This window comes from Agarivorans sp. OAG1, assembly GCF_037076485.1.
GTDB lineage: Bacteria > Pseudomonadota > Gammaproteobacteria > Enterobacterales > Celerinatantimonadaceae > Agarivorans > Agarivorans albus.
The window spans coordinates 1,346,156-1,461,498 of sequence record NZ_AP028990.1 but is presented as its reverse complement, the minus strand read 5'-3'; the positions used below and the strand labels follow the sequence as shown (position 1 = coordinate 1,461,498).

Below are 115,343 nucleotides of genomic sequence, written 5' to 3'. Positions count from 1 at the left end.
ACTAACAGGCATTCCATTATGCTGCTAGCAGAAATCGCGAGGCATTATATTCATCCCAAATCTAAGAAGCTACCTGATGATGCAACCAACCTGCGCTAGATCAGCAAAAAAAGCTAAAATCACCAACTCATAACGTTAATATGCTTCGAAATGCGGTAATTATTTAGTTTATATGGGAATTTTGATGCTTTCTTGATAGTGATTATCATGCTAGCCACTAGTAACAAAACCATTAGTTAAAGAGATGATTTATTGCGCCCAAACAATTATTCCACCAAAAAGCACATTAACAGACTTATATTCACAGTTTTGAGCTGCTAGAGTTCTATTAATTCTAGTAATACAGTTTAAAAGGTGGCTTTGTGTCTACACTATCTTCACTACATCCCCAGGGTTTATGGCAACACTTCGAAACAATGTGTTCTATCCCCCACCCCTCTAAGCACGAACAAGCAATGATTGACTGGGTAATGGGTTTAGCTGCCGAACACCAACTTGAACATTTTCAAGATGAAGTAGGCAACGTAATTATTAAAAAACCTGCCACCGCAGGCATGGAAGATCGCCAAGGCGTAATACTACAAGCTCACCTAGACATGGTGCCGCAAGCCAATAATGATACCCAACACGACTTTACCAAAGATCCTATTCGCCCTTATATCGATGGCGAATGGGTTACCGCTGAAGGCACAACGCTGGGCGCAGATAACGGCATAGGTGGCTCATCTATATTGGCCATTTTAACCAGTAACGACATCCCTCACGGCCCTATTGAAGCCTTATTTACCATTGATGAAGAAGCAGGCATGACTGGCGCCTTTGGTCTGCAAGCTGGTGTGCTTGAAGGTAAACTGCTAATCAACACCGACTCAGAACAAGAAGGTGAAGTTTACATGGGCTGTGCCGGTGGCGGCGATACCAACGTGAGCTTCCCTCTTGAGTACCAAGCAACTCAAAGCAATCAATTAGCCATTGAATTAAGCGTTAAAGGCCTAAAAGGCGGTCACTCGGGTTGCGACATTGATACTGGCCGCGCCAATGCAAACAAATTATTAGTGCGTTTACTGGCAGCCATGCAACAGCAAGGCATTGAGCCAATCATTTGCGAAATACAAGGCGGAAGCCTACGCAACGCAATTCCTCGCGAAGCCAGCTGTAAATTGGTATTTAACGCAGCAAAACACGCTGAGCTTGAGCAAGTTATCGAAGCACAAACCCTCGAGATAGTTGACGAGTTTGGCCTAGTTGAAACAACTTTAAGCATTACCAGCCAGCAGGTTGCTACTCCAGAGACAAGCTTGAACACTAGCTTATCTCAACAAATTATCGCCAGCTTAAATGCCTGCACCAACGGCGTGGTAAGCATGAGTCAAACGGTTACCGGTGTAGTAGAAACCTCACTTAACCTTGGCGTAATTAGCCAAACAGAATCAACCATTGATGCAAAAATATTAGTGCGTTCGCTCATCGATTCAAGCCGTTTACAAGTTGAAGCAAGCTTGGCGTCATTGTTCAGCTTAACCAACGCTGAGATTAGCCACACTGGCGCCTACCCAGGCTGGAAACCAGAAGCTAACTCGGTAATGAAAAACGTCGTTCAGCAAAGCTACCAAGAGCTATTTGGCAAGTGCCCAAATGTGATGGTTATTCATGCGGGCTTAGAGTGTGGTTTATTTAAAAGTGCTTACCCAGAATGGGACATGGCTTCTTTTGGCCCTACCATTAAGTTCCCACATAGCCCTGATGAGAAAGTAGAAATTGCCGCTGTAGAAAAATACTGGCAACTACTACTCAGTGTGCTGAAAAACATCCCAACTAAATAGTAAATTCTGTTTAAGAAGGCAAACTGGTTTCTCTGCCAGTTTGCCTTATATATCAAAGCTCTCCTCCAGCGAGTTATAGTTCCAAAACTCTGTTTATTAAATTATTAATATTGCCCTCAACAAGACGGCGAGCTGTGCTAATATCGCAGCCTTTAATTTTTAGTGTAAACATTGATTTAGAAGGAACTAACAATGGCTGAAACCAATGCCAGTGCAGAAAAAGCCCTAGATAGCCTAAACAAGCTAAAAAAAGGTGGATTTCAATTTAACTTTAAGTTTGTTTTCATTTTGCTAGCCCTCGCGGGATTAGGCTACACCTTAAGTAACTCATTTTTCTATGCAGAACCGGGTTACATATACCACGTTAGAACTGTTACCGGTAATGAAGCGGTAGTCACTGAAGTTGGTTATAAGTTTTATCCTTTTGGCCGTTACAACTCATGGAAGAGAGCAATGACCGTGCAGTCTTTATCGGGTGCTGCTACAAACTCTATCCGCGCGGAAAAAGACTCTGACAACTCCTCAGCTAGCCTTCCGCCAATGAGCATTATGTTCTTAGACCAAGTAGACGCTCATGCCGAAGCCACCGTGCGTTTTTCGATTCCTGCCGACCATGAATCTTTCTTAAAACTGGCCCATGAATTTAGATCGCCGGAAAACTTATTACGTACCGCACTGATACCAGCCTTTAAAGAAACCTTGCAAGCAAATGCTTCATTAATGGCAGCCGAAGAATACTATGCAGGCGGAAGAACTGAATTCAACTCAGAGTTTGAAAACCAAATGAGTAGCGGTATTTTCTTAGTTAAACGTGAAGAAATCACCATACACTCAAAACAGTCTACAGGCACTGCCAACGCCGCTCTGGGCACCGACCAAGAAGAATATGGTGACGATAGCAAAACAGTATTTGTGGTGAACAAAGTACTAGATACAAACGGCTTACCGATGCGTAAGTCCCAGCGCTTCACAGATTTTGGCGTAACGGTAGTATCAGCATTAGTGACCGATATGCGCCCGAATGCCAAGTTTATTGAGCGTATGCAGCTCAAACAAAAAGCCTCAGCAGACCGAGCCATTGCTCGCGAGCAGCGAGTTCAAGAGGAAGAGCAACGACTACTCGCCATTGCTCGTGGTGAACGTGAAGTCGCAGAGCGTCAAGCTCAAGCAAAGGTTGAGCAGATTCAAAAAACCACCGAAGCGCAAACCGACAAACAGCTTGCTATCACCAATGCAGAGAAGTTAAAGGCTCAGGCAGAGATCTCTAAAGAAACGGCTGAAATCGACCTAGAAAAAGCCCGTATCGAAGCTGAAACCAAACGAACCTTGGCAGAAGCAGAAGCCTATCAAAAGCGGGTAATTCTTGAAGCGGATAACGCCTTAGCTCAGAAACTAGAAGCGGAAGTAAAGATTCAAGCGCTTTGGGCAGAAGCCTTTGCAAAACGTAACGTACCTACAAACGTTTTTGGCGCAGGTAGTCAATCAGGAACACCCTCAGGCAGCGACGCTGAAACGCGAGCGTTTATGCAAATGTTAACTTTAGATGCAGCTAAACGACTTAGTTATGACCGAGACCTTACTAAATAACCTAAGCTCGGGATAATAAACTGGTTTCTAGTGGCTATTTTTACTTATTTCGGTGTTGAAGCTGCTTGCAATAGGCTATCTATTGACGCGCAGCTTCGCCTTGAACTAAGCAAGACTATCTAGTCAGAAACATGACACTAGATTAAGTACTTGGTTGCAAAGCTATCGTCACTTCCTTATCCCGAGTTCAGGTTAAGTAGTTAACGATTCAAACGGCAAAACCAGTTGTGGTGACTGGTTTTGCTGCTCATAAGCCAAACCAATATGCAAACCAATTAGCCGCACCGCCTTTCCCTTCCCTCTAGCAAGCGCCTCTTCAAACAACTCCAATAATGCCGACTCATCAATATGCTGACACTGTTGTTCTTTGGTAGTTTGTTGAAAATCTGCAAATTTTACTTTCACCCCAAGCTTATTCATCTTGGCTTGCTTTAAGTGCTTTTCACTGCGCCGCTTAAGCTCAGGCAGCAAGGCTAACAAGCGCTCTACCAAAATAGCTTGGTTACCTTCGTCTTTAGCAAAGGTGCGCTCTACTGCCACCGATTTTCGCTTACGGTCGTTACTTACAGCGCGCTCGTCTACCCCCTGACAACGCAGCCACAACATCTCGCCAAACTTACCAAATAGCTGCTTTAACTTGTCTTTATCTGCACGGCGTACATCACCGCCGGTATACAAACCTTGATGATGCAGTTTCTCAATGCTCACCTTGCCAACACCTGAGATTTTTTCGAGCGCTAGGGTCTCGATAAACTCACTGACTTGCTGCGGTTTAATAACATATACACCATTGGGTTTATTTAAATCCGAGGCGATTTTGGCTAAAAACTTCACAGGCGCTACACCGGCAGATGCTGTTAGACCTGTTTTAGCAAAGATATCTTGGCGGATTTGTTCAGCGATAAGTGTGGCCGAGCCTCTGCAGGCCTCACTATTACTTACATCTAGGTACGCTTCATCCAAAGACAGCGGCTCTATAGCATCGGCGTATTCATGAAAAATGCCTTGTACTTGTTTACTCACTTCTTGGTAAACCTGCATGCGTGGAGGCACCAATACCAAATGTGGGCAAAGCTGCAAGGCTTTATGGGTTGGCATAGCTGAGCGAACACCGTATTCACGCGCAAGGTAGTTACAAGTAGTCAACACCCCGCGACCGCTGCGCATGCCACCTACAGCCAAAGGAACATCGGCTAGCTCTGGTTGGTCTCGCATTTCAACAGCCGCATAAAAACAGTCCATATCTACATGGATTATTTTACGTTGTATTGGCTGTAAATCTGCCACAGCTATCGCCTCAAAACTGTATATAAACACAGTATGCGATATTTTACTAAAAATTCAAAGTAACAGAGCCACTTTGCTTTAAAGCAAAGTGGCTCTGTTTGGTAAACAATTGAGTTGTGTTATTGAGTCTTTTTAAGGAATAAATTAGACAAGGTAAACTGATCGGGAATACCCGTTTGCGGAATGCCGATGTCTTTTTGATACTTAACAAATACTTCCACATCCAATGGGGTAAATACTGAGCCATCAACCGCAGTATTGTAATACCCTAAAAACTTTAAACGCTGCTTAGCTCGCTGCAAAATCTCTACATAATAATAAGAGTTTGCATCGGCCACAGAGACCTGCACTAACGGGCTCTCTTTTTCTAAGCGAATTGGAAACACCGTTTTAATTAAGCTATTTACTGCATCTAAGTACTTAATATCGGGGTTAGCTTTACAATGACGCTGCAGTAATGCCAACAACAACTCGGTAGTTTGCCAAGGCACAACATCATAGTTTGAGGGCTGAAATTGATTGTAAGAAGTCACGTAACCTTCTAACCAACCACCATAAAGTAAGTAATCAGAATTTTTCTGTTGAGCGCTTTGAGTAAAGTCACTACAGCTTTTTCTTGCGGCGCCTTTTGCAGCAAATTTACCAGAATCGTCAGCAGCCAATGCACTGCTGCTAAAAAACACCGCAATCGACCAAACAACTATCAGTATATGTTTCATGACACCCCAAAAAGATTAAAGCCTAAGTTTTCACTTAGGCTTTTAAAAACAATACTATTTATAATAAGCACTGAGTTTTTTTCGTCCAGCCCAAAATGCCATAACTAGACCAAACATAAATAACGTTGGAGACTCTGGCACACTGTTGTTATCTGGCACAAATACCGTAACGGGTAGCTGCGACACTTGGAAGCTGCCCGTTTCGACAAAAGACAAACCGGTAACAAATGCCAGCGGACTGGTAGGATCCAAGCCAAGGTCCAAGTTAATGCCGCTTAAGGTGAAGGTACTTACAGGATCAAAGTTGATACCAAACTCAAACGTTTCTCCTGCTGCTAATGCAATTTGCTGCAATACTCCTTCAAACAAAAACTCAATCACGTAACCATCTGGGTCATTCACCGAAGCTAATGAAGGTGCGGTAACTGAAGCAAACATACCATCAGTAGAGTAGACATAACCAGCCGCTACATCAGGGTCGATCCAAATCGTTTCACCACTTTGTACCTCGGGTAGGTCAAATACAAAGGCACCATTTTCATCAGTAGGGTTACTCGGATCCGGCAAAATCGGCACAAATTCAGATTCGCCTAATTCACCAAAGCTACTTAAGAAGATAGTAGTATCTAACACACTATCGCCGGCATCAGCCAAAATGAAAGTAAAGGTGTTTACCCCTGGCTGTACTGGCGCATCAAAACGCAACTGCGGATTGCCGTTTGGTGCTAGTACACCATCAAGCTCAGTACCACGAATGTCACTCATATCTGGATGGTCAATATTGATAGGTAACAAAGGGTCACCTGCGCTAGAACCGGTGGGTAAGGCTCCTGCGATATTCTCACCATTCAAAAATAAGCCAAAGCCATCGGTGACAGTACCACCAACATACTCCGGCCACTCTTCAGAGCCAAATACCCCGAAAAAAGTCAATGTGGTAGGGTCGACGGAATTTACCGTGAAGCTAATATCTAACTGCACCGGATCAAAATGGCCTTGAATACCCGTTAAAGGGGTTAACATTGCGTTTTGCTCAGCAGTTGCTGCAGTGTCAAAACTACCGGTAAACCCACTGTCAGTATTTGGCCCATCCTCATACGATTTAACTAAACCAGAGCTAAGAACCACTCCGCCTTCCGAGGGAATACCATATACGCCAGACTCATTGGTGAAAGTACCAGCTTGCCCAAGACCAGATTGAGACAAAGTCGCCGAATTGATAACAATACTTGAATCAGGAACTAACAAAGATTCAGCTAGCTCCATTGCATCAAAACTTTCGGTAATAACGATAGCAGAGGCCATAGGCGCATAGAGCGTTCCAATCGCTAACGAAACCAGCGAGGCCTGCAAAACTTTTTTGTTCATGACAGCTTCCCTTCCTTAAATAACGAGTGAACTTAAAAGTCTATTTAGTGAGCAAAAAGCACGCCAGCTGAAAACATAAAGATAAGGCAATGATAAATATATAAATAGTTTTTAATAACAGCTAAGTTTTTGGGTTGATTGTAAATAAAACTGACAAATTCATTTATAATATAATTACACTTTAACTCGTGACCCGGTGGTTAAGGTGAGGTGGCGAAAACGTAGCCCGTTTTTTGCTGAACACCCTAGCTACAAAGCCTTTGCTTGAGTACTATTGCTAGATTAAATAGGCAAAAGGAAGCTCAAGCAGTGAATGATGCTCGTGTTAGTCAATTAAGTGTTTATCCGATTAAATCAACCGCAGGTATTCATCTAAATCATGCCTTTGTTGAAGAGCATGGCTTAGCCTTTGACCGGCGCTTTGTGGTTTGCCAACCGGATGGCAAACAAATTACCGCACGAACTCACCCAAAGCTGGCTCAAGTTCATGCTGCGCTTACCCAAACCGGTTTGCAGCTAAGAGCCGAGAACATGCCAAACCTAGCGATTCAATATGCGGAGTTCTCTAGTCACTACCAAGAGATAATGATTTGGAAAGATACAGTGCAAGCCCAGCATTGCAGTGAATCTTACGACCAATGGTTTAGTCGCTATTTGGGGGAAAAATGCCACTTAGTATTTTTTGGTGAACATTCATCTCGTTTGGTAAAACAGCGTGAAAGCCAAGTCGCCTTTGCCGATGGTTACCCACTGTTACTGATCTCAGAAGCATCACTCGAAGACTTGAACCTGCGCTCTACCACCAAGCACAGCATGGAACAATTTCGCCCTAACTTAGTGGTTAAAAATACTGAAGCCTTTGCCGAAGACGGCTGGAAGCGCTTTAAGATTGGTGAAGTAGAATTTGAAGTGCAAAACCCTTGCTCACGTTGTGTATTTACCACTCTTGACCAGCGCACAGGTGAGTTTGATGCCAACAAAGAACCACTTAGTACTCTAGCTAAGTATCGCCAAGGTGAAGACGGCAATCTTTATTTTGGGCAGAATGTCGTCGCGCTTAACAGCGGAAATATTAGCTTATACGACCCAGTAGAAGTGCTTGAAACTCGCACACCAGAGCGTTACCCGGAAAACGTAAATAAACGAAGCCAAACTTCCCCAGACAAACAGCAGTGGCAACAAGGAGAGGCACTTGAATTACGTTGTTTAGCTGTAAAACAAGAAACTCACGATGTAAAAACCTTTATCTTTGAGGCCCCCGAGCAAACCTTGAGCGAATATTTGCCTGGCCAATATATAGGCTTCGAGTTTGAAGTTGACGGAAAGCCACTGCGCCGCAACTACACGCTTTCTAGCTCCCCGACTCGCTCACAACGCATAGCCATTACCGTTAAACGGGTGCTTGATGGCCAAGTGTCTAACTGGCTTCATGATACCCTCAAGCCAGGCATGAGCTTAAAAGCCCATGCCCCCGATGGCGATTTTCATGTTAAGCAAAGCAGCAATGCCAAATTACTTTTACTCTCCGCCGGTAGCGGTATTACTCCTATGTTGTCGATGCTACGCTATTTAAGTGATTTGAATATCGACCTCGACATCGTGTTTTTGCATAGTGCTCATAGTGAAAATGACCTCATTGCCGAGCAAGAGCTAGCGCTACTTAGCCAAAGCTTTAGTCACTGTAGTATCCGCTACACACTCACCCAACAAGCCCCTGAAAACTGGCAAGGCTATCAAGGTCGCCTAAACCGTGGCATGTTGATGGATGTAGCTGATTTAGAACAACGTGCTGTTTATGTATGTGGCCCGCAAACCTTTATGCAAAGCGCTAAAGAACAACTGTTAGCCTTAGGTTTACATGAAGACGATTATTACGAAGAGAGCTTTGGTCATCACCCTACCACGAGTTCAGAGACTAAAGCGCTGAATATTTTATTCGACAGTTGGGATACCTACCTTCAAGGCAACAATCAGCAAAACTTATTAGAGCAAGCAGAACAAGCAGGCCTAAACTTACCTTACTCTTGTCGTGGCGGTTTTTGTGGTAGCTGCAAGGTTAAGCTGCAAAGTGGTGAAGTTGAAGTATTAGAAGACAGCGGATTAACCGACGACGAAAAACAACAAGGCTATATCTTGAGTTGTAGCTGTATTCCCAAAGGGGATGTCTGCATTACTCAGGATTAGCAAAAATCTAATCATTATTAAACTAACAGGAAGATAATATGAAGTTTCTTCACACCATGGTTCGAGTTAAAGATCTCGACGAGTCCATGCGATTTTACTGCGACTTACTTGGCATGAGCGAAGTGCGTCGTTACGAAAGCGAACAAGGGCGATTTTCTCTCATCTATTTGGCTGCCGATGAAGACATTGAGCGAGTAAAAGCCGAAAACGCACCTTGCTTAGAGTTAACTTACAACTGGCCAGATGAAGATGGCCAACAGGAAAACTACACCGGCGGTCGTAACTTTGGTCACATTGCGGTGTCGGTAGAAGACATTTACGGCTTGTGCCAGAAACTGCAAAATGCCGGTGTAACCATTAACCGCCCACCAAGAGACGGCCACATGGCATTTATCGTTTCTCCAGATGGGATCTCTGTAGAACTCTTACAACAAGGTGAATCTCTGCCTCCACAAGAGCCTTGGGCATCTATGCCAAGCACTGGTTCTTGGTAAGAATTAAGCCCTTAAATAACAACTTGTAAACTTGGCGATACGGAATAAAAAACTGTATCGCCCATTAGATTTGACCAGAGAGTCAAATAATTATAGGAAAGCGAGAGTAAAATTTGATAAACTGCTTACAATTGTAAACACATTGTGAAGCCGCATTAATGGATGAAAGCGACAAGATTATCGCCGAACTGCGCGAGCAAAATCGGCATCTACAATCCCAACTCGATGACACTAAAAACCTTCTTAATATTGCCCTAAACGACAGCGGACTTGTGCTTTGGGAGCAGGATATTCCTAGTGGTAGGCTTAGTCTTTACAATTGTGAATACGGAAAAATTTGTGGCATTTCAGCTTCTGAGCAAGAAGCACTCTACGATAATTGGAAATCTAACCTTCACCCCGAAGACAAAGAACTAGCTATTGATGCTTTTGAATCGATGATTCGTGGGCATAGCAATGAATACAATATTGAATACCGTATGGTGCATCAAGATGGCAGTACTCGCTGGATTAAAGACCGTGGCACCATTCAAGAGTATGATCACGACAATAACCCACTTCGAGTGATTGGCACGCATATCGATGTCACTCAACTGCGTGTAGACCAACACCGCTTATCTAAGTTGGCTCACCATGACACCTTAACGGGTTTACTAAACCGCCATGCATTTGAAACGGAGTTCAACCGATTTTGCCAAACCATAGATGCCAACGGCGGCACCTTAATGTTTGTCGATTTAGATCAATTCAAACCAATTAACGACCAGTATGGCCATACTGCGGGCGATCACATACTAAAAGCTTGTGCTAAACGTATCCAAGATAGCTGTCCTGAAAAGGCAAAGGCAGGGCGCATTGGCGGTGATGAGTTTGCCATATTGCTGCCCTTTAGTGATACCGAGCAGCTAGAGCAACAGGCTAAAACATTACTCGATAGTTTCAACCAAACTCATAGTTTTAATCATATTGAAGTTTCGGTGAGCCTAAGCATTGGTATGTGCAGTTTTCACCGTCACAACGAAGAATTTAACCAAATTCTTCATCGCGCAGACCAAGCCATGTACCAAGTTAAACATAATGGCAAAAACAACTACGCACTGTGGAAGGCCCCTACCCCAAAGTAGCTATTTATAACAATCGTACTAAGTAACTGTTCATTCTATCTGGTCAAAATACTCGATAACTGCGTTATTGCTGATCACTTACTTAGAGTGACTGGTATTATTAAAACTACTCAACCAACGCTGAATTTGCAGCTTTCGCAGTGAAAACAAGCCAGCAACCACTACTAAGTAAAGCACCGGTTCTAACCACCCAGACTTTAATGACCACCAAAAGTGAACCAGAACAAGCAAGGTCACAGGATAAACTAAGCCATGCAATTGCAACCAACGACGCCCTAGTTTTTGTTGCAAGGCTTTTAGCGAAGTAATGCTCATTGCTAGCAATACCACAAAGGCAACCATGCCCAACCAAATGTAAGGTCGTTGGATATTCTCCTGCCAAAATAGCTGCCAATCTAAACCTAAATCAATCACCAAGTAAGCCGCTAAATGCAACAGTGCATAAACGAACACATAAAGGCCAATTAAGCGCCGATAAGCTAATAAGCTAGGTAATTTAAACTTGCGTGACACAGGCGCTAAACACAGCGTAATGAGCAAAATGTTTAATGCACTGTTCGCTAGGTAATGAATAATAGCCTGAACGGGGTCTCCTCCCCACCAGCCATTAACGACCGCTAAAACACAATAAAACAACGGGCATAATAACAGCAGATGCAACAGGCCTTTTAGTTGCCAACGATAGCTGGCAAGCGTTTTGTTTATAACTTTACTCACCTAAGCACCATTAGAAGTAGCGGGTTAAATCCATGTTTTTGTATAAGTGAGCAACCTGCTCACCATAACCATTGAACATTTTGGTATCGATACGCTTGCGTCCCAATAAACCCGCGTCGTCAATTCTACGTTCAGAAGCTTGGCTCCATCGAGGGTGGTCAACCTTGGGATTAACATTGGCATAAAAGCCATATTCATGAGGTGAAAGGATATTCCAAGTGGTGGGCGGCTCTACATCGGTAAAGCGAATTCGTACTATCGACTTAATGCTCTTAAACCCGTACTTCCAAGGCAGAACTAAGCGCAATGGCGCACCGTTTTGCGCAGGTAAGGTTTTGCCATACATGCCTACTGCCATAAAGCTTAAAGGGTTCATCGCTTCATCTAAACGCAAGCCTTCTACATAGGGATAATTAATGCCGCCACCTACAAACCGGCTTTTCTGCCCTGGCATTTGTTCTGGATCGTACAGCGTTTCAAAAGCAACATAACGCGCCGATGTCAAAGGTTTTACCTGTTTGAGCAAATCACTCAAAGAAAAGCCAACCCAAGGAATAACCATCGACCAAGCTTCTACACAACGTAAACGGTAAATACGTTGCTCTAGAGCCATTTTAGCCATTACGTCATCTAAATCTAAGGTCAGTGGTTTTTCCACCAAACCATCGATGGTGAAAGACCAAGGGTTAGGATTAAACTGGCGGCTGTTCTTAACGGGGTCATCTTTAGCGGTGCCAAACTCATAAAAATTATTATGGCTAATGGCTTTTGCCTCTGGCGTTAAGGCATCGTTATGCAATGGGGGAATATCGGTTTTATTGAGAGCACGCCGCACTATTGCTGCTGGCTCTTCGTCGTCACCACCAAACCAAGACGCAGCCTGCCCCGTAGCTGGAAGCAAACTGGCAGCTCCTGCAACGCCAAAACCTTTGATAATATTGCGGCGCTGCTTAAACAGCGCTTCAGGGGTAACAGCCGACTCGGGCTCTTCCCAATCACGTTTAAATTTCAACCACATAGCATCTCCTTTTTATAACAGACCACACTAGTGCCAAATAAATTTCGTGAAACTCGCCGCTGTTAAACTAATTCAGCTACAGGATTCTATCAGCGCTATGAATGCGTTTTAAGTGCTGGTAATCACCTAATACCGGCGAGCCGGTTAAGTACCGACGCAACATATCCATAGCAACGGCGGTAGACATAATACGTACTACCGAGCGGCTTCGATTACTGAGTAATAGCTGCTGGCTAATACACTTATCACCTTCTGCTAAGGTAAAACAAACGGTACCTACCGGCTTTTCCTCACTACCGCCACTTGGCCCTGCGATGCCAGTGACCGACAAAGCAATATCTGCCTCACTATGTTTAAGTGCGCCTAGAGCCATTGCTTGACTGGTTTCAATTGATACTGCGCCGTATTGCTCAATAGTTGCTGTTGGCACCCCAATGCTTTGCTGCTTTGCCTGATTACTGTAAGTAACAAAGCCGCGATCCAAGTAGGCAGAGCTTCCCGCAACCGCAATCAGTTCTGCAGCTAACATCCCGCCAGTGCAAGATTCAGCTAAGGCCAGCTTTTTGCCCTGCGCTATCATCAACTGTTGCAGGTGCAAGGCCCAATTGCCTTGATCTTCGGTAAATACATGGTCGGCTAACTCGTTGCGAACAACTTGGCTTAGTTGCTCATATTGAGGAGCCTCTCGCGGATAAAACAGCTTAACTTCAATACTTGGACGTGCCGAGCGATACCCCAGATGAACACCTTCTGGTAGCGCTAAATCTTTAAAGCGATCACTAAGTGATGACTCAGACAAACCAAAGGTATAAAAGCGCTTAACCTTGGCTTGCGCATTGGGTGCAGCGGCGATTAGCTGTGGAAACCACTGCTCTTTGAGCATTCGCTTAAACTCACTAGGCACGCCCGGGGTAAAGATAAGTTTTGCCCCAGCATGTTCCACTATAAAGCCGCATGCAGTGCCTATAGGGTTATCCACTAACACTGCGCCCTTGGGTAACATGGCTTGCTTGATATTACTCTCAGGCATTTTAGTGTTTTGTGCCACATACCAAGCTTCAAGCTGCTTTAGCCAATCTTGGTTAAGCTCTAGCTCACAAGCGGTTAATCGCGCTGCGGCTTCAGCACTCAAGTCATCGCTGGTAGGGCCCAAGCCACCATTAACTAATACCCAATCACTGCGCTCAGCCGCTTGCTGCAGCGCATCAACAATATCATCCATATTATCTGCCACCGTTTGGCGACGACTAAAGCTTAAACCCAGCTCATTTAACTCTTGGCCACACCAAGCAGCATTGGTATCGGCGATATCACCTTGTAACACTTCGTCACCGGTACTCAGCATTTCAATTTTCATAGCATTGGGGCCCTTATTGTCCTGCATAAAACTGTTTAATTGCAGCTATCAGAGTATCTATATCTTGTTTGTTCACATTTAAATGGGTAACAAATCGCATTGGCGTGCCAGCGCTCATCAAAATCCCTTGTTCAGCTAATGCAGCGGCCAAAGCGCTAGACTGCTGCTTTAGACAGGTGGCATATACAATATTAGTTTGCACAAGGCATGGCTCACAACTTAGCTCCTCAATAGTTGCAAGCTGCTCGGCTAGATAAAGAGCGTTGCTATGGTCATCGGCTAAACGCTGTACATTATTTTCCAATACATATTGGCCAGCAGCTGCAATAATACCTGCTTGACGCATCCCGCCACCCAACATTTTTCTTATTCGAGTAGCACGTGCAATAAGCTCTTTGCTGCCCAGCAATAAAGAGCCAATGGGTGCACCAAGTCCTTTGGATAAACAAATTGTAAAACTGTCGAAAGGGTCAACAAGTTTTCGTTCATCTTCGCCACTTTTAACTATTGCATTAAAAATTCGTGCGCCATCCAAATGCAAAGCCAAGTTATTTTTCTCAACAAAAGGGCGTAGCGTAGCTAAATAATCCATTGGCAATACTTTTCCACCAATGGTGTTTTCCAGCGATAACAAACGACTTTTGGCAAAGTGGAAATCATCGGACTTAATAGCGGCTTTTACTTTATCTAAATTAAGGCTGCCATCGATTTCGTTTTCAATAGGCTGAGGCTGAACACTGCCAAGTACGGCCGCGCCGCCACCTTCATATTTATAGTTGTGAGCATTTTGCCCACAAATATACTCATCTCCGCGTTGGCAATGGGCCATTATGGCCAGTAAATTGGCCTGAGTACCAGAACTACAAAATAACGCAGCCTGCTTGCCCATGCGCTCAGCAGCGTAGCTTTGCAGACGATTTACTGTTGGGTCATCCCCATAAACATCGTCACCTACCGGTGCAGTACTCATTAACTGGCGCATCGCTTGGCTAGGCTGGGTTACAGTATCACTTCTAAAATCGCTCATTATTCTGCCTCTTCGATATTGTCCTGTAACCATGCCATAGGGTCAGGATAGGTAAATTGAAAATTTAGGCTGGCTTTAAGTTTGTTATTGGCAATAACCTTGTTACTTGCTGTTCCATCAACAAAGTTGGGAGCCGGTAAGCCTAACTGCTCTGCTGCTAGTTGGTAGAAAGCTTGCTTAGTGGGATGAAGATCTGCGCTGGCATTAAAGGATTCTCCCCAACAATCGCGCTTAATGATTTGGCTGATGATCTCAATACAATCACTGCGATGGATAATATTAATCGGGCTACTAGGGCCACTCACCGTTTTACCCGAGAGAAAACGTCCTGGTTTACGTTGCCCTCCAACTAAACCTGAAAAACGCAATATCGAAGCATCAAAATCAGCATCATTGATCAACTCATCTTCAATCTGCTTTAAAGCCTTACCGGAAGTAGCCTCTGGTAGCCGTGGGCTAGATTCGTCCACCACGCCCTGCATCGGGCCATATACAGAAGTAGACGAAACAAACAGCACCTTCTTCAGCCCTTGGCGTTTGGCGGCTGCAAGCAAATTACTTATTTGCGCAATATGAAATTCAGCAGTATTGGTTTTACGCCCAGGTGGAATATTGATGATCAGCAAATCGCTATTCAGTAAAGCGTCAATGTTGTTTGAATCAAGCTGCGGGTTTAGTTCTAGGCGGTAAGCTTCTATGCCTGCGGCACTAAGCTCTGCCAGCTCTTCATTGTGTCGCTTAGAGCCAAGCACATGATAGCCTTGCTCTAGCAATGACTTTGCCAACGGCATCCCTAACCAACCACAACCTACAATACTAATTCGCTTAATCACTGGGCTTCCTTCTGTGCATTAGGTTTGCATAGTATACCTATCTAGCTATGTGGCTGTTCACTATTAAAAATAAAAATATGGCGGTAAGCCAATTGGCTATAAAGACGGGAGAGTTCAGCATTAGTTGTTTGCATCTTCGAATAGAGGGTGCATTCAATAACGGCTTTTATGGAAGGGTTGAAAAATCAGCGTCGCCAAAACGCAGACAAAAAAAACGACCTAATAAATTAGGTCGTAACAGCAAGTTTTTAGAATTGTTGATACCTAGAAAAGGCTAAGTAATTCAAACAACCCTATACAGCGGGAAAGTTTCAATTAAGTCATCTCAAACTCAATCTTCAAATGCGGCTAACAGTTGCACTCGATGTGAAAACGATACCAGAAAACCTTTTCAAGACAAGTCATAAAAAAGGCTGCAAGCAGCCTTAATTATTATTTTTTGAATTGGATCACGATTTATCGCTAGCGGAGTCGCGAACGATCAATTCTGGATGAAATTTTAGATCCATAACATTTGGTCCCATTTCGTCATCTTTCGACTCCAAAATATCAATCGCTAACTGAGCAGCACGTTTGCCCATGTCTTCAATTGGGTAACGAACCGTGGTTAGTTTAGGGTGAACAAAACGCGCGTAGTGGTTATCGTCGTAACCCACTACAGAGATTTGCCCTGGAATATCATAACCCTTGTCACGCAGTGCTGATAAGGCACCTGCCACCATAGAGTCGTTGTAACCCACTATGGCGCTAAACTCTACGCCGCGCTCTAGCAACTTATCAACGGCTTGACTGCCACCTACTTCGTCGGGATAAGCACGCGCAATTAATTGCTCGTTAAGCGGACCAGAGCTCTCTTCCATTGCTTGACGATAGCCAGATAAACGCTCGACACCATCAGCAAATGACAAATCATCCGTGGTGATAAACGCAATATCTTTATGGCCTTTTTCTAACAAAAATGAAGTTGCTTTATAACAGCCTTCATGGTTGTCTAAATACACACAACGGTTTTCAAAACCAGGCACTAAACGGTTAATGAAAATAAATGGCGTATCACAATCCGCTACTTCGCGTAGCTCTTCATCACTTAATGCCATTGAGTGAACAATTACTGCATCACATTGGCGTTGCAATAAAATATCGATGGCATGGCGTTCTTTTTCTGCACTATGGTGACCAGACATCACAATAGTGTATTTATCAGACTCATCAACAACTTCTTCAATGCCTTTCATCATTTGCACGAAGAATGGACCACCACCTAAATCACCAACAATCAAGCCAATGCAATCTGAGCGTTTGCTCACTAAAGCCTGGGCAAAGCTGTTAGGGCGATAATGCAGTTCTTCCATCGCTCTGAGTACGGCCTCTCGTTTCTCCGGGGCAACCTGGGCAGTATTGTTAATAACACGGGATACTGTCGAAATAGATACATTCGCCAACTGAGAAACGTCTTTAATTGTGGCCAAATTACTTACCCTCTTTTCGTCTGCTAAGCAGAATTAAACCTGAAACTCGAACAAGGCAAAACTATATCAAGCCAAAGCAAAACTTGATAGTGAAACCGTGCTACAGAGTGTAAACTATGATCTTTAGTCAGTTATGCTATTTTCACCCTTTTATGCAAATTTTGTTTGTTGCATCAATTAATTAAGCAAATCAATTATGTCACTCTTAAGTAAAATACGCTGCGCGCTAACCTTAGGCCAAGGGGTGCTGCTTTCCCCACCTGAACCAAAAGGAAATGAAGATCCTTTTGAGCTATTTGGCGATTGGTTTAAACAAGCAGAGAAGTCGGGCATTGTATTGCCTGAATCTATGACCATTTCTTCGGTAGGTCCCGATGGCCGCCCTTCAGCCAGAGTAGTGTTACTCAAAGATTTTAACGAGCAGGGCTTTGTTTTTTATACTAATTATGGCAGCAGAAAAGGCCAAGAGTTAGAAAACCACCCACTTGCTTGCCTCACTTTTCATTGGAATATCTTACAGCGCCAAGTACGAATAGAAGGCCGCGTGGAACGCGTTAGCCCTAAAGAGTCAGAAGAATACTTTCATAGTCGTGGTCGAGGTAGTCAAATTGGCGCCTGGGCGAGTCATCAAAGCCAAGTTATCGCAAACCGCGAAGTGCTAGAGCAACAAGTAGCACAATACAAACAGCAATTTTCCGATAAGGAGGTGCCCTTACCTGAGTTTTGGGGTGGTTATCGAGTGATCCCAGATACTATTGAGTTCTGGCAAGGAAAAGCCGACCGTCTACACGATCGCTTTCGCTATACCAGTGATGCCAAAGGCTGGAAGATAGACCGCCTTAGCCCTTAGATTTGCCGTATTGGTAACCCAGTTCATTTGGCGTAAGAAACGGCGTAAGTTGTTGCTTACGCCGATACTGGTATACCACCTGATAAGCCAGCACACTTTGTACGTAGTGGCGGGTTTCTTTAAATGGAATAGACTCAACCCATACGTCGGCTGGCACATCGCCACGCTCCTTCAACCAGCGATTTACCCGGTGTGGCCCAGCGTTGTATGCTGCTGCAGCAAGTATTCGATTACCTTGATAGCGATTAAGTAAACCATCAAAGTAAGCACTGCCTAAGCGTATATTATCTTCAGGTTCGAACAATTGGCTTCGCGAGCGATAACGGAAACCTATTTTTCGTGCGGTTTCTTTGGCTGTGGCTGGCATGAGTTGCATTAATCCGCGCGCGCCTACCGAGCTTTGTGCCAATGGGTACATGGCGCTCTCTTGACGAGCTACTGCATAAAGCAGGCTTGCTTCTACCTGTCGTTTATTAGCAAAGTACTCAAACTCTTTAGCAAAGCTTAGAGGGAAACGCATTTCCAACTGATCCCACTGCTTTGCAACAATAGAGGCTTGAACCGCTAGATCTTGCCAATCATTGTTAAGGGCTAATACACCTAAATCAAGCTGCCGCAATAAACTTGAGCGGCGCAACAAAGTATCCCACTCGGTTCGGGCAGAGTAATACTCACCTAAAGCAAGTAGTTCTGTGACTTTAAGCACCACGGGATGTTGGTTGAGCTGCTTCAGAGTATCGTCGCTAGTGATATGACGCTGCTCTCCCAGTTGATAAGGTTGCTGTAAAAACTGTGCAGATAAAAAGCCATGATAGCTTCGTTCTTTAGCCAGCAGCTCTAAGGTAGGTTGCGCGCGTTCTTTCTGCCCTAAAGCCACTAATGAACGAGCTTGCCAGTAGGTCCAGCGCTCTTGTTTTTGCTTTGCTTCAGGAAGACGGGCAATCCACAAGCCTATTTGGTCCCATTGCTGCTCTGCTATGGCTAGGCGAATTCGACGTTCAATTGTCGCCGTATCAGGATTAAGGCGTAACTGCCGATCTGACCATTTCAATAGTTCTGGGCTTTTGTCACTAATCACTTTGCGGATCAAATAGCGTTCAACATTAAAGTATAAGGCATCTGATTTGGCCAGTACTTTCGACCAACGCTCAATATGTTCAACGGCTGACTCTAAGTCTGAACGAGCTAAACGCTTAATTGCTAATAAAGCGACTTCTTGATGGCGGCTAGATTGGTTTAATTTTAACTTACCGGAACTTAGCACCGCCATAGGCTTAACATAGGCGTCGGCTAATAACTTGGCATCAGCTTTTTTAGAATCTGATAAGGACTTAGCAACATATTTCATTAAACCAGGCTTACTGGCTTGAAAACTCAACAGCATTCTTTGCCAACGTAGTTGATCGCTAATATTTCCCGCTTTCTGCCAACTGTCGAATAAGGGGTCGCAGGCTTTAGGGCGAGAACGCCCATGTACCCATAGTTTCTCGGCGCCTTGCCAAGCTTGACTAGCATCGCCCACTTTAAGTTGAGCGAAATAATGGTGGCACTGCAAATCAATACTATTGGGTAGCTTTGGATAAAACTCCAGGTAACTTTGCCACTGTTTACGCCTCGCTAACTCCAACAAAAAGCGGCGCTGCAGAGCATTGCTCAAGTAAGATTGAGGATTGTCTAAAATAAACTGTTCTACTTGCTGACGTGAAGCTTTACGCAGTTGGCCACGCAACTGGTAGTATTGCAAATGATCCACCAAGGGGTAAGCGCCAAGCTTTTCGATAGACTTTTCTGCCTGCGCCCATTTATCGGCACGTTGCAGTTTTCTTATATCTTTATAAGACTGCTGTTGGGGGCTTAACTCTGCAGCATGAGCCATGCCCAAGCTGCCACACACCAAACAAACCAGTACTCGCCAAAACCGCTTGAGCATTACTAGTGGCGCCCTATTAAAAGAAACTACTGATATTTAGATTAACGCAGCATTGATTAATCGGCGAGTATAATCTTGCTTTGCATCAGAAAAAATTTGCTCGGTTTCGCCCTGCTCAACCAACTGCCCGTGTTGCATCACCATCACACGATGACACAAGGCGCGAATAACCGCTAAATCGTGGCTAATGAACAGGTAGCTAAGGTTATATTTTACTTGAAGTTTTTTAAGTAACTCCAATAACTGCTTTTGTACGGTACTGTCTAAAGCTGAAGTAGGCTCATCTAAAATGAGCACTTCAGGCTTCAATACCAATGCTCGCGCTAATGAGATCCGCTGACGCTGCCCGCCTGAGAATTCGTGTGGATAACGATGCATAGTTTCGGGCTCTAGGCCAACATCTTGCAAAGCTTCAGAAACGCGTTGCTTAAGCTGCTGCTCGTTAAGCGAAAAGTGCAAACTTAAACCTTCGCCAATAATCTGTAGCACCGACATGCGGGGGCTTAAACTGGAAAAGGGATCTTGAAATACAATTTGCATAAAACGGCGCAGCGGTCGCATCTGTTTTACCCCATAGTCATGGATAAACTCACGCTTAAACGCAATTTCACCTTCGCTATCAATTAGCCTTAGTACCGCTTGGGCCAAGGTACTCTTACCTGAGCCACTTTCACCTACAATCCCCAGTGTTTCACCACGTTTTAGATGAAAATCGATGCTGTTAACTGCTTTTATATGATCAACCGTTCGCTGCAAAAAGCCACGCTTAATCGGAAACCATACTTTTAGCTTACTGGCTTCAAGTAACAGCTCTTGTTTAGCTTCTGGAAGCTGCTCACGCACGGGCTCAGAATCTAACAATACCTTTGTATAAGCATGTTGCGGAGCGGCAAATAGTTGCTGGCAAGCGTTTAACTCTACCAACTCACCGGCCTTCATTACCGCGACTCGGTCGGCACAGTTACGCACAACATTTAAATCGTGAGTAATAAGCAAAATTGCCATGCCTAGCTTTTGTTGTAACTCTTTCAAAAGCTCCAAAATCTGCAATTGAATTGTGACATCCAAGGCTGTGGTGGGCTCGTCGGCAATGAGTAGCTTTGGCTCAGTGGCTAAGGCCATAGCAATCATCACCCGTTGCCTTTGCCCACCAGAAAGCTCATGAGGAAAGCTATTCAAGCGTTTTTCTGGCTCTACAATGCCCACCAAGTTTAACAACTCTAACACCCGCTCGCGCGCTTGATGTTTATGCATGCCTCGGTGTACACACAATACTTCGCTTATTTGTTTTTCAACACTATGAAGAGGATTAAGCGAGGTAAGAGGCTCTTGAAATATCATCGCGATTTGGTCGCCACGCAAGGCCTGCAACAGTTTCTTTGGTTGATTTAGCACCGACTTCTGCTGCAGTAAAATTTCGCCCTTAACCTCGGCTTTATCGCCCAGCAAAGACAATACCGACAGCGCAGTCACCGATTTCCCGGAACCACTCTCCCCCACCAAGGCCAAGATCTCACCAGCATAGACATCAAAACTAACTTGCTTTACTACCGGCTCTGGCAAACCAAAACAAACAGATAGCTGTTTTACTTCTAATAACTTGTTCATTGTCAGCTACCTACACTCGTTTTCTAGGGTCGAAAGCATCACGGGCTGCTTCACCAATAAATACCAACAACACTAAGATAATCGACATGGAGAAGAATGCAGTTATCCCTAACCAAGGCGCTTGCAGATTATTCTTTCCTTGCGCCACCATTTCACCTAACGAAGGCGAGCCTGGCGGCAGACCAAAGCCTAGATAATCCAAACCGGTTAGCGCAGTAAGCCCGCCAATAAAGATAAATGGCATAAAGGTTAACGTAGCAATCATCGCATTGGGCAGTATGTGCCGCGCCATTATCGCTTTGTCGCCGACACCTAAGGCACGAGCCGCTTTTACATACTCTAAATTACGGCCTCGCAAAAACTCGGCACGTACTACATCAACCAAACTCATCCAACTAAATAGCAGTAGAATACCGAGTAGCCACCAAAAGTTTGGCTGTACCAAACTGGATAAAATAATCAGCAAAAACATTTGCGGCATGCCCGACCAAATCTCAATGAAGCGCTGACCAAACAGATCCACACGTCCGCCAAAGTAGCCTTGCATAGCACCTACCGCTACACCAATCACCGAGCTACTAATTGCCAGAACTAAAGCAAACAATACCGATAAACGAAAACCATATAATAAGCGCGAGAAAACATCTCGACCTTGGTCATCGGTACCTAACCAGTTAACACCAGTAGGCGGAGAAGGCGAAGGCACACTAAGGTTGTAATTTATGGTGCCGTAAGAAAAACGCACCGGTGGCCACAACATCCACCCACCTTGCTCTGCAATCAGCTCTTGAATGTAAGGGTCCGAATAATCAGCCGCTAAATCGAAGTCTCCCCCAAAATCTAGCTCGGTGTATTCACTCACTACCGGCATCATCCATTGCTGCTGATAGCGAATTAACACGGGTTTGTCATTAGCAATAAATTCAGCAAATAAGCTAGTGAAAAACAGCAAAATAAATAGCCAAAAACTCCAGTAACCACGACGGTTAGCTTTAAACTGCAACCAACGACGCTGGTTAAGCGGGCTGGCTTTGGCGCGCTTCCATTGAGCGACAACTCCCATGCTACTGCCTCCCCTCAAAGTTAATCCGAGGGTCTATCATGGTATAAGTAATATCACTTATCAGCTTAAGCACTAAACCAATTAAAGTAGACATATACAAAGTACCAAACACCACAGGGTAATCACGATTAACCACCGCTTCAAAGCCCAGCAAACCCAAGCCATCTAGTGAGAAAATAACTTCGATCATGAATGAGCCAGTTAAGAAAATACTAATTAAGGTTGCAGGTAAACTCGAGATAACCAGTAACATCGCATTACGAAAAACATGGCCGTAAAGTACCCGATTTTCGGTTAAGCCCTTAGCCCTAGCGGTAAGCACATATTGCTTATTAATCTCGTCCAAGAAAGAGTTTTTAGTCAGCATCGTTAAGGTAGCAAAACTACTAATTACCATGGCTGTTACAGGTAGCGTGAGGTGCCAAAAGTAATCACCCACTTTGCCTAGCAAGCTTAGTTCGTCCCAGTTACTAGACGTTAACCCACGCAACGGGAACCAATCCCAATAACTGCCACCAGCAAAAAGCACAATCAGCATAATCGCGAATAAGAAATTGGGAATGGCAAAACCAATGGTAACCGCTGTTGAACTCCAAATATCAAAGCGGCTGCCGTGTTGCACCGCTTTACGGATGCCTAATGGAATGGAGATCCCGTAGACTAATAGAGTGGTCCATAAGCCCAAGGAAATAGACACCGGCATCTTTTCTAGAATTAAATCAACGACAGAGCTGTCACGATAAAAACTGTCACCAAAATCGAAACGAAGGTAGTTGCCTAGCATCTCAAAGTAGCGCTCGTGTAAGGGTTTATCAAAACCATACAGTTGCTCTAGCTCTTCAACCAGCTCTGGTGGTAAGCCTTGTGCTCCGCGATACTGGCTAGAGTTCCCGCCATTATTAGATTGAATAATCTCGGTATCTACACCGGAATCAACGCGGCGGGTAGCAGAGGTATCAATGCCCTGTATCTTAGCAATGGCTTGTTCAACCGGCCCACCCGGCGCAGATTGAATAATAATGAAATTAAGAGTCATGATCCCCAGCAAAGTGGGGATCATCAATAATAAACGTCGAAGAATGTAGCTAGTCATTGGGTAACTATTCAACCCACCAGCTATCTAAACCCAGCGCATATTTAGGGTTACGCTCAGGTCGTTTAAGTTTATCCCAATAGGCCACTCGCCAAGCATTTAAGTGCCATTGCGGCACTACGTAATACGACCACAACAATACTCGGTCTAAAGCACGGGTTGCATCAATCAGTGCCTGACGATCCTCGGCAGCAATTACTGCTTCAATCAACGAGTCGATAACCGGGCTATTTACACCAATGATATTACGAGACCCAGTATGCTCAGCCGCTTTACTTCCCCAAAAGTCACGCTGTTCATTACCCGGAGATGACGACTGACCAAAACTGCCAACCACCATATCAAAATCAAAGTTCTGCACCCGATTCACATATTGAGATACATCAACTACGCGCACTTCGGTGCTAATGCCAATTTTTTGTAGGTTGCGCGTGTAAGGTAATACGATGCGCTCAAAACTCTTTTGGTATAGCAAAAACTCAATGTGCATTTGCTTGCCATTGGCATCGAGCAACTTGCCTTTGTTTAAACTCCAACCCGCCTCTTTTAGCAGCGCTAAAGCTTCACGCATTTGCGGCCTAATATTACCGTCGCCACGGGTTTTCTCTAAAGTAAATTCTTTAGTGAATACCTCTTGCGGTAGCTGCTTTTTAAAAGGCTCTAACAACGCCAACTCACCACCTTCTGGTAAGCCCGTAGATGCTAACTCTGAAGCAGCAAAATAGCTATTTGTGCGTTTGTATGCCCCGTAAAAAAGTTGCTCGTTAGTCCATTCAAAATCAAACAATAAACCAATCGCTTTGCGCACTTCAGTTTGCTTAAACAAATCACGACGGGTGTTAAATACAAAGCCCTGCATGCCTTGAGGGTTTTCGTTGCTCAAGGTATCGGTATGTACTTTGCCGCTATCAAACATAGGGCCGGTGTATGCGGTAGCCCAGTCTTTAGCACTGGTTTCGATGCGGTAATCAATTCGGCCCGATTTAAACGCTTCTAGCGCCACTGACGAATCTCGGTAGTACTCATATTTAATCTCAGCAAAATTATGACGCCCGCGATTAATCGGTAAATCCTTAGCCCAATAATCTTTAACCAACTGATAACTCACCGAACGGCCAGTATCAAACTCACCCAATTTATATGGGCCAGAGCCCAGCGGGATGGTTAAATCTGCTTTAGAAAAGTCATGATTTTGCCAAAAGTGCTTAGGCAATATCGGCAGTTGCCCCAAGATAAGTGGCAACTCGCGATTGGTGCCATCGGCAAAGGTAAAACGCACACTCGATGCAGACTCGGCTTTTACTTCTTTAATGCTGCCGTAATAAGCGCGGTAAAATGGCGCGCCTTTTTCTATCAATAAATTAAAGGTGAATACAACATCTTCTGCAGTAACAGGTTTGCCATCATGAAAACGCGCTTCTGGGCGAAGGTTAAAGCGAACCCAAGAGCGATCTTCTGGTAAATCAATACTCTCGGCCAGCAAACCGTATTGAGCGAATGCTTCATCATCATTGCTGGTTAACAAAGTGTCGTATATTTGGCCAACACCTGCAGCAGAATTGCCTTTAACGATGAAGGGGTTAAACGTATCGAAGGTGCCTTGTGCTTCATGGGTCACACTACCCTGCTTGGGCGCATCAACATTCACATAAGGAAGGTGGCTAAAATCTGCGGCTAAGGCAGGTTCACCGTGCATCACTAGGGCGTGGGAGCGAACAAAATCTTCGGCATGAGCTACGTTTAAAACCAAAAGTGCAAAAGCCGATAACAGCCATTTCATGATACGCGGTTCCTTATTGAGTGAGTCGAATCATCGACTTAACTAATATCTAGCTCTAGTTATAACCGACTCGAAAGCAAAAGATAAAGGGCTATTAGCCAAATTTGCTCTGAAAACGCTGAATATATCTCTCCAAGGCTTCTGCAGTAATCGCTTTGCTGGATAAATAACCTTGATAGAAGGTACACCCTTGCTGTTTAAGAAAGGCTAATTGCTGGCGCGTTTCAACGCCTTCAGCGGTAACAGTAAAGCCTAAATGGTTGGCCATCGCCAATACTGCATCAACAATGGCCATGTCTCGGCTATCACGTGGAATATCACGAATAAACGAGCGGTCGATTTTTAGTTCATCCACTGGCAAGCGCTTCAAATAACTTAAAGACGAGTACCCTGCGCCAAAGTCATCAATGGAAAAACGCAGCCCCATTTCCTTTAGCTGCTCCATTTTTCGAATGGTGTCCTCTGCATGGCCTAGCACCACCGATTCAGTAATTTCTAAATTAAGCATCGCGCCATCAATGCTGTAGCGCGTCATCAGCTCTTCTACTCGGTCGACAAATTCAGGATGATGAAACTGCTTAGCACTAACATTCACTGATAATTCTGGCAACAGTAAACCCTTTTGCTGCCAATGAGCCATGTGTTTACAGCTTTGCTCTAGTACCCACATACCAATATCAATGATCAAGTCTGACTCTTCGGCAATGGGAATAAACTCGGTGGGTGAAACCAAGCCTTTGCCTTCAGGTTGCCAGCGCACTAAGGCCTCTGCGCCGACTAACTCACCGGTAGATACCATATGCTGCGGTTGGTAATAAAGCAGCAACTCGTCGTTGGCCAAGGCTCCACGTAATGCGTTATGTAGCTTTAAACGTTTATCGGCTTGTTTTTGCATACCATCATCAAAAAAGATAACGGTACGCCGACCCGCTGACTTTGCTTGATACATCGCTGTATCAGCCTGTTTCAATAGGTCTTCAGCGGTTTGCCCCTTACCAGGAAACAAGGTAATGCCTACGCTGGCACCAATATGCAGCGACTGGCCATCAAAGGGATAAGGAGAGGAAATAGTTTGAATTAAGCGTTTACCCACAATATTGGCTTGTTGCTCGGCGTGAGGAGGGCTTTCTCCTAAATCTGCCAGCAGCAAAACAAATTCATCACCACCTAAGCGAGCCAGCACGTCTCCTTCACGAATAAGCTCTTGCAAACGCTTAGCTACCTGCTGCAATACCCAATCGCCTGCAGCATGTCCTAATGAGTCGTTAATGTTTTTAAAATGATCTAAGTCGATAAACAGCAAAGCGCCAATGGCATGCTGCTTTTTAGCACGTGAAAAACAAAGGCTAAGCTCTTCACGCAGCTTTCGACGATTGGGCAAACCAGTAAGCTCATCAAAATAAGCCAAATGTTGAATTTGCTGCTCTGTGGCTTTGTTTGCCGATATGTCTTGAAGACACACTACGTAATGGGTTAACGAATCTAAATCATTGTGAACAGCAGTGATGGTTTCTTGCTGGGTGTAACGTTGGCCATTTTTGCGCTGCCGTTCTACCTCACCTTTACGCCTAACCGTGCCATCTACTTCTTCAATAAATACCGGGCTTGGATTGCCTAGTACTTCTGTGAGTTCCTGTCCCAATACTTCATGTTGTTGATAACCGGTAATTTGGCTAAACGCCTTATTAACTTTAACGATGCGATAATTTACATCGGTAATAATAAGCCCTTCATTACTCTCAAAGGCGATCGCCGACAGGCTCAAGGCTTCTCGTTGTTGTTGAACCTCAAATTCGCTACTTAAACGTTCAAAGAATGGGGCTAACAGTTGTTCGAGCAAAGCATGATCAAACTTTGCCTGACTAAAGCTAAACGCAATATAGCCAATTACCCGCTGTTGCTGAACTATTTGTTGTGCCCAGAAACCTTGTAACGGTTGCTGGATCTCAGGTTGGGTGCTCGCATAATCAGGATGGGCTTGTTGCAGATTATCAATATTTACAACCCGCCTAGCGCGTATTTCAGCCAGCAGGTTAGCTGAGGCAGGGCTTAGCTTTCCACCAATAAACTGGCCTTCTCGCCAATAGCGAATACAAGGAAGGCTGGGGGTTCGAGAATCGAAGTGAGCAATATAGCCTTCGCAAGCACCAACTTGCTGCGCTAATCTGCTAATGAGCTCGTCAAAAAAGCCTTCGCTAGGCTTAGCGGCTAAGGCAAGCGCGAGCTCGGTAAGTGCAATGGAGGTTTCAGAAGACGACGCGGGGGAATTCACAACGCTGATTGTAGGTTGAATATTGTCCATAGTGGTCAACAATGAGGCAAGGCATCCTTTGGCTTATGACTAATTAAAAACTAATTGCTAACACCAAGCGCTTGTTATTCACTCCAATGTGCCCAAGTTCGCCATAACATTCAAGCGATTTTCGGTAATTTATAGTACTTTTCGCTAAGTAATCACATTCACAAGCTCAGCCAATTTAACCCTTAAGAAATAGTGATCTAGATCTGGTTTTTTATTTATGAAAGTCGTATTCTGGAGTTGAAATAATTACTAGATAGTCTTTGGGAGGCTTATGATTATTGATATTACCAGCAAGACAATTTCTATTACCCCAACCATTCGCGAGCACATTGCCGCGCGCTTTAAGAAACTGGAAAAAAACCAAATTCCGCTCATATCACCAAAAGTGATTATCACCACCGACAATAAAAAGGTAAAAGTAGAAGCGAAGATCAATCTGCCAAACGGACAACTGTTTGCCAGCGATGAACATCAAGACCTGAGCGTTGCCATTAACAATTTAGGGCAAAAACTTGAACGCCAGTTACACCGCTTCCAAGATAAGCCTAATGCGCACCGCGCTAGCCGCTCTGGAAAAGATTTCTTACGTTCGCCGAGTGAAGTAGACGACGGCGAGCCTAGCTCCGAGGATGAACAAGCCGCATAAAGGCTAATTAAAGAGTAATACCAAGCAACTAATCGCTTGGTATTACTTGACTTTCCCCTGATTGCTTTTTAGTCTGACGTCATGAAAATATTCAACACCCGATTTTTGTTTGGTTTCTTTTTTACTCCACCCTTTTAGGGAGGCGGACGGAATTGGTGTAAAAACGAAAACACACAGAATCCATAAAGCCTCCTTCTTAGGAGGCTTTTTTGTTAACAGGGAATACAACAGATGGCAGACTTAGAGCAGATCCGAACAAAAATAACAGCGCTCGACCAATCATTATTAACACTGCTGACTGAGCGTCGCCAACTCAGTGTTGAAGTAGCAAAAAGTAAAATAGAAAACCCCAAAGCGATTCGCGACCAAGAACGTGAACAGTTGCTGCTGGTTAAGCTAATAAATAAAGGCAGAGAGTTAGGCTTAGACGCCCACTATGTAACTCAGCTTTATCACACCATCATCGAAGACTCGGTGTTATCGCAACAAGCATTTCTGCAAGGTATCACTAACCCAGATATTCATGCGCAAGCGGTAAGAGTGGCATTTTTAGGTAACAAAGGCTCTTACAGCAACATTGCAACTCATCAATACTTCTCGCGTTATAAAAAGCAAATTGTTGAGTTTGGCTGCAGTGCCTTCCAAGACATTGTTGATACCGTGGAATCTGGCCAAGCTGACTACGGCATGTTGCCTATTGAAAATACCAGCTCTGGCAGTATTAATGAAGTATACGACGTATTACAGCACACCAGCTTGTCGATTGTTGGTGAATTATCAATACCTATTGATCACTGTATTTTGGCTCATCCAAAAGCCAAACTAGAGCAAATTACTACCTTGTATGCTCACCCTCAACCTTATGCTCAGTGCAGCCTTTATTTGCGCACACTAGCTAATACCCGGGTAGATTTTGTAGATAGCTCTTCCAAAGCAATGGAAGTGGTTGCCGGAGGCGACGATTTAACCGTTGGTGCCATTGGCAGCAAAGTGGGGGGGGAAATGTATGGTTTGCAAGCCTTAAAAACCGATATTGCCAATCAACAACAAAACTACACTCGCTTCATTGTTGTTTCTCGCAAACCGGTGGAAGTTGCTGAGCAAGTGCCAGCGAGAACGACTTTTATTATGTCAACGGCACAGCAAGCAGGTTCGTTGGTAGAAGCGCTGTTGGTATTGCGCGAGCACGATATAAACATGAGCAAACTGGAATCTCGCCCTGTACAAGGCAATCCTTGGGAAGAAATGTTTTATGTGGATGTTTCCGCCAATGTTAAGTCTAGCCAGATGCAATCAGCACTGGCAGAGCTAACGCGCCTTACCCGCTACATTAAGGTACTTGGCTGCTACCCAAGTGAAAATGTTGACCCAACACTTATTCCACTAGAAGCCTTAGCCAACAAAGACAAAAATAAAGGTGGCGAACCAAGCTTAATTAGCACCGTACAAGAAGATGGTGCGCTCTCTAGCCGTTCACACAAGGCTAGTGCTACGGTAGTACGTGTTGGCGATGTTAAAATTGGTGATGGTGGCTTTGTTACCTTTGCTGGCCCCAGTGCAGTAGAGTCTGAACAACAAATCATAAACTGTGCAGGAGCGGCCAAAGAAAGTGGTGCAGCAGTACTTGCCGCAGGTTGCTTTAAACCACGCAGTTCGCCTTATAGCTTCCAAGGTTTAGGCGAAGAAGGCCTAAGTTATTTAAACGCCGCGGGTAAAAAGTACAAGCTTCCTACGATGACCGAAGTAAGCTCGGTTGATCAGGTTGTTACTTTAGCGGCTAAAGCAGACATACTGCATGTTCGCTCGCGCCACATGAAAAACTTTAACCTGTTAAAAGAACTGGGTAAGTCTACTCGCCCTATTCTTTTAGAGCGCAACAACATGGCCTCTATTGATGAGTGGTTGCATGCCGCAGACTACATTTTGGCGCAGGGCAACCAACAGGTAATTTTATGTGAAGCAGGCGTTAGAACGCTTGAAGGCAAGAATAAAATCACCTTGGACTTAGGCGCGATTAGTTTGTTGCGCCAACGAACCCACCTCCCGATTGTGGTAAACCCAGGTGAAGCAGTAGACGAACTAAGCGCAGTGGCGCCTATGGCCAAAGCCGCCAAATTATTAGGTGCCGATGGTATTGTACTTTGTGCTCACCCATCGCCAAGTGATGCCAGTGTAGATGCTGATAAATCATTAGATTTTAAACAACTACAGCACTTGATGAGTGAACTTTACTAATAGCTAGTCAGTAACGACTTGCCCAACAAAAAAGCCCAGCAAATCGCTGGGCTTTTTTTACATTAAGCTAGTGTTTAGAAACGTCCTGGTCCGCGACCGCCGCCAAATCCGCCCATACCACCTGGAGGCATCATGCCTTTCATTTGGCTCATCATTTTACGCATGCCGCCTTTACCCGACATTTTCTTCATCATTTTTTGCATCTGAGTGAATTGCTTCAGCAACTTGTTCACATCTTGGATCTGGGTGCCAGAACCAGCAGCAATACGACGCTTACGTGAGCCTTTAATAATATCGGGGCGTTGGCGTTCGCCCGGCGTCATAGAGTTGATGATCGCTTCCATTTGGTTAGTAAGCTTATCATTCATTTGATCTTTAACACTGTCGGGAACTTGCCCCATGCCAGGCAACTTGTCCATCATGCCCATCATGCCGCCCATGCTTTTCATCTGCACTAATTGCTCACGGAAGTCTTCTAAATCGAAGCCTTTACCTTTTTGAACTTTCTTAGCCAGCTTCTGCGCTTGGTCTTTATCAACTTTGCGCTCTACCTCTTCGATAAGAGAAAGCACATCGCCCATACCTAAAATACGTGAAGCTATGCGGTCTGGGTGGAAAGGTTCTAGAGCATCGGTTTTCTCACCCACACCCATAAACTTAATTGGCTTACCAGTAATGTGGCGAATAGATAAAGCTGCACCGCCACGCGCGTCACCATCGGTTTTAGTTAAAATCACGCCGGTAAGTGGCAGAGCTTCGTTAAAGGCCTGAGCGGTATTTGCCGCATCTTGACCAGTCATCGCATCTACGACAAACAAGGTTTCTACTGGCTCAACCGCCTGATGAAGCGCTTTAATTTCGTCCATCATGTCTTCATCAACATGTAAACGACCCGCGGTATCTACAAGTAGTACGTCCGCAAATTGAGTTCTGGCTTCGGCGATAGCACCGTTAACGATATCAACCGGATTTTGCTTTTCGTTACTTGGGAAGAAAATAGCGTCAACTTCTGTAGCTAGAGTCTCTAGCTGTTTAATCGCAGCGGGACGATAGATATCGGCACTCACTACCATTACTTTTTTCTTTTCGCGCTCTTTTAGGTACTTAGCTAACTTAGCAACAGAGGTGGTTTTACCCGCACCTTGCAAACCAGCCATCATGACTACTGCCGGAGGCTGGGCTGCCAAATTAAGACTTTCGTTAGATTCGCCCATGGCTGATTCCAGCTCTTGCTGAACAATCTTAACGAATACTTGACCAGGGCTAAGGCTCTTATTTACTTCTTGGCCTAGAGCACGTTCTTTTACTTTTTTAACAAACTCGCGAACTACGGGTAAGGCAACATCCGCTTCCAACAAGGCCATACGCACTTCGCGCAAGGTATCTTTAATGTTGTCATCGGTTAGTCGGCCGCGGCCGCTGATATTTTTTAACGTTTTCGAGAGTCGATCAGATAAGTTTTCAAACATGCTTTTTCCTGTTGATCATATAGCGAGCACTGTTTAGCCGCCACATTATACCGAAGCGCCGATATTCTAAAAGCTAATTCTAGCCCTGACTGTTTAGGGCGAGTATACTGAACCCAAACAATCATATAGTTAGCTTCAAATCATGAATGTATTGGTACTTCCTACCACCGTTTTTTATCTGTTAGCCGCTTACGTATGTATAAGTGGTTTACTGAATAAACAAAGCGGAGCCAACAAATGGCTATGGCTCAGCGCTGGCTGCGCAATGCTACTGCATGGCATTTGGGAAGTAGAACATTTATTTTTGGCGCAAGGCCAAGATTTAAGCATCTTTAATGTAGCGGGTTTAGTCAGCTTGCTGATTGCTCTCACCGTTACCGCCTTAGTTAAACCGTTCAAACTATGGTTTATTTTACCGGTGGTGTACCTATTTTCCATTGTGAGCATGTTATTAGCGGTAATGATCCCTAGTGACTACATCATTCATCTGGAGTTAAAACCGCAAGTACTGATCCACATCAGCGTTGCCTTAGCCGCCTTTACCGTATTAATGATTGCAAGCTTGTATGCCTTGCAGATGGCTTACTTAGACTGGACCTTAAAACGCCACAAGCCTGGGGCAATTCACCCAGCAATGCCTTCTTTAATGAGCATTGAGAAACAGTTATTCACCTTGATTCGGGTTGGGCTCATACTGCTTAGCGTGTCGTTATTAAGCGGCTTTGTATTTTTAACCGACTTTTTTGCCAATGGCCGTGGTCATAAAGCAATATTCAGCTTAATTGCTTGGTTTATCTACTCAAGCCTTCTTTGGGGACACCACTACCGAGGCTGGCGTGGGAAAATGGTCGTGATCATGACGGTAATTGGTTCAATCTTGCTTAGTTTGGCCTATTTTGGCTCACGCTTTGTTAAGGAAATCATCCTCAACTAAAATGAGACCTTGACAGCCCTTTGGGGCTGCATATAAATTAGCCCTGTTATATTAATCAAGGACTCTCCTGTTTGGACGACATATCTACGAGTAGCTTACTGCTACTTCTCGTGTTCCTCATAATTTGCTCTGCTTTCTTTTCTAGCTCCGAAACTGGCATGATGTCGCTTAACCGCTACCGCCTGCGGCATTTAGTTAATACTAAACATAAAGCAGCTAGCCGAGTAGACAAACTGCTAGATCGCCCCGACCGATTAATTGGATTGATCCTAATTGGCAATAATCTCGTTAATATTTTTGCCTCGGCCATCGCCACCATTATTGGTTTGCGACTGTTCGGCGATGTAGGGGTAGCTATCGCTACACTTGCCCTTACTTTTGTCATTTTGATTTTTGCTGAAGTAACGCCCAAAACCATGGCTGCGCTTTATCCGGAAAAGATTGCCTTCCCCGCTTCAATATTGCTACGCCCATTAATGAAATTATTGTTCCCATTTATTTGGGCTACCAATGGCGTCACTAATGGTCTGTTGCGTTTATTAGGGGTAAACCCCACAAACAAAGATGATGAAGCGCTAAATCCTGAAGAACTGCGTACCGTAGTTGACCAAGCGGGCACACTTATCCCTAAGCGTCACCAAGACATGCTGCTAAGCATTTTAGACCTAGAGAAAGTGACGGTTGACGATATTATGATCCCGCGCAACGAAATTGCCGCCATCGATATCAACGATGATTGGGACAGTATTCTTCGCCAACTCACTCAAAGTACTCACACCAAAATTTTGTTATTTCGCGACACCATTGATGATTCGGTAGGCTTTGTCCACTCACGTGACTCGTTGCGACTATTATCTCGAGAGCAGTTTGATAAAACCTCGATGCTACGTGCCGCCAAAGAGATTTACTTCATCCCCGAAGGCACACCGTTAAATGTGCAGCTATTGAAGTTTCAGCGCCGTAAAGAGCGTATTGGACTTATCGTGGATGAATACGGCGACATTCAAGGCTTAGTGACGTTAGAGGATATTCTTGAGGAAATTGTTGGTGACTTTACCACTAGCATTGCCCCCGACCCTAGTGATGAAATCCATCCACAAATTGATGGCAGCTATTTGATCGACGGCGCTGTAAATATTCGAGACTTGAATAAAGAAATGAGCTGGAGTTTACCCATCGATGGCCCTAAAACGCTAAATGGCCTGATTGTGGAACACTTAGAAGACATTCCCGAAGCTAACTTATGTTTACGTTTAGCCGGTTACCCCATCGAAATAGTCGAGATAGAAAACAACACTGTAAGCTTGGCCCGAGTCATTCCAGCGTTTTACAGCAAGCCTAAGAAGTAAACGCCCCCATTAAAAATACAAAAAAGCCAGCTAAGTGCTGGCTTCTTTAGTAGCGAAATACGGCTTAAAGCTTACCAAGAATCTCGTCAGATAATCCCAGTTCATCATTTTTGTTTACGCTAATACCACGTTCAATGATGCTAGTAGCAATGCTCTTAGCTTCGTCTAAAGAGTGCATAGCATAAGTACCACATTGGTATTCATTGAGCTCGGGAATGTCATTTTGATTAGCTACAGCGAGTACATCATGCATAGAGGCTAACCAAGCGTCGGCAACTTGTTGCTCGTTAGGGCTACCAATTAAGCTCATGTAAAAGCCAGTGCGGCAACCCATTGGCGAAATATCGATGATTTCAACGTCAACAGAATTTAAATGCTCACGCATAAAGCCGGCATAAAGGTGCTCTAAGGTATGAATACCTTTCTCAGACAAAATCTCCTCGTTAGGCACGCAGTAACGTAAATCAAATACTGTAATAGTGTCTTTGCTAGGCGTAGACATGGTTTTGGCTACGCGAACCGCTGGGGCATGCATGCGGGTGTGGTCTACGGTAAAACTATCTAATAAAGGCATGATTTTCTCTCTTCATATCTCAGCCTAGCTGAGACTCATTATTTGGGTGTATTTAAGCAAAGAATAGTCGCCATAGCCAGCTACTATCTAGATCGTCTTTACACTTATTATACTGGGCAGCATAACGTTTCGATCGCTGGTCTACTGTACCCGCTACCTTCACCAGCCATTGTTTCTGGTGATAAGTACCACGTTTATAACCGCCCCAGCCTTCGTGATAGTTTAAGTACTGATTGCGCGCATCCCACTTCGATACCCCGTTTATTTTATGGGTTTTGTTGGTAAACCAGCCCATAAAGTCGATGGCATCGTCGAAGTTAGTTCGTGACGACCAAGAGTTGCCAGTTTCACGCACGTAGTCATCCCAGGTCATGGTTTTAGCTTGGCTATAGCCATAAGCGCTACTAGCACGGCCTACAGGAATAAACCCAAACCAATATTGCATTGGTGGACGAGCATTATGCTTGAAGCTGGATTCTTGATACATCATCGCCATAGGAACATGCACTGGCGTGCCCCATTTCTTGTTCATCTTCTTAGCTGATTTATACCAATCGCGTTTTTCTTCAAAAATGCTACATAGGTTCTCAGGATCTTTTGGCGGCGCACTGCTGCATCCCGCCAATACACCTAAACCCAAAACTACCATGGCTACTTTAGCCCACTGAACAAGCGATACATCCCTACTTATTGGCATTCTCAAAATACTTCGTTAAAAAGTGATCAAAATCGAGGTCATCACTAGCTTCTATTGCTTGTTGCTCAGCAAAGCTTTGTTCAGCCATCGCGCTAAAGTCTTGATCTTGCCAGTTATTAGGCTTATGACCAAGCATCTCTTCGCGATATTGTGCAGCCCATTGCAAGCCCAAGCTGCTGTTGTCTACCGATTGAGTTTTTAACAAACGTAGAAAACGTGAAGAGTATGTATTGTCATTAGCAACATCGGCTATCGCTTGCTCTAGCGATACACTAAAGTCAGGCTCAGCGCGCTGAGTATCAAGCAGTTGTGCGGCCTGTTGCATCTTAGCTAGCAAACTTTCGATATGTGCTGGCAAGCTTTGTTCTTCACCGGCAATGGTGAGTGACAATTCAGGGTTACGCCCTTCAATAGCCACCGCATTAAAGTTGTCACGACACGCTTGTAACTCCTCTTTGCACATTTCAGGTGAGTCCATCAAAACGCAGGCCAGCAACAAACTATCTATCACTCGCACCTGCGCCTCGGTTACACCTACAGCATCAAAAGGATTAACATCTAGGGCTCTAATTTCGATGTATTCAATACCATCTTCAGCTAGAGCTTGAGAAGGAGTTTGACCAGACTTAGCAACACGCTTGGCGCGAATAGGCGCATACAACTCATTTTCTATCTGCAGTATGTTGGCGTTTAGCTGACGATATTCACCATCAACTTTAACCCCAATCTTGGCAAACTCTTCAGAATGAGAACTTACCGCTTTGCGAACGCTTTGTACGTACTCACTAACGCTGTTGTAGTTAATATCTAGCTCATGTTGGGCCGAACTGGTGTAACCCAAGTCACTCAAGCGCAATGAAGTGGCGTAAGGTAAATAGAGTGTACCTTTAGCCATTTTTTCAAAAGCCAGTTGGCTCTCGCCAGCGTTCATGAATGAACCACATAGCGCCGGTGAGGCTCCATAAAGATAAGCCACCATCCAACCATAGCGATAAAAGTTACGAATTAAAGCCATGTAACGTTGCGAGATGTACTCAGAAAGCGGCTGTTGGTCGCCATCAACTTTTTGTAGTTGCTGCCAAAAGCTTTGCGGCAATGAGAAGTTATAGTGCACACCAGAGATCACCTGCATGGCGCTGCCATAACGATGACGTAGCCCCTGGCGATAAGCATGTTTCATCTTACCAATGTTTGATTGGCCGTAATCCGCTAACACAATGTCTTGCTCGTCACCAATGTAACAAGGCATGCTCAAAGGCCACAAGCGTTGTCCATCAAGCTGCTTTAGTGTTTCATGGTGAATATCGGTGAGTCGTGACAGCACCTGTTCTACGCTATCAGAAACCGGAGTGATAAACTCCAACAAGGTTTCTGCGTAATCGGTGGTAATTAGAGGATGAGTAAGCGCTGAGCCTAATGCTTTAGGATGGCCATTAGGTGCTAACTTTCCCTGTTCGCAAATGCGTAAAGCTTCACGTTCAATACCGCGTTTAATGCCAAGCACTCCGGTATCTGCCATTGCTGCGCTCAATTGCGTCAGCTGAGTAGTAAACTGTTGAGTCAAGTTGAACTCACTATCTTGTTAAAACGCGTAATGTGGCAAAGCATAGCGAGATCGTCCATGTTTTGCCACCACTGTGCGTTGCTACGTTACAATGCAAGTTCTTGAACTGGCATACCTATTTTCTTTAGCTCTGATAGTAGCTGCTGTTTATCACCCACTACCACCACTATCATTTCTTCTGGTGAGAAGTACTTCGCCGCCAATTGCTGTAATTCAGCTTGGCTAATATTGGCGGTAATTTGATTCTGAGTGGCTACAAATTCTGGCCCCAAATCAAAGGCCAACATTTGCATCAAAAATGAAGCTTTCTGCGATGGTGTTGCGTAGGCCAGGGCCTCTTGCTGAGAAACTGCGCTGCGCATGTATGAGAGTTCTTCATCGCTTGGGCCAGTTTTTGAGTAAGCTTCTAGCTCCGCCAACAACTCTTGAATGGCCGATGCGGTGGCATCTTGTCGCACATCGGTTGAGATAACAAAGCTACCGCTATCTTTAAAACCGCCAAATCCACTACTTACGCCATAGGTATAACCTTTGTCTTCACGTAAGTTCATGTTAATTCGACTATTAAAGTTGCCGCCAAAATTAAAGTTCATCAAGTTAGCTTTAAAATACTCACCGGTAGCATCGTAAGGCATCGCTAAACGGCCAATCCGAATCACCGACTGCACCGCACCCGGCTTATCGAGCAGGTAAATGGTGTTGTTGTCTGCAGAAGGTTTCGCCGTTAAATGAGCAGCCTTACTCGCCTCGCCTTGCCATTTTTGTTGTAAAGGCTGCAATGCCTTTTCAATCTCTGCTTGCTTGAGGTTGCTCACTGCAACCAGCTGGCTGCCGTTTGGTTGGTAATGCTGTTGCCAAAACTGCTTCACATCTTCTAGAGTAAGCGCAGCGACGCTATCACGACTTCCCCAGCTAGAGGTTGCTAGACGGCTGCCTTCACCGAAGAACAAACTTTGACTGGCAATACTGGCTAGCCAATTTGGCTGATTAAATTTCTGCTCAATACTTTGCAGGTGGCGGGCTTTTTCACGCTCGAACTCTGCGCTATTAAACGCGGGGGTTAATAGGCGCTGCTGCAAAATATCCAGAACCTGAGGCAAATTCTCAGTTAACGAAGACAGACTAATATTTTGGCTGTATAACCCACCACTAAAGCTAACTGACGCGCCCAACTCTGTAAGTTGATCTGATATCTCAGCGGCGGTGGTTTGCTGGGTGCTTTGCATTAACATTTGCGCAGTGAGCTTAGCCAAACCTTCTTTGCCTTTGGGCTCTGAAATACTGCCGCCGGGTAATCTGAACTGCAGGGTAACTGTAGGCGTTGGCTGCTCTGAGGTGCCTAATACCTGCAAGCCATTAGTTAACTCTGCATGCCATAATTCCGGTAACTTAACAGCCACAGCAGGGCCAGAAGGCGGCTCTACACTGCGGTCAAAATTATCTTTCACTTCGCGCAGTGCTAGCTCACTGTCATCAATGTGCTGCTGCTCAGGCAGAGTGCGCGGAGCGGGTGTAAAGTTATCTTCGCTAGCAATTAACTGAGTTTGCCCTCTTGGTACCACACTCATCACCACCCTAGGTTTACCTATGATGTAATGCTGATAAGCCTCTTGAACCTGTTGATCGTTTACATTTTGAAACTGTTGCAGTACTTCACTGATATATAAAGGCTGTTCAAAGAAGGTTTCGCCAAAGGCAAGCTGAGTGACCACATCAGAGACACTTTCTAAGCTATAAATAGTTGAAGCTTTAAGCGATGAGCGAACGCGTTGTAAATCTTCTGCGCTTACTCCGCGCTCTGCAAAGTCGTTAATGGCTTGGTCAACATCTTGCTCCAGCTGGGCCAAAGTTAAGCCAGCTTGCGGATTAGCACGCACGTAAATCGACAATGTACAGGCCATTTCACGACAATAATGCGAGCTGCCCGCAGACAAGGCTTTACCTGATTCAACCAATGATTGATGCAGCAGTGAGCTTTTTCCCCCACCTAAAATCTCGGAAAACATATCTAAGGCGACTTCGTCTTCAGCACCTGCATACACCGTGGGATAGCTGATATAGAGCAGAGGGATATGGATACGATCTTCTAAAGAAATATAGCGAGTTTCACTAAGCTTGGCTGGGCTCGGAGTAATTTGGGGAATTGCTGGGCCACTGGGAATGCCACCAAAATATTTGTTTATCCACTCTAGGGTTTCCAACTCATCAATATCACCACCAATGCTTAACACTGCATTATTTGGCCCGTACCAACGAAGGAAGAATGCTTTTAAGTCATTTACATCTACCCGATTTAAATCTTCAATATAACCAATAGGTTGCCATGAGTATGGGTGTTCTCGAGGATAAAGCGCTTCGTCTACCCGCTCTGACAATAAACCGTAGGGAGCATTGTCGACGCGCTGTGCACGTTCATTTTTTACGGTATCTCGCTGGATTTCGAATTTTTTCTGGCTTACCGCTTCGAGCAAAAAACCCATTCGATCGGCCTCTAACCACAGCACTTTCTCCAGCTGATTAGCTGGAACAGTTTGGTAGTAATTGGTGCGATCCTTTGAAGTAGAACCATTCATGGTTCCGCCCGCTTCGTTAATAATGCGAAAGTGCTCTTGGTCTCCAACATGCTTAGAGCCCTGGAACATCATGTGTTCAAAGAAGTGGGCAAAGCCCGATTTACCCGGCTCTTCGCGATTAGAGCCAACATGATAAGTAATATCTACATGGGCTAAAGGCGCATTATCATCTTGGTAGAGCAATACCGTTAGGCCATTAGCTAAGCGATACTTTTTGTAAGCTATCTGGATATCGCTATTATTGGCCTGTGAGGTTTCGACTAACTCCACCCCTTTGGGTAGCTCAACTGAAGAGTTAGGGTCTATCTGAGTACAAGCAGCTAACCACAGAATGCTAAGCACACTTAACCATCTAAGCACTATATTGACCTCTCTAATCATTTATTAAATATTCACAACTGCGTTGCCTAATGCCAACAGCAAAGCGTAACGAATCGCTTTGCCAATAAGCATGGCAATAGTGCTTTGCCAAACCGGAAGCTTAGCCGCGCCCGCAATAAAACAAAGCGCATCGCCAATTACTGGAGCCCAGCTCATGAGTAAACTCCAGGCTCCGTATTTGACCAACCAAGGCTTAGCCTTGGCTTGTTCGTTCAAGTTAGGTAACCAACTAAAATGCCTATTACCAAAGTAAAAAGCGCCCCAGCCCATCGCAAAGGTGACCAAGCCACCTAGGGTATTGCCTAAGGTAGCTACCACTAACAAGCTGAGCCACTGTTCAGGAATTTGGCTAGCTAAACCCAACAACACAACTTCTGAGCTACCGGGTAACAAGGTAGCCGAAACAAAGGCGCTAAAAAATAAAACAACTAACAATAGAACCGCCTAATCAACAAAATAATTCGCTGGCCACAAGTTTCTTACGTCAACCACCGCCATCCCGGCGGCTTTTGCAGCCTCTATGCCAGCATCAGCGTCTTCAAATACCAAGCATGCTTGCGGTTCTACCTGCATCAATTCTGCACACTTTAAGAAGGTGTCAGGAGCAGGTTTATGGGCGGCTACGAGATCAGCACCAACAATCGCCTGCAACTTATCAGCTATACCTAATTTACTGAGTATCATCTCGGCTTGCTGCTGGCTTGCACCTGTCCCTACCGCCATCAGCTTTTCACCTAAAAAATGCTCATACACTTTAATTAACGGTGTTGGCAGTATTTCACTATTTACTAGTTGGTGATAACACTGCTCTTTAGCATCCACCACTTTGTGAACATCTATCCCCTCTATATGGGCATCGGCAAGCAAGTTTTCAACTGTTTGTAGGGTTGGCATACCGCTCATCGCCAGCATTTGCTCAGAGGTAAAAGGAATAGAAAACTGATCGAGAGCAGACTGCCACGCGTTTTGATGATGTTGCATGGAGTCAATTAAGGTTCCATCCATGTCAAAAATGAAAGCTGCATAGTTTTGGTAATCTTGGAGGTTCATAATCTACTCTTTATGCGGTCGGACTGAACAGCAGCCGATGTAGCCTGCATCATACCAATTAGCGGCGATTTAACTAGAATATTTTATTAAGCGCGGTAATACGGTAAACCAGCAATGAAAGTTAGTTGAGTAAAAACGAGTAATCTGTGTGAAGCGTAGCGAAGTTAATGATTTGCTTATACCAATCGTACTAAGTAGCTGTTCATTCTATCTGGCTAAAATGCTCGATAACTATGTTTGGATTTTTGATTGTAGAATAACTACTTATCGAAAAATCCTGCCTTATTCTCGAGTATTTTTCCTGTGTTATTTCTGATCACTTACTTAGTGTGATTGGTACTACTTCAATTTGTAAGTAATGAAGGTAAACTAAAAGTTCTTCAATTACTTAAGTGACCCAGTAGGTACAATTATGGTGCGATTTTTCTTGTTGCCCTTGTTATTAACCATTTTATGGACACTGTTTCTATTCCACTACGGCTTAAGCTTTAAACAAGGTTTAAAAGGCTACTATTGGATTATTGGAATTAGCAGCGCATTGATCGGTTTTTTCTCATTAATGATTTGGCTAACCCATTAGCTAGACATAAAAAAAGCTTGCCGAGGCAAGCTTTTTATTTAGCGCTTGAGTATTAACCAACTAAAGACAGCAATACACCCGCAGCTACAGCACTACCCAATACGCCAGCAACGTTTGGCCCCATTGCATGCATCAACAAGAAGTTATGAGGGTTTGACTCCAAACCAACCTTGTTTACTACACGTGCTGCCATTGGCACCGCAGATACACCAGCAGCACCAATTAGTGGGTTAATTTTACCGCCACTTAAACGGCTCATTAGCTTAGCCATTAATACGCCTGAGGCAGTACCAATACCAAATGCCACTGCACCTAAACCAAGAATACCTAAGGTTTCTACGGTTAAGAACTTATCTGCAGATAACTTAGAACCTACCGCTAAACCTAAGAAAATGGTTACTACGTTGATTAGCTCGTTTTGCGCAGTTTTGCTTAAACGGTCAACTACCCCACTTTCACGCATTAGGTTACCTAAACAAAACATACCTACTAAAGGCGTTGCTGCTGGCAAGAACAAAATGGTTAAGCCAAGTACTGCGATAGGGAAAACAATCTTTTCTCGCACGCTTACCGGACGCAATTGCTCCATTTGAATTTCGCGTTCTTCTTTAGAGGTTAAGGCCTTCATAATCGGCGGCTGAATAATTGGAACCAGCGCCATGTATGAATAAGCAGCTACCGCAATCGCACCTAATAAATCGGGTGCAAGTTTAGAGGCAAGGAAGATAGCCGTCGGACCATCAGCACCACCAATAATGGCAATCGCAGAAGCATCAGCCAGCGTGAAATCAAAACCTGGGATCATGTTTAATAAAATTGCGCCAAATAGCGTTGCAAAAATACCAAACTGAGCCGCAGCGCCTAGCAATAACATCCTTGGGTTTGCGATAAGCGCACCAAAGTCAGTTAATGCACCTACTCCCATAAAGATAAGTAGTGGGAAAACACCGGTTTCAATTCCTACATGGTAAACGTAGTAAAGCAAACCACCTTCATCGTTAAATCCAGCATTTGGAATATTGGCCAGCACTGCACCAAAACCAATGGGTAACAATAATAAAGGCTCAAATTTACGCACAATTGCCAAATACAGCAGTAGTAAACCTACTGCCATCATTACTAATTGTGCAGGTTCGAAGTTAGCTAGGCCGGTTTCCAGCCATAGCTTAGTAATTCCTTCCACGTTCTCGCTCCCTTACGCGATGCTAAGTAGGACTTCACCCACTGCAACCGCATCACCTTCTCTAACTAATACCTCGTCAACAACCCCGGTTTTAGCGGAACGGATTTCGGTTTCCATTTTCATTGCTTCCATAATCAGCAATACATCGCCCTCTTGCACATTGGCACCAGGCTTAGCGAGAACTTTAAAAATGTTACCCGCTAAAGGAGCTGGTAGCGCTTCGCCTTTGCCACTGGCAGCTGGTGCTGCTGGAGTGGCCGCAGCTGGCGCTGAGCTTGCTACTGGTGTTACGCCATCAATAGAACCCTCTGGGCCAACATCTACGGTGTACAGCTGACCGTCCACTCGCACCGAGTAAGTTTCTACTGCGCCAGGTTTAGCAGGAGCCGCTACTTTAACGTCATCCGCGCTTGGTACTGGCTCAAAGGCATCTGGGTTGCCACGATTTTCTAGGAACTTAAGGCCTATTTGTGGGAACAATGCGTAGGTTAAGGCATCGTCAATTTTGTCTTCAGCTAAAGCAAAGCTTTTTTCTTTGGCTAGTTGCTCAACTTCGGTTTCAAGACGCTCCATCTCCGCTTGCAGCAAATCAGCAGGACGACATGTAATGGCTTCGGCGCCATCAAGAACACGCGCTTGTAAGTCTGCATTCAGCTCGCCTGGCGCTTTACCATATTGACCACTTAAGATACCTGCGGTCTCTTTGGTAATCGTTTTGTAACGCTCACCAGTTAAAACGTTAAGCACTGCCTGGCTGCCTACAATTTGCGAAGTAGGTGTTACCAATGGAATGTAACCTAAATCTTTACGTACTTTAGGTATCTCTAACAATACTTCATCAAGTTTATCTGCAGCGCCTTGCTCTTTAAGCTGGCCTTCCATGTTGGTTAACATGCCACCAGGTACTTGCGCGATAAGAATGCGTGAATCAACACCTTTAAGGCTGCCTTCGAACTTAGCGTACTTTTTACGCACTTCGCGGAAGTAAGCGGCAATAGATTCCAGTTTAGTTAGGTCTAAGCCAGTATCGCGCTCAGTGCCTTCTAGCATTGCTACAATGGTCTCTGTTGGGCTGTGACCATAAGTACAGCTCATTGAAGAGATGGCGGTATCAATGATGTCTACGCCGGCTTCAATGGCCTTTATGTGGGTCGGTAAGCTTAAACCGGTAGTTGCATGACAGTGCAGCGCAATTTCCACATCTGTTTCAGCTTTAAGGCGCTTAATCAAGGTTTCAGCTTCATAGGGCTTTAATAAGCCTGACATATCCTTAATTGCAATTGAGTGACAACCAATGTCTTCTAAACGCTTAGCTAAGTCTACCCAGTTATCCGTGGTGTGAATTGGGCTAGTAGTATAAGAAATAGTACCTTGAGCGTGTGCGCCGCAATCAAGAGCAGCTTTTACCGCCGTTTGGAAGTTTCGTGGATCGTTCATAGCATCAAAGATACGGAATACGTCCATACCGTTTTTAACCGCTCGCTCAACAAAGCGTTCAACTACGTCATCGGCGTAGTGACGGTAGCCTAGCAGATTCTGGCCACGCAACAGCATTTGCTGTTTAGTATTCGGCATGGCTTTTTTCAGCTCACGCAAACGCTCCCATGGATCCTCACCAAGGTAACGAATACAAGCGTCAAAGGTTGCGCCGCCCCATGTTTCTAAAGACCAATAACCAATTTGGTCGAGTTGCTCAGCAATAGGCAACATATCTTCAATACGAAGACGGGTTGCTAATAATGATTGATGCGCGTCGCGCAATACAACATCGGTTAATGCAAGTGGTTTAGACATTGCGTTAAATCCTCTTTTAGTTATTGGGCCTTCCGGTACTGTTGAACAGCTGCTGATATAGCGGCTACTACAGTGGCGTTATTGGCAGGTTGGGGAGTTGGAGACGAGGTTTGCGTTGGTTCCGCTACTTCAGCTAGCGGTGGCGCTAGCTTAGCTAAGCCATTTACCGCAACAATAAGTAGCGATAAAAAAGCGAATACGGCGATCATCCCGACCCCCATTAACGTTGCTGCTTCCACTAACAGCTCAGTCAAATCCATCATATTATTAATCCACATCCTTTGAGATTGGCGTAAGAATTACATGCTAAACAACAAAAATCAAACTTGATTTTTGAATAATTATTCAAAACCTTGGTATTGTTAACTTTATTTTGCCAATGACAAAATTCGCAATTATACGCCACATCGCTCATTACACAGCTTAAACCGCCAAACGATAACATTTAGTTAACAACTGATTTACAGCTGTACGACAGCATAATTCATTAACTAATCTAGCAGCTTAGCTACCTCAAAAGTAGTAATGTCGATCACAAGAGATGCAATTTTAAGATGAATAAGAGGTGAATAGTGATCTAGGGCGTGAAAGAGGATAAATAGAAAGAGAGAAAATGGCGCGCGTGGAAGGATTCGAACCTCCGACCGCCTGGTTCGTAGCCAGGTACTCTATCCAGCTGAGCTACACGCGCGTGGGTTATGAAACAAAGCCTAGAAGAGAATGGGCAATGCATCAAATAAAAACAGAAAATGGCGCGCGTGGAAGGATTCGAACCTCCGACCGCCTGGTTCGTAGCCAGGTACTCTATCCAGCTGAGCTACACGCGCGTTGAAATCGATGGCGGTGAGGGAGGGATTCGAACCCTCGATAGGGCTACAAACCCTATACTCCCTTAGCAGGGGAGCGCCTTCGGCCACTCGGCCACCTCACCTCGATTTCCTTCAGCAAGCTCGCCCAAGGGCAAACTAAAGAAGAATGGCGCGCGTGGAAGGATTCGAACCTCCGACCGCCTGGTTCGTAGCCAGGTACTCTATCCAGCTGAGCTACACGCGCGCAGAAAACACTTTGTAAACAAGAACGACAAGTCATTCTTTTAAAATATGGCGCGCGTGGAAGGATTCGAACCTCCGACCGCCTGGTTCGTAGCCAGGTACTCTATCCAGCTGAGCTACACGCGCACAGGTAACACTTCAATAAAAAAAGCTCACATAACTATGAGCTTTTTAAATAATGGCGCGCGTGGAAGGATTCGAACCTCCGACCGCCTGGTTCGTAGCCAGGTACTCTATCCAGCTGAGCTACACGCGCGCAGAAAACGCTTTGTAATAAAAATGACGAATCATTCTTTTAAAATATGGCGCGCGTGGAAGGATTCGAACCTCCGACCGCCTGGTTCGTAGCCAGGTACTCTATCCAGCTGAGCTACACGCGCGTTGAAATCGATGGCGGTGAGGGAGGGATTCGAACCCTCGATAGGGCTACAAACCCTATACTCCCTTAGCAGGGGAGCGCCTTCGGCCACTCGGCCACCTCACCGCGATTTCGGATGCAGATATTACTGCTTCCAAAAATATAGTCAAACCTTTTTTGTCACTTTTCTTTTGTTCGTTCAGCTTTCGAACAGTTGGCTATGTATTTGTTTAGCAACTGACTACAAAGCAAACGTTCTGGCAATTGAGAGGTGAGTTTGTGGCCGCAGCTCATCAACATCAAAAGCCTAAAAAAACAAAAGGAAGCCAGAGGCTTCCTAAAGATAAATCTTGGCAATGTAAGGCTTGCTTAGGCGCCTGCACTTTTCTCTGCTTGAATGCGCATGTAGATCTCTTCACGGTGCACAGATACTTCTTTTGGTGCGTTTACGCCGATACGTACTTGGTTACCTTTAACACCTAATACAGTTACGGTTACTTCATCCCCAATCATTAACGTTTCGCCTACACGGCGCGTCAAAATTAGCATTCATTATCTCCTTAAATTCATATTCTTGTTCTTTAGCGACTTATCTAAGCTGTTATTTTTCTGCTATTAAGCGTATAGACTAGCTTGTTTAAGCCAAAGAGTCATTATTATTGCTCTAGGTTATATGCACTATGCAAAGCACGTACAGCCAACTCTAAATACTTTTCGTCTACTACAACCGACACTTTGATTTCAGAAGTCGAGATAAGTTGCATATTAATGCCCTCGTCTCCTAAGGTTTCAAACATGGTTTTAGCAACACCAGGGTGATTCATCATACCCACCCCAACGATAGAAATTTTTGCCAAGGAATCTTTACCTTGAACTTCACGTGCGCCTAGTTTGCTAGAGGTTTCTTCTAGTAACTCTTTTGCTCGCTTGTAATCATTACGGTGAACCGTAAAGGTAAAATCTGCCGTATTATCGCCCATCGAGTTCTGAATGATCATATCAACGTCAATATTAGCATCACCAATTGGTGCCAAAATTGATGCAGCAACGGAAGGTTTATCTGGTACACCCAAAATAGTTAAACTTGCTTCATCACGATTAAATGCGATGCCTGATATTACGGGTGACTCCATTTTATTTCCCTCATAACTAATTAAGGTGCCATTACCTTCAGTAAAACTCGATAGAACACGCAACGGCACATTATATTTGCCGGCAAACTCAACAGCGCGGATCTGCAAAACTTTTGCGCCTAAACTGGCCATTTCCAGCATTTCTTCAAAAGTAATGCTCTCTAAACGGCGAGCTTTAGGCTCTACCCGTGGGTCAGTGGTGTAAACACCATCAACATCGGTGTATATCTGACACTCATCGGCTTTAAGCGCGGCGGCAATAGCCACTGCGGTAGTGTCTGAACCACCACGGCCCAAAGTAGTAATGTAGTTGTCTGGGCTCCTACCTTGGAAGCCAGCAATCACCACTACTTTATTGTCTTTCAAGTGTGCGTGAATATTGTGATCGTCAATATCAGTTATACGCGCTTTACCATGCGCATTATCGGTATGCATGCGGATCTGGTCGCCAGTCATAGAAATCGCATCACAACCTTTCTTCTGCAGTGCGATACTCAGCAAGGCAATAGTGACTTGCTCGCCGGTAGATACCAATACGTCTTTTTCACGCTCACTGGCGTTTTCATCAATCTCTTGGGCCAAGCCTAATAAACGGTTGGTTTCACCAGACATTGCTGAAAGGACAACCACGATGTCATCGCCCGCTTCTTTACAGCGAATAACGCGATCAGCTACGGCTTGGATACGCTCTAAAGTACCAACCGAAGTGCCGCCATATTTTTGAACAATTAGTGCCACTTGCTTTCCTTTTTCTCTAACACTTAATGTATAACTATTTAAAGCTTCTCAACAAGCCACTCTTTCACTTCAGCTAGGGCTTTAGGTAAACCATCTGGATTTGAACCGCCAGCTTGTGCCATATCTGGACGGCCGCCACCTTTACCACCAACACATTGCGCAGCGATATTCACCATTTCACCCGCTTTAACGCGACCAGTAAGGTCTTTAGTTACACCAGCTACCAAGCTAACTTTTCCGTCGTTTACAGTGCCCAGTAAAATTACGCCGCTTTCAAGCTTAACTTTGAGCTCATCAACGCTACTACGCAGTGCTTTACCTTCTGCGCCATCGATTAAAGCAATCAATACTTTCACACCATTAATGGTTTGTATTTGATCTGCAGCATCATTACTGGCAGCACTAGCTAACTTAGCTTTTAGCTGAGTCACTTCTTTCTCGAGCATTTTGTTGCGATCAACTAACTGAATCACTTTCTCACCAATATTAAATTGGTCGCCTTTAACCAAGTTAGCCGCTTTTTCTGTTTCTTCGGCTAGGCGGTGAATCAAGTCGATAGCAAATTGACCGGTTACTGCTTCAATACGACGAACCCCAGCAGCAATACCTGCTTCACTGGTGATTTTAAAGAAACCGATGTCACCAGTGTGGTTTACGTGAGTTCCCCCACATAGCTCAGTTGAGAAGTCCCCCATGCTAACAACACGCACGTCGTCGTCATATTTCTCACCAAATAAGGCCATCGCACCAGCTTGCTTAGCTTCATCAAGGTTCATTACCTTGGTCTCAACAGGCAGGTTGCGACGAATTTGTTGGTTTACTAAGTGTTCAACTTGACGTAGCGAGCGCATAGACACACCTTCAAAGTGTGAAAAATCGAAACGTAAGCGCGCCGCTTCTACCAAAGAACCTTTCTGAGTAACGTGCTCACCCAATGTTTGACGCAATGCAGCGTGCAATAGGTGTGTTACCGAGTGGTTTAGCGCAGTATTCCAGCGACGACGAGAATCAACTTTAGCTTGCACCTGCTGCTGAACATTTAAGTCACCACCTTGCAGGTAACCTTTATGTACAAAAGCCTTGCCCACTTTTAAGGTGTCTTGCACAACAAAGCTTCCACCTTGGTACATCAACTCGCCAGCATCGCCAGCTTGACCGCCTGACTCGGCGTAAAACGGTGTTTTATCTAACACGATAATAGCTTGGTCACCGCCGGTGAGAGACGATTGAGGCTCGCCATCTTTATACATTTCAACAATCTTAACGTCTGCTTCTAAGTGTTGGTAACCAAGGAACTCAGTCGCGCTGTCAATAATTAGATTGTCGTTGTAGTCGGTACCAAAGTTACTGGCTTGCTTCGCTCGCTCACGTTGAGCTTGCATGGCCGCTTCGAACTCGGCCTCATCTACACTTAACTCTCGCTCACGAGCGATATCAGCGGTTAAATCTGCTGGAAAGCCATAAGTGTCATAAAGCTTAAACACCAAGTCACCTGGAATAACCGAACCTTCCAATTCGCTAAGTGCTTCGTCCAAAATTAGTAAACCACGGTCAAGGGTTTTGGCAAACTGTTCTTCTTCTAGCTTAAGAACACGCTCAATAACTGGTAATTGAGTTTGCAACTCAGGGTAGGCTTCACCCATTTCAGCGATTAGTGCAGGCAATAATTTATAAAAGAATGCATCAGTAGCACCCAGCTTATTACCATGTCGAACCGCCCGACGAATGATACGGCGCAGTACGTAACCGCGACCTTCATTAGCAGGCATAACGCCATCAGCGATTAAGAAACCACATGAACGAATATGGTCGGCAATTACTCGCAATGATTTGTTTTCCAAATCATTGGTGCCAATAATTTTCGCAGCTGCTGCAATCAGGTTCTGGAAAATATCAATTTCATAGTTAGAGTGTACGCCTTGCAAAATGGCCGCGATTCGCTCTAAGCCCATACCGGTATCAACCGATGGGTTTGGCAAGGGATCCATTGTTCCATCGGCTTGACGGTTAAACTGCATGAATACTACGTTCCAAATCTCAATGAAACGGTCGCCATCTTCTTCAGGACTTCCCGGAGGACCGCCCCAGATATGTTCACCGTGGTCGTAAAAGATTTCGGTACAAGGACCACAAGGCCCAGTGTCACCCATTTGCCAAAAGTTATCTGACTCAAACTTCTTATCTGGAGACTTATCGCCGATACGAATAATGCGATCTTTAGGCACGCCAATTTTGTTTGACCACAAATCAAAGGCTTCATCATCGGTTTGGTAAACAGTGACTAAGAGCTTCTCTTTAGGTAACTTAACAACTTCGGTTAAGAACTCCCATGCATAGCCAATGGCTTCTTCTTTGAAGTAATCACCAAAGCTGAAATTACCTAGCATTTCAAAGAAAGTATGGTGACGCGCCGTATAGCCTACGTTTTCTAAATCATTGTGCTTACCGCCTGCTCGCACACAACGTTGTGAGCTAGTGGCTCTGCTGTAATTACGCTTATCAATGCCAAGAAATACGTCTTTGAACTGATTCATACCCGCATTGGTAAATAGTAAGGTAGGATCGTCGTGAGGGACTAATGAACTACTGGCAACTACTTGGTGATTTTTGCTGTTAAAGAAGCTTAAAAATGCATTTCTTACTTCAGCTGAAGTCATCTTCATGAAACTCTTTCCTGGGGGTTTGTAGCAACTCGACATAGCGGTGAAACCTAAAGTTTCCCGTCGATAAGCGCTAAAAAAGGTGAAACCGTTATTAATCGCGACAATATATCACGCAGACCTTTGCAGGCAAAGTGTTCGAGGCTTATTGCTGTTGTAGTTCGCTATACAAGATATTGATTAGTTCGAAATCGAAGCCTCGTCGAAACAAGTAGGCTGTACATTTTTGCTTTTGCATTCGGTCGCTGGGTAAACCTTGCTTAAATTTCTTGTTAAAACAAAGTTCGATGGCTTGGAACCAATCCCAGTCATCCTGTTCCAAAACTTCAATCGCTAAATCGCCGCTAATACCCTTGGTTTGCAAATACTGCTTAATATAGTTTTTGCCGTAGCCTTTGCTAACCCTAGCGCGGGTTAACGATGCAGCATAGCTTCGATCATCTAACCAAGCGTTCTGTTGCGCGTACTCTAGAGCATCACTAACTTCGTCATCTTGGTAGCCTTTTTGCCGCAGTTTTTGCAACAGCTGCTGTTGGCTATAAGAACGTCTTGATAGCAAATCGATGGTGGTATGTAAGGCACTACGATTAGTCATAACAAAAAGGAGCCCTTAGGCTCCTTTATCTCGTTTATGCTTCTTGATCTACTGGAGCTTCAGCGGCAGGCTCTTGCTCTTCGAGCTCAACCTTATTTAACAGGTTGTTACGAATCGTCATCTCAATTTCTTGAGCAACTTCTGGATGCTCTTTTAAGTAGGTAGAAGCGTTTGCTTTACCTTGACCAATTTTATTGCCTTTGTAAGAGAACCAAGCACCGGCTTTATCAACCAGCTTCTCTTTAACACCTAGGTCAACCAGCTCACCGTAGCGGTTAAAGCCTTCACCATACATAATCTGGAATTCAGCCTGCTTAAACGGTGGTGCAATTTTGTTTTTAACCACTTTAACGCGAGTTTCGTTACCAACAACTTCATCACCAGCTTTAACTGCGCCAATGCGGCGAATGTCTAAGCGAACAGAGGCGTAGAATTTAAGTGCGTTACCACCGGTAGTGGTTTCAGGATTACCAAACATTACACCAATCTTCATACGAATTTGGTTAATGAAGATACACATACAGTTAGTTTGCTTAAGGGTACCGGTTAGCTTACGTAATGCTTGAGACATCAAACGCGCTTGCAGGCCAACGTGGCTGTCGCCCATGTCACCTTCAATTTCTGCTTTTGGTGTTAAGGCTGCCACCGAGTCAATAACAATCATATCTACAGCGCCAGAGCGGGCTAACATATCGGTAATTTCTAGAGCTTGCTCACCGGTATCTGGTTGAGATACCAATAGGTTGTCTACGTCTACACCTAGCTTTTTTGCATAGATAGGATCTAAAGCATGCTCGGCGTCAACAAAAGCACATACTTTCCCCACTTTTTGGGCTTGCGCGATAGCTTCTAAAGTAAGTGTGGTTTTACCAGAACTTTCAGGACCATAGATTTCAATCACTCGGCCCATTGGCAAGCCACCCGCACCCAAAGCAATATCAATTGATAAAGAACCAGTAGAAATGGTTTCAATATCCATGGTACGGTTATCACCAAGCTTCATGATTGAGCCTTTACCAAATTGCTTCTCAATTTGGCCTAGGGCCGCAGCTAATGCCTTTTGTTTGTTCTGATCCATATCGCCCTCGTTAGGTGCTTTTAACTATCTTGTTGAACAGTAGTATACTGGGTATTCATACAGTATCAAGTTTATTCCATAAAATTCCTAAAAGAGTTTTGCCTAATTAGCTGGCAGCTTTTATCCTTGCAGCTTCGTTCAACTAAATAGCCAATAATTCGATTACCCTGATGACTGAAACAAACCTAGAAAAACATACGCCAATGATGCGCCAGTACCTTAATTTAAAGGCGCAACACCCTGATATTCTGCTGTTCTATCGTATGGGCGATTTCTATGAGTTGTTTTATGAGGATGCAAAACGCGCATCTGAACTAATGGATATTTCGCTAACCAAACGTGGGCAATCTGCTGGTACACCGATTCCCATGGCCGGTATTCCTTATCACGCGGCCGAGAACTACCTTTCACGACTAGTACAACTAGGCGAGTCAGTCGCGATTTGTGAACAGATTGGCGACCCAGCTACCAGCAAGGGCCCGGTCGAACGAAAAGTAGTTAGAATCATCACCCCTGGTACAGTAAGTGACGAAGCGCTACTAGAGGAAAAACAAGACAACCTATTAGTTAGTGTAGTGAATCAACAGGACCAAATAGGTCTTGCTTATCTGGATATTGCCAGTGGTCGCTTCGTTATCAATCAGCTTAATGGCGAGGATCAGCTGCAAGCCGAACTACAGAGACTAAACCCAGCCGAGTTGCTCTACCCCGATGATTTTGAATATTACCCAAGTTTGCAAAGCTACAAAGGCTTGCGCCGACGCGGTGAGTGGGAATTTGATTTAGCCACAGCAGAAAAAGTGCTAAACCAGCAATTTGGTACTCGTCATCTAGATGGTTTTGGCGTGAGTGAATATCCCCTCGCCCTGTCGGCTGCGGGCTGCTTGTTGCAATATGTACAAGATACCCAGCGCACCGCATTGCCACATATCAATGCAATTATTATTGAAAGCCAAAGCCAGTTTATTCAGTTAGATGCTGCTAGTCGTAAGAACTTAGAACTTACTCGAAACTTAGCCGGCACTTATGACAATACTCTCAGCGCCATTTTAGATCGCAGCGCCACTGCCATGGGTAGCCGTTTGCTCAACCGCTGGATCCATCAACCGTTGAGCAATCAGCAAGAAGTTGTCGCTCGTCAAGATTGCATTGCCGAGATATTAAGTGCTGACCTCTATCCGCAACTTCAAAGCATTCTTAAATCCATAGGCGACATTGAACGTATTTTGGCGCGTTTAGCATTGCGCTCTGCTCGTCCTCGGGATCTTGCTCGCTTACGCAATGCTTTTGACCAACTGCCCGAGCTGCAAAGTTATTTACTTAACTGCCAAGCGTTAGCCCCTTTAGCTAAAAACATCGGTGAGTTCCCAGTTACCCTCACACTGCTACAAAATGCAATTATTGATAATCCTCCAGTACTCATTCGAGATGGTGGGGTTATTGCGCCAGGCTACAATCAAGAACTGGATGAGTGGCGTAACTTAAGTGACGGGGCTACTCAATTTTTAAGTGATATAGAGCAACGTGAGCGCGAACAAACTGGCATCGCTAATCTAAAAATTGGCTATAACAAAGTGCATGGTTTTTATATTGAAGTTAGTCGAGCCCATGCAGAACAAGTTCCTGAGCACTATATTCGCCGTCAAACTTTAAAGAACATGGAGCGCTACATCATCCCCGAGCTTAAAGAGCACGAAGAAAAAGTGCTTTCTAGTCAAGGTAAAGCGCTAGCCCTTGAAAAACAGTTGTACGAACAACTACTCGACCTGTTAATGCCAGAACTAAACAAAATGCAACAAAGTGCTCAAACCATTGCTCAACTAGATGTTCTAGCTTGTTTGGCAGAAAGAGCCGAAAGCCTAAACTACTCTCGCCCAAGCTTTGTGAAAAACTCAGGTATTAGTATCCAAGGCGGCCGTCATCCGGTTGTAGAGCATGTAAATGAAACACCATTTATTGCCAACCCTGTTCAGCTAAACAAACAGCGCCAGCTATTAATAGTTACAGGCCCTAACATGGGCGGTAAATCGACCTATATGCGCCAAACAGCACTTATCTGTTTGATGGCTTACATGGGAAGTTATGTTCCGGCTGATAGCGCAGAGCTTGGACCAATAGATAAGATTTTCACTCGTATTGGTGCGTCTGATGATCTAGCAAGTGGTCGTTCTACCTTTATGGTCGAGATGACTGAAACTGCAAATATATTGCATAACGCCACTGCCAATAGCCTAGTACTGATGGATGAAATTGGCCGAGGAACAAGCACTTATGATGGTATGTCATTAGCTTGGGCTGTCGCGCAGGCATTAGCTAAACTTAAATCACAAACTCTTTTTGCTACTCACTATTTTGAGTTAACTCAGCTTCCAGAATTGTTGGAAGGGGTAGCTAATGTGCATTTAGACGCGGTTGAACATCAGGATACCATCGCATTTATGCATCAAGTACAAGATGGCGCGGCGAGTAAAAGCTATGGCTTGCAAGTAGCTGCTCTTGCTGGCATTCCAAAAGCAGTTATTAACCAAGCGAAACGAAAGCTCAAACAACTTGAGGCGATTGAGCCCGCGGGCTCAAATGCAGTAAATGGAGATTTAGCTGCTCAGTTGAACATGGACTTAGGCGAACCAGAACCTCACCCAGTTGTTGAGCAACTTAAACAGCTCGACCCCAACGAACTAACTCCTAAAGCAGCTTTAGATTTATTGTATAAACTAAAACAGCAAAGCCATTAAACTACATGTTCATTCAACAACTAAAAAAGGAAGCCTAAGCTTCCTTTTTATTATCTAATATTTCTTTATCTACACTTTAAAAAGCGAATCTATAGATAAATTTTGTAGAGAAAGTATGTCACGTAAGCGACGTAGCGCTTCAACCTGAATTTGTCTAACACGCTCGCGTGTTAAGCCTATCTCACGGCCCACATCTTCCAGAGTAGATGCTTCATAACCTAGTAAACCAAAGCGACGTGCTAATACTTCGCGTTGTTTGCTATTTAGCTCACCTAACCAACCAACGATACTATTTTTCATATCGTCGTCTTGGGTGCGGTGTTCAGGCCCGTGGTCATTCTCATCTGAAATGATATCAAGCAAGGCTTTGTCATTATCCCCACCGATAGGCGTATCAACTGAGCTGATGCGTTCGTTTAGACGTAACATCTTAGTGACATCTTCAACCGGACGATCTAGCGTTTCAGCAATTTCCTCGGCGGTTGGTTCGTGATCTAAACGATGCGCTAATTCACGTGCTGTACGTAAATATACATTTAGCTCTTTCACCACATGAATCGGTAATCGAATAGTTCGAGTTTGATTCATGATTGCTCGTTCGATGGTTTGACGAATCCACCATGTAGCATAGGTAGAGAATCGGAAGCCACGCTCGGGGTCAAATTTTTCCACTGCTCGAATCAAACCAAGGTTCCCTTCCTCGATTAAATCTAGCAGTGCTAAACCACGATTATTATAGCGGCGAGCAATTTTTACTACCAAGCGAAGATTACTTTCAATCATTCTTTTACGCGCGGCTTCGTCACCTCTAAGGGCGCGGCGGGCATATAGGACTTCTTCTTCGGCGGTAAGTAATGGAGAGAAACCAATTTCGCCAAGATAGAGCTGAGTAGCATCTAAACTCTTGGAAACATCGGCTTGCATGATGTCATCTTTATCAGATTTTTTATCAACAGTTTGATTCTTTGAATTTTCTGTTGAAACGCTTTTAAGTTTTACAGCAGTTTTTACTTGGGTCATAGCATAACCTCCCTGAACAAGACCTGATTGCTGTTATTGTTATATGCAATCTAGGCTAGAGTGCCGGTAGATACTTAGCTGGATCTACTGACTTTCCTTTGAAACGGATCTCAAAATGTAATCGCGTATCTGTTGTTCCTGTATCGCCCATATCGGCGATATGTTGCCCTACTACTACTTGCTGTTTTTCTTTGACACGTAAACGACTGTTATGAGCGTAAGCACTTAAATAATCATCATTGTGTTTTATTATTATTAGTTTTCCGTAACCCCGTAATGCACTACCTGCATACACCACTCGACCCGGTGCTGAAGCTACGATTTTTTGGCCTTGCTTACCGCGAATATCTAGGCCTTTATTACCATTCTCTTTGTTAGAGAAACCCTTGATAATCTTGCCTTTTGTTGGCCAAACCCAGCCTTTGACGGGACCGGTTTGAGCCTTCACGGTAACTTTCGGCGAGTTTTTAGCGTATGCCTTTGTTGACGTTGATTCAAGTTCTTTTGACGATTTATTAACATCTTTAACTTGCGGCTTCACAGTTTTATGCTTATTGGTTTTAGCTTTACTGGTTTTAACACTGCTAGCTTTCAGATTTATAGTTTGACCAACATATATTGTGTATGGAGGCGGAATATTATTTCTTTTTGCTAATTGTTCGGGGTCGATCCCAGCCCGCCAAGCAATCGAGTACAGTGTTTCGCCCTTTTTTACTTTATAACTGGAGCTATTTAGGACACCTCGAGTCTCTTCGTTATAAGTTCCAGCATTAGTAACTGGCGCGGGGCCACCTTCTCGACTACACCCTTGTAGCAAGCAAACGAGAAACACTAAGCCAAAATAACGCCAGTAATTCATAGTGTTAACGAAGCAATAGGTACGCTACCACAGCTAAAGCCACAACTGCCCAACCTAAAATCTCTACATATTTACGCAGTTGGGCTTCCATTTTTTCGCCGCCCCACATCATCAAGCCGGCCACCAAGTAGAAACGCATACCGCGCCCAACTAGAGATATAAGTAAAAAAGGAATAAATGCCATATTCAGAATACCGGCAGTTAAGGTGAAGACCTTGTATGGAACTGGGGTGAAGCTAGCCACAAAAATTACTAATACCCCCCATTTTTCAAACCATTCAAAGGCTACATCCATTTTATGCTGGTAGCCCACCGATTTTATTAGCGGCTCCACAAGAGGCTCGTAGAAAAACTGACCTAAGGCATAACCCAAAGCCGCCCCTAATACTGAAAAAATAGTCGCCAACATAGCAAAGCGTAATGCTTTATTAGGGCGAGAAAGCGCCATAGGCGCCAGCATGACATCGACAGGAATAGGCCAAAAGATAGATTCTATAAAACTCATCCCTGAAAGATAACGTACAGCATGGCGGTGCTCAGACCACGTCATCACTCTATCGTATAAGGCACTAAAAATTTTCACGCTAATTCACCATTAATTAAAGGAACAAAACGAACGGGTTCAAGATTACGTTGGGTAAAACCTTGGGTTTGTTTTTCTACTAAGATAAGCGACTGTTGCTGCTGTTGCTCACCTACTGGAATAATCATTTGGCCACCTACACTCAATTGCTCAACTAACGCTTGAGGAATAGCTGCTGCAGCGGCAGTTACAATAATTGCGTCGAATGGCCCTTTGCTTGCCCAACCTTGCCAACCATCGCCATGTTTTGTTGCAACATTATGTAAATCGAGCATTTTTAAACGGCGTTTAGCTTGAAACTGCAAGGTTTTAATCCGTTCAACTGAGTAAACTTGGTCGACTAAAGAAGCTAAAACCGCAGTTTGATAACCCGAACCTGTGCCAATTTCGAGCACTTTTTTCGGCTGAGTTTGCAGCAATATTTCAGTCATTTTGGCCACAATATAAGGTTGAGATAAGGTCTGCCCTTGACCAATTGGCAGAGCAGTATTATCCCAAGCCTGATGTGCAAGCGCTTCATCAATGAAATATTGTCGGGGTAGTTTAGCGATAGCGTTCAAAACGGCTTGGTTTTGTATACCGTGCTGACGTAGTTGATTCACCAATTTCACACTATTTGGGCTTTCGCCAAATTGCATTACCTTGCCTCCCAATCCTTGATCCATGTGTCTAGTTTGCCAATAAAGCTGTGGGCTGTCATATCTATTGTTAAAGGTGTTATTGATACATAGCCCTGAGCAACTGCGTGAAAGTCGGTGCCTTCTCCTGCATCTTGCTTTTCTCCAGGTGGACCAAGCCAATAAATGTCGTGGCCACGTGGATCTTGTTGTTTAACCATCACTTCTGCACGATGCCGGCTGCCAGCCCGAGTTACCTTTACGCCCTTAATCTGCTCCATTGGCAAATCAGGAACGTTCACATTAAGAATTTGATTACTCGGTAAGGCATGCTCGCGCAGTTGCTTAATCAACTTTAAAGTTACTTCTGCAGCGGTTTGATAGTGCTTCCCTTCACTGCCTACTAACGATACAGCAATTGCAGGTAAACCCAAGTTTCTTCCTTCCATTGCTGCAGCAACGGTACCAGAATATAGTACGTCATCACCAAGGTTGGCACCTGCGTTAATACCCGCCACCACGAGTTCTGGTAGCTCATCCACTAACTCGTTAATCGCTAGATGCACGCAGTCTGTGGGCGTCCCCTTAACAGAGATAGTTTGTTCATCTAAGTGCACAATGCGTAAGGGGTTTTCTAGAGTTAAAGAGTTGCTGGCACCGCTACAATTTCGGTCTGGGGCAACCGTTAACACCGGCGCTAGTTGCTTTAAACACTGTGCTAAACACTGAATGCCAGGTGCATGAATACCATCATCATTACTCACTAATATGGTCATGACCTTCACCTTGGCAATTTACAATTTCGCGCAATATGCTTGTTGCGTAGTTTCCTGCACTTAGGTAGAAGCTCAGTACTAAGTCATTACCATCAAGCTTCGCGCTAAACTGTTGTGGTTTAAGTGCCAGAGCCCTGCGTTCCATCTTCAAACCTGCTTCACTTAAGCCTGTAATAATTTGAGGGTAGAGACTCAGCACGCTTTGCTCGAAACGCAAAGCATCCTCTACGCAAGCTAACTCCCCCTTCCCCACCATAGGCGCAGAAAGCTCAATTTCACCTTGCTGGAAACGCTCAACAATATCTGCATCAACTTGTTCAGCGACAAAGTAAGCATTGCTGCTAGCAAATTTCATCACATCACCAGTTAGTAGCTCTGAAAAATGGTGCTGCGCGATTCGTTCACTCACTGCTCGATTGAACACTAAGCTACGCGCGGCTGAGAGGTAAATACTGCGTTTATCGCGGTTTTTAATGCGCTTACCGGCAAACATGGCTAAAGCACTGTCTATATTGCTGGCGCCTCGTCCAAAACGCTGCGCTCCGAAGTAATTTGGCACTCCCGCTTTTGCAACTAACTCTGTGCGGATTACCGCATCTTTCGCATCTGATACATCACGCAAACGGATCTTAAAATTGTTTCCAGACAAGGCCCCGCGTTTTAGCTTTCGGTTATGCCGCTCAACGGCAACAACTTTTACCCCCTCACCCAAGAGCTCGGGTAACTCAACATTAGGCTTTCCGGGCAACTGAATACTAAACCATTGAGTCGTTACTGCGTGACGATCCTTTAAACCCGCGTAGCTAATCACTTTAGGGCTTACTTGGCAGGCTTCGGCCAGCATTTTTACCACCCATGAAGTATTTTCACCGGTTTTTTCCACCTTCACCATCATGTGTTCGCCATCGCCACTAAACTCAAAGGGCAATACTTCATCCACACAAAAATCAGCGGCTTGTTGCTTTAAGATACCGCTGCTTTGTGGTTTACCATGGAGATAATTGAGCTGGTTAATTTGCTCTAGATAATCACTCACTTAGTTTTTCTCCAGCAATACAACGGCGTGACTAGAAATACCTTCTTTACGCCCTTCAAAACCAAGTTTTTCTGTTGTTGTGGCTTTTACATTAATTTGGCTTATATCGGCCTGCAAGTCTTCTGCAATATTTAGCCGCATGGCTTCTATGTGCGGCGCCATCTTAGGTGCTTGGGCCACAATGGTTAAATCAAGATTTGCCAGTTTAAAGCCGCGCTCAAATATCTGCGCGACCACTTGGCGTAATAAAATTCGCGAGTCGATGCCGGCATATGCCTGATCATTGTCGGGGAAATGGTGACCGATATCGCCCAAGGCTAGTGCACCTAACAAAGCGTCACATAAAGCGTGAAGAGCAACATCGCCATCAGAGTGAGCAACAAATCCTTGCTCGTAAGGAATGGCGACACCAGCAACCATTAATGGGCCTTCACCACCAAACTTGTGAACGTCAAAACCGTGGCCAATGCGAATACTCAATTATATTTCCTCTTCATTCTGTTGCTGGCTGATAAACCATTTTGCTAAGGCCAAATCTTCTGGGCAAGTCACTTTAATGTTATCGCTACGCCCTGTCACTAAACTCACCGGGCAGTTCGCCCACTCCATAGCAGACGCTTCATCGGTAATCGCTGTGCCAGTTAACAAGGCATTTTGTATATTGTCTTTAAGCTGCTTAACCTTAAACATTTGTGGGGTTAATGCATGCCAAAGCTGTTCTCTAGATACCGTTTGGGCAATTTTGCCATCGGCACCGCGTTTCATCGTATCGCGAACTTGAGTGGCTAAAATACCACCACATTGCTGTTGCTCTACGGCGCTAATTAATTTGCTAATGTCACTTTGGGTAATACAAGGTCTGGCCGCATCATGGACTAAAATCCATTCATCTTGCTTAGCCGCCTTGAGCCCAGCTAACACAGAGTCAGCCCGCTCATCACCACCAACCACCGTATTAATGCGTCCGTCTTTGGCTAAGGGTAATTGGTTAAACCAAGTGTCGTTGGGGTGCAATACAATGATTAAGTTTTTAATTGCAGGGTGGGATAAAAAGACCTTGGCGGTAGTTTCTAAAATGGTCTGCTCACCTAAACGTAAATACTGTTTAGGAAGCGAGGCTTGCATACGACTACCAATACCTGCGGCAGGTAACAGCGCAGTATATTGCTTGCATTCAGATTTCATGAAATGTTGATACTCGGAGCCACTTATTGTTCTATTTCGGAGGACGGAATTATGCGATAAAAAGTTTCACCCTGCTTAATCATGCCAAGTTCATTACGCGCATGCTCTTCTACCGCGTCTAAACCACTGCGTAGATCAGCAATTTCGGCAACTAACACCGAGTTTCTCTGCGCTAATTCTTGATTTGCTAAGTCATGCTTGGTGACCTCTTCACGCAGCGCGAAGTAGTCATTAAGCGAGTTTTTGCCAAACCACAGTTGATACTGCAACAGCAAAACAATCAATATCAGTAAAATCTTAAACGAACGCATGGTTCCTCCCTAACAGAGATAATCCCATAAAGCCGTTTGTTACTCCATAAGCAGCGTGTTATTTATCTAAATCCTAGGCAAAAAAAATCCCCGCTAGTGCGAGGATTTTTAAAGCTATCGGCTTAATTCAAAAGAATTACTGGCCTTTAACTTCTTTAAGACCGTTGTAAGGTGCTTTTGAACCTAGAGCTTCTTCGATACGTAGAAGTTGGTTGTACTTAGCAACACGGTCAGAACGGCTTAGTGAACCAGTTTTGATTTGGCCAGCAGCAGTACCAACAGCTAGGTCAGCGATAGTTGCATCTTCAGTCTCGCCTGAACGGTGAGAGATAACAGCAGTGAAGCCAGCGTCTTTAGCCATTTTAATTGCAGCCAAAGTTTCAGTTAAAGAACCGATTTGGTTGAATTTAATTAGGATAGAGTTAGCGATGCCGTTGTCGATACCACGCTTAAGGATCTTAGTGTTAGTTACGAACAAATCGTCACCAACTAATTGGATTTTGTCACCTAGAAGTTTAGTTTGGTGAGCAAAACCGTCCCAATCAGACTCGTCTAAGCCGTCTTCGATAGAAACGATTGGGTACTGTTCAGTAAGATCTTTAAGGAAGAAGTTGAACTCTTCTGAAGTGAATTTCTTACCTTCGCCTTTAAGGTCGTAGATGTTAGCTTCTTTGTCGTAGAATTCAGAAGCAGCACAATCCATAGCTAAAGTGATGTCTTTACCTAGCTCGTAACCCGCGCCAGCAACAGCTTCTTTAATTGCAGCAAGTGCAGCTTCATTTGACTCTAGGTTTGGAGCGAAACCACCTTCGTCACCAACAGCAGTTGAGTGACCACCAGCTTTAAGAACTTTAGCTAGGCTGTGGAATACTTCAGCGCCCATACGTAGGCCTTCGCGGAAGTTAGCAGCGCCAACTGGCTGAATCATAAATTCTTGGATGTCTACGCTGTTATCTGCGTGCTCACCACCGTTGATGATGTTCATCATTGGAAGAGGCATAGAGTAAACACCTGAAGTACCGTTTAGGTCAGCGATGTGAGCGTATAGTGGTACTTTCTTAGAAGCAGCAGCAGCTTTAGCAGCAGCTAGAGATACAGCTAGGATAGCGTTAGCACCAAAGTTAGCTTTGTTGTCAGTGCCGTCTAGGTCGATCATGATTTGGTCAAGCTCAGCTTGAGCCAATGCGTCTTTACCAGCAAGTGCTTCTGCGATTGGGCCGTTTACAGCTTCAACTGCTTTTAATACACCTTTGCCTAAGTAACGAGCTTTATCGCCGTCACGTAATTCTAGGGCTTCACGTGAACCAGTTGATGCGCCAGATGGAGCAGCAGCCATACCGATAGAACCGTCAGCTAGGTGTACTTCAGCTTCTACAGTTGGGTTACCGCGTGAATCCATGATTTCGCGACCAAGTACTTTTACGATATTAGACATTACTAATTTCCTCTATATAAATGAACTTCTAACTCTCTAAAAAACATTACTCGCTAATTGAGTCTAGCGAGCTTTATTAAATTCACCAGCTGCCTTTACAAAACCTGCAAACAACGGATGTCCATCGCGAGGCGTAGACGTGAATTCAGGGTGGAATTGTGCTGCCACAAACCAAGGGTGAGCTGGGTTTTCAATGATTTCTACTAACTTCTTATCCGAAGAAAGACCGGTTACCTGTAAGCCTTTCGCGGTAATTTTTGGCAATAAAGTATTGTTAACTTCATAACGATGGCGATGGCGCTCATAAATCTCTACGCTGCCATATAACTCTGCCACCTTAGACCCTTTGGTTAGATGACAAAGCTGCGAGCCAAGACGCATTGTGCCGCCTAGGTCAGAATCTACATCACGAGTTTCTACTTTACCGTCTTCATCAATCCACTCGGTAATTAAACCAACTACAGGGTGTTTTGATTTAGGGTCAAACTCACTTGAGTGGGCACCTTTTAGGCCAGCTACGTTACGTGCGTATTCAATTAACGCTACTTGCATGCCTAAACAAATACCCAAGTAAGGAACATTGTTCTCACGAGCATATTGTGCGGCTAAAATCTTGCCTTCTACGCCACGCTCACCAAAGCCGCCTGGTACTAAAATCGCATCTAAGTCTTTTAGTACATCGGTGCCTTTTACTTCAAGGTCTTGAGAATCTACATATTGAATCTTCACACTTAAACGGTTTTTAAGTCCGCCGTGTTTTAGCGCTTCATTAACTGATTTATAAGCATCAGGTAATTCAACATACTTACCCACCATACCAATAACAATCTCATTGGTTGGGTTAGCTTCTTCGTATATAACTTGTTCCCATTCGCTCAAATCAGCTTCTTCGCACTCTATACCGAAACGTTCGGTCACTAGAGCGTCTAAGCCTTGAGACTTAAGCAATGCTGGAATTTTGTAGATGCTATCAACATCTTTTAAGGAGATTACCGCGCGATCAGGTACGTTAGTGAACAAGGCGATCTTAGCGCGCTCGTTAGCAGGAATTGCACGGTCGCTACGACAAATAAGAATATCAGGCTGAATACCAATTGAGCGCAACTCTTTAACCGAGTGCTGAGTAGGCTTAGTTTTTACTTCGCCTGCGGCACCCAAATATGGAACTAAGGTAAGGTGCATGTACATGGCGCGTTCGCGGCCAATCTCGGTACCTAATTGACGAATAGCTTCTAAGAAAGGTTGCGATTCGATGTCACCCACGGTGCCACCAATTTCAACAATGGCTACATCTACACCTTCGCCGCCCGCCACAACACGCTCTTTAATTGCGTTAGTGATATGAGGGATCACCTGGATAGTTGCGCCTAAGTAATCACCACGACGTTCTTTAGCCAGTACATCAGAATAAACACGACCCGTAGTGAAGTTATTGCGCTTAGTCATTTTGTTACGAATGAAACGCTCGTAGTGACCCAAATCTAAGTCAGTTTCAGCGCCATCTTCGGTTACAAATACTTCGCCGTGTTGGATCGGGCTCATTGTGCCGGGATCAACGTTAATGTACGGGTCAAGCTTCATAATGGTCACTTTAAGACCGCGAGCTTCGAGGATCGCAGCTAATGATGCAGCGGCAATACCTTTACCCAAGGAGGATACTACGCCTCCAGTGACGAAAATGTACTTTGTTGTCATGTCTAACCTGAGAAGTTGGATGTGTTAAGGGCGTATCTGCGATACTTGGACGGGGGCATAGTATAGCAAAGCCTCTTTAACACCACAATCAATGTCACTCTATCAAGACTAAGATTTAGTGGTTTTGTTGTAAATCAATTTTTGTAATTTTCTTTCACTTTATCCCACAGCGCATCCATCTCTGAAAGGCTCATACTTTCTAAGTTTTTCCCCGAATCCCTTGCCAGCGCTTCAACGCCTTGGAATCTCCGGGTAAACTTTTGGTTAGCAGAACGTAGTAAGTCTTCTGCATCAAAATCACAAGCTCGGGCTAAATTTACGCAAGAAAACAACAAATCACCGATTTCTTCAGCAATATCTTGCTGATTCTTCTCGGCAATGGCTTGCTTAACTTCCACTAACTCTTCTTCTACCTTATCGATAACAGGGGCTACATCTGGCCAATCAAAACCCACATTTGCACAACGCTTTTGTAATTTTTGCGCTCGGCTTAAAGCCGGAAGCGCCAAGGGAACATCGTCTAAAACACTCACGCTGCTAGATTGCGCTTTACTGGCGCGCTCTTTGGCTTTTTCAGCTTCCCAATTAGCTTTAATGGCCGCTTCATTTTTAAAAGCTTGTTCAGTGAAAACATGGGGATGACGGCGAATAAGCTTTTCACAAATACCATCCACCACATCGGCAAAATCAAAATCGCCTTGCTCTTTAGCAAACTGTGCGTAAAACACCACCTGAAATAGCACATCACCTAACTCAAGCTTCACTTCTGAAAAGTCTGCTTGCTCTAAAGCTTGGTTAATTGCATCTGCCAGCTCGTAGGTTTCCTCTATGGTATAAGGAACTATACTTTGCCAATCTTGCTTTTGGTCCCAAGGGCAGCCCGTTTCTGGGTCGCGCAGCTGCGTCATAATGCTTAACAGCGTCTCTATGCTATAAGGGCGTTGTGACATTGAAATGAAAATTCCTGACTAGTTAGCGTAAACGGCGCGCTTCGATAATATGGTTAAGCTGATTTATTTTGGCTAATACCCGCGATAAGGTTTCCAAATTATAAATCTCTATTTCCATATCAATGGTAGCGGTTTGGCTTTTTACATCTGAGTGGCTTTGCATACCCATCACATTCACTTTGTCGTTAGCCAACACAGTGGTGACATCACGTAATAAACCGCTTCTATCATTGGCAATAATGCGAATAGTTAAACTATAACTGCTGGCAGTATTATCGCCCCATACCGCATCAATCACTCGCTCTGGCGTACGACTCACTAACTCAGCAAGCTGTTCACAGTCGTGACTATGAATAGAAATACCACGCCCTTGGGTAATAAAGCCTTTAATACTGTCACCCGGTATAGGCTGACAACATTTAGCGATATGAGTCATCAGGTTGCCAACGCCATCTACCACGATGGAATCTTTAGCCCGCTTTTTCTTTTGACCGTGATGCTCTGCCTTTTTGGCAATTGTTTCTAATGCTTGGCGATCTTCTTCTTCTGCGGTTGGCTTATTGAGCGTGGCCTGCAAATGATGAATCAATTGGCTCAGCTTTACATCGCCCGCGCCAACAGCGGCCAGCAGATCATCGAGGTTTTTAACATTGAAACGCTCTACACACAGCTCTGCATCACTAAGTTTAAAACCATGCTTATGTAGCTCTGCTTCAAGCAGCTCTTTACCGGCAACTTGGTTTTTGTCTTTGTCTTGTTTTTTAAACCAGGTCGCTATTTTATTGCGCGCTCGCGAGGACTTCACATAGCCCAAATTGGGATTGAGCCAATCGCGGCTGGGGCTAGATTCTTTTTGAGTAATAATTTCTACTTGTTCACCAGTGTGTAACTGGTATGTAAAGGGCACAATTCTGCCACCAATTTTGGCACCGATACAGCGGTGCCCCACTTGACTATGCACATAGTAGGCAAAGTCTAAAGGCGTAGAGCCTGCGGGCAAATCAATCACTTCACCGCTTGGGGTGAATACATATACCCGGTCGTCAAATACTTGGGAGCGCAGCTCCTCAAGCATTGCTCCATTTTCGGCAATATCGTCTTGCCATGCTAATAACTTACGCAACCACGCAATTTTATCTTCGAAGTCATTGCGACCGCCGCTGCCACCCTCTTTATACTTCCAGTGAGCGGCCACGCCAAGCTCAGACTCTTCATGCATTTGCTTGGTTCTGATTTGAACCTCTATCGACTTGCCTTCTGGTCCAATTACCACGGTGTGAATAGATTGATAACCGTTCGGTTTTGGATTGGCAACATAGTCGTCAAATTCACTAGGGATATGGTGCCAAGAGGTATGTACTATGCCTAATATGGCGTAACAATCTTGCAGTTTTTCGGCCACAATCCTAATTGCACGCACGTCAAACAACTTATCGAAAGATAAGTCCTTTTTCTGCATTTTTCGCCAAATGCTGTAAATATGTTTTGGACGACCATAAACTTGCGCGTCAATGCCTGCAGCTTCAATATCCTGCTGCAACTTAGCCACAAAGTCATCTATATACTGGGTTCTTGCGAGGCGTTTCTCATCTAGCTGCTTAGCAATTTGTTTGTAGGTGACCGGATGCAAGTAGCGAAAGGTAAAATCTTCTAACTCCCACTTTAATTGGCCTATCCCCAAACGGTTCGCTAGCGGAGCATAAATGTCCTGGCTTTCTTTGGCCGCTAATACGCGGATCTCTTCTTCTTCATTTTTTACTTCTCGTAAGAAGCAAATACGCTCGGCCAGCTTGATCACAATAGCGCGAACATCCCCCACCATGGCCAGCAGCATCCGTCGCACATTATCTATTTGCCCAGATGATAGGCTTTTGTTTTGACCGGTTCTTAGCGCCTTCATCGCGTCCATTTGCGCCGCATCGTGACGCAACTTGATCACTTCATCACTAAATTGTGGGCTAAGTTTTTCTTCTGCTAGTAAACCAGCATCAACAAACGGAAATAACAACGCAGCTTCTAGGGTAGGCAAATCCATGTTAAGGGTAACTAAGATTTCCACCATCTCCTTACCCTTGGTTAAACAACGATGGACTTGGTCTTTATCTGCTTCTAAAGCACGAAAGTAGTTGCTGGCGGCAAACAAGTGCTGTTGATCTTCTACCGCAATATCAAGGCTAGCAACCCACTGATTCTCATCAAATAAAAGTTGTTCATTTAGATGTGTTTCTCGTACCGAAACCATACAACAAAAATTCCTATATCAATGCTACCAACACAGGTTGCTCATCAACCATTAACGTTCAAATAAAGCCATTGTTTCTACATGTTCAGTGTGTGCGAACATGTCTACTAACGCCAACTTACTTAAGCGATAACCCGCCTGTTTAAGCACTTTGGCATCTCTGGCTAAGGTAGCAGGATTACATGAGACATATACTACGGTGCTTGGACTAAGCTTGGCAACCTGTGAAATGGCTAGTTTTGCTCCTGCTCGAGCAGGGTCGAGTAATACTTTATTAACCTTGGTTTTCTGCCAAGCTTTAGCGGTTTCAACTTGCTCTAAATCGCCGCTAAATGCACTAACGTTGCTTAAACCATTTGCCTCAGCATTAGCTAACACTTGCTTAGTCATTGCTGCAACACCTTCAACCGCAATCACTTGCTGCGCTTTTTGCGCCAGAGCCAAGCTAAAATTACCAATGCCGGCATACAAATCCAGTATTTGGTCCGTTACACAAGGCTGTAACCACTCTAAAGCCTGAGAAACCAGAGCTTGATTCATGGCTTCATTCACTTGAATGAAGTCACCGGGTGTGAAGGCTAAGCGCAAATCCTGTTCAGCCAAATCATAGTAAGCCTGCTCCCCCATCAAATAGCTCGATTGCTCATCGGTAGCGATGACTAGTGCGATGGAATGTTTCTGAGCAAAGCTGCGTAATTGCGCTGCAATTTTATCGGAAGGCTGGTTACGAACACGAACCCGGCAAACAATTTGCGGCTGGCAGTCAATAAGCTCGATATGACCTAAATTGATAGACTTTGGCCATATTTTTATTAATTGCTGAAGAGGCACCAGCAGTGCCGACAGTTGCGGTTTAAGCACAATGCACTCTGATATAGCCACAATGTCTTTACTGGACTTTTTACGAAAACCAAGCTGCCAACCACGCTGCTTATCAAACCAAGTGCTCAAACGTGTAGCGCGTCGGTAATGCCAATCATCTCCACTTAATATTTCAAACTCAGGTAAGTCTTGATAACCAGACTGGCGGCTGATGAGCTCAGCTACCGCTTTTAGTTTGTAATCTCGCTGAGCCTGGGCCGACAAATACTGGGCACTACACCCGCCACACTGTTGGTAGAACTGACAAGTTGGCTCGATGCGCCGGGGCGCATCATTTAACCGTTTAAGTAACTTAGCTGGACCCGATTTAGCACTAGGCAATACATCAATCCGCTCTCCAGGCAACACCCCGTCAACAAAGTAGGTTTTGCCTTGGTGTTTTACCACTCCGTTTAAATGGTGATCAAGCGCTAGAACCTGAGCGTCTCTAATTGCCTTTATCGAAGTTGATTTTGCTTTTGCTTTAAAAAATTGGGCCATAGAAGAGACTTATTTACTCGGTGAATACAAAAAAGGACGGGCTTATGTCATCATAAGCGATTGGAACCATGTCATTTTCCCATAAGAAACGTTTATGACCAAGTATGGCTTACGCGCCCGCGTATATATTCTCACTATTATACCTACACTTTTTGTCGGTATCTTGTTGGCGAGCTACTTCACCTTTAACCGAAATCAGCAATTGGATAACTTTGTTATCGAGCAAGGTGTTAATGTTATTGAGCCTCTCGCCATCGCCAGTGAAGTTGGTCTAAGCCGTTATAATCGGGAAAAAGTAAAATCGCTGATTAGCGTTACTCATCGAAAAATGTCACCGTTAATTAAAAGTATTGCGGTGTACGATAAACACAATCAACTTTTTGTAACCAGTAACTACCACCGCAATATTCGCTTGCTACAAAGTGACCCTGAGCTACCACTGCCGCAATCAACTCAGGTAGAAATTTACCCCAATCGGATTATTTTGCGTGCGCCCATCTGGGCGGAAGCAGAAGGAAGTTTTGCCGCCTTTAGTAATGGAAAACCAGAGCTGCTAGGTTACATCTCTATGCAGTACAACAAAGACCGCGCCTTGCTGCTGCAGTTTAGAGATACCACGGTAGCGCTGTTTATTGTGTTATTTGGCGTACTCATTAGTGTGCTCTTCGCCTTCCAATTAAGTAAACAAGTGACCCAACCCATTACCAACATGGTGAACATTGTTGACCGGATCCGCCAAGGTCGCTTAGATGCCCGTGTTGATGGCAGCTATACCGGCGAGCTGGGGTTGCTGAAACACGGTATTAACTCTATGGCTAAATCGCTAGCCGAATATCATGAGGAAATGCACCAAAGCATTGATCAAGCCACGAGTGATTTGCGTGAAACCCTTGAACAGATTGAAATTCAAAATATTGAGTTAGATATCGCCAAAAAAGAGGCGCAACAAGGCGCTAAGGCGAAATCGGAATTCTTAGCCAACATGAGCCACGAGTTAAGAACTCCGTTAAATGGTGTCATTGGTTTTGCTCGTCAACTGCTTAAAACTCAGCTAAACAGTAATCAAGCCGACTATCTGCTTACCATTGAAAAGTCAGCCAACAATCTACTTGCCATCATTAATGACATTCTTGACTTCTCTAAATTGGAAGCAGGAAAACTCAAGCTCGAGCGCATTGATTTTAACTTCCGCGATACCATCAACGACGTAGTAACACTGCTAGCACCAAGTGCTCAAGATAAAAACTTAGAACTTAACTTATTAATAGAACCTAGTGTGCCAGAAGGTTTGCGTGGCGACCCTCTGCGTTTACAACAAGTTTTCACTAACCTACTAGGCAATGCCATTAAGTTTACCCATCAGGGTGAAATTACCGTTGCGATTAGTTTAATCAAGCAACAAGGCCAGCAAGTAGTACTTAATGCTGCGGTGAAAGATACTGGCATTGGCATTTCTAAAGAGCAACAATCGCAATTGTTCCAGGCCTTTAAACAAGCAGATACCAGTATTAACCGCGAGTACGGCGGCACCGGTTTAGGCTTAGTCATTACTCAAAAACTGGTTCAACATATGGGTGGCGATATCAAACTAAGCTCCGAGCCAGAAAAAGGCGCAGTGTTTAGTTTCGATATTCACTTAGAACAGGCCAACATGGTACTGGGAGCTCCGCTGCCACTAACCGCGTTAAGTCAGCTATCGGTGTTGCTATATGAACCACACCAAGTCAGCCAGTCTGTAATTAGCGGTTTAGCCCAACAGTGGCAATTGCCACTGTTGGGCTAAACCGCAACTGACGATGCTCAGTGGCAAAGCGCGATTAAAGACTTCTCGGGCACGGTAATCATTGGCCATAGTGACTGGCAAACACTCGAGCCCTTACAAAAGAAAATAGCCGAAGCACTACAACGTAGTTTGGAAGTAATTGTATTAATCAACTCCAGCGATCCAGATATTCACCAACGGGTTATTGAAGCAGGTGCTAAACACTGCATGAGTAAGCCAATTAACCATCGCAAACTGGCGCAAGCATTAGTTGATGAGAAGATTGCTGTAAATGATGTTGTTACGCCAATGGCAAAAGTTTCCCGCTCGAAACTGGTGTTAAAGGTGCTAGCGGTAGATGACAACGCAGCAAACTTAAAACTTATATCAGCAATGCTGCATGAACTGGTTACCCAAGTTGATACCTGTACTAATGGCTTAGAAGCCATCACTAAAGCTGAAGAAGAAAGTTACGATCTCATCTTAATGGATATTCAAATGCCGATTTTGGATGGCATTAGCGCTACCCAAAAAATTCGTCAGAACAGTAAAAATGAACAAACCCCAATTATCGCAGTAACTGCGCATGCTCTAGCGGGCGAAAAAGAACAGTTGTTGGGGCAAGGCGTCGATGATTACCTAGCAAAACCCATAGATGAATCGTCACTAGAGAAGCTTATCCACCGCTGGCAACCCAATGCTAAGTTGCTTAGCCGAGAAGACTTTGCTGCCACCTTGGATCAACCTAAAACTATTGAGTTTGAAAATGCTAGCCTGTCTTGGCAACTAGCCATGCAACGCGCTAACAACAACCAAGCCTTAGCCATAGATATGTTTGTTATGTTGCAAGACAGCTTTGTAGAGATAGAAGAAGCAATTGAGCAGATACTGAATCAGCAAATTAATGCAGATGAGTTTGTGCTACTAGTTCATCGCTTCCGCGGAGGTTGTGCATATAGTGGTTGTAAGCGCTTAGAGTCACTTACAACCACCATTGAAGATAGCCTACGTCAGCACGGTGATGTTGCTCAAGTTGAGCCAGAATTGCTGGAACTAAGTGATGAAATAGAAAAGGTCAAACAGGCTGCCAAGCAGTTAAATCAGCAGCTAAGCTAAGCTTCCAAGGTATTTTGCGCAAAATAAAAGCCGCTATTATGCGGCTTTTTTCTTTGGCAATTATTGTAAGCAGGCCCACTAAATATCTTGATTAGCGTCTTGTTCTTTAAGGAAGCGACCGGTTAGTACTTGACCGCGATTACGATTGCAGTACCAGTTATAAAATGGGTAGCTAACTAAACCAAATAAGGCTGTTACTAACGCATTACTAAACGGCGAAATAATCATAGGCAATATCGCCTGAATAATATTGCCACCATTCATTACCGTATAAATTAGTAATGCTAAACCAGCAATCACACCCACACCAAAACCTACCAAGGCTAATAATTTCATTAGACCAAACAGGTCTAACTGAACGCGATATCGTTCAACCAATGTTCTTCTCCTAATTAGCGCTCTAGCACCACGGTAGCTACCGCGTAGTCACGCTCATCACTAATACTAATAAACTGGCTGCTTACCTCAAGCTGCTCGCACAAGGCCATTGCAGCGCCGCTAAATACCAACTCAGGTTTGCCAAATTGGTTATTGGATACTTCTATTTGTTGAAAACCAACACCTTTGGCAATTCCTGTTCCCAGCGCTTTTGCAGCTGCTTCTTTAGCAGCAAATCGTTTTGCTAAAAAACGCGCTGGGGCAGCATGCTGTTCAAACCGCGCAAATTCAGCTTCGGTTAATATCCGCTTAGCCAATGCATGCATTTGCTTGCTATTGGCTATTCGTTCTACTTGAACGATATCGGTACCTAAGCCTACTATCGCCACAGTTTATGCTTCACCTTGGCGAGCTTGAACCATCAAGGTTTTCATTTCACGCACGGCTGCATCCATGCCAACCATTACTGCACGCGCAATAATCGCGTGACCAATGTTAAGTTCAATAATTTCTGGCATAGCAGCAATTGGCAATACATTATGGTAATGCAAACCATGGCCAGCATTTACTTTTAAGCCTTTGTCTGCAGCATAACTGGCCGCAGCGGCAATCTTTTTCAGTTCAGCTTGCTGCTCGGCTTCATCTTCTGCATCGGCATAATGACCAGTATGTAACTCAATGAATGGCGCGCCAGATGCAATAGAAGCATCAATTTGCTCATCATCGGCATCGATAAATAGCGAAACTAAAATACCCGCGTCAGTTAGCTTAGTCACTGCTTCGGTGATTTTTTCAAGATTGCCAACAACATCCAGACCACCTTCGGTGGTTAACTCTTCACGCTTTTCTGGCACCAAACACACAAAGTGAGGTTTGTGCTCACAAGCAATGGCTACCATCTCGTCGGTTACCGCCATTTCTAGGTTTAAGCGGGTTTGCACCGTTTGACTCATGATAGCAACATCACGGTCAACAATATGACGACGGTCTTCTCTTAAATGAATGGTAATACCATCAGCGCCAGCCATCTCGGCAATACCAGCAGCAAGCACAGGATCTGGGTATGTCGTGCCGCGTGCTTGGCGAAGTGTGGCGATATGATCAACATTTACGCCTAATAAAATCTCACTCACAAATATTCCTTTTTCAACAAGGCCTTAATTGAAGGCTCTATTGGTAGTTTTAATTTGACTGAACAATTTGCGACTGGTCAACTCTCTGCCATTGAGCAGTTGAGCAATCACAATTCGACAAAATCTTTTGGCACATAATAAGTGTTGTGCTTGCTGTGGGTCAAAAGCTAATAACATAAGTATTTCCTGATAGCTAAATTCCACCTGCGAAAAGCGGCTGTTGCTAACCACAAAACCCTCATGTAATCGGTATTGATAGCTAAGACCTTGAGCAAATTCTTGCGGCTCGGCTAAGGCAAAGCCCAACTCAGCCACCAACAACAGCTCAAACTCACGCAAACAGCCCTCTAAAGGCTGCTGTTTGGCTAAGGCCATTAAGCTGTCTTGATAATGATGATACAAGCTTGGATAAGCGGTATTTTCTTCCAGCAAATAATAAAGCAGTTCATTAAGGTAAAGGGTGCTATAAAGATATTGTCCAAACAGCGGTAGCGCTAAGTTACTGGCTTCTACCTGTTTAAAATTACGCAAACTGCCTTTGCCACTAAGCTCTACTAATAGTGGAACGCCGGGTTGCAATATGCCTCGCCACTTAGAGCGTTTAGCTCTAGCTCCGCGAGCCACAGCACTCACTTTGCCATATTCGAGGGTAAACAGCTGAACTAACAAACTGGTTTCTCGATATGGCCGCGTATGAATAACAAACGCAGGTGTGAGTGCCTGTTCAGGCAAGCTTATTCGTCTCCGTAACCTAGACTACGCAAAGCGCGTTCGTCGTCAGCCCAACCAGATTTAACTTTAACCCACATCTCCAAGAACACTTTGTTATCAAACAAACGCTCCATATCTAGACGAGCTTCTTTACCAATGGTTTTTAACTTATCGCCTTTACTGCCAATAATCATGCGCTTTTGGCTAGGGCGTTCTACCAAAATAAGTGCGTTAATTTGGTAAACACCGTTTTCTTGCATTTTGAACTGCTCAATTTCTACGGTGGTAGAATATGGCAATTCTTGGCCAGTAAATCGCATCAACTTTTCACGTACTATTTCTGCCGCCATAAAGCGTGAAGAGCGATCGGTAATGTAATCTTCTGGGAAGAAGTGCACGTTCTCTGGCAAGGTTTGCTGTGCCCACTCACGCAGCTGTTCAACATTTTTTCCCTGCTTAGCAGAAATAGGCAGAATATGAGAAAAGTCGAATTTCTCCTGCATCATTTGCATGTGCGGAAACAGCTCTTCTTTTTCTTGCACGTTATCCACTTTGTTAATTGCCAAAACAACTGGCACTTTCAAGTGGCGCAACTTGCCTAAAACCAACTCATCATCGGGGTTCCACTTGGTACCTTCAACCACAAAGATCACCATCGAAACATCGCCCAGCGAACTGGTAGCTGCTCGGTTCATTAAGCGGTTAATTGCCCGCTGTTCTTCAATGTGTAATCCCGGCGTATCAACAAAAATTGTTTGATAAATATCATCGGTATCAATGCCCAAAATACGGTGGCGCGTAGTTTGTGGCTTTTTAGATGTAATGCTTACCTTTTGGCCTAAAATAGCATTCAGTAAGGTCGATTTACCCACATTTGGACGACCAACAATGGCTACAAAGCCACAACGGGTATCATAGTTCATACTAAACGCTCCAATACCAGTTCAGCCGCCACTTGCTCGGCCTTGCGGCGACTAGTGCTAATCCCAATAACCGGCTTTTCCAAACCTTCTACTGAGCAGCTTACGGTAAATTGCTGATTATGAGCTTCGCCTTTAATTTCAACGACTTGATAATCAGGTAAGGCTTGCTTTCTAGACTGCAGTATTTCTTGCAATCTAGTTTTAGGATCTTTCTGGCTAAGGCCTGGTTCTATAGTATTTAAGCGATCTTTATACCAACGCAAAAGCATTTCTTTGGCGCTATCGTTACCACTATCTAAATATACTGCGCCAATAATAGCTTCAACGGCGTCGGCCAAAATTGACTCACGGCGAAAACCACCGCTTTTCAACTCACCAGGCCCAAGCTTAATATACTCGCCTAATTCAAAACTGCGCGCTAACTCAGCTAGGGTTTTCCCCTTTACTAAGGTTGAGCGCATGGGGCTTAAATCGCCTTCCGACACATCAGGAAAGCGGTGATATAACTCGTCGGCAATTACCCAACTAAGCACAGCATCCCCTAAAAACTCGAGACGTTCGTTATGTACACCACCAGCACTGCGGTGAGTAAGCGCTAGGTGCAATAAACTGTCATCTTTAAATGTATACCCTATAGCACGCTGCAAGCGTTCTGGGTTTGAGCTAATCATCATCTACCTACTTGATCGCGCCAATGCGATTAAATCGAACACCTGTGGGTATCCATCCCGGTAATACTGAATCTTCAGCACGCTCAAATTCAAAGCTAATCCATATTGCTACCGCTTTGCCCACTAAGTGGTCGTCTGATACAAAACCCCAGTAGCGACTATCGGTACTATTATCACGGTTATCACCGAAGGCTAAATAGTGGCCTTCTGGTACAATCCACTCATCTTTAGCCGTGCCCGGCTGTTGATAAAAGTATTGCACACGATCTGGTGCTGCAGGATTTATCAAAATCTCGTGCTCAACTTCTGCTAGGCTCTCTCGGTAATTCTCTAGAGCCATTGGACCTTGTTTAAAACGCCCCGAAACTTCAAAATCCAAGGGTACAGGTTTTAGCTCAGGGCAAGGTTTAGCTTCACACTTAGGTTGAATAAACAGCTGCTTACCGCGATAAATCACTCTGTCGCCAGGCAAGCCAACAATGCGCTTAATGTAATCAATACGGGTATCTTGAGGGTACTTAAATACCGCAATATCACCACGTTCAGGCGAACCAGTTTCAACAATAGTGCTACGAGTAACTGGATCTTTTAAGCCGTAAGCAAACTTTTCAACCAAGATAAAGTCGCCCACTAACAGCGTGGGCATCATCGAGCCAGAAGGAATTTGGAAAGGCTCGTAAATAAATGAACGCAGCACCATCACAATCGCAATAACCGGAAACACCGAGCGACCATTCTCAATCCAGCTTGGCGGTGTGGTTATCTTTTCTTCTGCATCGTTAGGTAACTCGCCACCTGCAGCGGTGCGAGCATCTTGCAATTTAAGTTCGCGCTGCTTTTCCCAGTGAAACTTATCTAAGGCCCAAATAATGCCCGTAACAAACGTAGCAATTACCAGAATTAGCGGAAATATTGTGGCCATGTTAATCCTTACCAATATGAAGTACGGCTAAAAACGCTTCTTGAGGCACTTCCACGTTGCCTACTTGCTTCATACGTTTTTTACCTTCTTTCTGCTTCGCTAGCAGCTTCTTCTTACGACTCACGTCACCGCCATAACACTTGGCAATTACGTTTTTGCGAAGTTGTTTAACCGTAGAACGAGCAATAATGTGCATGCCAATAGATGCTTGAATCGCGATATCAAACATTTGGCGCGGAATAAGCTCTTTCATCTTATCAACTACCTGACGCCCACGAGATTCAGAGTGATCTTTGTGAGTAATCAAAGCTAGCGCATCAACTCTATCGCCGTTAATCATGATATCTACACGCACCATGTTAGCAGCATTAAAGTACTTGAAGTTGTAATCCAAAGACGCATAGCCACGGCTGGTAGACTTAAGTTTATCGAAGAAATCCAACACCACTTCAGCCATTGGTATTTCGTAAGTTAAAGCAACTTGCTTACCGTGATAAGCCATGTTCTTTTGGATGCCGCGCTTTTCTACACAAAGGGTGATTACATTCCCTAAGTATTCTTGAGGAACCAGAATATTTACTTCGGCAATTGGCTCGCGAATCTCAGCAATATTGTTCGTTGGTGGTAACTTAGCAGGGCTATCTACGTAGATAACTTCGCCTTTATTCATCTCTACTTCGTAAATTACGGTTGGCGCTGTAGTGATTAAATCAAGATCGTATTCACGCTCTAAACGCTCTTGAATGATTTCCATGTGCAACATGCCTAAGAAACCACAACGGAAACCAAAACCTAGAGCGGTAGAGTTTTCTGGCTCATAAAATAACGAAGAATCGTTAAGGCTTAACTTAGCTAGCGCATCACGGAAGTTTTCATACTCATCAGAACTGGTAGGAAACAAACCCGCGTATACCTGTGGCTTTACTTTTTTAAATCCAGGCAAGGCTTCGGTAGAACCATTTTTTTGGGTAGTTAAGGTATCACCAACCGGTGCGCCCAAAATCTCTTTAATACCGGCGATTACGTAACCTACTTCACCGGTTTTTAATACTCCGGTATTGGTTTGTTTAGGGGTGAAAATCCCCACTTCGTTAATCACATGCGCTTGACCAGTAGACATTACTGTCATGCGCTCGCCTGCTCTTAACTCACCGCTTTTAATACGTACCAGCGATACAACGCCTTGGTAGTTATCGAACCACGAATCAATAATTAGCGCCTGTAGCGGTGCCGTATCATCACCTTCGGGTGGCGGTACGTCACGCACAATGGTTTCTAATACATCTTCAATACCTAGGCCTGTTTTAGCTGAACAAACCGTTGCATCGGTGGCATCAATACCTACGATATCTTCAATTTCTTCCGCTACGCGGTCTGGATCTGCCTGTGGTAAATCAATTTTGTTTAGTACTGGAATAACTTCTAAGTCCATTTCCATAGCGGTATAACAGTTCGCTAAGGTTTGGGCTTCTACGCCTTGCGCAGCGTCAACAACCAGTAAAGCACCTTCACATGCCGCCAGTGAACGTGACACTTCATAAGTGAAGTCAACGTGTCCTGGAGTATCAATAAAGTTAAGCTGATAGGTTTCACCGTCTTTAGCGGTGTAATCCAAGGTTACACTTTGTGCTTTAATGGTAATTCCGCGTTCGCGCTCTAAGTCCATAGAGTCAAGAACCTGCGCTTCCATTTCGCGCGCGCTCAATCCACCACAGTGTTGAATCAGGCGATCAGATAAGGTCGATTTGCCATGGTCGATATGGGCAATAATCGAAAAGTTGCGAATATTCTTATTTATCAAGAGCTTACCTATAAAAAATCATCTATACGCGAATTAGGATTCGCTTTTCTTAAAAATGCAGCAATCGCGCATTATATCGTTGACGCGGATACTACCACAATCCACCCAGAACCAAAAAAAATGCAGGCTTAAATTAATAATTGTTTTGTATTCCCTAAAATCAAAAAACGCCCATTGCAGGGCGTTTTCTAAAAGAAGTTTATTGCTTAGCATGCATTTTGGGGCGATATCGTGGCTGCCGTGCAAAGTAACGAGTAAAGCCACGAACCAATAAAAAGCCTAGGGCTAAACCTAGTAAGGTGCAGATGGCAATAGCCCATTCACCAGCAAAGCCTTGCATAGTGATAAATTTACCGAGTGCTGCGCCTATAATCAGCATGGCAATGGGAACAAGATAAACAAGCAATGCACTTTGCAGCATGTTTTTGGCGTTCAAGGCTAACTCTATCTGGTCCCCCACCTCAACCGTTTCAGTAAGCTTTACCTGAAGCTGATGAACCCGAGTAGGAAAGGCTTTAGCTATTGCGCTATTTCCGCAATTGTCTGCACTGGCGCAACTGCCACAAGCACTTTTACTTACGCATTCAACTTTTGCGTAACCGCCACTTACCTCAACAACCTTGGCTGTTTCAATGATTAATGCGGAATTACTGGGCCGGCTCAATGGGCTTCTCGAAGTAAGGACCAATAGTTACAGAATCGGCCATTTTTGAGGCGGTTTCTGGTGGAATTTCACCAACAACGGTGATTTCTATGCCTTTACGTACAACGGTATGTAGGCTGGTCGCACCTTGTCGAACCAGTTGCTCACGTAAGGGGTTAGTCTTACCAACGGCATTGGCATAAACCGAAATATCAAACAGGCCATCGCTAAGCTTTATGTAATCAACTGATTCTGATATCGCCGCCAAGGAGTGCTGTTCTTTTTGGGCGACCTTCATCCCTTTAGGTGACCAACCCAAGCGCCAATTAATTTGGTGCTCTTGTTTATCTACCGATTCTTTACCCATTACGGTGCTAGGCAACTCTAAGCTGGCCAATTCTGTCATCCATTCACTGGGCTTTTCATATTCAGCCAGCGTCACAGCCATATGCTGTTCAATCAATTCACCTGTTTGATCAACCACATCTAGACGCAAGGGTAAGTGAGATGCGTAATCAATCCATAGGTATAAACCGTACAAATCGGAAGACTTAGGCACTATGCGCATCACCTGTGCGGGTCGACCGGCAACCCGGCTTTTACCCGCAATCACTAAGTCAAAATTGCTTTGTAAATCTTCCAGTTTTACCGCCGCTAAATTGCCAAACATGCCGGGTAAACGACTTGAGGCCAAACTGTAAGGTGATTGCCCTGGTTCAAAAAACGCTACGGTACCTTCACGGTATACCGCTTCATTAGCAGGGCCGTTTAAGTACACGCGGTGGGCAACTTCTACCCCATTAACCACTCCGTGAATTAAGCGCACTGGCTCGATGTGCCCTTGGCGAACCACAATATAAGAAAGCTCATACTGACGCTGATGAAAAGCCTGTTGGTAATTGTGTAATAAACTCACCGCAGGGCTGGTTTGGCTAACTGAGGTAGCCAAGGCATCAGAGGTGGTTACGGGGGACTCTGCTGAAACAGAAAAAGATGCCAGTAATAAGATTACTGGCATCGAGATAGTCTTTAAGCGCATAGGCTAATTAATTACTCTACAATTCGTTGCTGGAAGCGATGGTCCTGTAAGTAGGCGCTAATACGCTTACGCTGTTCCACAATTTCAGCTTCACTTAGCTCACGAGGCTGAGGGTTAGACTGTAAGCTAACTGGTGCTACAGCTCCGCCCACCGGTACTGTGCTAAATACGGGTAAAGGTTGGTCAGCATCGTTGGCTTGATATGAATACTGCTGAACACCAATAATAGCAGCTACCGCTACCGATGCAGCAATTGCATATTGCCCAGCATATTTAAAGAATCGAACAACACGTACTGACGATTCTTTTTGTTCGGCCGCCTGAGGTTTAGGGGCTACAATCGCTGGCTCTTGCTCCAAGGCAGCAGCTACACCACTAGCAATATCAATATCGATTTGCTTGGGAGTTTCTCCGCGAAGTACATCACCAATTAAGTGATAATTACTCCACTGCTCTGCATGCTCCGGCTCATTGGCTAACAGATCTAACAGTGCTGCGTCGGTTAATTCGTTATCAACCAGTGCGGATAACTGTTCTTTATTTGCCATATTAGTCATCAATCCCCAAAGTTACCTACTTAAAAGCGGTTGTATTCGCTTTTCAATTGCATCCCTTGCTCGGAAAATCCGTGATCTCACGGTCCCGACAGGACAATCCATTACATTGGCAATCTCTTCGTAGCTTAAACCATCTATCTCTCGAAGAGTAATTGCAGTGCGCAAATCATCAGGTAGTCCTTCCATTGTAGCAAAAACTACCTCTTTTATTTCTTCGGATAACAACAAAGTTTCTGGAGTGTCGGCTTCTTTCAAAGCATCTGCGCCATCATAGAACTCTGCTTCATCAGCATCCACATCATTTGCAGGCGGTCTACGACCTTGAGCAACAATGTGGTTTTTAGCAGTATTTACTGCAATTCGGTATAACCATGTATAAAACGCACTTTCTCCTCGAAAGTTTGGTAGTGCACGGTAAGCCTTAATAAACGCGTCTTGCGTTACATCGGCTACATCCCCGTGATTCACAATATAGCGTGATATAAGGTTTGCTACCTTATGCTGATACTTTTGTACCAACAAATTAAATGCCGCCTTATCGCCACGTTGCGTTCTTTCGACCAACGTTTGATCTGTCCACTGTTCTGACATTTGTAACTACCGTCCTCCTAATGCTTGAGATTCGGTAGCTTTTTTGGCGGCACATCTCTTCAGACTGCTTGTTTTCAAAAAAGTTCTCTTCCAACCAAATAAAATTTTTGCGCCTCTGTGAGACACTGCAAACTTGCGTAAGTTTCAGTTAAACTAGCTTATACTCCAATTTTTCTTTTAACTACGTATAAGAGCGCATCTAATGGAATACACTAGCGATGTTCTAATAATAGGCAGTGGCGCTGCAGGCTTAACTATGGCCTTAAACTTAGCTGATTATGCCAAAGTCCACGTACTGAGCAAAGGACCTCTCAAAGAAGGTTCTACTTATTATGCTCAAGGAGGCATCGCTGCTGTATTCGATAAGAATGACAGCGTAGAAGAACATGTCAATGACACCTTGATCGCAGGTGATGGCTTATGTGACGAAGATGCGGTTAAATTCACCGCAGAAAACAGCAAGCAATGTATTGACTGGCTAATTAATCTAGGCGTTCCTTTTGATCAAGAAACCGCCACCAATGGCGAGGCCAAGTACCACCTAACCCGTGAAGGAGGACACAGCCGCCGTCGTATTTTGCATGCTGCCGATGCCACCGGTAAAGCAGTACAAAAAACCTTAGTACGTGCGGTATTAAGTCACCCTAACATTACGTTGCTAGAGCGTTTCAACGCCGTTGATTTAATTACCGAAACTGACAACGAGCAGAAAAAAGTGGTTGGCGCGTATGTTTGGAACCGCAATAAAGAGCGTGTAGAGGTAGTTAAAGCCAAGTTTGTGGCAATGGCTACTGGCGGCGCAAGTAAGGTTTACCAATACACCAGTAACCCAGATGTAAGTAGCGGCGATGGCATTGCCATGGCTTGGCGTGCGGGCTGCCGGGTAGGCAATATGGAATTTAATCAGTTCCACCCAACCTGTTTATTTCACCCAGAAGCGCGAAACTTTTTGCTTACCGAAGCGCTGCGCGGCGAAGGCGCGTTACTAAAACGTCCTGATGGCAGCCGCTTTATGCCAGACTTTGACTCTCGTGAAGAGCTAGCACCCCGAGATGTAGTAGCACGCGCTATCGATTATGAAATGAAACGACTAGGTGCAGATTGTGTCTACTTAGACATTAGCCACCGCGATGATGAGTTTATCGAGCTGCATTTCCCTACTATCTTAAAGCGCTGTTTAGAGCTGGGGATCGACATCCGCAAACAAGCTATTCCGGTGGTTCCTGCAGCTCACTACACCTGTGGTGGAGTAGTCACCAACCTACAAGGCGAAACCGACTTAGCCAACTTATACGCCATTGGTGAAGTGGCCTACACTGGCCTGCATGGCGCTAACCGCATGGCCAGCAACTCGCTGTTGGAATGTGTGGTATTCGCACACGCGGCTAGTGAGCACATCAAGCAGCACTTAAACGAAGTGCAGTTATGTAACAGCATTCAGCCTTGGGACGACAGCCAAGTAAGCGACTCCGACGAAGAGGTCATCATTAACCACAACTGGCATGAACTACGCTTATTTATGTGGGACTACGTAGGCATTGTTCGCACCAACAAACGTCTGCAGCGAGCAATGCGCCGCATTCACTTACTGCAGCAAGAAATTTTTGAGTATTACTCAAACTTTAAAGTGGGTAATAACTTGTTGGAGCTGCGTAATTTGCTGCAAGTAGCAGAATTAATTGTTGGCTGTGCGATGCGCCGTCATGAGAGTCGCGGCCTGCATTACAACTTAGATTACCCAGATAAGTTGGATAAAATCAAACCAACCATTCTCGACCCTAATACCTTTTATCAAGAAGAAGATAACGAAAGGTAATTAAAAAAGGCTTACATAGGTAAGCCTTTTTTGTAGCCATAAGTTTGCTTAGTTAAAGGCTTACTTCCGCCTTAGGGAAATTAATCACAAAGCACAATTTGCGATAAATATGCTCTGGCAAGCTGTCGGCAAAAATCAGTTTACATTTAGGTACATCTTGCTCAAATACAATCACTAAACAACAGCCAAATGCAACTCGAGAATAGCTTGACCATGTGCATTCAAGTTGCTCATCTTGTTGTTCAAAAACCACTTTGTCAGGGCTGAAGTAGCCACTAGGCTGATAATGCCACCAATGAGAGACAAGCACTGCACTGGTTAACAGACAAAAAACTATAAGCGGTATTAGCTGAGGAAAGAGGCTTAAAACCAAGCCTTGGAAAAGCACACTCGCAGCTATCAAGTACAAGTAACTGCGTGAACGATGAGCCGAAAAGTTACACTTTGACACGCTTAAGGATATGCTCAACCATAGCCGCTAACGGTGCATCTTCACATTCTTTATGGCCCATAAACCAAGCGAATAAATCAGGATCGTCACAAGCTAGTAAGCGTTTAAAGGTAAGCTTTTGCTCGTCGCTTAGTTCATCGTAGGCTTCATCAACAAAGGGCATAAACAAAACATCTAGCTCTAACATCCCACGACGGCAAGCCCATTTTAAACGTGATTTATTTTCCTGCATGTTGTTCCTTGTAGACATGAGTTACACTGGTCAGCATCAACTTATTTCGACTAAAAGCCTTATAAGTAGTGCTGTAAAAGTATTGACGAAGATACCATTTCAACAACAAAATTACACCCTTATAAGCTTGACTTAGCTCTCAACGGAAGCCGACTATGTCTCAACAAACTTTATGTACTCTTCCTCCATTATTGGTTCAACCTTTGGATCAGTGGCACCTAGTTAGAGTAAGTGGCGAAGACGCCCAAAGTTATTTACAAGGCCAACTTAGCTGCGATGTAAATAGCCTATTACCAGGCCAACAAAGCTTGGCTGCTCACTGTGATCCTACTGGAAAAATGTGGTCGGTATTACGTCTACTGCGCTTGGAGCAAGACTACCTTTACTTGCAACCAGCATCTTTAGCAGAGTCGCAGTTAAAAGAACTGAAAAAGTATGCGGTGTTTTCGAAGGTAAATATCGAAACCGAATCCACATTACATACAGTAGCGGTAATGGGAGCCGAAGCGCCTCACTATATTGCCGAGCAATTTGGTGAAGAAATTGCCAGCCATGGCGGCCTAATTGAGCAAGGTATTTGTGTACATATTGATGGCCCGAAACGCCGCTACTTGGTGATCACAGAAGATAACAATTGGGGGGCAGATGCTCCTAACAGTGATCTTGATGCCAATGAGCTTTGGCGTGCCCTGCAGATTGTTTCTGGTTTACCCACCATTGAACAGGCAACTCAGCAGCAATTTATTCCTCAAGCGCTTAACTTGCAGCATTTAAACGCCTTAAGTTTTTCTAAGGGCTGTTATACCGGCCAAGAAACCATTGCTCGAGCCAAGTATCGCGGGGCAAATAAACGCGCTTCGTTACGTTTAGCAGGTCACGGTGCTACATTGCCTAAAGCTGGAGATAGACTAGAACAGCAAATGGGTGACAACTGGCGCGGCAAAGGTACAGTATTGCAAGCAGTTCAGTTAGAACCGGGTTACGTAGAGCTATTGGCAGTGCTAAACAACGATACCGATGCAGAAGCTAAGTTTCGCTTAGCAGGCGATGAGCAAAGCTTGTATACCATCGCTCAACTGCCCTACAGCTTAGTAGACTAAACTAGTATTAAGCGCCTGTAGAGATTGCCTAGCCATGGAAATACACAAACTTATTGATTCGCCCTGTATTAGGCAATGCACCCTTGACGGTGATGATGTTTGTGTTGGCTGCTTTCGCCACCTCGATGAGATTTGCGCTTGGAGTGGTTCTGACAATGCATCTCGAAAAGCGATTTTGCAGCGCTGTGAACAACGCCGAAAACTAGCGCCACAATGGCAATTTAACCACAGTATTGTTAAGCGCTAGAAAGCCATACTTTAGATACAAAAAAGCCGCAGAACATAGCTCTGCGGCTTTTATTTAATTGTCTAATACCTAACCAAAATCGCCATTCACGTAACCGCGAGTTCGCTCATCCACTGGCGCATTGAATACTTGGTCGGTATCGCCATGCTCAACCAACTCGCCCATCCAAAAGAAGGCGGTTTTATCTGAAATACGCTTAGCTTGAGCCATTGAGTGCGTCACAATCACAATAGTGAATTTTTTGCGCAACTCGTCCATCAACTCTTCAATCTTGTGAGTAGCAATAGGATCTAAGGCACTGGTTGGCTCATCCATCAAAATCACGTCTGGTTGAATCGCAATGGTGCGCGCAATACACAGGCGCTGTTGTTGTCCACCAGATAAACCAAAAGCAGGGCTATTTAAGCGGTCACTTACTTCATCCCATAAAGCTGCACTGCGTAGCGCTGTCTCTACCGTTTCATCAAGGATCTTTTTATTACGAATACCTTGGGCTTTCAAGCCGTAGGCTACATTTTCATAAATGCTCATTGGGAAAGGATTCGCTTTTTGGAATACCATGCCCACCTTCATCCGAAGCGCTGCAACATTGCGATCTTGATAAATGTCTTTGCCTTCGAGCTTTACGTCACCTTTAATGGTTACGTTCTCAATTAAATCGTTCATACGATTTAACGTTCGCAATAAAGTAGATTTACCACAGCCAGAAGGGCCAATTAACGCGGTAACTTTCTTTTCAGGGATCGGTAAGTTAATCCCTTTAAGGGCGTGAGTGTCACCGTAATGTAGATCTAGTTGGTTAACGTCAAACTTATTCATATCAATCTCTTAGTAAGAAGCTTTGTTGAATCGGCTAGCGATCAGCTTAGTTGTTAGGTTAATAAGCAGTACTAAAACAATCAGTACTGTTGCAGTTGCATAAGCCTGATTCCATTCATGAACGGTGAACAACTCTTGAGTTAATTTGTATAAATGAACCGTTAAAGTTCTACCTGAATCCATCACTGATTCAGGGATGCGAGTTACCATACCCGCGGTTAAGAATACCGGTGCAGATTCACCAATAATTCGACCAGTACTTAGGATAACTGCGGTAACAATTCCCGGCATTGCCGACGGTAGTACTACACGCCAAATTGTGTAAATACGTGAGCTTCCCAAACCATAAGAGGCTTCGCGATAAGCTTGAGGCACCGCAATTAGTGCTTCTTCGGTAGTACGAATAATCACTGGCAAAATCAAAATAGCTAGCGTTAAGGCGCCCGACAAAATAGAGAACCCCAAACCTAAAGTAACTACAAAGAAGGTCATACCAAACAAACCGTAAATGATCGACGGTATGCCCGCTAGCGACTCAGTACAGAAGCGAATAACCTTAACTAATTTACTACCTGGCTTTGCATATTCGGTCAGGTATAAAGCGGTCATAATGCCAATAGGTGCGGCAATTGCGATAGACAATCCAACCATGTAAATGGTTGAAACAATCATCGAGAAAATACCCGAGGTTTTGCCAACGGTTGTATAAGCAGAGCTAATAAACTCCCAGCTAACATGGCTTAAGCCGTTGCTTAAAATATGCCAAAGCATCCATACCAAGAATAAAATAGTCATGCCGGCTCCGCCCCAAATAAGGCTAAGCGCAATTCTGTCTTCAATACGGCGGCGCATTACTTCACCCTCTTACGGTTTAATACCACTAAGCTGGTATTCAAAATCATCACAAATACTAATAAAACAATACCCGTTGAATACAAAGAACTGGCGTGAATGCCAGTAGCATACGACATCTCTAATGCAATGTTGGCGGTAAGCGAACGGGCTGAATCTAACAATGAACCAGGCATAGCCGTTGAGTTACCCATCACCATAATAATTGCCATGGTTTCCCCAACTGCGCGAGCCACACCCAGTACTACGCCAGCCAAAATCCCCGAGCGAGCAGCTGGTAACATCACCTTAAAAATGGTGAACATAGGTGAAGCACCTAAAGCATAAGAGCCTTCTTTATAGGTACGAGGAATCGCGCGAATAGACGTTTCTGCAATAGTGATTACGGTAGGTAAAATCATCACCGCCAAAACAATGATGGCAGCTAACAAAGTACTACCAGCAGGAACATTAAACGTTGATTCAATTGCCGGAACAATAATAACCAAACCAAAGAAACCATATACTACCGACGGAATGCCAGCTAGCAGCTCTACGGCAGGGCGAATGATATTAGCCAACCATTTCGGCGCAACTTCAGCTAAGAATATTGCCGTTAGTAAGGCTACTGGCACGCCAATAACTACCGCACCTAAGGCCGATACTACCGACGCAACAATCATGGCTCCAATGCCATATAAAGCTGGCGGATACCAATCTACACCAAGTAAGAAGTTGGTTAATCCGGCAAACTGAATGGCCGGTAAGCCCTCAAGCACCAAGAAGTAGCCAATAGTCGCCACCGATAGCACACCAATTAGTGCACTGACCAAAAACAGCAAGTTAAAGAAACGACCAACCCAGTCGACCTTTTGGGAAGACTGGCTAAGCGCTTCTAATAGCGCAGAATTTTTCAACTCAAATTCTTGAGTTGGAGCAGCAATCGTTTGATTCATTTTAAAATTATTCCAAAATCAACGTACAACAAAGAGGCATTAAACAATGCCTCTTTTCTTCGTTCCAAATGGGAAGCTTAATTAACTTCGATGTAGCCTTCTTCAGCAACAATCGCTTGACCATCAGTACCCATAATGAAATCTAGGAACTGTTGAGCTTCAGGAGCAGGCTGGTTGTTCACCAACAATACGAATGGACGCGCAATACCGTAAGAGCCAGACTTGATGTTGTCTTTAGTCGCTGCTGCACCTTCAATAGATACTGCTGCTAAAGAGTCATCAACAGAACCTAAAGAGATGAAACCAATAGCGTAAGGGTTGTTAGCCACTAACGTTTTAATTGCACCATTACCACTAGCAACCTGTGCACGTGGAGAGATAGCTGTAACAGTTACATCGTTAATTTTACGAGTTAGACCCATAATGTCTTCAAATGCACCACGAGTACCTGAACCTACTTCACGAGTAACTGCAACGATAGGTTGGTCAGCGCCACCTACTTCTTTCCAGTTATTAATCTCACCCATGTAGATTTTTTTAACCTGTTCAATGCTTAAATCTTTTATTTCATTAGCATTGTTTACAGCTACTGCAATTCCGTCCATTGCCATAACAATTTCTTGAGTTACTTCATTCTTTTCAGAATCTTTAACATCACGAGAAGACATACCAATCATGCTAGTGCCTTCTTTAGCAGCTCGAATACCTGCAGAAGAACCAGTACTTTGAACTTCAACAACGTCATGCTGAGTTGCTTGGTATTTTTCAGCTAATACTTCCATGATTCCTGATACCGAAGTAGAACCAGAAACGGTAACAGTGTTACTTGCAAACGCGCTAGTAGCAAACAACATAGAAGCAGCACTTAATGCCGTGATTAACTTGGTTTTCATAACATTTCTCTTTGCAATTAAAAATAACAATCAATTTGTCTAAGTCGGGATGCATTGAAACAATCAAATATGACAGATAGATTACAAAAAGAATTAATAGGAGATTTTTTGGATTTATTCTGGAGTTTTTATTTGGATTTTATATTTAAAGTGGTTTTTATGACTAAAATTTAACAAAGAAAAGGGCGAACACAGCATTAGCAGTTCGCCCTAAGTATTAAGACCCGCGCCAGCTGCGCACCCTTCCGGTGTCTAAGTGGATAAAACCGCTAGCAGGGTAATAGCCCACGCCACCTAGTTTTAAATCAAGCGCATGTTGGTGTACCTTAGCTAGAGATTGCCCCTTAACTCGCAGATCCACGGCTTGTCCGGTCATATGAAAGCTTTTTCTGGCAACCCCACCACCATTTTTCCGCAACATCTCATTGGTTGCTGGTGAACGATAGCCAGAAATAATGTCAAAATGCACCTTTCCGCCCAAGCGATCTTGCAGCAAGGCCATTTGCATATATAAGGCCTTATCCATTTCGGTGGCTTCATTACGTCTAAAATCACGTAACAATTGGTCCAACTGCCCTACTTCCTTGTCTTGAAACTCACCACTTTTCCAAAAACATACCTCACAGCTTTCGTTGGTATGTAAATTGGTCATGCTTAGAAAGCGCTCTCCCGGCAATTCCCTCGCAATACTAGAACTCGCATAGCTTTTTGGTATTCCAAGACCGACTAACCCAGCGCCTAACCCTAACAACAACGACCGCCGTTTTATATTTCGGTCTAACATCAACACTCACTCCAAATGGATCAAAAAACAATCAATTCGGAGAAAAATACCGACAAACAGCCTAAAAAGCAAACAAAGCTCTAGGTTTTAGTCATACCATTTGGAAAAGGAACGTTTACAGATACTAGCTAGTCGTTTGTTTAAACTAAATTTTCTAGCTAGCTAAAAAAGAATCCGCAGAGGCAAAATTATAAATATCTTTTCGATAATGTAGCCCGCCACTACCATCAAACCACGAGGTAAAATACACCAAGTAAACAGGTACTTTTTGTTTCAATGGAACCCATTTAGGCTCACCTTTAGCAATCAAACGCTGTTTATACTGTTCGCTATAACCCGCCTGTTTGAGCAAAGTCTCTGCTAGGTAATCAGCCGCCTCAACCCGCACGCAGCCGGAGCTAAAAGCCCGCTGTTGTTCAGAGAACAGTTCCGGTGAAGAGGTATCATGTAAATAAACCGCAAACTGATTATCAAAATGAAACTTGTAAGCACCTAGTGCGTTACCAGGTCCTGGGCGCTGGCGCATACGATAAGGAAAAGCGCCAGTGTCTTTAACTCTTGTCCAATCAATTTGCTCACTGAGCACGGCTTGCCCCTGATAGTCAAACAACTCAAAACGTTGCTGGTCAACGTAGGCAGGGTCACGACGCAGCTTAGGGATAATATCTTTACGAACAATGGTTCTTGGCACGTTCCAATAAGGGTTTATCACCACACTACTTATTTCACTCACCAATAAAGGCGTAGCTCGTGAAGCTCTGCCAACTACCACTTTAGATTGAAAGACCTCACTGTCTTTATCTAGATAGGTCATCTGGTAAGCTGGCACATTAACCATAATACGCTGCTGATTAGAGCTGAGCATAAAGCGCTCGAGTAACTGCTTACGCAGTAAATTTCTGGCCAACATTTTAGAGCGATTCACTGGCTTAAAGTTTAGCCAATACAAGGTATCGCTCCCTACTATGCCATCAGCCTTTAAACCATGCTGCGTTTGGAAACGCTTTAACGCAATTACAGTGTCTTTGTCCATCGTATCTAATTGCAAATCAGCAAACTGATTAGCGATATCGAATTCAGCAAGGCGCTGGCGAATTAAGGGCACCCGCCAATCGCGACTGTTTAAACTAATCAGCGGTCCACTTGCAATATTCACTTGTTGTTTTCGCTGCTGCTGCACATTTAACCAATGCAAAATCTGCTGACGATAACGCAAACGCTCAATATTCAGTTCACCGCGCATACTACTTAACTGCTGATACAAATCTGCTCGGCTTAAGTGAGCCAGCCACGGTTCATCAATTAGTATCACCAGGGGCGTAGCAGTAATGTTGTTTAAGGCCATACTTTGGGCATAATCTAAACGCATTAACTGCTGGCAAAATGCCATTAAGCCCAAAAAGGCATCGGTATATAAGGCTTCCCACTGAGGGTTATCGTTGTTTATTGCATTTATTTGCGCCAGCCAATCACTTAACTGTTTTGGACCACCCGCTAAACTAAATTCCAACAACATCCACTGCAGTTGGTCACGGGTATTTCTCGCCTGGGGGTAACCATACCAAAGTGAATCGGGATGAAAATATTGAATGGATTGTTGAAGATCTGGATAACGAACTTGATAGTCTTCTGCCTTAAGTACCAAGGCTGACTCTCTACCGGCTTGAACTGGCCAACTTAAGCGACTTAATAAGCGCTCTCCTACACCTAATTCACTATTTGGAGAAGTATCTAAACCCTTAATAGCCGATTGCAAATTGTCAGTATCAAGATGAGTTTGATTGGCTTGCTTAAACACATTACTGGCTTGCTCGTTAGGCCCAAGCAAGCTTACCGCTGCATGAAGATGCAAACTAAAACAACTCACAAAAATGCCCAACAACAACCTGCTCACTGGCTACTCCAACACCAAACAACACCCTTTAAGCTTAGTGTCTAACTGGTATTGGCAGCACAAAAAAACATGACAATTTTATGTCACAATTTTAAGTTATTGAGATCATTTAGAAAGAAGAGTCGGGCCCTGCTAAAAAGGCGATTTCTTCAGGGCTAGACTCTCTACCAAGTATTTGATTACGGTGTGGGTAGCGTCCAAAGCGCTCAATAATCACTTTATGCTTTAGCTCAAACTGATAGTTATTTTCTAACCCCGGTGCCTTAAACAACTGCTCTGCCTGCTGGTGAATAACTAAGGATTCACTATGCATATACGGCATATATAAAAAGCTGCGCTGGCTTAGATTAAGCTGTTGATCAAACCCTTTTGCTACGGCTTGCTGCGCGAGGCATAGAGCTAATGAATCGTTAACAAACGCACCAGCTTGACCACGATGAATATTTCTTGAGAACTGATCCAATATTATGATTTCTGCTAAGCTTGCTTGCGCTTGCTCGCGCCAAGTAAATAACTCACCACTGACAGCTTGTTGCAACAAAGCAGAGAATTGATTACTTATGAGCTCATCAAGCTTAGCGTCTACACTAAACCACTGTTGAGGGCTTAACTGTTCAAACCAAAAATCTAAAACGTCTTGATAAGCCATACTTGCCTCTTTGTTCATTGGCTAACAGCCGCAATCACCTTGTAAATTCCACTGGCATTGCTGGTAGTTTTCGAAAGTGGAAATTTGACTTATATACCCTACAACTTCACAGCCTTGTTCTCCCCAAGTACAGCCAGGGCGAACTTGATTTTCTACTGTTATTGCTGTCGCTTGGTAGCGAAAATTTTGAGCTAAACTCAATCCAGCTTGAGTTAACAAAGGGCTCTCTTTTGCTCCCCATAAACTCACTAGTTTGCCTTCGCGCATCATAATGGGATGAGTTCCATCAAGAGCGGTTTGCAACACAATGTCTGGACGAATCGGAAGATTGGAAGGGAAATAGTAACTGCAACCACATCCCCACCGCTGCTCTGCCACTGGAATAGCTTGCAACTCACAGGCATAACTAACACTACTTAGCATTGTTAATAACGCGGTGCAGAATCCAACCACAAACTTATTCATAACCATCCAAAGGCGTTAAGGTATAAGCGCAGCGACGCGAGCCAGCAACAATGTGTTCGGTGCGCTCTACCTCGCATTCGCTAAACAGTTTCTGCAGCATATCTAGTTCAGAGCGGCATAAACCTTGGCATTCGGTAGCTGCAATACAAATAGGGCAATGATCTTCAACAAACAGGTAAGCACTTTGCTGGCGCTGCCAATTAGCCATATAACCTTCTTGACTACGCTTATTACTCAAAAGCTCTAACTTGTCGGCAATACTGGTAATGCCGTCCATCGCTTGCTGATAAGCACTAAAACTTTGTTGCTCACGATGACTAACCAATTGCTCTAAGCCAGATTCACCGAATACTTGCTTCACCGCGCCAATTAGCTGAACGCTTAAGTCGCTGTGGCAATCAGGAAAGCGTCCATGGCCTTTATCGGTTAACTGCCAATATCGGGTAGGCCGACCTACTTTTACTTTTTTGTCGAAATGTTCAATTAGGCCATCACTTTCCAAACTTTGTAGATGCTGGCGAACGCCCATGGTTGTGATATCAAGCTGCTCGGCTAACATCTTTACCGTAAGCCCACCTTGGCTTTTTATTCGATACAAGATGTTATCTGTGGTTTTCATGCAATTGTCCTGCGCCTTTATTAAGCACATTATTGTCATTGCAACCGGCTTTGTAAAGCTAGCACTTTATTAAGCTAACAAGCCACTTAGTGAATACTTTTAAAAACTTTAGTTCTCAGAGCTTCTAGTTGCTCAAGAGCTTCAGAAGCAGTAACTCTACCTTCCAAAAACTCCACCATTATATCCATAGCAGGCAAGGCAAATTGCTTAGGGCTATCACGATCAAAAAACTGCGACACTCCTTTGGCACTATTTAACAGCTGAGTGCCAGCTTGAATAAACCGATCTTCACTGCCCTTACTGCTAGACAAGGGGTTAATTTTCCCCAATTGCTGATTAAGCTCAACTAAGGCATCGCCCTTGGACAAGAAATCTAAAAACCAATAAGCGGCGATATTAGTTTTTGCTTGTGGGTGCGCCACAATGACATCAATAGGCGCTTCTTCATATTGCTTCTGCCCTTCAAGCACCGGGGGAAACGCCGCAAAGCCTAAATCATTACGCACTCTATCGGGCACGGTCGCGAGAAAGAAGTTCCCCATTAACACTGCCGCGGCTTTTTCACGATACATTGCTGGTAGCGCTTGTTTCCAGCCCATTTCATCACTGTTTGGCACAAAACACTCAGCATCGATAGCTTGTTGCCAGTAATTAAAAACCTGCACCACTCGTTTATCGGTGAACGCGATGTTTCCAGCCAGCAACTGTTGATGAAATGCCAAGCCATTAATGCGCAAATTAAGGTAGTCAAACCAAGCAGCCACCGGCCATGCTTCTTTGCTACCAATGGTGACTAAGTGTTGTTGTTTGTTGGCAAAGCTTTGGCAACTCATCAGAAATTGCTGCCAGCTAGTAAAAGTATCGGGTTGGTAGCGAATCATCGACTGCCGATAATAAAAGCCCCACTGGTAGTAATTTATTGGCAGGGCGTAATAGTGTTGCTGATACTGGGAAGCATGTTTAGCAGCCGAACTGAAAGTATTATCCCAATTGGCTTGTTGCCACCACGATGAGATATCGAGAATTAGGTCATTCTTAGCCAATGCTCTAAGCCGCTCACCACCAAACCAAAAAAACAGATCACCTTCGCCATCATTGCTCTTCATGATGTCTTCAATGTTCTTTTTGTAGTATTCGTTTTCGTAAACCTGTGTCCCCACCTCAACATGTGGGTAGGCAGTACTAAAGCGTTCAATAAGCTGCTTGTAGGCTTGTCGCTGTTTGCCGCTACTGGGCATTAGTACCAAGGTGAGCGAGTATTGTTTATCTAGTTCATGCTTTGCTTTAACTTGCCAAGAGCCAATGAGTAAACACAAGAGCAACAAGAACGTTAGCCACTTAGACGAATGTTTCAAGGCGCCAATACTCCCTAAGTCTGCCAGTTCAAATAATCTAATCATTAAGCAAAAGCAAGCGCGTTAGGCAGCACCAATTGTTAGCTTATTGCCATGGAAAATATTGATTTAACTATAGTTATAGCAGCTCTTTGGCACACAACAAGTTGCTTTAAACCAAACACACAAATTTATGAATATTACTTATTGGCACTCAACATATTCAATTTTCTGTAGAAACATCACAACTCAACTACGGTAAAGCAAATCAGTTTTCTTCACCCTCCTTAGTTCTTTCAGACAGAGACGTTTTTAATGTGAAGTCATTGGGTTTAAGTGTTAACGCTAGCTTTCCAAGAATACGATTACCATCAACAGCACCGTATAAACGGCTGTCTACTGAGTTATCCCTATTATCTCCGACAAAAAAGTAGGCATTATCGGGGATCACATAAGCGTCACTAAAAGAGTGAGAAGCACCAATAGTTCTTTGTATTAAATAGCTATAATTGGCTAACACTTCTTGGTAGGTTTCAGCATGAGTTGTGCCAGATACAAAGCTTACAGACAATTCTTCTCCGTTTAACTGTATATCGCTACCTTTAAAGCTAATTCTATCTCCTGGTAAGCCAATTAAGCGTGCAACGTGGGGCGCATCCATGTTTGGTGGGTAGAATGCGTAAACACTGCCTTTTAACATCAGTTCTGGCTTCACCTTGTCGTTATCTACAAAGATTACCCCGAAAGTACCATAAGTTCCGTAACCTTGCTTCTCCACCACAATGTAATCCCCAACCGATAAACTAGGATTCATGGATCTTGCGGGAATAGTAAAAGGTTCGTATAAAAACGCTCGAAACAAGGTGACCGATATCAACACTCCAGCGTGAATAGCGACTAAGCCCCACCATTTGGAAAACCATGCTCTAGGCAAGCAAATATTGTAATGCCTAACAATGAAGTAGCTATGAATAACAATAACTAACACCAGTCCTAATGTTAAATAGCTTGAAAAATACCAATCGACAATGGCAGTAAAAATTGAAACGCACAAGTACAAGCAAAATAAGCCAAGGCGATTTAAGTAAAGGAATACAAAGGGTTGGACTATTACTCCTAATAGAAATGATATCCAAAATTTAGGCTTCCATTCCATTTAGTCTCCTTTAAGCTTTCTCGGAAGTATTTTTCAACAGATACCCTACCCGTTGGCCTAAATAACGCGCAGTTGCAACATCGCTTGGGTGAACCTCTCCATTACTTGATTGGGCTACTACACCCAGCTGACACCCTAAGCGATTTAACTCTCGTTGATCGTAACCACTAACTAAGTCTAAACCTACCCACAACATACCATGTTGATTAGCGAGCGTTACTAGGTATTGCAAAGTACTGGTTTGATCACCATTTAACGCACTGCCGCAAGTAAAGCCAGCGGCAACTTTTCCTGCCCATTGTTGCTTACACCAAAGCTCACTTGTTGCGTCAGCAAAAGCCTTAAATTGTGCTGCTACTCCGCCCATGTAGGTGGGTGAACCAAAGATAATTGCATCACAATCGACAAGTTGTTCAAATACTTCAGGAGCGCAAAAGCGCCCTTCTACTATTTGCTTACCTTGAATTTTAATACTGACAACTTCTATTGAATATGACTCAGCAAGACCAGCTTGTAGGGCTTTAGCTAAAGTGCCAGTTACATCGGTTTTAGTAAAATACACCACCGCAACTTTAAGTTTCTGTACTCTAGTCACAGTACTCCTCGACCTTAGCTTCAACCTGCTGCTGGCAGGTTTGCTTATAACGAATATCTATTTCATTAATTAAGTTGGTGTAAACCTCAAAGCTTTCTTCATAGCCTTTAAAGGCTAGATCTGCATTACTTTTATTGCCTTCACTAACGCAGGTCTCATGCACCGAATACCACTGCTCTGCAGCTTTTTCGGCATTATCTAATACTGTGTTGAGAGGCACTTGGTTAATTAAAGCGAGTTGACTTCTCTTATCGGTAAACAATTTACATACTTTGTCGCGAGGCATGTCATAGTCCCAAGAACATATTGCCACATACTGTTTACTCAAAGTTTGAATGTCTTGGTGTATACGCTGGTTGCTGCTGGAAGCTTCGGCAAAACCTTCTTTAGAACACACACTGGCAAAAGCTAATGTCGGTAAGCAGCTTACGGCAATAGCAACAAGTAAATTTCTCATTTTCATCCTTAAAGCAGAGCTCCATTTCACACTTATATTCATTAGCAAAAACTACGCAGCACTCCAATCGAAATGCCTAGGAGCTATTTATCTTTTTCGGTTAAATTGCTGTAAAAATAAGCTCGAAAAATAAACAGCCCTTAATACACCTTTCAAAGCATTCTATACCTTTGATTTGATAATGCTTTTCTTACAAGTGCAATAATTGCTTAAGATCGCATGTTCAATCGAGAAAAGCATCAGTACAGCTCCAAAAAAACACTTTTTATCAAAAATAAGCGCTGTATCTACTACTTACCTCAACACCACGATAACAAACATAAAAACTAGCTAAACTAAAAACCAAGTTCAGAGATACTAGGTTTAACGGTAGTGTTTCCCGACCTTTCATGAACACAACAAGCAGAGTATTGAACTAGGTTAAAAGCATTAGTTAAAAATTATCGACCTGCCTTTGTATATTTTACAATTCATTATCTGGTCAACCAATATTACTTATGGTACTAATTAGTCATACGAACGAATCGTAATAATTATTCCTAAAAATCAGTAAATTAGTGAACCATACTAATAACTATGGCTAGCTTTATAGTAACTGATTTGGCTTGGGAGCAGCAGGAATACTAACAGGGATCTGTATCATGAAACTCAAAGTTGTAACCCGCACATTACTTGGTTTTGCTGTGCTACTTGCGTTGTTGTTGATTGTTGCGCTAATTGGCCAACTTAATATGCGACAACTAGAAAGCCAACTTGATCAAACCGTCAGCCGCTTAGCGCCAATGGCAGAGCAAGTGAATCAACTATCGGGATTATTGCTTAACTCGGCGCGCAAAGTTGGCTTACACAGCAATAGCCAAAACCGCCAACAAGCAGAGCAACTAGAACAGGAAGTTACCAGCCTATTTAGCAGCTACAGCCAACGTATCGAGTCCCTATCTCAGTTAGCCCAACCTTACCCGCAAATAGTGAGTGGTTTAAGTCAATTAGACCAAGACCTTAATAGCATTAAAACCACCAGCCAAACGCAGTTAACCTTGGCCAACCAAGCGCAACAAGCACAACAGTTGTTAACCAATCAGCGTCAAAACTTTAATCAAAAGTGGAAAAACTTTGCGGGTGATATGGAGTTTATGATTGAAATGGTAGAAGAGAATGCCGAATGGGTTGTAACCGGCATGCAAGCCGACATAGCGGCGTTTTCAGGCTCTCTCGAGAAACTGTTTTATGCTCAAAATGCGCAGCAGTTTGACTCCCAATTTAGTGTGGTATCTAGTTATTACAAATCTCTTCAGCAAAAGCAGGAACAATTGCTCAAGCTAGATCCAGCCAGTGGTGAGGAGTTAACCAGCTATTTCGAGTTACTCAAACAAGCCTTTGCTAACAACGGCTTATTTAGCAATCTAAAAAATCAGCAATTAGTTCTGAGTCGTCAAAACGAGCAATTAGTAACACTAAACCAACAAACAGACCAAGCCCTAAACTTGCTCGACAATATCTCTGAGCAGCTAAGCCAAATCATTGCAGCCGCTCACCTACAAGCTCAACAAAGCTCAAGTTCTGCGCTATTGCAAACAGGGCTAGTGCTGCTTTTGTCAATTGCTATAACCCTCTTTGTAGCTTGGAACGTAAGCAGGCAAATTCGCTTACCGCTAGCAAATACCCTGGCTCAAATTAAACGCATGGTAGATGGTGACTTTAGAACAGTTGAAGGTGTAAATGCCCACGATGAATTTGGTCAAATAGCCACTCATTTACATGAGCTTAGTGCCCAAATGAATCAGGTAATTAGCCAAATGAGCAATAACGCAAAGCAACTTGCTGCCAGCGCCAAGAGCGGCTTAGCAACCAGTGAGCATTCACATAAAGTGATTCAAGAGCAACAAGATCAAAGCCAGCTCGTTGCCGTTGCGGTAAGCCAAATGGAAGTGGGTGTTAACGAAGTATCTGAGCAAGCCCAACAAAGCCGTGACGACATTGGCCAAGTAAATCAACTTACTGGGCAAAGCCACCAAGCCGCGCAATCGACTTTAGCCACAACAAATCAACTACAAACCACCGTGGTAGATGCCAGCCAACAAGTGAGCGAGCTTAAACAACAAAGTGATGACATTAACCGTATCGTTGATGTTATCCAAGGCATAGCCGAACAAACCAACTTATTAGCCTTAAACGCCGCTATCGAAGCTGCCCGCGCAGGCGAACAAGGCAGAGGTTTTGCGGTCGTTGCCGATGAGGTTAGAGGATTAGCTACTCGCAGCCGCGAAGCCACGCAAGAAATTCTAACAATGATAGAGCAACTACAGAGCCGCGCTCAACACGCTATGGACATGATGGTACAAGGCGAAACCATGGTGGGAAGCTGTATCAACGAAGCAGAGCAAAGCTCTCAACAGCTAGAGCAAGTTGCACAACTGCTAAGCGCTATTCAACAGCGTAGCGAGAACATTGCTAATAACGCCCAGGATAAACACACTGTAGCGGTACAAGTAGCAAACAACGTTGAGAAAATTGTCGAACTGAGCGAGCTGGCCAACCGAGATGCTAACCAAACCCAGCAAATTAGCGATGCTCTGCAGCAGCAGTCTCAGCAACAGCTAAGCGAACTATCTAGGTTTAAGCTGGGATAAACAAACGGCTTTTACATAAACATAAAGCGGTAATCACACCGCTTTATGTTTAGCCTTATAGACCGAGTAGAACAGCGCCAAAAACAAACATACTCCAGCTGGTATCAATAAAGAGTAAAACGCCAAGTTAGCAAAGCCAAGTGCCCCTAAAGTGCCGCCGAGTATAAAACCTAGCACAATGAGTGAGAACAACAGTGCGCGCCGTTTATCAAATGGGTCACCACGAAGAACAGCCCCCAACATAATCCCCAAATCGGTAAATATACCGGTAACGTGAGTGGTGCGGACAACCGCGCCACTGTAGGTAGTTGCCAAGGCATTTTGTAAACCACAAGCGGCGGATGCTAAGTAGATTCCATAAGAAAAGTCACCGATTAGTAGATAGCTAGCACCACAAAGAAACGTTGCCTCTAAGCAAAGTAGAGCGCTGTAATTACGCCCCAACTTTAACGCTTCACCCCGTAAAAAGTAGCCAGAAACTGCAGCGCCCATAACAAAGCTAAACAACACGCCAAACAAATATAACAAGTCGTTAAAGCCAGCACTCATTGCTCCCGTGCCCAGTAAAGTGGCCGTTCCAGACAAATGGGAAACCGACTGGTGCTTAAATCCCAATAAGCCCACTGCGTTAATAAAACCAGCGTTCAACGCTAACAAAAACGTTCCATACTCAACCCAGCGAGGTAACTTAGAGATCACAGCAATTCCTTGAACTTATACGCGTTTTTAATCCTTGCGAACAAAAGTTTACCAAACAACCAGGCCTTACCGAAGTAAGTAATAAGTGCCAGAGTAGTGACAACATAAGCAAAACACTTCTGGTAACTAAGGACTTGGCAAAAATAACGCTCTTAAAATCGATGAAGGTTAAAGAAACCCCTTCGCCAAATGGGCCTTAAACGATAATTCAAAGAGCCGAACAATCCAGTAGCGAACATTCATGGCTTTGATTGTTTCGACTAATATCCCAACTTAACTATGCGCGATGCTTTTTGATGCCTTAACCTCAATACTGCCTCAGCAGTATTTCAGCTTTAACTAAAAAACTGTCTCAAATTTAAGACAACGCAAGCCTTTCACATTTATGAACTAAGCAATTTATTCGCTTGCAGCCTTTATTCACAAGCCCACGCCTCACTTTAAAAAACACTGTCTCAAATTGGGGACATTACAATTGACAAAAATGAATATTTACCATTAAATATTCACCATCATTTATTTAAACAACAACACAAAGAAATGCAGAACTTGGTAAAAGCCCCTCATTGATACAGGCACAGGAATACATATAAACCATTAATAATAATGAAATAAAACGATAAAAACAGCCAATATAAGTCATAAGTTAATATCTATAACAAAGCTGAAATTGGTATAACTCTGTTAAAAAATCAATATCACCTCAAACACTTCTCGCGATCGAAATCACATATTTATGCAATAACACATGAAACAAACTCTAAATGTAGATTGTTTTTTATCCATTCAATGTTTTACATCACGCTGCCAGATTTGTTCATCAAAACAGCTATAGATATTTCTATTAATAAGTTTGATTCTTTAGCCCGAATTTATCGTTCGATCTGTTGGCTAGGTGTTAACTCCCCTTGTAAAAAAACAACACGCTCAAACTAGCCAAGAACTTGGCGATAGATTCCGTTTTTTTAGGCTGTATAAAAATCTGTAGCTAGATGATGCGGCTAGAAAGCCACACACGGCAACAGTGACCAATGTGTTTTAAAGGTGACAGCAATACCCTGTCGTTAGGGTTTATTTTTTGAAATGGAGTTTACAATGCAATTTGCTAAACGTTTAGGTTCGAACCATTTACGCGGTTCAAATCAAGCTACTGGGTTAATACGACGCTCTAAACTTACCGCCGCAATTGTTAGTGCCCTTGTTGGGGTTAGCTTTTCTGGTATCGCTAATGCGTCGGTATATGAAGATCGTTTTGCTGAAATTCGCGGTGAAATTTACGCACCAGAAAATGGTTATTTAAGTGCCGACGGTGGCCCTTACCACTCTATCGAAACTTTTATTATTGAAGCGCCAGATCACGGGCATGAATCAACCTCTGAAGCGTATTCTTACATTCTTTGGTTAGAAGCTGTTCACGGTAAACTAACCGGTGATTGGCAGCCGCTTATCGACGCCTGGGCTCTTATTGAAGACCACATTATTCCTACTTCGGAAATGCAGCCTACGGCCGATAAATACGCTAACGCTAAAGCGACTTATGTTCCTGAAGGCCCGCTACCTTCTAGCTATCCCCTTCCACTAACTAACGGCGCAGCTGTGGGTGAAGATCCAATCAGTGCCGACCTAGCTTCAACTTACGGTACCTGGGACGTTTACGGTATGCACTGGTTGTTAGACATGGACAATGTCTACCAGTACGGTAATTTGGGAGACGGAACGTCTACGCCCTCATACATCAATACCTTCCAGCGTGGCGAACAAGAGTCGGTATGGGAAACTGTGCCACACCCATCTTGGGAAGATTTTAGTTGGGGCGGCGAGTACGGCTTTTTAGACTTGTTTGTTAAAGAATCTCAAGCGCCTGCTAAGCAATGGCGTTACACCAATGCGCCAGATGCCGATGCTCGTGCAGTTCAAGTTATGTACTGGGCATTGCAGTGGATGAAAGAACGTGGACAAGATCCAGAAGTTGTTGCACCTGGTCTAATGGCTAAAGCAGCCAAAATGGGTGATTACCTGCGCTTGGCCATGTTTGACAAATACTTCAAGAAGATTGGTTCGCAAGATGCGCAAGGAAGCGCTGGCCAGGGTTACGACTCTGCTCACTACCTAATGTCTTGGTACTACTCTTGGGGCGGCCCTATTGACCCTTCAGCAAACTGGGCTTGGCGTATTGGTTCTAGCCACGTTCACTTTGCCTACCAAAACCCAATGGCGGCTTATGCACTCTCGCAAATTGCCGAGCTACAACCTAAAGCACCAAACTCAGTTCGCGACTGGGATATTGGCCTAGAGCGTTCTTTAGAATTTTTCCAATGGACACAGTCAGCTGAGGGCGCATTCTCGGGTGGTGCCACCAACAGTTGGAACGGAAAATACGATACCTACCCAGCAGACCGCGCTAACAATACCTTCTATGGTTTAGCCTACGACGAAAACCCAGTTTATGAAGATCCAGGTTCTGGCACTTGGTTCGGCTGGCAAACTTGGGGTGTTGAGCGGGTAGCTGAATACTACTTCATTACTGGCGAAGCACGCGCTAAAGCGATCTTAGATAAATGGATTAGCTGGGTACTAAACGCTACGCCAGAAAAGGGCCTACCAGTTCTCGATTTTAGTGACAACGACGTAAAACTCGCTGCAACTTTAACCTTTACGGGTGTTCCAGAGAAATGGGATCCTGCTAACCCTAAAGCCAATACAAACCTCCATGTTGAAGTAATTGACCACGGGCAAGATGTGGGTGTTGCGCACAACTTGGCTAAAACCCTTATGTACTACGCTGCTGCAGAACAGAAACACCAAGGTGAAGTTCATCACGGTGCTAAAGATGCTGCACAAATGATTTTGGATCGTTTTTGGGCTAACCATCGCACAGATAAAGGTGTCTCGGCCCCTGAAACACGCAGCGACTACGCAGAGCGCATCAACGAGCCAGTGTTCTTCCCTGCAGGATGGAGCGGTAAAAATGCGGTTGGCGCAGACTTAAATGCCGACACCACATTCTCTAGCATGCGTCCTTTCTACAATGAATCCGATCCAGGATATCAAGAGCTGCAAAATGCTTTAGCTGAAGGTCGCGATCCAACATACACTTACCACCGTTACTGGGCCCAAGTTGATGTTGCAACTGCAAACGCCTTGTATGCTGAATTGTTCCCTGAAGCTGATTGTGCAGACGGATGCGCCCCAAGCGCTAAAGACATTGCAGTTAAAACTTCGGTAAACACAGCAACTAGCATTACCCTAGAAGGCAGTGACAGCAATGGCACGGTAGAGTCTTACAACTACAGCCAAGCGAGCAACGGCACAGTAAGTGGCTCAGGTAAACAAGTTACTTATACTCCGCAAAATGGCTTTGTAGGTGTTGATAGCTTTACTTACACAGTTACCGACAACGAGCAACTAAGCTCTGCTCCCGCTACAGTAACTATTACCGTTGAAGATCTAAACAGTAACTTGCCACCAGAAGCGTGTTTTACTGCTACACCAACCAGTGCAATGATAGGCGATATCATTAGCTTTAACGCAAGCTGTGCAACAGATACTGATGGCGACACCTTAAGCTACAGCTGGGCCTTTGGCGACAACAGCAACGGCAGCGGTGCCAGCATTATGCACAGTTATGCAGCCGCTGGCAGCTACGACGCTGTGTTAACAGTAAGTGATGGCAAAGGTGGCGTAGATAGTTCAAACGTAACTATCACCATTGAAGAGCCTGCTGGCAACCTGCCTCCGGAAGCGTGTTTTACCGCTACCCCAACCAGCGCTAATGTTGGCGACGCGATTAGTTTTAACGCTAACTGCTCAAACGATGCAGACGGCGATAACTTAAGCTATAGCTGGGCCTTTGGCGACAACAGCAATGGCAGCGGAGCTTCAACTCAACATAGCTACTCACAAGCGGGTAGCTACAATGCAGTACTAACAGTAGACGATGGTAAAGGTGGTGTAGATACCTCTAGCACTACTATCACTATTAGCGAAGCGCCGGTTTCTAGCGCTAGCTGTAAGTACGAAGTGCAAAACCACTGGAACGCTGGCTTTGTTGCAACCATAACCATTACTAACAACGGTAACGAAGTGATTGATGGTTGGGATGTTAACTGGAACTACGCCGACGGTTCGGTAATGAGCAACGGTTGGAACGCTAACTTTAGTGGTAGCAATCCATACTCTGCTAGCTCATTAAGCTGGAACTCACGCATCCAGCCAGGCCAATCTGTAAGTTTTGGTCTGCAAGGTAATAAAGCGGTATTTAACGGCCCTGCTCCTGTGGCAACCGTAACTGGCGCTGTGTGTAACTAAGATCCAATGTTCGTTTCATAATCCGTAAGTAAAGGAGGCCTAGGCCTCCTTTTTTCATGTTTAAAACTAACAGCATGAGCATTTCCTCCAAACTAGAACCCATTTCGCAATCAACCCACCTCGCTAAGCAACAGGCGATAAATCCAGATCTCATTTTGAGCCGTTCACCTTCTGAAACATCGGCCTAATATTTCTTAACACTCACTAAGTTTGTGCTGCTCTCACACATTCGATCATTATTATCAAATCACATAATAAAAATCAAAAAGCTGACTTATACCTTTATTCGCATGAGGGAATTATGTGATTAGTCAATACCGTAAGGGCAAGATTGCCGCAAAGACATTGCCAAAGAGCAAACGCTAGCAATTCTTACAAATAAATTGAATGAACATACATGCAAAGCAAAAGGTAAATAGCTAGCGAACGGAAAATTAGCTTACAGCACCAAGCTATGCGGTAACGAATCGTCGGCTATTGATGATACTCGCTCATCATAATGATGAGTTTTCATACGAAACGGAGATTCACATGTTTTTATCTAAAACATCCTGGATAAAGCCACAACAAACCACCGGCTTCTCAGGAAAAATCAAACACCACTCATTACGTTTATCTGTTATTGCCGCCCTTGCCAGTGCTGGTTTGAGTAGCATGGCTAATGCTGGTGTATATCAAGACCGCTTTACTGAGCTACGTAATGAAATTTATAACCCTGCTAATGGTTATCTAAGTGCTGATGGAGGTCCTTACCACTCGGTAGAAACCTTTATTATTGAGGCCCCCGATCACGGCCACGAATCAACCTCAGAAGCTTATTCCTATATTCTTTGGTTAGAAGCAGTGCACGGTAAAATCACCGGTGATTGGCAACCCTTAATTGAAGCTTGGAGAATAATTGAAGAGCAGATTATTCCTACTTCAGAAATGCAGCCCACCGCAGCGAACTATGCCTCGGGTAAGGCAACTTATGTACCGGAAGGGCCGCTACCTTCTAGCTATCCTCTAGCGCTAGACTCTGGTGCAGCAGTGGGTGAAGACCCAATTAGCGCAGGACTAGCTGCAACTTATGGCACCTGGGATGTGTACGGCATGCACTGGTTGCTAGACATGGACAATACCTACAAATACGGCAACCTTGGCGATGGTGTTTCTACTCCTTCTTACATCAATACCTTCCAGCGAGGGGAACAAGAATCGGTGTGGGAAACTGTGCCTCACCCATCATGGGAAGAATTTAAATGGGGTGGAGAATATGGCTTTTTAGACCTATTTGTCTCTGAGCCACAAGCCCCAGCCGCACAATGGCGCTACACCAATGCGCCCGACGCCGACGCGCGCGTAGTACAAGTTATGTACTGGGCCTTACAGTGGATGAAGGATCAAGGCGTAGATCCTGAAGTGGTTGCTCCAGGTTTAATGGCTAAAACCTCCAAAATGGGTGACTACTTACGTTTGGCCATGTTTGACAAATACTTCAAAAAAATTGGCTCGCAAGATGAACAAGGTAGCGCAGGTGTAGGCTACGAGTCTGCGCACTATTTAATGTCTTGGTATTACTCTTGGGGCGGCCCAATTGATACTACTCAAAACTGGGGCTGGCGCATAGGCTCAAGCCATATTCACTACGCATACCAAAACCCGATGGCTGCGTATGCGCTATCGCAAATTCCTGAGCTAAAACCGCTGGCGCCTAACTCAGTAGAAGACTGGACCGTTGGTTTAGAGCGTTCTTTAGAATTTTTCCAATGGACCCAATCTGCAGAAGGTGCATTTTCTGGGGGAGCCACCAATAGTTGGAACGGCACGTATTCCACTTACCCAGTAGAGCGCCAAAATGCCACTTTCTATGGCATGGTTTACGATGAAAACCCTGTTTATGAAGACCCAGGTTCGGGCACATGGTTTGGTTGGCAAGCTTGGGGCACCGAGCGAGTAGCCGAGTATTACTACATAACTGGCGAAGCGCGTTCTAAAGCGATAATGGATAAATGGATAGGCTGGATTTTAGACAGCAATCCGGCCACTGGTTTAGCCGTGCTAGATTTTAGTAATGACGATGTAAAACTCGCTGCAGGCCTAGAGTTTAGTGGCTTACCAGAGAAATGGGACCCCGCTAATCCGGTAGCTAACAACAACTTACACGTTACAGTTACTTCGCAAAACCAAGATGTTGGAGTAGCACATAGTTTGGCTAAAGCCTTAATGTACTACGCCGCTGCTGAAGAGAAACATCAGGGCCAAGTACACCAAGGAGCGAAAGACGCCGCGCAAATGATCTTAGATCGTTTCTGGGCAAACCATCGCACCGATAAAGGTGTAGCGGCTCCAGAAAGTCGTGGCGATTACCGAGAAAGAATTAACGATTCGGTATACTTTCCTCCCGGATGGAGCGGTGTAAACGGTGTAGGTGCAGAGTTAAATGCAGATACTACCTTTACTAGCATGCGTCCTTTCTACAACGAGTCAGATCCTGGCTATGTAGAACTGCAAACAGCCATTAGCGAAGACCGCGATCCAAGCTATACTTACCACCGTTACTGGGCTCAAGTAGATGTTGCTACCGCCAACGCGCTATACGAAGATTTGTTCCCCATCATCTGTGATGCCAACTGCCCACCAACAGCCAAAGACCTAGAAGTTAGCGGCAATTTGGATACTCCACTTAGCATTACCCTTGAGGGTAGCGACAGTAACGGCAGCATTGTTAGTTATGCCTATACTCAGGCAGCTAATGGCTCTGTTACTGGAAACGGTCCACAAGTGACCTATACGCCAAATGCTGGATACATCGGCGTAGATAGCTTCTCCTATACCGTTACCGACGATGAACAACTTACTTCAGAGCCAGCAACGGTAACCATTATGGTAGAAGATCCCAATAGCAATCTTCCTCCAGAAGCCTGTTTTTCTGCTTCACCAAGCAGTGCATATGTTGGTGACCCAGTTGCCTTTGACGCAGGTTGCTCAAGCGATGCAGACGGCGATACGCTTAGTTATGCTTGGGCCTTTGGTGATACCGCAACGGCCACCGGCGAAACCACTAGCCATAGCTATACAACTGCAGGTACTTATACTGCCGAGCTAAGTGTTGATGATGGTAAAGGCGGAGTAGATACTAGCAGTAAAGTCATTACCGTAACCGAAGCTCCAGTGGTCGCTAACTGCAGTTACACTGTTGATAACGAGTGGAACTCTGGCTTTGTAGCTAGTATTACCATTAGCAACAATACTAACGCAGTCATTAACACTTGGGATGTAAGCTGGAGTTATAACGATGGTTCAAGTATGACCAGCGCTTGGAATGCCACTGTTAGTGGTACTAACCCTTACAGTGCAAGCTCACTGGCTTGGAATGGTCAAATTCAACCTGGCCAATCGGTAAGTTTTGGCCTGCAAGGTAGCAAAGGAGCGGCGAACCAACCAGCGCCAACCCCAGTGGTAAGCGGCGCAGTATGTAACTAACCCGCAGCTAGCTTGTAGCTTGATCTAAAAAGGAGGCTAGCGCCTCCTTTTTTGTAACTAAAATCCAATCTTGCTCAAGCTTTCTCGCATGGTTTCACCTGATTTTTGCAGAGCAGCTAACTCCTCACTTTCAAGTGGTAGCTCAATCAATTTCTCAACCCCTTTTAAGCCAATACACGCCGGTAAACTAAGGGCTACATTGCTAAGTTGGTATTCGCCACTTAAACGCACCGATACAGGCAACACGGTTTTGCTGTCATCCAATATCGCTTCGACCAAACGTGCAATCACTACGCCTATTGCCAAGTTGGTATAGCCCTTCCCTTCAATAATTTTGTAAGCCGCTTGCTTAACACTCTCGGCTAGCTCTTCTAAACGGCTTGCAGAATAGCTTACGCCAAATACCGTTTGTCCTTGAATAGCTAAGCCCCCGATGCTCACCGTCGACCATGCCGCCAACTCCGAATCGCCATGCTCACCTAAAATGTAACCATGCACCGATTGCGGATCGACTTGATACATTTCGCCCAACAATGTTTTTAAACGCGAAGTATCTAACATAGTGCCGGTACCAATAATCCGATGTTTAGGGCGCTGGCTCAGCTCCTGCAACATAAACGTTAATACATCTACCGGATTACTGGCCACCACCACAATGGCGCTAGGTGCATAGCGGTCGAGTTGATCAGCAATAGATTTAAATACTTTGGCATTGTTTTCTAATAGCTCTAAGCGGCTCTCGCCCGATTTTTGTCCCACTCCAGCGGTAACAACAATAACTTGGCAACGGGCCAAGTCGGAGAACTCACCCGCACTAACTTGCATTCTGCCGGTTAAACCCTGCCCATGCATTAAGTCTAAGGCTTCTCCTTCGGCCCTAGCCTTATTCATATCCACCAAAACCAGCTCTTCACAAGCTTCACGTAAATACAGAGCGTAAGCCCCTGCCACACCAACATTGCCTACACCTACAATGCCCACACTGCGCGTTCGATGTTCCATTAGTCATCCTTTACTGATTTTGGCGACCGCTAGCCGCATAATATGAAATGCATTAATAATGAATTAGTGATAGTGCTAAGTGTTACTTTTAGCAAGCCTTTAAACCAATCACTTGCGTGATAAAAGGTAACTGGGTAAGGTCGGCCTACGCCTTGTTTGAGAGTTAGTTATGTCCACTATTTTGTATTCTTTTCGCCGCTGCCCCTACGCCATGCGAGCGCGGTTAGCTATTGCAGTTAGCCAAACACCAGTAAAACTACGCGAAATAGTCCTCAAACATAAGCCGCCAGAAATGCTGGAAATATCCCCCAAAGGCACGGTTCCTGTTTTGCAATTAGCCAATGGTCAAGTCATCGAAGAAAGCTTTGAGATAATGCTTTGGGCACTTAAACAAAACGATCCCAAAGCCTGGCTTTCCCCTAATTACCAGAAGATGCTAGATTGGGTGCAGCGCAATGATGAGCAATTTAAGCCTTTATTAGATAAGTATAAATACGCAGTGCGTTTTCCGGAGCAAAGCCCAGAAGACTACCGCCAACAAGGTGAGGCATTTTTGCAAGAGCTTGAACAACAGCTTAGCCGCACCCCTTATCTAATGGGCGAACAGCAGAGCCTAGCAGATATGGCATTGCTGCCTTTTATTCGTCAATTTGCTTCAGTCGATCTAAGGTGGTTTGAGCAAGCCCCCTATCCACATTTGCAAGCGTGGTTAAAACAGTTTATCGACTCAGCATTGTTTCGCTCAATTATGCAAAAACATCCCACATGGTTAGAGAGCGCCAGTGAAATCGATTTTCCTTAACCACAACTAAAAGTTCGATAATTACCCCGTGATAGGGCGCCTATACTTGAAGTAAACCTAGTTGCTGTAAACTCAGCAGTTAGTTTTTAGCAAGTGCATTTCAGCAAGCAAACTGGAGAACACCAGATGTCGAATATCGTATATATCGCCCTAAGCCTTGATGGCTATATCGCCGACAAAGAGGGAGATATAGCTTGGCTAGAAAGTGTTGCGAACCCCGATGGCGGAGACTTAGGCTTCGGCGAGTTTATGGCGGGTATCGACGCTTTAGTTATGGGGCGAAATACCTTTGAAAAGGTAGTGAGTTTTGGCATTGATTGGCCCTACAACAAACCGGTAATGCTGCTGAGTAACAGCCTAAAAAAATTGCCAGAAGGCTTTACTGGCGATGTACGCATTGTAAACGGCGAGCTTAAGCAACTGGTAACATCGCTCAACCAACAGGGCTACCATAATCTATACATTGATGGTGGCATTACCATTCAACAGTTTTTGGCAAAAGAGCTGATTGATGAACTTATTCTTACTCGTTTCCCCATTTTGTTAGGCGGCGGAGCGCCGTTATTCGGGGAGCTACTGCAAAGCCAAAGCTTTAAGCACAAGCAAACCAAGGTCTTGCTAAACGAGCTAGTACAAAGCCACTATGTGCGCGCTTAAGGCACCAGAAGGCATAAAACTATCAGTAAGCTGTAAAAAAACCGCAATAACTGCTTTAATTAGAACAACACGGATGATTAAAAAGCAAACAGACATGGAGTAAATGTGCGCAGCTATTTTTATTACTTTGTTTATGTTTGCAAAACCATCATTGTGTTTGCATTGCTAGCCTTGCCTACAAAAGCTGCCGAGCTCGTTACCCTTTCTAGTGGAGAGTGGCCCCCTTTTACGTCTAAGTCTTTAGCACATCAAGGTTTCTATTCTGAAATAGTTCGTCAAGCTTTTGCCCTAGAAGATTATGAAGTGCAATATCAATTCTTACCTTGGGCTAGAGCCTATATGTACGTTGAACAGGGCAAGGTAGATGGCTCTTTAACATGGGCAAAAACCACCAGTAAAGAAAAAGCAGTGCTATTTAGTGAGCCGGTCTTTTGGCACAACAAAGTGTTTTTTCACTTAAGCCAGCAGCCCTTTAATTGGCACAATATAGACAGTTTAAAACAGCTAACAATAGGTGCAACAGAGCAATATACTTACGGCTATGCCTTTGATCTAGCAGCTGAAAAAAGTGAATTAAAAGTAGAGTATGTTTCTTCTGATTTACTAAACCTTAAGAAACTTCTCGTCGGTAGAGTTGACATATTTCCTTCCGATATTCATGTTGGCTATCAATTAATCAAGCAGCACTTTCCTGCAGAAAAAGCGGCTCTATTCACCCATCATCCTCAATCGGTGCAACAAACTTATACTCATGTGATTTTTTCAAAGAACAACCAACAACGTAGTAAACAATTGTTGGCTGCATTTAATCGTGGACTACAGAAACTAAAGCAATCTGGTGCTTATCAACAAATTATTGATGATGCTGCCTTACTTGAGCACAACTAACACGCTAAGCAGAGCAGCCTAGTTTCAATATCGGGGCTTATGCCATTAGCATACGCCACCACATACCCGGTAAGGTGGTAAAACCCGCGGTATAGTGTTTTAGCTCTCCATTTTTAACTACCATCAAGGTTGGCGTTACCGAAATCCCCCATTGCCCGCCCAAGTTGGCCTGCGGATCGTTAATCACTGGGAATTGGTACTCATGATGTGTTAAATAAGCCTGTACCTTGGCTTGCTCGCCAGAACGTAATGCAACTGTCACTACATTGAAGTGCTTAGCCATGGTGTTTACCGCTGGGCTCACAAAATTACATACGCCACACCAAGATCCCCAAAAGTAAACCAATACTGGTTCATCTTTGCTTAGCTCCTTTAGATCTATTGCCTCACCGCCTAGAGTAACTGCGCTTAAGTTGGGCAACTCACCTTCTGGTAAATCTTGTGAGCGCCAGAAATCCACACCTATACCTACCACAGTGACAAAAAGCACCATAGTGATGAGTTGCTTAAAAACAGACCATAGCTTACTTAACATGAGCGTTCCTCCGCAAAAAAGGCAAGCTTGTTAACACTTAACAGCAAACTAGTTAGCGCAGGTTTTGCGACGATAAAAATTATAGAGTTCACAAATTCAATCCTGAAAAAGAGATGCATCACCGGCAGCTTGAGCAAGTGCCTGCTCAATTACCTGATGGCTTAAAATAACGGGGAGAGCGATACCATTTGGCGCAGCTGGGCCATAGACAATATTAAACGGCACGCCAAAACGTTGGTAACGTTGTAAGAAGGCACTTACCTCACTAGAGGGCTTAGTCCAATCACCTTTAACTAAATGCACGGTATTTAGCTTTAGCCGGCTGTATGTTGGGTCTTGAAGCAGCACACCCACTTTATTTGCCTTACAGGTAATGCACCAATCAGCTGTCACATCAACCAACACGACTTTGCCTTGCGCCACTTGCTCGGCAATGTTGCTTTGTTGGAGAGGCTGCCAAACTAAGTCACTAGGCAATACTTTTGCCCAGCGCTCACTCGTCATTGCGCCCACTAATGCAACGCCGCCACCAAGCAACATCAAGGCACTAAAACTTATCAGCAATGCTTTAGCGCCGTATTGTTTAAGCAGTAACCAAACAAAGGTCAGCACTACCACGGCAGTTACAAGTAACACCCCAACACCAGATAAAAAATTGGCCAGTAAACTTAACAGCCATAGGCAAGTTGCCAGCAACATCAGAGCAAAAACCAGCTTTACTTGCTTCATCCATTTACCGGGTTTGGGTAAAGCTTTTGCTAATCTAGGAAATGCCGCTACTAACAGCCAAGGCAAAGCCATGCCAAGCGCTAATGCGCTAAAGATGATGATTAGAGATAAGGGTTCTGCTCCCAGAGCGAACGCCACCGCGGTTCCCAAAAATGGCGCACTACAGGGCGTCGCTAATAGAGTGGCAAACATCCCCTGTAAAAAGTGCCCGCCATAGCTATTTCCACCGCTGGTTGCTAAACGCGTTTGCCAAGAAGCCGGCAGGCTTATTTCAAACGCCCCCAACATATTTAGCGCAAACAACGCAGTTACCAGCACCATAAAGCCGATAAACCAAGGTTGTTGAAATTGAATCCCCCACCCTACAGCCTGGCCACTAACTTTAAGCAACATAACAAAGCCAGCCAAGATCCAAAATGACACAACAATGCCTGCAGCTGATGCTAAAAATTGGCGGCGAATTCGCCCTTGGTCGACACTAGCGGCAGCAATCACCGAGCTAAGCTTCATGCCTAATACAGGAAGTACACAAGGCATAACATTGAGGATTAAACCACCCAATAGTGCAAACACTAATAGCTTAGGCCAAGCGATTTCTTCTACACTGACCTGCCCAGCAACAACCTTACTTTGGTACTCAACAGCCTGCTGCTTATCAAATATGGTTAAGTGCAATACTTTGTCGGTGAGCATCGGTTGCGCTAACCAGTTTTCAGCGCTAAAAACCGCGCTTACTTGCTTAGACTGTAGACTCAAATTAAGCAGTTTAAATGTGGTTTCAGGGTCACCATCTACCACTAGTTGCGGCAACTGCCATTGATGTTCACCACGTAAGGTTACCTGCAATTGCTGCTTGGTTTCATCCCATACAAAATCACTAGTGCCTGCTTCAGCGAGGGGCGGTACCGCCATTTTTGCTTTGTTGTATAAATACATCGCTTCACTGTCTGGGCGCAGCGCTTGTAAGTCCACATCAACGGCAAAAGGGTAATCAGTGAGAACACAAACATTGGTGCAAGTAGATAGGGTTAATACCCCGCTTATTCGGCCTGCCTGAGAGCTAGAATCAACTCTTAACAACAGTGGAAAATCCACAGCTTGTTGGTAGCCAAAGGTTTGCAAACCCAGCAATGAAAAACGCTCGGGCCGCGGCCACAACCACTCAAGTGATTGCACGCTGCTTGCCTCATCCCAACGAATACTGGGCGCAACGCCGCCTTCTCCTGGCGAGCGCCAGTAGGTTTTCCAATCGCCTTCTAACTTCACTTGCAACACTGCAGGCAAAAGCTTGGTTTGCTGATTAAACTCACCAGTAAGCATAAGCCGAACTTGCGCAGGTGGATGTTGTTGATGAGTTAACCAGCCCGTGCTTTGGCTAAACGCCAAGCTCGGCGTTAAGCACAATAACAACAGCCAAGGTAATAAAATTTTCAATATCATCTCCAATAAATAAACATTAACGCAAAAGGTTGCCGTTAGTTTTTATTCTCGAAAATGACACACCGAGCGATACATTCGCCGAGGAGGCGGAATAGTAGGTTTAAGAAAGGTTTGAAAAGCGCTTAAGTGTGGCAGCATTACCAGCGCTAAAGCGGCAAATAGCACCACTACAAATACTTGCTCTAAGGTTTGAACGTATTGCTTAAGTAAATGTTCAGTAAAGTGACAGCTTTGCTCGTTTAATACCTGGCTGGAAAAGGTTTGTTCATCCGCTAAATGCGCACTGGGGCATGTGACACTCAAGCCAAGGTTTTTTGCTAAACAGGTAGCCAATAGCACTGCCAGCAGCAGTAAAGTAATTTTAGCTTTAAAAGTAGTGCGCTTAAAAAACATGGCTTGGGATTAACAAAATGATGTTCATCTTTTACTGATACTCGCTATAAATTACAAGTAATACCGCCAAAAATTGATCAACAAAATGTAAGTGAGATAAGGGCTAAAGTCAGAAATTGTCGCAGTAGAACAAAATGTTATACAAGGGTGCAACTTAGCAAAACTTTTTAGGTCGAAGCTTAACAACAAAAATGCCTTGTAATCACTTTTATGACACCAACTACCGCTATTACTATTGTTCGCTACCCTGGCGCCTCTCAGGCCGCCATATTTGGCTTACAAGAAATGTTTTTGTTAGCCAACAGTACCTCTCAACAGCAGCAATATAACCATCATTTTGAATGTAACATTGTTGAACATTACGATGTAATGGCGCAAGCATCCTGCTTACAGGTGGTAATCGTGCCACCCTGCATTAATCATGATTATTATCTCTCGCCAACACCAGAGCTTTTGCAATGGTTAAAGCTGCAGCATAAACAAGGTTGTGTAGTAAGCTCGGCCTGTGCTGGCGCATTTATATTAGCTAAGGTAAATTTACTAAACCAACGCCCGGTAACTACTCATTGGGCCTTAGCTGAAGACTTTGCTAAGCGCTTCCCTGATTGCCTGCTGCGCAGTGAACAAATTCTCATTAACGATGGCGATATTATTACCGCTGGCGGTTTAATGTCGTGGGTTGATTTGGGTTTGGAGTTGGTCGCGCAATACACTCGGCCAAGCATCATGCGCCAATTAGGGAAAAGCCTAGTTGTGGATACCGGGCCGCGCGAACAACGTTACTACCAAAGCTTTAACCCAAACTTTGAACATGGCGACAACGACATCATTAAAGTGCAGCACTTTATACAAAGCCACTATCAGCAAAACATCAACGTGGCACTACTGTGTGAACAATGCTTTCTCACAGAGCGAACCTTATTAAGACGTTTTGTTAAAGCTACTGGCCTAAAGCCTATTCAGTATTTGCAAAAACGGCGGGTTCAGAAAGCCTGCGAATTACTCGAGACAAGCCAGCAAAGTACCGAAGCTATTGCACAACAAGTAGGTTATGAAGACGCCGGAGCGTTTAGAAAAGTATTTATAAAAATCATCGGCTTAAGCCCAAGGGACTTTCGCCGACGATTTACCAAGTAGTGATGTTAGGCTAGCTAAACTGGGCCACCTG

Annotated in this window: 101 protein-coding genes, 8 tRNA genes and 1 other annotated feature (1 of these 110 cut by a window edge); of the genes, 24 read left to right on the top strand and 85 right to left on the bottom strand. The window is 44.3% G+C overall.

Annotation, left to right across the window (positions count from 1 at the left end):
• Positions 1 to 362 precede the first annotated feature (362 nt).
• Positions 363 to 1,823, top strand: a complete 1,461-nt coding sequence (locus tag OAG1_RS06835) for an aminoacyl-histidine dipeptidase (protein WP_338625139.1) — start codon at positions 363 to 365, stop codon at positions 1,821 to 1,823.
• 192 nt (positions 1,824 to 2,015) lie between these two features.
• Positions 2,016 to 3,410: an SPFH domain-containing protein gene (locus OAG1_RS06830; protein ID WP_152781572.1), complete on the top strand. Its 1,395-nt coding sequence runs from the start codon at positions 2,016 to 2,018 to the stop codon at positions 3,408 to 3,410.
• Positions 3,411 to 3,602: 192 nt separating this feature from the next.
• Here OAG1_RS06830 and dinB read toward each other — a convergent pair whose 3' ends face one another.
• The 3 genes from dinB to OAG1_RS06815 form a co-directional block, all read right to left on the bottom strand.
• Positions 3,603 to 4,697, bottom strand: coding sequence for a DNA polymerase IV (gene dinB / locus OAG1_RS06825; protein WP_338625136.1), 1,095 nt, complete (start codon positions 4,695 to 4,697; stop codon positions 3,603 to 3,605).
• A 119-nt stretch (positions 4,698 to 4,816) separates the two neighbouring features.
• On the bottom strand, positions 4,817 to 5,416 hold the full coding sequence (locus OAG1_RS06820) for a peptidoglycan-binding domain-containing protein (RefSeq protein WP_016402235.1): 600 nt from the start codon (positions 5,414 to 5,416) through the stop codon (positions 4,817 to 4,819).
• Between the two features lie 54 nt (positions 5,417 to 5,470).
• Positions 5,471 to 6,784 (bottom strand): choice-of-anchor L domain-containing protein, encoded by a 1,314-nt coding sequence (locus OAG1_RS06815; RefSeq protein WP_152781576.1) that lies wholly within the window; start codon positions 6,782 to 6,784, stop codon positions 5,471 to 5,473.
• Positions 6,785 to 7,093: 309 nt separating this feature from the next.
• Here OAG1_RS06815 and OAG1_RS06810 point away from each other — a divergent pair, with 309 nt between their 5' ends.
• The 3 genes from OAG1_RS06810 (at position 7,094) to OAG1_RS06800 (ending at position 10,586) form a co-directional block, all read left to right on the top strand.
• A complete protein-coding gene (locus OAG1_RS06810) occupies positions 7,094 to 8,968 on the top strand; it encodes a hybrid-cluster NAD(P)-dependent oxidoreductase (RefSeq protein ID WP_338625132.1) in 1,875 nt (624 codons plus the stop codon).
• A 38-nt stretch (positions 8,969 to 9,006) separates the two neighbouring features.
• Positions 9,007 to 9,462 (top strand): lactoylglutathione lyase, encoded by a 456-nt coding sequence (gloA, locus tag OAG1_RS06805; RefSeq protein WP_152781579.1) that lies wholly within the window; start codon positions 9,007 to 9,009, stop codon positions 9,460 to 9,462.
• A 158-nt stretch (positions 9,463 to 9,620) separates the two neighbouring features.
• Positions 9,621 to 10,586, top strand: a complete 966-nt coding sequence (locus OAG1_RS06800; protein ID WP_338625128.1) for a sensor domain-containing diguanylate cyclase — start codon at positions 9,621 to 9,623, stop codon at positions 10,584 to 10,586.
• 78 nt (positions 10,587 to 10,664) lie between these two features.
• On the opposite strand, the gene OAG1_RS06795 is transcribed toward OAG1_RS06800, so the two are convergent.
• The 6 genes from OAG1_RS06795 to OAG1_RS06770 form a co-directional block, all read right to left on the bottom strand.
• Positions 10,665 to 11,303: a protein-methionine-sulfoxide reductase heme-binding subunit MsrQ gene (locus OAG1_RS06795; protein WP_338625126.1), complete on the bottom strand. Its 639-nt coding sequence runs from the start codon at positions 11,301 to 11,303 to the stop codon at positions 10,665 to 10,667.
• Positions 11,304 to 11,313: 10 nt separating this feature from the next.
• On the bottom strand, positions 11,314 to 12,321 hold the full coding sequence (gene msrP, locus OAG1_RS06790; RefSeq protein WP_338625124.1) for a protein-methionine-sulfoxide reductase catalytic subunit MsrP: 1,008 nt from the start codon (positions 12,319 to 12,321) through the stop codon (positions 11,314 to 11,316).
• Between the two features lie 76 nt (positions 12,322 to 12,397).
• On the bottom strand, positions 12,398 to 13,678 hold the full coding sequence (locus tag OAG1_RS06785) for a CinA family nicotinamide mononucleotide deamidase-related protein (protein ID WP_338625122.1): 1,281 nt from the start codon (positions 13,676 to 13,678) through the stop codon (positions 12,398 to 12,400).
• 13 nt (positions 13,679 to 13,691) lie between these two features.
• Positions 13,692 to 14,705 (bottom strand): low-specificity L-threonine aldolase, encoded by a 1,014-nt coding sequence (gene ltaE / locus OAG1_RS06780; RefSeq protein ID WP_338625120.1) that lies wholly within the window; start codon positions 14,703 to 14,705, stop codon positions 13,692 to 13,694.
• Positions 14,705 to 15,538, bottom strand: a complete 834-nt coding sequence (locus OAG1_RS06775; RefSeq protein WP_338625118.1) for an SDR family oxidoreductase — start codon at positions 15,536 to 15,538, stop codon at positions 14,705 to 14,707. Before OAG1_RS06775 ends, ltaE begins: the two co-directional genes overlap by 1 nt.
• Before the next feature lie 449 nt (positions 15,539 to 15,987).
• Positions 15,988 to 17,007: a LacI family DNA-binding transcriptional regulator gene (locus OAG1_RS06770; RefSeq protein ID WP_040307276.1), complete on the bottom strand. Its 1,020-nt coding sequence runs from the start codon at positions 17,005 to 17,007 to the stop codon at positions 15,988 to 15,990.
• 196 nt (positions 17,008 to 17,203) lie between these two features.
• Here OAG1_RS06770 and pdxH point away from each other — a divergent pair, with 196 nt between their 5' ends.
• Entirely contained in the window at positions 17,204 to 17,857 is a 654-nt protein-coding gene (gene pdxH, locus OAG1_RS06765) for a pyridoxamine 5'-phosphate oxidase (RefSeq protein WP_338625114.1), read from the top strand.
• Here the strand turns inward: pdxH and OAG1_RS06760 are convergent.
• From OAG1_RS06760 to OAG1_RS06735, 6 genes are all read right to left on the bottom strand, one after another.
• Positions 17,847 to 19,787, bottom strand: coding sequence for a transglycosylase SLT domain-containing protein (locus OAG1_RS06760; protein ID WP_338625112.1), 1,941 nt, complete (start codon positions 19,785 to 19,787; stop codon positions 17,847 to 17,849). The genes pdxH and OAG1_RS06760 overlap by 11 nt on opposite strands.
• 36 nt (positions 19,788 to 19,823) lie before the next feature.
• On the bottom strand, positions 19,824 to 21,395 hold the full coding sequence (locus tag OAG1_RS06755; RefSeq protein WP_338625110.1) for an ABC transporter ATP-binding protein: 1,572 nt from the start codon (positions 21,393 to 21,395) through the stop codon (positions 19,824 to 19,826).
• Between the two features lie 10 nt (positions 21,396 to 21,405).
• On the bottom strand, positions 21,406 to 22,458 hold the full coding sequence (locus OAG1_RS06750; protein WP_338625108.1) for an ABC transporter permease: 1,053 nt from the start codon (positions 22,456 to 22,458) through the stop codon (positions 21,406 to 21,408).
• Between the two features lies 1 nt (position 22,459).
• Positions 22,460 to 23,551: a microcin C ABC transporter permease YejB gene (locus tag OAG1_RS06745; RefSeq protein ID WP_016402251.1), complete on the bottom strand. Its 1,092-nt coding sequence runs from the start codon at positions 23,549 to 23,551 to the stop codon at positions 22,460 to 22,462.
• Positions 23,552 to 23,558: 7 nt separating this feature from the next.
• Positions 23,559 to 25,331: an extracellular solute-binding protein gene (locus OAG1_RS06740; RefSeq protein ID WP_338625105.1), complete on the bottom strand. Its 1,773-nt coding sequence runs from the start codon at positions 25,329 to 25,331 to the stop codon at positions 23,559 to 23,561.
• A gap of 94 nt (positions 25,332 to 25,425) precedes the next feature.
• Complete coding sequence (locus OAG1_RS06735; protein ID WP_338625103.1) at positions 25,426 to 27,645, bottom strand: EAL domain-containing protein; 2,220 nt, start codon at positions 27,643 to 27,645, stop codon at positions 25,426 to 25,428.
• Positions 27,646 to 27,904: 259 nt separating this feature from the next.
• Between OAG1_RS06735 and raiA the strand changes: the two genes are divergently transcribed.
• Positions 27,905 to 28,279, top strand: a complete 375-nt coding sequence (raiA, locus tag OAG1_RS06730; RefSeq protein WP_016403975.1) for a ribosome-associated translation inhibitor RaiA — start codon at positions 27,905 to 27,907, stop codon at positions 28,277 to 28,279.
• Between the two features lie 85 nt (positions 28,280 to 28,364).
• Positions 28,365 to 28,493 (top strand) — a sequence feature (Phe leader region).
• 17 nt (positions 28,494 to 28,510) lie between these two features.
• On the top strand, positions 28,511 to 30,514 hold the full coding sequence (aroF, locus tag OAG1_RS06725) for a 3-deoxy-7-phosphoheptulonate synthase (RefSeq protein WP_016403974.1): 2,004 nt from the start codon (positions 28,511 to 28,513) through the stop codon (positions 30,512 to 30,514).
• 74 nt (positions 30,515 to 30,588) lie between these two features.
• Here the strand turns inward: aroF and ffh are convergent, their stop codons facing one another.
• Entirely contained in the window at positions 30,589 to 31,983 is a 1,395-nt protein-coding gene (gene ffh, locus OAG1_RS06720) for a signal recognition particle protein (RefSeq protein ID WP_152781605.1), read from the bottom strand.
• 142 nt (positions 31,984 to 32,125) lie between these two features.
• On the opposite strand from ffh, the gene ccsA reads away from it, so the two are divergent.
• On the top strand, positions 32,126 to 32,917 hold the full coding sequence (gene ccsA, locus OAG1_RS06715; protein WP_152781607.1) for a cytochrome c biogenesis protein CcsA: 792 nt from the start codon (positions 32,126 to 32,128) through the stop codon (positions 32,915 to 32,917).
• Between the two features lie 71 nt (positions 32,918 to 32,988).
• Positions 32,989 to 34,266, top strand: a complete 1,278-nt coding sequence (locus tag OAG1_RS06710) for a CNNM domain-containing protein (protein ID WP_040307703.1) — start codon at positions 32,989 to 32,991, stop codon at positions 34,264 to 34,266.
• Positions 34,267 to 34,330: 64 nt separating this feature from the next.
• Here the strand turns inward: OAG1_RS06710 and luxS are convergent, their stop codons facing one another.
• The 6 genes from luxS to OAG1_RS06680 form a co-directional block, all read right to left on the bottom strand.
• Positions 34,331 to 34,840, bottom strand: a complete 510-nt coding sequence (gene luxS / locus OAG1_RS06705; protein ID WP_338625098.1) for an S-ribosylhomocysteine lyase — start codon at positions 34,838 to 34,840, stop codon at positions 34,331 to 34,333.
• Between the two features lie 52 nt (positions 34,841 to 34,892).
• Positions 34,893 to 35,489 (bottom strand): hypothetical protein, encoded by a 597-nt coding sequence (locus OAG1_RS06700; RefSeq protein ID WP_016403968.1) that lies wholly within the window; start codon positions 35,487 to 35,489, stop codon positions 34,893 to 34,895.
• Between the two features lie 34 nt (positions 35,490 to 35,523).
• Positions 35,524 to 37,101 carry a glutamate--cysteine ligase gene (gshA, locus tag OAG1_RS06695; protein ID WP_338625096.1) on the bottom strand — a complete coding sequence of 526 codons (1,578 nt, stop codon included), beginning with the start codon at positions 37,099 to 37,101 and terminating at the stop codon, positions 35,524 to 35,526.
• A gap of 86 nt (positions 37,102 to 37,187) precedes the next feature.
• On the bottom strand, positions 37,188 to 40,034 hold the full coding sequence (locus OAG1_RS06690; RefSeq protein WP_338625094.1) for a pitrilysin family protein: 2,847 nt from the start codon (positions 40,032 to 40,034) through the stop codon (positions 37,188 to 37,190).
• Positions 40,035 to 40,058: 24 nt separating this feature from the next.
• The gene (locus tag OAG1_RS06685; protein ID WP_338625092.1) at positions 40,059 to 40,490 is read right to left on the bottom strand and encodes a YqaA family protein; all 432 of its coding nucleotides are present in this window, start codon (positions 40,488 to 40,490) and stop codon (positions 40,059 to 40,061) included.
• Positions 40,491 to 40,499: 9 nt separating this feature from the next.
• Entirely contained in the window at positions 40,500 to 41,105 is a 606-nt protein-coding gene (locus tag OAG1_RS06680) for a beta-phosphoglucomutase family hydrolase (RefSeq protein WP_338625090.1), read from the bottom strand.
• A gap of 412 nt (positions 41,106 to 41,517) precedes the next feature.
• Here OAG1_RS06680 and OAG1_RS06675 point away from each other — a divergent pair, with 412 nt between their 5' ends.
• Entirely contained in the window at positions 41,518 to 41,685 is a 168-nt protein-coding gene (locus tag OAG1_RS06675; protein WP_016403963.1) for a hypothetical protein, read from the top strand.
• A gap of 52 nt (positions 41,686 to 41,737) precedes the next feature.
• Here OAG1_RS06675 and OAG1_RS06670 read toward each other — a convergent pair whose 3' ends face one another.
• The 16 genes from OAG1_RS06670 to recA form a co-directional block, all read right to left on the bottom strand.
• On the bottom strand, positions 41,738 to 42,868 hold the full coding sequence (locus OAG1_RS06670) for a sodium ion-translocating decarboxylase subunit beta (protein ID WP_016403962.1): 1,131 nt from the start codon (positions 42,866 to 42,868) through the stop codon (positions 41,738 to 41,740).
• A gap of 12 nt (positions 42,869 to 42,880) precedes the next feature.
• Positions 42,881 to 44,662: a sodium-extruding oxaloacetate decarboxylase subunit alpha gene (gene oadA, locus OAG1_RS06665; protein ID WP_338625081.1), complete on the bottom strand. Its 1,782-nt coding sequence runs from the start codon at positions 44,660 to 44,662 to the stop codon at positions 42,881 to 42,883.
• 20 nt (positions 44,663 to 44,682) lie between these two features.
• The gene (locus OAG1_RS06660) at positions 44,683 to 44,925 is read right to left on the bottom strand and encodes an OadG family transporter subunit (protein WP_040307700.1); all 243 of its coding nucleotides are present in this window, start codon (positions 44,923 to 44,925) and stop codon (positions 44,683 to 44,685) included.
• A gap of 351 nt (positions 44,926 to 45,276) precedes the next feature.
• Positions 45,277 to 45,353, bottom strand: a tRNA-Arg gene (locus OAG1_RS06655).
• 59 nt (positions 45,354 to 45,412) lie between these two features.
• Positions 45,413 to 45,489 (bottom strand) — tRNA-Arg (locus OAG1_RS06650).
• A gap of 11 nt (positions 45,490 to 45,500) precedes the next feature.
• Positions 45,501 to 45,593 (bottom strand) — tRNA-Ser (locus tag OAG1_RS06645).
• A gap of 45 nt (positions 45,594 to 45,638) precedes the next feature.
• Positions 45,639 to 45,715 (bottom strand) — tRNA-Arg (locus OAG1_RS06640).
• A gap of 48 nt (positions 45,716 to 45,763) precedes the next feature.
• A tRNA-Arg gene (locus tag OAG1_RS06635) sits at positions 45,764 to 45,840 on the bottom strand.
• A 53-nt stretch (positions 45,841 to 45,893) separates the two neighbouring features.
• Positions 45,894 to 45,970 (bottom strand) — tRNA-Arg (locus OAG1_RS06630).
• Positions 45,971 to 46,017: 47 nt separating this feature from the next.
• Positions 46,018 to 46,094: transfer RNA gene (locus tag OAG1_RS06625), tRNA-Arg, on the bottom strand.
• Positions 46,095 to 46,105: 11 nt separating this feature from the next.
• Positions 46,106 to 46,198 (bottom strand) — tRNA-Ser (locus tag OAG1_RS06620).
• A 243-nt stretch (positions 46,199 to 46,441) separates the two neighbouring features.
• On the bottom strand, positions 46,442 to 46,621 hold the full coding sequence (gene csrA / locus OAG1_RS06615) for a carbon storage regulator CsrA (protein ID WP_016402827.1): 180 nt from the start codon (positions 46,619 to 46,621) through the stop codon (positions 46,442 to 46,444).
• Between the two features lie 107 nt (positions 46,622 to 46,728).
• The gene (locus tag OAG1_RS06610; RefSeq protein ID WP_016402828.1) at positions 46,729 to 47,943 is read right to left on the bottom strand and encodes an aspartate kinase; all 1,215 of its coding nucleotides are present in this window, start codon (positions 47,941 to 47,943) and stop codon (positions 46,729 to 46,731) included.
• A 38-nt stretch (positions 47,944 to 47,981) separates the two neighbouring features.
• Positions 47,982 to 50,606, bottom strand: a complete 2,625-nt coding sequence (gene alaS, locus OAG1_RS06605; protein WP_338625073.1) for an alanine--tRNA ligase — start codon at positions 50,604 to 50,606, stop codon at positions 47,982 to 47,984.
• Between the two features lie 142 nt (positions 50,607 to 50,748).
• On the bottom strand, positions 50,749 to 51,198 hold the full coding sequence (locus OAG1_RS06600; RefSeq protein ID WP_338625071.1) for a regulatory protein RecX: 450 nt from the start codon (positions 51,196 to 51,198) through the stop codon (positions 50,749 to 50,751).
• Between the two features lie 34 nt (positions 51,199 to 51,232).
• Positions 51,233 to 52,276, bottom strand: coding sequence for a recombinase RecA (recA, locus tag OAG1_RS06595; protein WP_016402831.1), 1,044 nt, complete (start codon positions 52,274 to 52,276; stop codon positions 51,233 to 51,235).
• A 170-nt stretch (positions 52,277 to 52,446) separates the two neighbouring features.
• Between recA and mutS the strand changes: the two genes are divergently transcribed.
• The gene (gene mutS / locus OAG1_RS06590) at positions 52,447 to 55,011 is read left to right on the top strand and encodes a DNA mismatch repair protein MutS (protein ID WP_338625069.1); all 2,565 of its coding nucleotides are present in this window, start codon (positions 52,447 to 52,449) and stop codon (positions 55,009 to 55,011) included.
• Positions 55,012 to 55,080: 69 nt separating this feature from the next.
• Here the strand turns inward: mutS and rpoS are convergent, their stop codons facing one another.
• From rpoS to rlmD, 14 genes are all read right to left on the bottom strand, one after another.
• Complete coding sequence (gene rpoS / locus OAG1_RS06585) at positions 55,081 to 56,031, bottom strand: RNA polymerase sigma factor RpoS (protein WP_016402833.1); 951 nt, start codon at positions 56,029 to 56,031, stop codon at positions 55,081 to 55,083.
• A 55-nt stretch (positions 56,032 to 56,086) separates the two neighbouring features.
• The gene (locus OAG1_RS06580) at positions 56,087 to 56,890 is read right to left on the bottom strand and encodes a peptidoglycan DD-metalloendopeptidase family protein (protein ID WP_338625066.1); all 804 of its coding nucleotides are present in this window, start codon (positions 56,888 to 56,890) and stop codon (positions 56,087 to 56,089) included.
• Positions 56,891 to 56,894: 4 nt separating this feature from the next.
• Positions 56,895 to 57,473 (bottom strand): YqaA family protein, encoded by a 579-nt coding sequence (locus OAG1_RS06575; protein WP_249483221.1) that lies wholly within the window; start codon positions 57,471 to 57,473, stop codon positions 56,895 to 56,897.
• On the bottom strand, positions 57,470 to 58,111 hold the full coding sequence (locus OAG1_RS06570; protein ID WP_040307426.1) for a protein-L-isoaspartate(D-aspartate) O-methyltransferase: 642 nt from the start codon (positions 58,109 to 58,111) through the stop codon (positions 57,470 to 57,472). Before OAG1_RS06570 ends, OAG1_RS06575 begins: the two co-directional genes overlap by 4 nt.
• The gene (surE, locus tag OAG1_RS06565) at positions 58,111 to 58,866 is read right to left on the bottom strand and encodes a 5'/3'-nucleotidase SurE (RefSeq protein ID WP_016402837.1); all 756 of its coding nucleotides are present in this window, start codon (positions 58,864 to 58,866) and stop codon (positions 58,111 to 58,113) included. The genes OAG1_RS06570 and surE overlap by 1 nt, the downstream gene beginning before the upstream one ends.
• On the bottom strand, positions 58,847 to 59,902 hold the full coding sequence (locus OAG1_RS06560; RefSeq protein WP_338625060.1) for a tRNA pseudouridine(13) synthase TruD: 1,056 nt from the start codon (positions 59,900 to 59,902) through the stop codon (positions 58,847 to 58,849). Before OAG1_RS06560 ends, surE begins: the two co-directional genes overlap by 20 nt.
• Positions 59,903 to 60,376, bottom strand: coding sequence for a 2-C-methyl-D-erythritol 2,4-cyclodiphosphate synthase (gene ispF, locus OAG1_RS06555; RefSeq protein WP_338626418.1), 474 nt, complete (start codon positions 60,374 to 60,376; stop codon positions 59,903 to 59,905).
• Positions 60,377 to 60,382: 6 nt separating this feature from the next.
• On the bottom strand, positions 60,383 to 61,087 hold the full coding sequence (gene ispD / locus OAG1_RS06550) for a 2-C-methyl-D-erythritol 4-phosphate cytidylyltransferase (protein ID WP_338625058.1): 705 nt from the start codon (positions 61,085 to 61,087) through the stop codon (positions 60,383 to 60,385).
• 23 nt (positions 61,088 to 61,110) lie between these two features.
• On the bottom strand, positions 61,111 to 61,398 hold the full coding sequence (ftsB, locus tag OAG1_RS06545) for a cell division protein FtsB (RefSeq protein ID WP_016402841.1): 288 nt from the start codon (positions 61,396 to 61,398) through the stop codon (positions 61,111 to 61,113).
• A gap of 136 nt (positions 61,399 to 61,534) precedes the next feature.
• A complete protein-coding gene (eno, locus tag OAG1_RS06540; RefSeq protein ID WP_016402842.1) occupies positions 61,535 to 62,833 on the bottom strand; it encodes a phosphopyruvate hydratase in 1,299 nt (432 codons plus the stop codon).
• A gap of 63 nt (positions 62,834 to 62,896) precedes the next feature.
• Positions 62,897 to 64,528, bottom strand: coding sequence for a CTP synthase (locus OAG1_RS06535; RefSeq protein ID WP_040307427.1), 1,632 nt, complete (start codon positions 64,526 to 64,528; stop codon positions 62,897 to 62,899).
• 134 nt (positions 64,529 to 64,662) lie between these two features.
• The gene (mazG, locus tag OAG1_RS06530) at positions 64,663 to 65,478 is read right to left on the bottom strand and encodes a nucleoside triphosphate pyrophosphohydrolase (protein ID WP_338625053.1); all 816 of its coding nucleotides are present in this window, start codon (positions 65,476 to 65,478) and stop codon (positions 64,663 to 64,665) included.
• Positions 65,479 to 65,500: 22 nt separating this feature from the next.
• On the bottom strand, positions 65,501 to 67,720 hold the full coding sequence (relA, locus tag OAG1_RS06525; RefSeq protein ID WP_338625051.1) for a GTP diphosphokinase: 2,220 nt from the start codon (positions 67,718 to 67,720) through the stop codon (positions 65,501 to 65,503).
• Positions 67,721 to 67,771: 51 nt separating this feature from the next.
• On the bottom strand, positions 67,772 to 69,082 hold the full coding sequence (rlmD, locus tag OAG1_RS06520) for a 23S rRNA (uracil(1939)-C(5))-methyltransferase RlmD (protein ID WP_338625049.1): 1,311 nt from the start codon (positions 69,080 to 69,082) through the stop codon (positions 67,772 to 67,774).
• 94 nt (positions 69,083 to 69,176) lie between these two features.
• On the opposite strand from rlmD, the gene OAG1_RS06515 reads away from it, so the two are divergent.
• Both OAG1_RS06515 and OAG1_RS06510 read left to right on the top strand, forming a co-directional pair.
• Complete coding sequence (locus OAG1_RS06515) at positions 69,177 to 70,865, top strand: ATP-binding protein (protein WP_338625047.1); 1,689 nt, start codon at positions 69,177 to 69,179, stop codon at positions 70,863 to 70,865.
• Between the two features lie 129 nt (positions 70,866 to 70,994).
• Complete coding sequence (locus tag OAG1_RS06510; protein WP_338625046.1) at positions 70,995 to 71,960, top strand: response regulator; 966 nt, start codon at positions 70,995 to 70,997, stop codon at positions 71,958 to 71,960.
• 78 nt (positions 71,961 to 72,038) lie between these two features.
• Here OAG1_RS06510 and OAG1_RS06505 read toward each other — a convergent pair whose 3' ends face one another.
• From OAG1_RS06505 to rpoE, 12 genes are all read right to left on the bottom strand, one after another.
• Positions 72,039 to 72,338, bottom strand: a complete 300-nt coding sequence (locus tag OAG1_RS06505; protein WP_338625044.1) for a hypothetical protein — start codon at positions 72,336 to 72,338, stop codon at positions 72,039 to 72,041.
• A 14-nt stretch (positions 72,339 to 72,352) separates the two neighbouring features.
• Positions 72,353 to 72,727 carry a holo-ACP synthase gene (acpS, locus tag OAG1_RS06500; RefSeq protein WP_338625042.1) on the bottom strand — a complete coding sequence of 125 codons (375 nt, stop codon included), beginning with the start codon at positions 72,725 to 72,727 and terminating at the stop codon, positions 72,353 to 72,355.
• Between the two features lie 3 nt (positions 72,728 to 72,730).
• Complete coding sequence (gene pdxJ / locus OAG1_RS06495) at positions 72,731 to 73,471, bottom strand: pyridoxine 5'-phosphate synthase (RefSeq protein WP_338625040.1); 741 nt, start codon at positions 73,469 to 73,471, stop codon at positions 72,731 to 72,733.
• Between the two features lie 24 nt (positions 73,472 to 73,495).
• Positions 73,496 to 74,203, bottom strand: a complete 708-nt coding sequence (gene recO, locus OAG1_RS06490) for a DNA repair protein RecO (protein WP_220718531.1) — start codon at positions 74,201 to 74,203, stop codon at positions 73,496 to 73,498.
• Positions 74,204 to 74,205: 2 nt separating this feature from the next.
• Positions 74,206 to 75,105, bottom strand: a complete 900-nt coding sequence (gene era / locus OAG1_RS06485; protein WP_220718532.1) for a GTPase Era — start codon at positions 75,103 to 75,105, stop codon at positions 74,206 to 74,208.
• Positions 75,102 to 75,776: a ribonuclease III gene (rnc, locus tag OAG1_RS06480; protein ID WP_338626417.1), complete on the bottom strand. Its 675-nt coding sequence runs from the start codon at positions 75,774 to 75,776 to the stop codon at positions 75,102 to 75,104. The genes era and rnc overlap by 4 nt, the downstream gene beginning before the upstream one ends.
• Before the next feature lie 7 nt (positions 75,777 to 75,783).
• Positions 75,784 to 76,698: a signal peptidase I gene (gene lepB, locus OAG1_RS06475; protein WP_338625035.1), complete on the bottom strand. Its 915-nt coding sequence runs from the start codon at positions 76,696 to 76,698 to the stop codon at positions 75,784 to 75,786.
• A 1-nt stretch (position 76,699) separates the two neighbouring features.
• The gene (lepA, locus tag OAG1_RS06470; RefSeq protein WP_016402856.1) at positions 76,700 to 78,499 is read right to left on the bottom strand and encodes a translation elongation factor 4; all 1,800 of its coding nucleotides are present in this window, start codon (positions 78,497 to 78,499) and stop codon (positions 76,700 to 76,702) included.
• 199 nt (positions 78,500 to 78,698) lie between these two features.
• Positions 78,699 to 79,163 carry a SoxR reducing system RseC family protein gene (locus OAG1_RS06465; protein WP_338625032.1) on the bottom strand — a complete coding sequence of 155 codons (465 nt, stop codon included), beginning with the start codon at positions 79,161 to 79,163 and terminating at the stop codon, positions 78,699 to 78,701.
• Complete coding sequence (locus OAG1_RS06460) at positions 79,147 to 80,160, bottom strand: MucB/RseB C-terminal domain-containing protein (RefSeq protein ID WP_338625030.1); 1,014 nt, start codon at positions 80,158 to 80,160, stop codon at positions 79,147 to 79,149. Before OAG1_RS06460 ends, OAG1_RS06465 begins: the two co-directional genes overlap by 17 nt.
• A 32-nt stretch (positions 80,161 to 80,192) precedes the next feature.
• A complete protein-coding gene (locus tag OAG1_RS06455) occupies positions 80,193 to 80,729 on the bottom strand; it encodes an RseA family anti-sigma factor (protein ID WP_338625028.1) in 537 nt (178 codons plus the stop codon).
• A 21-nt stretch (positions 80,730 to 80,750) separates the two neighbouring features.
• A complete protein-coding gene (rpoE, locus tag OAG1_RS06450; RefSeq protein ID WP_016402860.1) occupies positions 80,751 to 81,329 on the bottom strand; it encodes an RNA polymerase sigma factor RpoE in 579 nt (192 codons plus the stop codon).
• A gap of 202 nt (positions 81,330 to 81,531) precedes the next feature.
• Between rpoE and nadB the strand changes: the two genes are divergently transcribed.
• Positions 81,532 to 83,145 carry an L-aspartate oxidase gene (gene nadB / locus OAG1_RS06445; protein WP_016402861.1) on the top strand — a complete coding sequence of 538 codons (1,614 nt, stop codon included), beginning with the start codon at positions 81,532 to 81,534 and terminating at the stop codon, positions 83,143 to 83,145.
• Between the two features lie 52 nt (positions 83,146 to 83,197).
• On the opposite strand, the gene OAG1_RS06440 is transcribed toward nadB, so the two are convergent.
• Both OAG1_RS06440 and OAG1_RS06435 read right to left on the bottom strand, forming a co-directional pair.
• Positions 83,198 to 83,455, bottom strand: coding sequence for a hypothetical protein (locus tag OAG1_RS06440; protein WP_338625024.1), 258 nt, complete (start codon positions 83,453 to 83,455; stop codon positions 83,198 to 83,200).
• Between the two features lie 127 nt (positions 83,456 to 83,582).
• The gene (locus OAG1_RS06435) at positions 83,583 to 83,828 is read right to left on the bottom strand and encodes a succinate dehydrogenase assembly factor 2 (protein ID WP_016402863.1); all 246 of its coding nucleotides are present in this window, start codon (positions 83,826 to 83,828) and stop codon (positions 83,583 to 83,585) included.
• A 155-nt stretch (positions 83,829 to 83,983) separates the two neighbouring features.
• Between OAG1_RS06435 and ygfZ the strand changes: the two genes are divergently transcribed.
• Entirely contained in the window at positions 83,984 to 84,928 is a 945-nt protein-coding gene (ygfZ, locus tag OAG1_RS06430) for a tRNA-modifying protein YgfZ (protein ID WP_016402864.1), read from the top strand.
• A 34-nt stretch (positions 84,929 to 84,962) separates the two neighbouring features.
• Positions 84,963 to 85,175: a DUF1289 domain-containing protein gene (locus OAG1_RS06425; RefSeq protein WP_338625020.1), complete on the top strand. Its 213-nt coding sequence runs from the start codon at positions 84,963 to 84,965 to the stop codon at positions 85,173 to 85,175.
• Between the two features lie 69 nt (positions 85,176 to 85,244).
• On the opposite strand, the gene pstB is transcribed toward OAG1_RS06425, so the two are convergent.
• The 13 genes from pstB to OAG1_RS06360 all read right to left on the bottom strand — a co-directional run bounded on the left by pstB (position 85,245) and on the right by OAG1_RS06360 (position 96,627).
• Positions 85,245 to 85,994 carry a phosphate ABC transporter ATP-binding protein PstB gene (pstB, locus tag OAG1_RS06420; RefSeq protein ID WP_016402866.1) on the bottom strand — a complete coding sequence of 250 codons (750 nt, stop codon included), beginning with the start codon at positions 85,992 to 85,994 and terminating at the stop codon, positions 85,245 to 85,247.
• A gap of 9 nt (positions 85,995 to 86,003) precedes the next feature.
• Positions 86,004 to 86,846, bottom strand: coding sequence for a phosphate ABC transporter permease PstA (gene pstA / locus OAG1_RS06415; RefSeq protein ID WP_016402867.1), 843 nt, complete (start codon positions 86,844 to 86,846; stop codon positions 86,004 to 86,006).
• Complete coding sequence (pstC, locus tag OAG1_RS06410) at positions 86,846 to 87,781, bottom strand: phosphate ABC transporter permease subunit PstC (protein ID WP_152781663.1); 936 nt, start codon at positions 87,779 to 87,781, stop codon at positions 86,846 to 86,848. The genes pstA and pstC overlap by 1 nt, the downstream gene beginning before the upstream one ends.
• Before the next feature lie 77 nt (positions 87,782 to 87,858).
• Positions 87,859 to 88,674, bottom strand: a complete 816-nt coding sequence (locus OAG1_RS06405) for a phosphate ABC transporter substrate-binding protein (RefSeq protein WP_152781665.1) — start codon at positions 88,672 to 88,674, stop codon at positions 87,859 to 87,861.
• A 217-nt stretch (positions 88,675 to 88,891) separates the two neighbouring features.
• Positions 88,892 to 89,350: a DUF882 domain-containing protein gene (locus OAG1_RS06400; protein ID WP_256471421.1), complete on the bottom strand. Its 459-nt coding sequence runs from the start codon at positions 89,348 to 89,350 to the stop codon at positions 88,892 to 88,894.
• 262 nt (positions 89,351 to 89,612) lie between these two features.
• Positions 89,613 to 91,352: a L,D-transpeptidase family protein gene (locus OAG1_RS06395; RefSeq protein ID WP_338625010.1), complete on the bottom strand. Its 1,740-nt coding sequence runs from the start codon at positions 91,350 to 91,352 to the stop codon at positions 89,613 to 89,615.
• 109 nt (positions 91,353 to 91,461) lie between these two features.
• Entirely contained in the window at positions 91,462 to 92,001 is a 540-nt protein-coding gene (locus tag OAG1_RS06390) for a DUF924 family protein (RefSeq protein ID WP_338625007.1), read from the bottom strand.
• Between the two features lie 21 nt (positions 92,002 to 92,022).
• A complete protein-coding gene (locus tag OAG1_RS06385; RefSeq protein ID WP_338625005.1) occupies positions 92,023 to 92,466 on the bottom strand; it encodes a hypothetical protein in 444 nt (147 codons plus the stop codon).
• Positions 92,459 to 93,085 (bottom strand): metalloregulator ArsR/SmtB family transcription factor, encoded by a 627-nt coding sequence (locus OAG1_RS06380; RefSeq protein WP_016402875.1) that lies wholly within the window; start codon positions 93,083 to 93,085, stop codon positions 92,459 to 92,461. The genes OAG1_RS06385 and OAG1_RS06380 overlap by 8 nt, the downstream gene beginning before the upstream one ends.
• An 86-nt stretch (positions 93,086 to 93,171) precedes the next feature.
• Positions 93,172 to 94,485 (bottom strand): extracellular solute-binding protein, encoded by a 1,314-nt coding sequence (locus OAG1_RS06375; protein ID WP_338625001.1) that lies wholly within the window; start codon positions 94,483 to 94,485, stop codon positions 93,172 to 93,174.
• Positions 94,486 to 94,687: 202 nt separating this feature from the next.
• Positions 94,688 to 95,575 (bottom strand): signal peptidase I, encoded by an 888-nt coding sequence (gene lepB, locus OAG1_RS06370; RefSeq protein ID WP_338624999.1) that lies wholly within the window; start codon positions 95,573 to 95,575, stop codon positions 94,688 to 94,690.
• A gap of 10 nt (positions 95,576 to 95,585) precedes the next feature.
• The gene (locus tag OAG1_RS06365; RefSeq protein WP_338624997.1) at positions 95,586 to 96,170 is read right to left on the bottom strand and encodes a flavodoxin family protein; all 585 of its coding nucleotides are present in this window, start codon (positions 96,168 to 96,170) and stop codon (positions 95,586 to 95,588) included.
• Positions 96,163 to 96,627, bottom strand: a complete 465-nt coding sequence (locus tag OAG1_RS06360) for a hypothetical protein (protein WP_338624995.1) — start codon at positions 96,625 to 96,627, stop codon at positions 96,163 to 96,165. Before OAG1_RS06360 ends, OAG1_RS06365 begins: the two co-directional genes overlap by 8 nt.
• 641 nt (positions 96,628 to 97,268) lie before the next feature.
• Here OAG1_RS06360 and OAG1_RS06355 point away from each other — a divergent pair.
• Positions 97,269 to 99,257: a methyl-accepting chemotaxis protein gene (locus OAG1_RS06355; RefSeq protein ID WP_338624993.1), complete on the top strand. Its 1,989-nt coding sequence runs from the start codon at positions 97,269 to 97,271 to the stop codon at positions 99,255 to 99,257.
• 33 nt (positions 99,258 to 99,290) lie between these two features.
• On the opposite strand, the gene OAG1_RS06350 is transcribed toward OAG1_RS06355, so the two are convergent.
• Entirely contained in the window at positions 99,291 to 99,956 is a 666-nt protein-coding gene (locus OAG1_RS06350) for a YoaK family protein (RefSeq protein ID WP_338624991.1), read from the bottom strand.
• 1,095 nt (positions 99,957 to 101,051) lie between these two features.
• On the opposite strand from OAG1_RS06350, the gene OAG1_RS06345 reads away from it, so the two are divergent.
• Positions 101,052 to 104,264, top strand: a complete 3,213-nt coding sequence (locus tag OAG1_RS06345) for a glycoside hydrolase family 48 protein (RefSeq protein ID WP_338624989.1) — start codon at positions 101,052 to 101,054, stop codon at positions 104,262 to 104,264.
• A 531-nt stretch (positions 104,265 to 104,795) separates the two neighbouring features.
• Entirely contained in the window at positions 104,796 to 107,729 is a 2,934-nt protein-coding gene (locus OAG1_RS06340) for a glycoside hydrolase family 48 protein (RefSeq protein ID WP_338624987.1), read from the top strand.
• 57 nt (positions 107,730 to 107,786) lie between these two features.
• Here OAG1_RS06340 and OAG1_RS06335 read toward each other — a convergent pair whose 3' ends face one another.
• On the bottom strand, positions 107,787 to 108,731 hold the full coding sequence (locus tag OAG1_RS06335) for an L-lactate dehydrogenase (RefSeq protein ID WP_016402886.1): 945 nt from the start codon (positions 108,729 to 108,731) through the stop codon (positions 107,787 to 107,789).
• A gap of 169 nt (positions 108,732 to 108,900) precedes the next feature.
• Between OAG1_RS06335 and OAG1_RS06330 the strand changes: the two genes are divergently transcribed.
• The 3 genes from OAG1_RS06330 (at position 108,901) to OAG1_RS06320 (ending at position 111,078) form a co-directional block, all read left to right on the top strand.
• Positions 108,901 to 109,533, top strand: coding sequence for a glutathione S-transferase (locus OAG1_RS06330; RefSeq protein ID WP_338624984.1), 633 nt, complete (start codon positions 108,901 to 108,903; stop codon positions 109,531 to 109,533).
• Between the two features lie 126 nt (positions 109,534 to 109,659).
• Complete coding sequence (locus OAG1_RS06325) at positions 109,660 to 110,190, top strand: dihydrofolate reductase family protein (protein WP_016402888.1); 531 nt, start codon at positions 109,660 to 109,662, stop codon at positions 110,188 to 110,190.
• Between the two features lie 105 nt (positions 110,191 to 110,295).
• Entirely contained in the window at positions 110,296 to 111,078 is a 783-nt protein-coding gene (locus OAG1_RS06320) for a transporter substrate-binding domain-containing protein (protein WP_338624981.1), read from the top strand.
• Positions 111,079 to 111,115: 37 nt separating this feature from the next.
• Here OAG1_RS06320 and OAG1_RS06315 read toward each other — a convergent pair whose 3' ends face one another.
• The 3 genes from OAG1_RS06315 to OAG1_RS06305 all read right to left on the bottom strand — a co-directional run bounded on the left by OAG1_RS06315 (position 111,116) and on the right by OAG1_RS06305 (position 114,175).
• Positions 111,116 to 111,613: a protein disulfide oxidoreductase gene (locus OAG1_RS06315; RefSeq protein ID WP_338624979.1), complete on the bottom strand. Its 498-nt coding sequence runs from the start codon at positions 111,611 to 111,613 to the stop codon at positions 111,116 to 111,118.
• A gap of 96 nt (positions 111,614 to 111,709) precedes the next feature.
• Positions 111,710 to 113,782 (bottom strand): protein-disulfide reductase DsbD domain-containing protein, encoded by a 2,073-nt coding sequence (locus tag OAG1_RS06310; protein WP_338624977.1) that lies wholly within the window; start codon positions 113,780 to 113,782, stop codon positions 111,710 to 111,712.
• A 42-nt stretch (positions 113,783 to 113,824) separates the two neighbouring features.
• Positions 113,825 to 114,175, bottom strand: a complete 351-nt coding sequence (locus OAG1_RS06305) for a hypothetical protein (RefSeq protein WP_338624975.1) — start codon at positions 114,173 to 114,175, stop codon at positions 113,825 to 113,827.
• Positions 114,176 to 114,385: 210 nt separating this feature from the next.
• On the opposite strand from OAG1_RS06305, the gene OAG1_RS06300 reads away from it, so the two are divergent.
• Positions 114,386 to 115,312 carry a helix-turn-helix domain-containing protein gene (locus tag OAG1_RS06300; protein ID WP_338624973.1) on the top strand — a complete coding sequence of 309 codons (927 nt, stop codon included), beginning with the start codon at positions 114,386 to 114,388 and terminating at the stop codon, positions 115,310 to 115,312.
• 10 nt (positions 115,313 to 115,322) lie between these two features.
• Here OAG1_RS06300 and OAG1_RS06295 read toward each other — a convergent pair whose 3' ends face one another.
• Positions 115,323 to 115,343, bottom strand: the 3' portion of a protein-coding gene (locus OAG1_RS06295; RefSeq protein WP_221074331.1) for a methyl-accepting chemotaxis protein. It continues 2,016 nt past the right edge of the window; the window shows 21 of its 2,037 coding nt (coding positions 2,017-2,037); its start codon lies beyond the right edge, outside the window; the stop codon is at positions 115,323 to 115,325.

Coding starts and splice junctions, on each gene's coding strand:
- OAG1_RS06830 (WP_152781572.1), top strand. CDS start 2,016: ATGGCTGAAACCAATGCCAGTGCAGAAAAAGCCCTAGATAGCCTAAAC.
- OAG1_RS06820 (WP_016402235.1), bottom strand. CDS start 5,416: ATGAAACATATACTGATAGTTGTTTGGTCGATTGCGGTGTTTTTTAGC.
- OAG1_RS06815 (WP_152781576.1), bottom strand. CDS start 6,784: ATGAACAAAAAAGTTTTGCAGGCCTCGCTGGTTTCGTTAGCGATTGGA.
- gloA (WP_152781579.1), top strand. CDS start 9,007: ATGAAGTTTCTTCACACCATGGTTCGAGTTAAAGATCTCGACGAGTCC.
- OAG1_RS06800 (WP_338625128.1), top strand. CDS start 9,621: ATGGATGAAAGCGACAAGATTATCGCCGAACTGCGCGAGCAAAATCGG.
- msrP (WP_338625124.1), bottom strand. CDS start 12,321: ATGTGGTTGAAATTTAAACGTGATTGGGAAGAGCCCGAGTCGGCTGTT.
- OAG1_RS06785 (WP_338625122.1), bottom strand. CDS start 13,678: ATGAAAATTGAAATGCTGAGTACCGGTGACGAAGTGTTACAAGGTGAT.
- ltaE (WP_338625120.1), bottom strand. CDS start 14,705: ATGAGCGATTTTAGAAGTGATACTGTAACCCAGCCTAGCCAAGCGATG.
- pdxH (WP_338625114.1), top strand. CDS start 17,204: ATGTCACTCTTAAGTAAAATACGCTGCGCGCTAACCTTAGGCCAAGGG.
- OAG1_RS06760 (WP_338625112.1), bottom strand. CDS start 19,787: ATGCTCAAGCGGTTTTGGCGAGTACTGGTTTGTTTGGTGTGTGGCAGC.
- OAG1_RS06755 (WP_338625110.1), bottom strand. CDS start 21,395: ATGAACAAGTTATTAGAAGTAAAACAGCTATCTGTTTGTTTTGGTTTG.
- OAG1_RS06750 (WP_338625108.1), bottom strand. CDS start 22,458: ATGGGAGTTGTCGCTCAATGGAAGCGCGCCAAAGCCAGCCCGCTTAAC.
- OAG1_RS06745 (WP_016402251.1), bottom strand. CDS start 23,551: ATGACTAGCTACATTCTTCGACGTTTATTATTGATGATCCCCACTTTG.
- OAG1_RS06740 (WP_338625105.1), bottom strand. CDS start 25,331: ATGAAATGGCTGTTATCGGCTTTTGCACTTTTGGTTTTAAACGTAGCT.
- raiA (WP_016403975.1), top strand. CDS start 27,905: ATGATTATTGATATTACCAGCAAGACAATTTCTATTACCCCAACCATT.
- aroF (WP_016403974.1), top strand. CDS start 28,511: ATGGCAGACTTAGAGCAGATCCGAACAAAAATAACAGCGCTCGACCAA.
- ffh (WP_152781605.1), bottom strand. CDS start 31,983: ATGTTTGAAAACTTATCTGATCGACTCTCGAAAACGTTAAAAAATATC.
- ccsA (WP_152781607.1), top strand. CDS start 32,126: ATGAATGTATTGGTACTTCCTACCACCGTTTTTTATCTGTTAGCCGCT.
- luxS (WP_338625098.1), bottom strand. CDS start 34,840: ATGCCTTTATTAGATAGTTTTACCGTAGACCACACCCGCATGCATGCC.
- OAG1_RS06700 (WP_016403968.1), bottom strand. CDS start 35,489: ATGGTAGTTTTGGGTTTAGGTGTATTGGCGGGATGCAGCAGTGCGCCG.
- OAG1_RS06680 (WP_338625090.1), bottom strand. CDS start 41,105: ATGAACCTCCAAGATTACCAAAACTATGCAGCTTTCATTTTTGACATG.
- OAG1_RS06675 (WP_016403963.1), top strand. CDS start 41,518: ATGGTGCGATTTTTCTTGTTGCCCTTGTTATTAACCATTTTATGGACA.
- oadA (WP_338625081.1), bottom strand. CDS start 44,662: ATGTCTAAACCACTTGCATTAACCGATGTTGTATTGCGCGACGCGCAT.
- OAG1_RS06660 (WP_040307700.1), bottom strand. CDS start 44,925: ATGATGGATTTGACTGAGCTGTTAGTGGAAGCAGCAACGTTAATGGGG.
- csrA (WP_016402827.1), bottom strand. CDS start 46,621: ATGCTAATTTTGACGCGCCGTGTAGGCGAAACGTTAATGATTGGGGAT.
- alaS (WP_338625073.1), bottom strand. CDS start 50,606: ATGAAGATGACTTCAGCTGAAGTAAGAAATGCATTTTTAAGCTTCTTT.
- OAG1_RS06600 (WP_338625071.1), bottom strand. CDS start 51,198: ATGACTAATCGTAGTGCCTTACATACCACCATCGATTTGCTATCAAGA.
- recA (WP_016402831.1), bottom strand. CDS start 52,276: ATGGATCAGAACAAACAAAAGGCATTAGCTGCGGCCCTAGGCCAAATT.
- mutS (WP_338625069.1), top strand. CDS start 52,447: ATGACTGAAACAAACCTAGAAAAACATACGCCAATGATGCGCCAGTAC.
- rpoS (WP_016402833.1), bottom strand. CDS start 56,031: ATGACCCAAGTAAAAACTGCTGTAAAACTTAAAAGCGTTTCAACAGAA.
- OAG1_RS06580 (WP_338625066.1), bottom strand. CDS start 56,890: ATGAATTACTGGCGTTATTTTGGCTTAGTGTTTCTCGTTTGCTTGCTA.
- OAG1_RS06570 (WP_040307426.1), bottom strand. CDS start 58,111: ATGCAATTTGGCGAAAGCCCAAATAGTGTGAAATTGGTGAATCAACTA.
- surE (WP_016402837.1), bottom strand. CDS start 58,866: ATGACCATATTAGTGAGTAATGATGATGGTATTCATGCACCTGGCATT.
- ispD (WP_338625058.1), bottom strand. CDS start 61,087: ATGAAATCTGAATGCAAGCAATATACTGCGCTGTTACCTGCCGCAGGT.
- ftsB (WP_016402841.1), bottom strand. CDS start 61,398: ATGCGTTCGTTTAAGATTTTACTGATATTGATTGTTTTGCTGTTGCAG.
- eno (WP_016402842.1), bottom strand. CDS start 62,833: ATGTCTAATATCGTAAAAGTACTTGGTCGCGAAATCATGGATTCACGC.
- OAG1_RS06535 (WP_040307427.1), bottom strand. CDS start 64,528: ATGACAACAAAGTACATTTTCGTCACTGGAGGCGTAGTATCCTCCTTG.
- mazG (WP_338625053.1), bottom strand. CDS start 65,478: ATGTCACAACGCCCTTATAGCATAGAGACGCTGTTAAGCATTATGACG.
- relA (WP_338625051.1), bottom strand. CDS start 67,720: ATGGTTTCGGTACGAGAAACACATCTAAATGAACAACTTTTATTTGAT.
- rlmD (WP_338625049.1), bottom strand. CDS start 69,082: ATGGCCCAATTTTTTAAAGCAAAAGCAAAATCAACTTCGATAAAGGCA.
- OAG1_RS06515 (WP_338625047.1), top strand. CDS start 69,177: ATGACCAAGTATGGCTTACGCGCCCGCGTATATATTCTCACTATTATA.
- era (WP_220718532.1), bottom strand. CDS start 75,105: ATGAACTATGATACCCGTTGTGGCTTTGTAGCCATTGTTGGTCGTCCA.
- rnc (WP_338626417.1), bottom strand. CDS start 75,776: ATGATTAGCTCAAACCCAGAACGCTTGCAGCGTGCTATAGGGTATACA.
- lepB (WP_338625035.1), bottom strand. CDS start 76,698: ATGGCCACAATATTTCCGCTAATTCTGGTAATTGCTACGTTTGTTACG.
- OAG1_RS06460 (WP_338625030.1), bottom strand. CDS start 80,160: ATGCCAGTAATCTTATTACTGGCATCTTTTTCTGTTTCAGCAGAGTCC.
- OAG1_RS06455 (WP_338625028.1), bottom strand. CDS start 80,729: ATGGCAAATAAAGAACAGTTATCCGCACTGGTTGATAACGAATTAACC.
- rpoE (WP_016402860.1), bottom strand. CDS start 81,329: ATGTCAGAACAGTGGACAGATCAAACGTTGGTCGAAAGAACGCAACGT.
- nadB (WP_016402861.1), top strand. CDS start 81,532: ATGGAATACACTAGCGATGTTCTAATAATAGGCAGTGGCGCTGCAGGC.
- OAG1_RS06435 (WP_016402863.1), bottom strand. CDS start 83,828: ATGCAGGAAAATAAATCACGTTTAAAATGGGCTTGCCGTCGTGGGATG.
- ygfZ (WP_016402864.1), top strand. CDS start 83,984: ATGTCTCAACAAACTTTATGTACTCTTCCTCCATTATTGGTTCAACCT.
- OAG1_RS06425 (WP_338625020.1), top strand. CDS start 84,963: ATGGAAATACACAAACTTATTGATTCGCCCTGTATTAGGCAATGCACC.
- pstB (WP_016402866.1), bottom strand. CDS start 85,994: ATGAATAAGTTTGACGTTAACCAACTAGATCTACATTACGGTGACACT.
- pstA (WP_016402867.1), bottom strand. CDS start 86,846: ATGCGCCGCCGTATTGAAGACAGAATTGCGCTTAGCCTTATTTGGGGC.
- pstC (WP_152781663.1), bottom strand. CDS start 87,781: ATGAATCAAACGATTGCTGCTCCAACTCAAGAATTTGAGTTGAAAAAT.
- OAG1_RS06405 (WP_152781665.1), bottom strand. CDS start 88,674: ATGAAAACCAAGTTAATCACGGCATTAAGTGCTGCTTCTATGTTGTTT.
- OAG1_RS06390 (WP_338625007.1), bottom strand. CDS start 92,001: ATGGCTTATCAAGACGTTTTAGATTTTTGGTTTGAACAGTTAAGCCCT.
- OAG1_RS06385 (WP_338625005.1), bottom strand. CDS start 92,466: ATGAATAAGTTTGTGGTTGGATTCTGCACCGCGTTATTAACAATGCTA.
- OAG1_RS06380 (WP_016402875.1), bottom strand. CDS start 93,085: ATGAAAACCACAGATAACATCTTGTATCGAATAAAAAGCCAAGGTGGG.
- OAG1_RS06375 (WP_338625001.1), bottom strand. CDS start 94,485: ATGATTAGATTATTTGAACTGGCAGACTTAGGGAGTATTGGCGCCTTG.
- lepB (WP_338624999.1), bottom strand. CDS start 95,575: ATGGAATGGAAGCCTAAATTTTGGATATCATTTCTATTAGGAGTAATA.
- OAG1_RS06360 (WP_338624995.1), bottom strand. CDS start 96,627: ATGAGAAATTTACTTGTTGCTATTGCCGTAAGCTGCTTACCGACATTA.
- OAG1_RS06355 (WP_338624993.1), top strand. CDS start 97,269: ATGAAACTCAAAGTTGTAACCCGCACATTACTTGGTTTTGCTGTGCTA.
- OAG1_RS06345 (WP_338624989.1), top strand. CDS start 101,052: ATGCAATTTGCTAAACGTTTAGGTTCGAACCATTTACGCGGTTCAAAT.
- OAG1_RS06340 (WP_338624987.1), top strand. CDS start 104,796: ATGTTTTTATCTAAAACATCCTGGATAAAGCCACAACAAACCACCGGC.
- OAG1_RS06335 (WP_016402886.1), bottom strand. CDS start 108,731: ATGGAACATCGAACGCGCAGTGTGGGCATTGTAGGTGTAGGCAATGTT.
- OAG1_RS06330 (WP_338624984.1), top strand. CDS start 108,901: ATGTCCACTATTTTGTATTCTTTTCGCCGCTGCCCCTACGCCATGCGA.
- OAG1_RS06325 (WP_016402888.1), top strand. CDS start 109,660: ATGTCGAATATCGTATATATCGCCCTAAGCCTTGATGGCTATATCGCC.
- OAG1_RS06315 (WP_338624979.1), bottom strand. CDS start 111,613: ATGTTAAGTAAGCTATGGTCTGTTTTTAAGCAACTCATCACTATGGTG.
- OAG1_RS06310 (WP_338624977.1), bottom strand. CDS start 113,782: ATGATATTGAAAATTTTATTACCTTGGCTGTTGTTATTGTGCTTAACG.
- OAG1_RS06305 (WP_338624975.1), bottom strand. CDS start 114,175: ATGTTTTTTAAGCGCACTACTTTTAAAGCTAAAATTACTTTACTGCTG.
- OAG1_RS06300 (WP_338624973.1), top strand. CDS start 114,386: ATGACACCAACTACCGCTATTACTATTGTTCGCTACCCTGGCGCCTCT.